This window comes from Nonomuraea sp. N2-4H (assembly GCF_045291505.1).
In the GTDB taxonomy this organism is placed as follows: Bacteria; Actinomycetota; Actinomycetes; order Streptosporangiales; family Streptosporangiaceae; genus Nonomuraea; species Nonomuraea fastidiosa.
The window spans coordinates 3,017,678-3,127,504 of the sequence record NZ_CP147987.1 but is presented as its reverse complement, the minus strand read 5'-3'; the positions used below and the strand labels follow the sequence as shown (position 1 = coordinate 3,127,504).

General features: G+C 72.4%; 114 protein-coding genes and 4 pseudogenes (2 of these 118 only partly in view). 70 read left to right on the top strand and 48 right to left on the bottom strand.

Annotated features, from left to right (window positions below):
- Positions 1–580 carry the 5' portion of a helix-turn-helix domain-containing protein gene (locus WBK31_RS14410; protein ID WP_364050628.1) on the bottom strand. It extends 26 nt beyond the left edge of the window, so 580 of the gene's 606 nt are visible here — the first part of the coding sequence; it begins with the start codon at positions 578–580; its stop codon lies beyond the left edge, outside the window.
- Positions 581–751: 171 nt separating this feature from the next.
- On the opposite strand from WBK31_RS14410, the gene WBK31_RS14405 reads away from it, so the two are divergent.
- Complete coding sequence (locus tag WBK31_RS14405) at positions 752–1,507, top strand: DUF998 domain-containing protein (protein ID WP_406675012.1); 756 nt, start codon at positions 752–754, stop codon at positions 1,505–1,507.
- A gap of 74 nt (positions 1,508–1,581) precedes the next feature.
- On the opposite strand, the gene WBK31_RS14400 is transcribed toward WBK31_RS14405, so the two are convergent.
- Entirely contained in the window at positions 1,582–2,256 is a 675-nt protein-coding gene (locus WBK31_RS14400) for a class I SAM-dependent methyltransferase (RefSeq protein ID WP_406675011.1), read from the bottom strand.
- Between the two features lie 16 nt (positions 2,257–2,272).
- On the opposite strand from WBK31_RS14400, the gene WBK31_RS14395 reads away from it, so the two are divergent.
- The 5 genes from WBK31_RS14395 to WBK31_RS14375 all read left to right on the top strand — a co-directional run bounded on the left by WBK31_RS14395 (position 2,273) and on the right by WBK31_RS14375 (position 7,358).
- A complete protein-coding gene (locus WBK31_RS14395) occupies positions 2,273–2,710 on the top strand; it encodes a MerR family transcriptional regulator (RefSeq protein WP_364050619.1) in 438 nt (145 codons plus the stop codon).
- Between the two features lie 505 nt (positions 2,711–3,215).
- Entirely contained in the window at positions 3,216–4,484 is a 1,269-nt protein-coding gene (locus WBK31_RS14390) for an NAD(P)/FAD-dependent oxidoreductase (RefSeq protein WP_378789165.1), read from the top strand.
- 289 nt (positions 4,485–4,773) lie between these two features.
- Positions 4,774–6,306, top strand: a complete 1,533-nt coding sequence (locus WBK31_RS14385) for a PQQ-dependent sugar dehydrogenase (RefSeq protein ID WP_406675010.1) — start codon at positions 4,774–4,776, stop codon at positions 6,304–6,306.
- A gap of 180 nt (positions 6,307–6,486) precedes the next feature.
- Positions 6,487–7,047: a hypothetical protein gene (locus WBK31_RS14380; protein WP_364050610.1), complete on the top strand. Its 561-nt coding sequence runs from the start codon at positions 6,487–6,489 to the stop codon at positions 7,045–7,047.
- Positions 7,048–7,142: 95 nt separating this feature from the next.
- A complete protein-coding gene (locus tag WBK31_RS14375) occupies positions 7,143–7,358 on the top strand; it encodes a hypothetical protein (RefSeq protein ID WP_378789169.1) in 216 nt (71 codons plus the stop codon).
- A 15-nt stretch (positions 7,359–7,373) separates the two neighbouring features.
- Here WBK31_RS14375 and WBK31_RS14370 read toward each other — a convergent pair whose 3' ends face one another.
- The gene (locus WBK31_RS14370) at positions 7,374–7,748 is read right to left on the bottom strand and encodes a hypothetical protein (RefSeq protein ID WP_364050604.1); all 375 of its coding nucleotides are present in this window, start codon (positions 7,746–7,748) and stop codon (positions 7,374–7,376) included.
- A gap of 282 nt (positions 7,749–8,030) precedes the next feature.
- Between WBK31_RS14370 and WBK31_RS14365 the strand changes: the two genes are divergently transcribed.
- The 6 genes from WBK31_RS14365 to WBK31_RS14340 all read left to right on the top strand — a co-directional run bounded on the left by WBK31_RS14365 (position 8,031) and on the right by WBK31_RS14340 (position 12,261).
- Positions 8,031–8,933 (top strand): neutral zinc metallopeptidase, encoded by a 903-nt coding sequence (locus WBK31_RS14365; protein WP_378789171.1) that lies wholly within the window; start codon positions 8,031–8,033, stop codon positions 8,931–8,933.
- A 193-nt stretch (positions 8,934–9,126) separates the two neighbouring features.
- Entirely contained in the window at positions 9,127–9,483 is a 357-nt protein-coding gene (locus WBK31_RS14360; protein ID WP_364050598.1) for an STAS domain-containing protein, read from the top strand.
- Between the two features lie 126 nt (positions 9,484–9,609).
- Positions 9,610–10,473 carry an STAS domain-containing protein gene (locus WBK31_RS14355; protein WP_364050595.1) on the top strand — a complete coding sequence of 288 codons (864 nt, stop codon included), beginning with the start codon at positions 9,610–9,612 and terminating at the stop codon, positions 10,471–10,473.
- The gene (locus WBK31_RS14350; RefSeq protein WP_364050592.1) at positions 10,473–10,865 is read left to right on the top strand and encodes an STAS domain-containing protein; all 393 of its coding nucleotides are present in this window, start codon (positions 10,473–10,475) and stop codon (positions 10,863–10,865) included. Before WBK31_RS14355 ends, WBK31_RS14350 begins: the two co-directional genes overlap by 1 nt.
- Positions 10,862–11,263, top strand: coding sequence for an anti-sigma regulatory factor (locus WBK31_RS14345; protein WP_378789174.1), 402 nt, complete (start codon positions 10,862–10,864; stop codon positions 11,261–11,263). The genes WBK31_RS14350 and WBK31_RS14345 overlap by 4 nt, the downstream gene beginning before the upstream one ends.
- The gene (locus tag WBK31_RS14340) at positions 11,260–12,261 is read left to right on the top strand and encodes an ATP-binding protein (RefSeq protein WP_406675009.1); all 1,002 of its coding nucleotides are present in this window, start codon (positions 11,260–11,262) and stop codon (positions 12,259–12,261) included. The genes WBK31_RS14345 and WBK31_RS14340 overlap by 4 nt, the downstream gene beginning before the upstream one ends.
- Here the strand turns inward: WBK31_RS14340 and WBK31_RS14335 are convergent.
- A complete protein-coding gene (locus WBK31_RS14335; protein WP_406675008.1) occupies positions 12,200–12,526 on the bottom strand; it encodes a hypothetical protein in 327 nt (108 codons plus the stop codon). The genes WBK31_RS14340 and WBK31_RS14335 overlap by 62 nt on opposite strands.
- A gap of 14 nt (positions 12,527–12,540) precedes the next feature.
- Between WBK31_RS14335 and WBK31_RS14330 the strand changes: the two genes are divergently transcribed.
- From WBK31_RS14330 to WBK31_RS14315, 4 genes are all read left to right on the top strand, one after another.
- Positions 12,541–13,935, top strand: coding sequence for a hybrid sensor histidine kinase/response regulator (locus WBK31_RS14330; protein ID WP_406675007.1), 1,395 nt, complete (start codon positions 12,541–12,543; stop codon positions 13,933–13,935).
- Entirely contained in the window at positions 13,928–15,580 is a 1,653-nt protein-coding gene (locus WBK31_RS14325) for a SpoIIE family protein phosphatase (RefSeq protein WP_406675005.1), read from the top strand. The genes WBK31_RS14330 and WBK31_RS14325 overlap by 8 nt, the downstream gene beginning before the upstream one ends.
- Before the next feature lie 216 nt (positions 15,581–15,796).
- A complete protein-coding gene (locus WBK31_RS14320; protein ID WP_406675004.1) occupies positions 15,797–16,546 on the top strand; it encodes a hypothetical protein in 750 nt (249 codons plus the stop codon).
- 10 nt (positions 16,547–16,556) lie between these two features.
- Positions 16,557–17,990: an RICIN domain-containing protein gene (locus WBK31_RS14315; RefSeq protein WP_406675003.1), complete on the top strand. Its 1,434-nt coding sequence runs from the start codon at positions 16,557–16,559 to the stop codon at positions 17,988–17,990.
- Positions 17,991–18,005: 15 nt separating this feature from the next.
- Here WBK31_RS14315 and WBK31_RS14310 read toward each other — a convergent pair.
- A pseudogene (locus tag WBK31_RS14310) lies at positions 18,006–18,923 on the bottom strand (aminoglycoside phosphotransferase family protein); the annotation flags it as partial.
- A 118-nt stretch (positions 18,924–19,041) separates the two neighbouring features.
- Here WBK31_RS14310 and WBK31_RS14305 point away from each other — a divergent pair.
- The 3 genes from WBK31_RS14305 to WBK31_RS14295 all read left to right on the top strand — a co-directional run bounded on the left by WBK31_RS14305 (position 19,042) and on the right by WBK31_RS14295 (position 22,902).
- Entirely contained in the window at positions 19,042–21,123 is a 2,082-nt protein-coding gene (locus tag WBK31_RS14305; RefSeq protein WP_364050575.1) for a serine/threonine-protein kinase, read from the top strand.
- A gap of 94 nt (positions 21,124–21,217) precedes the next feature.
- Positions 21,218–21,643 carry a MarR family transcriptional regulator gene (locus WBK31_RS14300; RefSeq protein ID WP_364050572.1) on the top strand — a complete coding sequence of 142 codons (426 nt, stop codon included), beginning with the start codon at positions 21,218–21,220 and terminating at the stop codon, positions 21,641–21,643.
- On the top strand, positions 21,640–22,902 hold the full coding sequence (locus WBK31_RS14295) for an MFS transporter (RefSeq protein ID WP_364050569.1): 1,263 nt from the start codon (positions 21,640–21,642) through the stop codon (positions 22,900–22,902). Before WBK31_RS14300 ends, WBK31_RS14295 begins: the two co-directional genes overlap by 4 nt.
- A gap of 130 nt (positions 22,903–23,032) precedes the next feature.
- On the opposite strand, the gene WBK31_RS14290 is transcribed toward WBK31_RS14295, so the two are convergent.
- Positions 23,033–24,250 carry a cytochrome P450 gene (locus tag WBK31_RS14290; RefSeq protein WP_364050566.1) on the bottom strand — a complete coding sequence of 406 codons (1,218 nt, stop codon included), beginning with the start codon at positions 24,248–24,250 and terminating at the stop codon, positions 23,033–23,035.
- A gap of 171 nt (positions 24,251–24,421) precedes the next feature.
- Between WBK31_RS14290 and WBK31_RS14285 the strand changes: the two genes are divergently transcribed.
- The 3 genes from WBK31_RS14285 (at position 24,422) to WBK31_RS14275 (ending at position 28,547) form a co-directional block, all read left to right on the top strand.
- Complete coding sequence (locus WBK31_RS14285; protein WP_406675002.1) at positions 24,422–24,916, top strand: MarR family winged helix-turn-helix transcriptional regulator; 495 nt, start codon at positions 24,422–24,424, stop codon at positions 24,914–24,916.
- Between the two features lie 183 nt (positions 24,917–25,099).
- On the top strand, positions 25,100–27,502 hold the full coding sequence (locus tag WBK31_RS14280) for an FHA domain-containing protein (RefSeq protein ID WP_406675001.1): 2,403 nt from the start codon (positions 25,100–25,102) through the stop codon (positions 27,500–27,502).
- 151 nt (positions 27,503–27,653) lie between these two features.
- Positions 27,654–28,547, top strand: coding sequence for a sulfotransferase (locus WBK31_RS14275; RefSeq protein WP_364050557.1), 894 nt, complete (start codon positions 27,654–27,656; stop codon positions 28,545–28,547).
- Here WBK31_RS14275 and WBK31_RS14270 read toward each other — a convergent pair whose 3' ends face one another.
- From WBK31_RS14270 to WBK31_RS14260, 3 genes are read right to left on the bottom strand one after another with little or no spacing between them, the layout of a single operon-like run.
- The gene (locus WBK31_RS14270) at positions 28,548–29,159 is read right to left on the bottom strand and encodes a class I SAM-dependent methyltransferase (protein ID WP_406675000.1); all 612 of its coding nucleotides are present in this window, start codon (positions 29,157–29,159) and stop codon (positions 28,548–28,550) included.
- Complete coding sequence (locus tag WBK31_RS14265; RefSeq protein WP_406674999.1) at positions 29,156–29,794, bottom strand: TIGR04282 family arsenosugar biosynthesis glycosyltransferase; 639 nt, start codon at positions 29,792–29,794, stop codon at positions 29,156–29,158. Before WBK31_RS14265 ends, WBK31_RS14270 begins: the two co-directional genes overlap by 4 nt.
- Positions 29,791–31,086 carry a glycosyltransferase 87 family protein gene (locus tag WBK31_RS14260; protein WP_364050548.1) on the bottom strand — a complete coding sequence of 432 codons (1,296 nt, stop codon included), beginning with the start codon at positions 31,084–31,086 and terminating at the stop codon, positions 29,791–29,793. The genes WBK31_RS14265 and WBK31_RS14260 overlap by 4 nt, the downstream gene beginning before the upstream one ends.
- 129 nt (positions 31,087–31,215) lie before the next feature.
- On the opposite strand from WBK31_RS14260, the gene WBK31_RS14255 reads away from it, so the two are divergent.
- A complete protein-coding gene (locus tag WBK31_RS14255) occupies positions 31,216–32,196 on the top strand; it encodes an NAD-dependent epimerase/dehydratase family protein (protein WP_364050545.1) in 981 nt (326 codons plus the stop codon).
- On the top strand, positions 32,193–32,855 hold the full coding sequence (locus tag WBK31_RS14250; RefSeq protein ID WP_364050542.1) for a glycosyltransferase family 2 protein: 663 nt from the start codon (positions 32,193–32,195) through the stop codon (positions 32,853–32,855). Before WBK31_RS14255 ends, WBK31_RS14250 begins: the two co-directional genes overlap by 4 nt.
- Before the next feature lie 138 nt (positions 32,856–32,993).
- Here the strand turns inward: WBK31_RS14250 and WBK31_RS14245 are convergent, their stop codons facing one another.
- Complete coding sequence (locus WBK31_RS14245) at positions 32,994–33,887, bottom strand: TIGR03564 family F420-dependent LLM class oxidoreductase (protein ID WP_406674996.1); 894 nt, start codon at positions 33,885–33,887, stop codon at positions 32,994–32,996.
- Between the two features lie 91 nt (positions 33,888–33,978).
- Between WBK31_RS14245 and WBK31_RS14240 the strand changes: the two genes are divergently transcribed.
- Positions 33,979–34,524, top strand: coding sequence for a helix-turn-helix domain-containing protein (locus tag WBK31_RS14240; protein WP_364050536.1), 546 nt, complete (start codon positions 33,979–33,981; stop codon positions 34,522–34,524).
- Positions 34,525–34,582: 58 nt separating this feature from the next.
- On the opposite strand, the gene WBK31_RS14235 is transcribed toward WBK31_RS14240, so the two are convergent.
- The gene (locus tag WBK31_RS14235; protein WP_406674995.1) at positions 34,583–35,029 is read right to left on the bottom strand and encodes an iron chaperone; all 447 of its coding nucleotides are present in this window, start codon (positions 35,027–35,029) and stop codon (positions 34,583–34,585) included.
- 65 nt (positions 35,030–35,094) lie between these two features.
- Positions 35,095–35,550, bottom strand: coding sequence for a carboxymuconolactone decarboxylase family protein (locus WBK31_RS14230; protein ID WP_364050530.1), 456 nt, complete (start codon positions 35,548–35,550; stop codon positions 35,095–35,097).
- 154 nt (positions 35,551–35,704) lie between these two features.
- Here WBK31_RS14230 and WBK31_RS14225 point away from each other — a divergent pair.
- The 3 genes and pseudogenes from WBK31_RS14225 to WBK31_RS14215 all read left to right on the top strand — a co-directional run.
- A pseudogene (locus tag WBK31_RS14225) lies at positions 35,705–35,884 on the top strand (helix-turn-helix domain-containing protein); the annotation flags it as partial.
- Positions 35,885–35,949: 65 nt separating this feature from the next.
- The gene (locus tag WBK31_RS14220) at positions 35,950–38,202 is read left to right on the top strand and encodes an ATP-binding protein (protein WP_406674994.1); all 2,253 of its coding nucleotides are present in this window, start codon (positions 35,950–35,952) and stop codon (positions 38,200–38,202) included.
- Positions 38,203–38,298: 96 nt separating this feature from the next.
- The gene (locus WBK31_RS14215; protein ID WP_364050524.1) at positions 38,299–39,516 is read left to right on the top strand and encodes a cytochrome P450; all 1,218 of its coding nucleotides are present in this window, start codon (positions 38,299–38,301) and stop codon (positions 39,514–39,516) included.
- A gap of 63 nt (positions 39,517–39,579) precedes the next feature.
- On the opposite strand, the gene WBK31_RS14210 is transcribed toward WBK31_RS14215, so the two are convergent.
- The 5 genes from WBK31_RS14210 to WBK31_RS14190 form a co-directional block, all read right to left on the bottom strand.
- Positions 39,580–40,893 (bottom strand): cytochrome P450, encoded by a 1,314-nt coding sequence (locus WBK31_RS14210; RefSeq protein WP_406674993.1) that lies wholly within the window; start codon positions 40,891–40,893, stop codon positions 39,580–39,582.
- Positions 40,890–41,498 (bottom strand): ATP/GTP-binding protein, encoded by a 609-nt coding sequence (locus WBK31_RS14205; RefSeq protein WP_378789198.1) that lies wholly within the window; start codon positions 41,496–41,498, stop codon positions 40,890–40,892. The genes WBK31_RS14210 and WBK31_RS14205 overlap by 4 nt, the downstream gene beginning before the upstream one ends.
- Positions 41,479–41,784, bottom strand: coding sequence for a DUF742 domain-containing protein (locus tag WBK31_RS14200; RefSeq protein WP_378790248.1), 306 nt, complete (start codon positions 41,782–41,784; stop codon positions 41,479–41,481). The genes WBK31_RS14205 and WBK31_RS14200 overlap by 20 nt, the downstream gene beginning before the upstream one ends.
- A 200-nt stretch (positions 41,785–41,984) precedes the next feature.
- Entirely contained in the window at positions 41,985–42,431 is a 447-nt protein-coding gene (locus WBK31_RS14195) for a roadblock/LC7 domain-containing protein (RefSeq protein WP_364050518.1), read from the bottom strand.
- 79 nt (positions 42,432–42,510) lie between these two features.
- A complete protein-coding gene (locus tag WBK31_RS14190) occupies positions 42,511–44,088 on the bottom strand; it encodes an ATP-binding protein (protein WP_364050515.1) in 1,578 nt (525 codons plus the stop codon).
- A 1,131-nt stretch (positions 44,089–45,219) separates the two neighbouring features.
- Between WBK31_RS14190 and WBK31_RS14185 the strand changes: the two genes are divergently transcribed.
- Positions 45,220–45,993: a SigB/SigF/SigG family RNA polymerase sigma factor gene (locus WBK31_RS14185; protein WP_364050512.1), complete on the top strand. Its 774-nt coding sequence runs from the start codon at positions 45,220–45,222 to the stop codon at positions 45,991–45,993.
- 35 nt (positions 45,994–46,028) lie between these two features.
- Here the strand turns inward: WBK31_RS14185 and WBK31_RS14180 are convergent, their stop codons facing one another.
- Both WBK31_RS14180 and WBK31_RS14175 read right to left on the bottom strand, forming a co-directional pair.
- Positions 46,029–46,544 carry an XdhC family protein gene (locus WBK31_RS14180; RefSeq protein WP_364050509.1) on the bottom strand — a complete coding sequence of 172 codons (516 nt, stop codon included), beginning with the start codon at positions 46,542–46,544 and terminating at the stop codon, positions 46,029–46,031.
- Positions 46,541–46,828, bottom strand: a complete 288-nt coding sequence (locus WBK31_RS14175; RefSeq protein ID WP_406674992.1) for a serine hydrolase — start codon at positions 46,826–46,828, stop codon at positions 46,541–46,543. The genes WBK31_RS14180 and WBK31_RS14175 overlap by 4 nt, the downstream gene beginning before the upstream one ends.
- A 111-nt stretch (positions 46,829–46,939) precedes the next feature.
- Here WBK31_RS14175 and WBK31_RS14170 point away from each other — a divergent pair.
- Together WBK31_RS14170 and WBK31_RS14165 are read left to right on the top strand one after the other, a co-directional pair.
- Positions 46,940–47,221: pseudogene (locus WBK31_RS14170) on the top strand (dihydrodipicolinate synthase family protein); the annotation flags it as partial.
- Between the two features lie 28 nt (positions 47,222–47,249).
- Positions 47,250–47,477, top strand: a complete 228-nt coding sequence (locus WBK31_RS14165; protein ID WP_406674991.1) for a hypothetical protein — start codon at positions 47,250–47,252, stop codon at positions 47,475–47,477.
- 21 nt (positions 47,478–47,498) lie between these two features.
- Here the strand turns inward: WBK31_RS14165 and WBK31_RS14160 are convergent, their stop codons facing one another.
- The 3 genes from WBK31_RS14160 to WBK31_RS14150 form a co-directional block, all read right to left on the bottom strand.
- Positions 47,499–48,728, bottom strand: a complete 1,230-nt coding sequence (locus tag WBK31_RS14160) for a phospholipase D-like domain-containing protein (protein ID WP_406674990.1) — start codon at positions 48,726–48,728, stop codon at positions 47,499–47,501.
- Between the two features lie 99 nt (positions 48,729–48,827).
- On the bottom strand, positions 48,828–49,526 hold the full coding sequence (locus WBK31_RS14155) for a squalene cyclase (protein WP_406674989.1): 699 nt from the start codon (positions 49,524–49,526) through the stop codon (positions 48,828–48,830).
- Positions 49,460–49,759 (bottom strand): hypothetical protein, encoded by a 300-nt coding sequence (locus WBK31_RS14150; RefSeq protein ID WP_406674988.1) that lies wholly within the window; start codon positions 49,757–49,759, stop codon positions 49,460–49,462. Before WBK31_RS14150 ends, WBK31_RS14155 begins: the two co-directional genes overlap by 67 nt.
- Positions 49,760–49,879: 120 nt before the next feature.
- On the opposite strand from WBK31_RS14150, the gene WBK31_RS14145 reads away from it, so the two are divergent.
- The 5 genes from WBK31_RS14145 (at position 49,880) to WBK31_RS14125 (ending at position 53,860) form a co-directional block, all read left to right on the top strand.
- Positions 49,880–50,746, top strand: coding sequence for an alpha/beta fold hydrolase (locus WBK31_RS14145; protein WP_406674987.1), 867 nt, complete (start codon positions 49,880–49,882; stop codon positions 50,744–50,746).
- A gap of 140 nt (positions 50,747–50,886) precedes the next feature.
- Positions 50,887–52,164, top strand: coding sequence for a sensor histidine kinase (locus WBK31_RS14140; RefSeq protein ID WP_378789208.1), 1,278 nt, complete (start codon positions 50,887–50,889; stop codon positions 52,162–52,164).
- Positions 52,165–52,184: 20 nt separating this feature from the next.
- On the top strand, positions 52,185–52,778 hold the full coding sequence (locus tag WBK31_RS14135; protein WP_364057361.1) for a response regulator transcription factor: 594 nt from the start codon (positions 52,185–52,187) through the stop codon (positions 52,776–52,778).
- Between the two features lie 45 nt (positions 52,779–52,823).
- Positions 52,824–53,753, top strand: coding sequence for a hypothetical protein (locus tag WBK31_RS14130; protein WP_406674986.1), 930 nt, complete (start codon positions 52,824–52,826; stop codon positions 53,751–53,753).
- Complete coding sequence (locus tag WBK31_RS14125; RefSeq protein WP_406674985.1) at positions 53,726–53,860, top strand: hypothetical protein; 135 nt, start codon at positions 53,726–53,728, stop codon at positions 53,858–53,860. Before WBK31_RS14130 ends, WBK31_RS14125 begins: the two co-directional genes overlap by 28 nt.
- A gap of 21 nt (positions 53,861–53,881) precedes the next feature.
- On the opposite strand, the gene WBK31_RS14120 is transcribed toward WBK31_RS14125, so the two are convergent.
- Complete coding sequence (locus tag WBK31_RS14120) at positions 53,882–54,472, bottom strand: helix-turn-helix domain-containing protein (RefSeq protein ID WP_364050485.1); 591 nt, start codon at positions 54,470–54,472, stop codon at positions 53,882–53,884.
- A gap of 108 nt (positions 54,473–54,580) precedes the next feature.
- Between WBK31_RS14120 and WBK31_RS14115 the strand changes: the two genes are divergently transcribed.
- A complete protein-coding gene (locus tag WBK31_RS14115; RefSeq protein WP_378789213.1) occupies positions 54,581–55,369 on the top strand; it encodes an oxidoreductase in 789 nt (262 codons plus the stop codon).
- A 55-nt stretch (positions 55,370–55,424) separates the two neighbouring features.
- Here WBK31_RS14115 and WBK31_RS14110 read toward each other — a convergent pair whose 3' ends face one another.
- Both WBK31_RS14110 and WBK31_RS14105 read right to left on the bottom strand, forming a co-directional pair.
- On the bottom strand, positions 55,425–56,345 hold the full coding sequence (locus WBK31_RS14110; protein WP_406674984.1) for an AraC family transcriptional regulator: 921 nt from the start codon (positions 56,343–56,345) through the stop codon (positions 55,425–55,427).
- Positions 56,346–56,376: 31 nt separating this feature from the next.
- Positions 56,377–56,643: an FCD domain-containing protein gene (locus tag WBK31_RS14105; RefSeq protein WP_406674983.1), complete on the bottom strand. Its 267-nt coding sequence runs from the start codon at positions 56,641–56,643 to the stop codon at positions 56,377–56,379.
- Here WBK31_RS14105 and WBK31_RS14100 point away from each other — a divergent pair.
- On the top strand, positions 56,592–56,912 hold the full coding sequence (locus WBK31_RS14100; RefSeq protein ID WP_406674982.1) for a YbhB/YbcL family Raf kinase inhibitor-like protein: 321 nt from the start codon (positions 56,592–56,594) through the stop codon (positions 56,910–56,912). The two genes, WBK31_RS14105 and WBK31_RS14100, sit on opposite strands and share 52 nt — an antisense overlap.
- A 104-nt stretch (positions 56,913–57,016) precedes the next feature.
- Here WBK31_RS14100 and WBK31_RS14095 read toward each other — a convergent pair whose 3' ends face one another.
- A complete protein-coding gene (locus tag WBK31_RS14095; protein WP_364050473.1) occupies positions 57,017–57,817 on the bottom strand; it encodes an MBL fold metallo-hydrolase in 801 nt (266 codons plus the stop codon).
- Positions 57,818–57,830: 13 nt separating this feature from the next.
- Positions 57,831–58,283, bottom strand: coding sequence for a ClpX C4-type zinc finger protein (locus WBK31_RS14090; protein WP_406674981.1), 453 nt, complete (start codon positions 58,281–58,283; stop codon positions 57,831–57,833).
- A 22-nt stretch (positions 58,284–58,305) separates the two neighbouring features.
- On the opposite strand from WBK31_RS14090, the gene WBK31_RS14085 reads away from it, so the two are divergent.
- The 5 genes from WBK31_RS14085 (at position 58,306) to WBK31_RS14065 (ending at position 63,314) form a co-directional block, all read left to right on the top strand.
- A complete protein-coding gene (locus WBK31_RS14085) occupies positions 58,306–58,656 on the top strand; it encodes an alpha/beta hydrolase domain-containing protein (RefSeq protein WP_406674980.1) in 351 nt (116 codons plus the stop codon).
- 80 nt (positions 58,657–58,736) lie between these two features.
- Positions 58,737–60,128, top strand: coding sequence for a protein kinase domain-containing protein (locus WBK31_RS14080; protein WP_406674979.1), 1,392 nt, complete (start codon positions 58,737–58,739; stop codon positions 60,126–60,128).
- Positions 60,125–60,847: a hypothetical protein gene (locus WBK31_RS14075; RefSeq protein WP_406674978.1), complete on the top strand. Its 723-nt coding sequence runs from the start codon at positions 60,125–60,127 to the stop codon at positions 60,845–60,847. The genes WBK31_RS14080 and WBK31_RS14075 overlap by 4 nt, the downstream gene beginning before the upstream one ends.
- Positions 60,848–61,007: 160 nt before the next feature.
- On the top strand, positions 61,008–61,889 hold the full coding sequence (locus tag WBK31_RS14070) for a TIGR03620 family F420-dependent LLM class oxidoreductase (RefSeq protein WP_364050461.1): 882 nt from the start codon (positions 61,008–61,010) through the stop codon (positions 61,887–61,889).
- Between the two features lie 51 nt (positions 61,890–61,940).
- Positions 61,941–63,314, top strand: a complete 1,374-nt coding sequence (locus WBK31_RS14065) for an MFS transporter (protein WP_406674977.1) — start codon at positions 61,941–61,943, stop codon at positions 63,312–63,314.
- Between the two features lie 63 nt (positions 63,315–63,377).
- Here WBK31_RS14065 and WBK31_RS14060 read toward each other — a convergent pair whose 3' ends face one another.
- On the bottom strand, positions 63,378–64,214 hold the full coding sequence (locus tag WBK31_RS14060; RefSeq protein ID WP_364050455.1) for a class I SAM-dependent methyltransferase: 837 nt from the start codon (positions 64,212–64,214) through the stop codon (positions 63,378–63,380).
- Positions 64,215–64,415: 201 nt separating this feature from the next.
- Here WBK31_RS14060 and WBK31_RS14055 point away from each other — a divergent pair, with 201 nt between their 5' ends.
- The 6 genes from WBK31_RS14055 (at position 64,416) to WBK31_RS14030 (ending at position 67,134) form a co-directional block, all read left to right on the top strand.
- Complete coding sequence (locus WBK31_RS14055) at positions 64,416–64,589, top strand: hypothetical protein (RefSeq protein WP_364050452.1); 174 nt, start codon at positions 64,416–64,418, stop codon at positions 64,587–64,589.
- A gap of 75 nt (positions 64,590–64,664) precedes the next feature.
- Positions 64,665–65,558, top strand: a complete 894-nt coding sequence (locus tag WBK31_RS14050; protein WP_364050449.1) for an aminoglycoside phosphotransferase family protein — start codon at positions 64,665–64,667, stop codon at positions 65,556–65,558.
- A gap of 79 nt (positions 65,559–65,637) precedes the next feature.
- On the top strand, positions 65,638–66,213 hold the full coding sequence (locus WBK31_RS14045; protein WP_378789230.1) for a GNAT family N-acetyltransferase: 576 nt from the start codon (positions 65,638–65,640) through the stop codon (positions 66,211–66,213).
- A 112-nt stretch (positions 66,214–66,325) separates the two neighbouring features.
- Positions 66,326–66,454: a hypothetical protein gene (locus tag WBK31_RS14040; RefSeq protein ID WP_378789232.1), complete on the top strand. Its 129-nt coding sequence runs from the start codon at positions 66,326–66,328 to the stop codon at positions 66,452–66,454.
- A gap of 72 nt (positions 66,455–66,526) precedes the next feature.
- The gene (locus tag WBK31_RS14035) at positions 66,527–66,718 is read left to right on the top strand and encodes a hypothetical protein (protein ID WP_378789233.1); all 192 of its coding nucleotides are present in this window, start codon (positions 66,527–66,529) and stop codon (positions 66,716–66,718) included.
- Between the two features lie 20 nt (positions 66,719–66,738).
- Entirely contained in the window at positions 66,739–67,134 is a 396-nt protein-coding gene (locus WBK31_RS14030) for a hypothetical protein (protein ID WP_378789235.1), read from the top strand.
- A gap of 44 nt (positions 67,135–67,178) precedes the next feature.
- On the opposite strand, the gene WBK31_RS14025 is transcribed toward WBK31_RS14030, so the two are convergent.
- On the bottom strand, positions 67,179–67,544 hold the full coding sequence (locus tag WBK31_RS14025; protein ID WP_364050441.1) for a nuclear transport factor 2 family protein: 366 nt from the start codon (positions 67,542–67,544) through the stop codon (positions 67,179–67,181).
- Positions 67,545–67,645: 101 nt separating this feature from the next.
- Here WBK31_RS14025 and WBK31_RS14020 point away from each other — a divergent pair, with 101 nt between their 5' ends.
- A complete protein-coding gene (locus tag WBK31_RS14020; RefSeq protein ID WP_406674976.1) occupies positions 67,646–68,545 on the top strand; it encodes a LysR family transcriptional regulator in 900 nt (299 codons plus the stop codon).
- A 199-nt stretch (positions 68,546–68,744) separates the two neighbouring features.
- Here the strand turns inward: WBK31_RS14020 and WBK31_RS14015 are convergent, their stop codons facing one another.
- The 4 genes from WBK31_RS14015 to WBK31_RS14000 form a co-directional block, all read right to left on the bottom strand.
- The gene (locus tag WBK31_RS14015) at positions 68,745–69,767 is read right to left on the bottom strand and encodes a zinc-dependent alcohol dehydrogenase family protein (RefSeq protein WP_378789239.1); all 1,023 of its coding nucleotides are present in this window, start codon (positions 69,765–69,767) and stop codon (positions 68,745–68,747) included.
- A gap of 171 nt (positions 69,768–69,938) precedes the next feature.
- Positions 69,939–70,655 (bottom strand): VOC family protein, encoded by a 717-nt coding sequence (locus WBK31_RS14010; protein WP_378789240.1) that lies wholly within the window; start codon positions 70,653–70,655, stop codon positions 69,939–69,941.
- A 307-nt stretch (positions 70,656–70,962) separates the two neighbouring features.
- On the bottom strand, positions 70,963–72,330 hold the full coding sequence (locus tag WBK31_RS14005) for an APC family permease (RefSeq protein WP_406674975.1): 1,368 nt from the start codon (positions 72,328–72,330) through the stop codon (positions 70,963–70,965).
- 2 nt (positions 72,331–72,332) lie between these two features.
- A complete protein-coding gene (locus WBK31_RS14000) occupies positions 72,333–73,211 on the bottom strand; it encodes a carbon-nitrogen hydrolase family protein (protein WP_364050426.1) in 879 nt (292 codons plus the stop codon).
- A gap of 88 nt (positions 73,212–73,299) precedes the next feature.
- Here WBK31_RS14000 and WBK31_RS13995 point away from each other — a divergent pair, with 88 nt between their 5' ends.
- Positions 73,300–74,019, top strand: a complete 720-nt coding sequence (locus WBK31_RS13995) for a GntR family transcriptional regulator (protein WP_364050423.1) — start codon at positions 73,300–73,302, stop codon at positions 74,017–74,019.
- Between the two features lie 67 nt (positions 74,020–74,086).
- Here WBK31_RS13995 and WBK31_RS13990 read toward each other — a convergent pair whose 3' ends face one another.
- From WBK31_RS13990 to WBK31_RS13980, 3 genes are read right to left on the bottom strand one after another with little or no spacing between them, the layout of a single operon-like run.
- Complete coding sequence (locus WBK31_RS13990; RefSeq protein WP_364050420.1) at positions 74,087–75,271, bottom strand: PQQ-dependent sugar dehydrogenase; 1,185 nt, start codon at positions 75,269–75,271, stop codon at positions 74,087–74,089.
- Positions 75,268–76,155, bottom strand: a complete 888-nt coding sequence (locus WBK31_RS13985; RefSeq protein ID WP_406674974.1) for an SDR family oxidoreductase — start codon at positions 76,153–76,155, stop codon at positions 75,268–75,270. Before WBK31_RS13985 ends, WBK31_RS13990 begins: the two co-directional genes overlap by 4 nt.
- A gap of 32 nt (positions 76,156–76,187) precedes the next feature.
- On the bottom strand, positions 76,188–76,925 hold the full coding sequence (locus tag WBK31_RS13980; protein ID WP_364050414.1) for an SDR family oxidoreductase: 738 nt from the start codon (positions 76,923–76,925) through the stop codon (positions 76,188–76,190).
- A gap of 90 nt (positions 76,926–77,015) precedes the next feature.
- Between WBK31_RS13980 and WBK31_RS13975 the strand changes: the two genes are divergently transcribed.
- The gene (locus tag WBK31_RS13975) at positions 77,016–77,621 is read left to right on the top strand and encodes a TetR/AcrR family transcriptional regulator C-terminal ligand-binding domain-containing protein (protein WP_364050411.1); all 606 of its coding nucleotides are present in this window, start codon (positions 77,016–77,018) and stop codon (positions 77,619–77,621) included.
- Between the two features lie 193 nt (positions 77,622–77,814).
- On the opposite strand, the gene WBK31_RS13970 is transcribed toward WBK31_RS13975, so the two are convergent.
- Positions 77,815–81,432 carry a LamG-like jellyroll fold domain-containing protein gene (locus WBK31_RS13970; RefSeq protein WP_406674973.1) on the bottom strand — a complete coding sequence of 1,206 codons (3,618 nt, stop codon included), beginning with the start codon at positions 81,430–81,432 and terminating at the stop codon, positions 77,815–77,817.
- Positions 81,433–81,812: 380 nt separating this feature from the next.
- Between WBK31_RS13970 and WBK31_RS13965 the strand changes: the two genes are divergently transcribed.
- From WBK31_RS13965 to WBK31_RS13935, 7 genes are all read left to right on the top strand, one after another.
- Positions 81,813–82,841, top strand: coding sequence for a LacI family DNA-binding transcriptional regulator (locus WBK31_RS13965; RefSeq protein ID WP_378789252.1), 1,029 nt, complete (start codon positions 81,813–81,815; stop codon positions 82,839–82,841).
- A gap of 64 nt (positions 82,842–82,905) precedes the next feature.
- Positions 82,906–84,177 (top strand): extracellular solute-binding protein, encoded by a 1,272-nt coding sequence (locus tag WBK31_RS13960; RefSeq protein WP_364050402.1) that lies wholly within the window; start codon positions 82,906–82,908, stop codon positions 84,175–84,177.
- Positions 84,178–84,184: 7 nt separating this feature from the next.
- Positions 84,185–85,129: a sugar ABC transporter permease gene (locus WBK31_RS13955; protein WP_364050399.1), complete on the top strand. Its 945-nt coding sequence runs from the start codon at positions 84,185–84,187 to the stop codon at positions 85,127–85,129.
- A complete protein-coding gene (locus WBK31_RS13950; protein ID WP_406674972.1) occupies positions 85,126–85,959 on the top strand; it encodes a carbohydrate ABC transporter permease in 834 nt (277 codons plus the stop codon). Before WBK31_RS13955 ends, WBK31_RS13950 begins: the two co-directional genes overlap by 4 nt.
- Before the next feature lie 18 nt (positions 85,960–85,977).
- The gene (locus WBK31_RS13945; protein WP_406674971.1) at positions 85,978–87,903 is read left to right on the top strand and encodes a glycoside hydrolase family 127 protein; all 1,926 of its coding nucleotides are present in this window, start codon (positions 85,978–85,980) and stop codon (positions 87,901–87,903) included.
- 5 nt (positions 87,904–87,908) lie between these two features.
- Positions 87,909–89,606 (top strand): hypothetical protein, encoded by a 1,698-nt coding sequence (locus WBK31_RS13940; protein ID WP_406674970.1) that lies wholly within the window; start codon positions 87,909–87,911, stop codon positions 89,604–89,606.
- Positions 89,607–89,961: 355 nt separating this feature from the next.
- On the top strand, positions 89,962–91,923 hold the full coding sequence (locus WBK31_RS13935; protein WP_364050387.1) for a SpoIIE family protein phosphatase: 1,962 nt from the start codon (positions 89,962–89,964) through the stop codon (positions 91,921–91,923).
- Between the two features lie 58 nt (positions 91,924–91,981).
- Here WBK31_RS13935 and WBK31_RS13930 read toward each other — a convergent pair whose 3' ends face one another.
- Complete coding sequence (locus tag WBK31_RS13930) at positions 91,982–92,743, bottom strand: class I SAM-dependent methyltransferase (protein WP_364050384.1); 762 nt, start codon at positions 92,741–92,743, stop codon at positions 91,982–91,984.
- 161 nt (positions 92,744–92,904) lie between these two features.
- Between WBK31_RS13930 and WBK31_RS13925 the strand changes: the two genes are divergently transcribed.
- Positions 92,905–93,756 (top strand): helix-turn-helix domain-containing protein, encoded by an 852-nt coding sequence (locus tag WBK31_RS13925; protein WP_406674969.1) that lies wholly within the window; start codon positions 92,905–92,907, stop codon positions 93,754–93,756.
- A 286-nt stretch (positions 93,757–94,042) separates the two neighbouring features.
- A complete protein-coding gene (locus tag WBK31_RS13920; protein ID WP_406674968.1) occupies positions 94,043–95,203 on the top strand; it encodes an erythromycin esterase family protein in 1,161 nt (386 codons plus the stop codon).
- A gap of 326 nt (positions 95,204–95,529) precedes the next feature.
- Here the strand turns inward: WBK31_RS13920 and WBK31_RS13915 are convergent, their stop codons facing one another.
- The 4 genes from WBK31_RS13915 to crcB (WBK31_RS13900) all read right to left on the bottom strand — a co-directional run bounded on the left by WBK31_RS13915 (position 95,530) and on the right by crcB (WBK31_RS13900) (position 99,111).
- Positions 95,530–97,356, bottom strand: a complete 1,827-nt coding sequence (locus WBK31_RS13915) for a cytochrome c oxidase assembly protein (RefSeq protein WP_406674967.1) — start codon at positions 97,354–97,356, stop codon at positions 95,530–95,532.
- A gap of 263 nt (positions 97,357–97,619) precedes the next feature.
- Positions 97,620–97,973 carry a fluoride efflux transporter CrcB gene (gene crcB, locus WBK31_RS13910; protein WP_378789262.1) on the bottom strand — a complete coding sequence of 118 codons (354 nt, stop codon included), beginning with the start codon at positions 97,971–97,973 and terminating at the stop codon, positions 97,620–97,622.
- Entirely contained in the window at positions 97,970–98,338 is a 369-nt protein-coding gene (locus tag WBK31_RS13905) for a DUF190 domain-containing protein (protein ID WP_364050369.1), read from the bottom strand. The genes crcB (WBK31_RS13910) and WBK31_RS13905 overlap by 4 nt, the downstream gene beginning before the upstream one ends.
- Entirely contained in the window at positions 98,335–99,111 is a 777-nt protein-coding gene (crcB, locus tag WBK31_RS13900) for a fluoride efflux transporter CrcB (RefSeq protein WP_364050366.1), read from the bottom strand. Before crcB (WBK31_RS13900) ends, WBK31_RS13905 begins: the two co-directional genes overlap by 4 nt.
- A gap of 426 nt (positions 99,112–99,537) precedes the next feature.
- On the opposite strand from crcB (WBK31_RS13900), the gene WBK31_RS13895 reads away from it, so the two are divergent.
- From WBK31_RS13895 to WBK31_RS13885, 3 genes are all read left to right on the top strand, one after another.
- On the top strand, positions 99,538–99,900 hold the full coding sequence (locus tag WBK31_RS13895; RefSeq protein WP_364050363.1) for a DUF190 domain-containing protein: 363 nt from the start codon (positions 99,538–99,540) through the stop codon (positions 99,898–99,900).
- A gap of 246 nt (positions 99,901–100,146) precedes the next feature.
- Positions 100,147–100,479, top strand: a complete 333-nt coding sequence (locus tag WBK31_RS13890; protein ID WP_364050360.1) for a YnfA family protein — start codon at positions 100,147–100,149, stop codon at positions 100,477–100,479.
- Positions 100,480–100,569: 90 nt separating this feature from the next.
- Complete coding sequence (locus WBK31_RS13885; protein ID WP_406674966.1) at positions 100,570–101,613, top strand: alpha/beta fold hydrolase; 1,044 nt, start codon at positions 100,570–100,572, stop codon at positions 101,611–101,613.
- A gap of 12 nt (positions 101,614–101,625) precedes the next feature.
- Here the strand turns inward: WBK31_RS13885 and WBK31_RS13880 are convergent, their stop codons facing one another.
- The 3 genes from WBK31_RS13880 to WBK31_RS13870 all read right to left on the bottom strand — a co-directional run bounded on the left by WBK31_RS13880 (position 101,626) and on the right by WBK31_RS13870 (position 103,397).
- Positions 101,626–102,516, bottom strand: coding sequence for a LysR family transcriptional regulator (locus tag WBK31_RS13880; RefSeq protein ID WP_406674965.1), 891 nt, complete (start codon positions 102,514–102,516; stop codon positions 101,626–101,628).
- A 150-nt stretch (positions 102,517–102,666) separates the two neighbouring features.
- Positions 102,667–103,140 (bottom strand): hemerythrin domain-containing protein, encoded by a 474-nt coding sequence (locus WBK31_RS13875; protein WP_406674964.1) that lies wholly within the window; start codon positions 103,138–103,140, stop codon positions 102,667–102,669.
- 107 nt (positions 103,141–103,247) lie between these two features.
- Positions 103,248–103,397 carry a GPGG-motif small membrane protein gene (locus tag WBK31_RS13870; protein ID WP_345405630.1) on the bottom strand — a complete coding sequence of 50 codons (150 nt, stop codon included), beginning with the start codon at positions 103,395–103,397 and terminating at the stop codon, positions 103,248–103,250.
- 216 nt (positions 103,398–103,613) lie between these two features.
- On the opposite strand from WBK31_RS13870, the gene WBK31_RS13865 reads away from it, so the two are divergent.
- Positions 103,614–104,039, top strand: coding sequence for a peptidase inhibitor family I36 protein (locus WBK31_RS13865; RefSeq protein WP_406674963.1), 426 nt, complete (start codon positions 103,614–103,616; stop codon positions 104,037–104,039).
- A 50-nt stretch (positions 104,040–104,089) separates the two neighbouring features.
- Here the strand turns inward: WBK31_RS13865 and WBK31_RS13860 are convergent, their stop codons facing one another.
- Both WBK31_RS13860 and WBK31_RS13855 read right to left on the bottom strand, forming a co-directional pair.
- Positions 104,090–104,668, bottom strand: a complete 579-nt coding sequence (locus WBK31_RS13860) for a dihydrofolate reductase family protein (protein ID WP_406674962.1) — start codon at positions 104,666–104,668, stop codon at positions 104,090–104,092.
- A gap of 158 nt (positions 104,669–104,826) precedes the next feature.
- On the bottom strand, positions 104,827–107,130 hold the full coding sequence (locus WBK31_RS13855) for a polysaccharide lyase 8 family protein (RefSeq protein WP_364050340.1): 2,304 nt from the start codon (positions 107,128–107,130) through the stop codon (positions 104,827–104,829).
- A 125-nt stretch (positions 107,131–107,255) separates the two neighbouring features.
- On the opposite strand from WBK31_RS13855, the pseudogene WBK31_RS13850 reads away from it, so the two are divergent.
- The 4 genes and pseudogenes from WBK31_RS13850 to WBK31_RS13835 all read left to right on the top strand — a co-directional run.
- A pseudogene (locus tag WBK31_RS13850) lies at positions 107,256–107,396 on the top strand (hypothetical protein); the annotation flags it as partial.
- 76 nt (positions 107,397–107,472) lie between these two features.
- Positions 107,473–107,568 (top strand): hypothetical protein, encoded by a 96-nt coding sequence (locus tag WBK31_RS13845; RefSeq protein WP_364057358.1) that lies wholly within the window; start codon positions 107,473–107,475, stop codon positions 107,566–107,568.
- A gap of 248 nt (positions 107,569–107,816) precedes the next feature.
- Positions 107,817–108,446 carry an enolase C-terminal domain-like protein gene (locus WBK31_RS13840; protein WP_378789271.1) on the top strand — a complete coding sequence of 210 codons (630 nt, stop codon included), beginning with the start codon at positions 107,817–107,819 and terminating at the stop codon, positions 108,444–108,446.
- Positions 108,447–108,523: 77 nt separating this feature from the next.
- Complete coding sequence (locus tag WBK31_RS13835) at positions 108,524–108,904, top strand: SDR family oxidoreductase (RefSeq protein ID WP_364057355.1); 381 nt, start codon at positions 108,524–108,526, stop codon at positions 108,902–108,904.
- Between the two features lie 8 nt (positions 108,905–108,912).
- Here WBK31_RS13835 and WBK31_RS13830 read toward each other — a convergent pair whose 3' ends face one another.
- The gene (locus tag WBK31_RS13830; protein ID WP_364050334.1) at positions 108,913–109,293 is read right to left on the bottom strand and encodes a hypothetical protein; all 381 of its coding nucleotides are present in this window, start codon (positions 109,291–109,293) and stop codon (positions 108,913–108,915) included.
- Between the two features lie 440 nt (positions 109,294–109,733).
- Between WBK31_RS13830 and WBK31_RS13825 the strand changes: the two genes are divergently transcribed.
- On the top strand, positions 109,734–109,827 hold the 5' end (the start) of the coding sequence (locus WBK31_RS13825) for a CHAT domain-containing protein (protein ID WP_406674961.1). The gene runs 3,317 nt beyond the window's last position; the window shows 94 of its 3,411 coding nt (coding positions 1–94); the start codon lies at positions 109,734–109,736; the stop codon falls past the right edge of the window.

Sequence of the window (109,827 nt, the reverse complement as noted above, 5' to 3'; positions counted from 1 at the left end):
CCTCGTGGTAGCGTGCCCAGCCTTCATCGAGAAGCCGGAACCCCGCATCGATGGTTGCTTCCGGATCTGCCGCGTTGATGGCGCTGAGCTGGATCTGCAGGGCGAAACGGACATAGAACCGGATCTCGTCGTTCGGCTCCGCGAGCCCGAGCTCCTTGGCGATCGCGGCAGCGAGGGCGCCCTCATGGCGGAACCACATCTTCTCCGCGTAATCGATCAGGGCCGGTGTCTCTTCCATGAGGGTGAGGATCTGGCGTTGGGGCCCGGACCTCATCGCGGCGATCTCGGAGAGGTAGTGCGCCTTCAGCGCGTCGGAGATCGTCGTCCCCGGCGGCCGGCCGCTGACCGCGGCCACGAGGCGCTCATGCCGTTCGTCCTCGTCGCTGAAGACAAGCGCCTCCTTCTGCGGGAAATGCGTGAAGACCGTCTTGGGTGAGACATCCGCCTTGTCGGCGATCTCGCGAACGCTGACCCCGTCGAAGCCGCGCTCGAGAAACAGCGCCGTTGCCGCGTCCAGGATCGCCGCCCGCGTCGCCGCCTTCTTGCGTTCCCGCCGTCCCATGGCCGTTCCGTCAACCATGACCAGATCCTACTAGTGCCGAACTACAACTACATTGACAGTAAAAGTAGTCTCGGTGTAGTAAGTGTGCGAGTGAAGTTATCGGATGGCTCGGATCCCCCTGCTGCGTCGACTCGGCACGAACCCGCCCCGACCCCGGCGCACAGCGCCGGCACCGAAAGGACCATGACCATGGCCGGCGACATCAACCCGTTCTCGAACCTCGCACGAAACGACCCCGCGAACGGCACAAAACTTGAAGTGCTCACCCCCCACGCGCACCGGCCTCGGGAGCACCGAACCGCGGGAGCCTTGCTCATCGCGGGGCCGACGATCTTCTTACTCGCCGAGTTCATCGCCGCCGCGGCATGGACCGACCCGCCCTACAGCTACACCTACCACTTCATCAGCAACCTCGGAGTCCACGGGCCCTCGACACTGTTCGGGCAGTACATGTACTCACCGCTGGCATGGGTGATGAACACCGGCTTCTTCCTGTTCGGGATCACGATTCTGGCCGGCGCGGCCGTGCTGCGCGGTCTACGCGGCCAGCACCGCTGGGCAGCGCTTGCCCCCGCGACGCTGCTGGCCACCGGCGGCGTCCTGCTCGGCCTGTTCCCCGGATCCGGCGAGGCGATGAACGACGGCACCGGCGACTTCCACGCCTTGGGCGCCCTGGCAGGCTTCGTCGGCGGCAACGTCCTGGCCATCGCGCTCGGGAGCATGCACCAACGCGTCGGGCTCTCCCCGAAACTCGGGCGGACGCTGGTCACCGCCGGCGCGATCGGCCTGGTCTCGATGGTGGCCTACTTCGCCGACCTCATCTCCGGGGCCAACATCCTCGTCGGCCTCATCGAACGCGGCGCCGTCCATCCGTTCCTGCTCGGCCTCATCTGCGCGGGAGCCGCCCTCTGGCATGGGTACAGCCGCCACTCAGCGGCCGGCTGAGCTGCGTCGCTCACCGCCCGCGACCAGCACGATCACGACACCACAAGATCACACAGGCGATCCACAACACCCGCTTACGACACCGACGAGCCAGGATTGACCGCCAGCACGCACGCCACCGGCGGATCCAGCTCAAGCGTCTCGACCCGGAACCCCGCGAATCCCGCCCGCTCCAGCAGGTCCCGCAGCTCCCTCGCCGCACGCACGGTCGTCTCCCGGCTCGCGCCCGGACAGCGCGGCTGGCTCACCAGCGCGATCCGCCCGCCAGGCCGCAACAACCCACGCAGCTCACGCAACCGATCCACCGGCTCAGGCCAGAACCCCACGCTGTTCACCGCGAGGATCACATCCAGCGGACCCCCGAAATCCGGCAACCGCTCCACTGACGCCGCCACGAGACGGACCCGCCCCGCACGCACCGCCGCCGCGTTCCGCCACGCCGCCATCCGCACCATCGTCGCCGAGTGATCCACCCCGAACACCCGCCCCCGAACCGCACGCCGCGCCAACTCCGCGATCGCCACCCCCGGCCCGAACCCGACCTCCAGCACCCGATCCGCCGGCCGCACCTCCAGCAGCGACACCGCCCACCGGTTCCGCTTCCTGTTGGACGGCCGGTACGCGAACAGCGCCCCTTCCAGCCACCCGAACGCCCCACGCGGCCGATGCGCCTGACTCACCAGCGCCGCGACCACCCGATCCTGCAGAGAACCTTCGTCATCCTCATGAGCCGCAGTCAACGACTTCACGTACGCTTGAAGTCAAATGGCCGAGCACCTGACGATCGGCGAGCTGGCGCGCCGCACCGGCGTCGCCACCTCAGCGCTGCGCTACTGGGAAGACCTCGGCGTGCTCCCCGCCCCCACCCGCGTCTCCGGCCGGCGCCGCTACCCGCCGTCCACCGTCGAGCTGGTCGGCCTCGTCCTGCTGCTGCGCGGCGTCGGTTTCACGCTCCGCGAGATCGCCACCTTCCTCGCCGCCCGCACCTCCGACGGCACCGGCTGGCGCGAGCTCTACCAGCGCAAGCTCGCCGAGCTCGACCACCGCATCGCCCAGGCCCAGGCCGCCCGCACCGCCATCGCCCACGGCCTGGCCTGCTCCCACGACGACATCACCGGCTGCCCCCGCTTCACCAGCGGCATCGCGGCCCTCCTCGAAGGCGCCTCACTCGAAGAGGCCCACGAGCGCGCCCACTCCGCCTGACCACCGGCCCCCGGCTCACCGCCTCGCTCCGGCCGCCTCGCTCCAGCCGCCTCGCTCCAGCCGCCTCCTGCCGGCTCCGCCTCCTTCAGCCTGCTCCGGCCGGCTCCAGCCTCCTCCGGCCGGCTCCAGCTGACTCCGGCCGCACCGGTCGACCTGCCCGCACCGGTCGGCTCGCTCGCACCGGTCGGCTCGCTCGCACCGGTCGGCTCGCTCGCACCGGTCGGCTCGCTCGCACCGCTCGGCTCGCTCGCACCGCTCGGCTCGGCGCCGCACCGCTTCGCGCCGGCCACTCCCACCGGCCGCTCCCACGGGCCGGCCACCGCCTGGTGCCGAGCCCCTCCCCTGAGAGCCGCCCGTCCGCCGGAGCGGAAAGGATCGTGCAGGTCGGAAGCCCCTACCCTTCGGTGCAGTGTTCTTGTCCGGTGGTCAGGGGGTGCATAAACAACCCGACGCCTTTACATTGTAGATTCGTTAGTACGGGTCCTCGCCGGGCAGATGCCTGCGCATGGACAGCGAACGGGGAACGACCGAGCCCGTCATCGTCGTCGGCGCCGGGATGGCCGGGCTCGCCTGCGCCGTACACCTGCACGAGGCGGGCGTACCGGTACGGGTGCTGGAGGCGTCCGACGGAGTCGGCGGACGGGTGCGTACGGACGTCAAGGACGGCTTCCGCCTGGACCGCGGCTACCAGGTGTTCATCAGCTCCTACCCCGAGGCCCGCCGCGTGCTCGACATCAAAGCGCTGGACCTGCGGGCGTTCTCCTCCGGCGTGATCGTGCGAGGTCACAGGGCGAGCGCCAGGGTCATGCTGCCGTGGCGGCACCCCATGCACGCGTTCAGCGCGCTGATGGCGGGAGTGGGCACGCTCAAGGACAAGGCCGTGCTGTCCGCCGTCACCGCCCGCGACCTGGCCATGCCCGGCAAGGTGCTGCGCGACGCGCGCGAGCGGCGTACCGACGAGGAGCTGCGCGCCTGGGGCATGTCGCCGAAGATGATCGACTGCCTGATGCGCCCCTTCCTCGCGGGCGTGCTGCTCGAACGCGAGCTTGAGACGTCCAGCCGGGTCTTCCACCTGTTGTGGCGGTCGTTCGCGCGCGGCACCATCGGCCTGCCCGCACTCGGCATGGGCGAGATCCCGCGCCGGCTCGCCGACCGGCTGCCACCCGGCACGATCACGCTCGGAGCGCAGGTCGTCGAGGTGTCGGACAGCTGGGTACGGCTCGCGGACGGCACCACGATCAGCGGCTCCGCCGTGGTCGTGGCCGCGGACCCGCAGGCGGCAGGGCGGCTGCTCGACGAGATCGAGGTGCCGCCGATGCGGTCGGTGACGACGTTCTACCACGCCGCTCCCCGCTCCCCCATGGGCGAGCCGACCCAGATCGTGGACGCCACCGGCATCATCACCGACACCCTGGTCGTCACCGACGCGGCCCCGGAGTACTCGATGGACGGGCGCGCTCTCGTGTCCACCTCCGTGCTGGGCCTGGACGCCGACGAGCCTGTCGTGCGGCGGCGGCTCGCCGAGATCTACGGCAGTACGGACGGCTGGGAGCACGTGGCCACGTACCGGATCCCGGCGGCGCTGCCCGCGATGCCGCCGCCCTATCCGCTGCGCAAGCCGGTACGCCTGCGCGACGGCCTGTACGTGTGCGGCGACCACCGCGACACCGGTTCACTCCAGGGCGCCCTGGTGTCCGGACGGCGAGCGGCGGACGCGGTCCTGGCCGACCTGCCCGCACGTACGCGGTCCCGCCGTCCGGCCGCACGTGCCTGAGCCGCATGACCGCTCCCCCCGCCGCGATGTAAGTTTCATCGGCCTGCGCCGAGCCGATCCGCATCGCGGCTGGTCAGCGGGCAGAGCCCGCGCGGGCCCGTTCCGCTTGATCGCGACCCTGGTAACGGCACCCGATGACCTTGTACGGTCCGTCAGGGCACGTCGGAGCGCGCGACCCGCCAGGCTGCCGCCATGATCGCGCGCCGTGCGGCGACGTCGCGGGCCCCGCACGCGCCCGGTCCCGGGGGAACCACCGGCTCCCCACGACAGCACCGCCTCAGGAGCCCGCATGCCAGGAAAACGCTGGGCGGCATCCGCGCTGCTCGCCCTGTCCCTCACCGCCGCCAGCGCCCCGCCGGCGACCGCCGCCTCCTCGGCCCCGGAGCGCCCGGCCTCGGCCGCCGCCGCCACGGTGCCGCTCGAGGAGATCAACACCGTCACCGAGCAGGTCGCCTTCGGCTTATACCGTCCCACCGCCCTGGTCGCGCCGGACGACGGCACCGGCCGGCTGTTCATCACCGAGAAGCGCGGCACCGTACGCGTCTACCATCCCGACACCGGCCTCGACGCCACCCCGATCATCGACATCACCTCATCGGTTGACGAGTCGGGCAACGAGCGCGGCCTGCTCGGCATCGCGCTCTCCCCCGACTTCGCCGACAGCCACGAGCTGTACCTGGCCTACACGGCGCTGCCGGACGGCGCGGTCACCCTCGCCAGGTACGACATGGACGACGCCACCCTCGACCCCCTCCTGGCCCAGGAGCACGCCGAGAACACCAATCACAACGGCGGCAACATCACGTTCGGCACCGACGGCATGCTCTACATGAGCATCGGCGACGGCGGCGGCTCGGGCGACCCGTTCGACAGCGGCCAGCGCCTGGACACGCTGCTCGGCAAGATCCTGCGCATCGACGTCAGCCGGACCTGCGGCGACCTGCCCTACTGCGTGCCGGAGGACAACCCGTTCACCGGCGTGCCGGGCGCGCGCGGCGAGATCTGGATGTACGGCGGCCGCAACCCGTGGCGCTTCTCGGTGGACCGGGCGGACGGCTCGCTGTGGATCGCCGACGTCGGCCAGGGCCGCTGGGAGGAGATCAACCACATCAAGCCGGGCGCGCAGGCCGGGGCGAACCTGGGCTGGTCCTGCTACGAGGGCCTGGAGGTGTTCGACGAGACGCAGTGCCGCGACGACGTCACGTACACCAAGCCGATCTTCACGTACTCGCCGTACACCGGCGGCTGCGCGGTCATCGGCGGCCAGGTGTACCGCGGCCGGCAGTACGCCGACCTGGTGGGCGGCACCTATATCGCCACCGACTACTGCTCGTCCACGGTGTGGGCGCTGCGCGAGGACGGCTCGGGCGGCTACGACCAGGCCGAGATCGGCCAGACGCCCACGCAGGTGACCGCGTTCGGCGCGACGCCGGAGGGCGAGCTGTACGTGGTCAACGACCTGCCCGGCGGCCTGCACCGCGTCTCGTTCGAGCGCGCGAAGCCGACCTGCCACGTCGAGTACACCAAGCGGGCGTGGGGCACCGGCATGTCCGTGGACCTCACGATCACCAACACCGGCGACACGCCGATCGACGGCTGGACACTGCGCTTCCCGCTCCCGCAGGGCCAGACGATCGTCTCCGACTGGAACACCGACCTCACCCAGGGAGGCGACATGGTGACCGCGGCGAACGCCGGTCACAACGCCCTCATCGAGCCGGGCGAGAGCGTCACCATGGGTTACCTCGTCAGCCACACGGGTGACACCTCGCTGCCCGCCCGGATCTCGCTCAACCGCGACGCCTGCTCCGTCACCCGCTGAGCGGCGGGGTTCCAGGACGCCGGAGATGCGGCGCGAGCCGCGTACGGCTAAGGTTCTTGATCACATGCCGGGTGTGCCGGCGGGGTCGCTCCCCCGCCGGTCCGCCCTGCGCCGGTGCAAGAGCGATGACCAGGGACGTGAGTGGCCAGCCAGAGCAGGGGACGGCCGGGTTGGCTCCATGTGGGCGCGCTCGAGGATCGCGTCCGCCGGGCCTGGGATCCCGGCGCGTTCCCGCCCGCCGAGACGCTGCTGGCGATCATGACGCTGTCGGCGGTGCCGCGCGTCCTGGGCGACCGGCTGGCCGATCACCTGCACGGCGGCATCATCGTGGGGCCGGGGTCGGTGCCGGACTTACCGGGGTTCGAGCACTTACGCGGCACCTCGCTGCCGGTCCAGCAGGGCTGGTGGGACCGCAGCGCCGGCGTCTACGACCCGGCCAGGCGCGCCATCGGGGTCGGCAGCGTGCCGTCGCCGTCGGCGGGCGTGGCGGCGCACGAGCTGGGGCACGCGCTCGACGACATGGACGGCATGCCGTCGCAGAGCCCGTTCTGGATGGGGCTGCACGCCAGGAGCGCGCGGTGGCTGGCGCCGCCGTACCGTGAGACGGTGACCGAGCTGTACGCCGAGGCGTTCGCCTGCGTGCTGGTACGGCGGGCGCGGCGGCTGATCCAGCTCTTCGACGACGAGCACACCGCCCGGCTTGCCTACACCTGGTTCGCCAGCCGGTACGGGATCGGCTGAGCGACGGCCTGAGGCGGCGAGGAGTCCGGCGGCTATGCTGGGGTACGAGACCGTGATGATCGACACGCGCCGCAGCGGACGGAGGGGATGACGCAATGACCGCGATCCTGCTGGCCGGCGGCGTCCTGCGCGTCCCCGCGGCCACCGTGCTGCCCGACGGCACCCACGTCGACGGCACCCGCGACATCACCCCCGAGGCGCCCGACTATCAGGAGTGGCTGCCGCACGCGATCGACGAGAAGGCCTCCTGGCACGGCGACCGCGACGACGAGGCCATCCTGCGCCGCTGGCGCGACTCCTCCGGAGCCTGATCCCTCCTCCGGAAGTCAGGTCGTCACCCGCACCTGCAGCGTCCGCGTGTCCGCCCCGCGCGGCGCGACGGCCATGCCCGCTCTGGTCAGCACCCGTACGGCGGTGCCGATCCTGCCCACCGCCACCGGGTACGGGTCCACGCACGTCACCAGGAACAGGCCCGCCTCGCCCGATGAGATGATGAAGCCGCCGCAGCCGGCCCTGCGCAGCAGCGCGCGGATGCGCTCGGCGTCGCGGTCGCGCTCGCTCCACAGCGGACGCCCGCCCGCGCCCACCCCGTACGTCGGCCCGTCGTCCTGCATGGGCGTCCCGGGGTGCCCGCCGCCGATCAGATGCGGGGCGCCTCCGGGCACGCGCCCGTCATCGCCCTTGTCGCCGTATTTCCGCATGGCGGTCACCTCCCGCCGCCGACTGCCCGGTAAGGGGGCGGTGAAACGGCGGGCACGGCAAAGGGACGGGCCGGAGCCCGCCCCCTCGCCGCCACCCCCGCAATGAGCGGTTTATCGCCTTGCGTAAAGCCCGAGCCTTTCGAGCACGTCAGGGGCCACGCGAGCGGGCGCTCCAGGCCAAGATCGAACCTCAGCCGTCACACGCGTTTCGGCGATCCGTTTGTGCCAATTTTGTCAATCCCGCCCCAACCTGCCCAAACTTGACCTAGTCTTTAGGCACATATGAACAAGCTTCCTCATTCCAAACGCGCGGCCATCGCGGCCGCTGGCCTGGCCTTCACCGTGGCCACGGCTTCGCAAGTGTTCGTCACGGCCGGATCCGCCTCGGCCTCCGCAGCCCCCGCGACCCAGGCGCCGACGCCCGCGCAGGCCGTCCCGGCCCCGGCCGGTGGCCAGAGCAGCGCCGCCCAGAGCAGCGCCGCGCTCGCCAACAAGTCGCTGGCGACCGCCAACCGGATCTACCGCTCCGGGCGCTTCGTCAACGTGAACTGCCGGCCCGGGTCCCTGCCCCGCGGCAGCACCGCCGCCTACAAGCGGTTCCTGACGCGCGTGACCAACTGCCTGAACAAGGCGTGGGCCGCCCAGTTCCGCAAGGTGCGCATGCCCTTCTCCAAGCCGCGGCTGCGCATCGTCACCAGGAAGGTGAACACGCCCTGCGGCCGCTGGACCACCGGCGCCGAGGCCGTGTACTGCTCCGCTGACCGCACCATGTACATGTGGATCAGCAAGCAGCAGCTCCGCCAGCCGTTCCCGCTGGGCATCACGCGGCTGATCGCCCACGAGTACGGGCACCACGTGCAGCAGATCTCCAGGATCTGGAGCTACTACTGGCCGGCCGCCGCCCGTGCGAGCAAGTCCCAGAAGCTCGCGCTGTCCCGCCGCTCCGAGCTGCAGGCCGAGTGCTTCTCCGCGGTCTTCATGTCCACGCTGCGCGGCCAGCCGAACTTCGGCTCGCGCGAGTGGAACTACACCGTGGACTGGTTCAGGAAGAACGGCGCCAAGGGCTGGCCGCAGAACGACCACGGCCGCGGCCCCACCCAGGCGGCCTGGATGACCCGTGGCTACAACAGCGGCTCCCCCGCCGCCTGCAACACCTGGAAGGCCTCCGCCAGGGCCACCCTCTGAGCAGGCCACGAGAACGCCGCGGCTCGTCGAGAGCATGAAAGGGCCGGACCCCTCGGGTCCGGCCCTTCTGCGTCCGTGCTACTTGAACGGCCGCGGCATGTATGGCCGTGCGTAGAATGGGCAGATCGCTCCAGGCCGGGTCGCGAGACTCGGGTCCGGATCATCCGTCCCCCGCCGCCCTCCAGGAGCATTGGTGCAGCACGAGCCCGGTCTCACCGTCACCCACCAGCCGCGTTCGGCTCACCTCCACGTCCTCACCGTCTCCGGCGACCTCGACCACCACACCTCGCCCCGGCTGCAGGCGGCCGTCGACGACCTGGCGCTCGCTCCCGGCGACGCGCTGGTGGTCGATCTGTCGGCGCTGGCGTTCTGCGACTCCACCGGCGTCTCGATCCTCGTCGCCGCCCACCAGCGAGCCAGGGAGGCGGGCGCGCAGGCGGCGCTGGCCGGGCTGGCACCCGACATCGCACACGCCTTCAAGATCATGAGCCTGGACCGGCTGCTCTCCGTCCACGACACCGTCGAGGACGCCGTCACCGCCCTGGACTGAGCCTCCACGCGGCACCACGGCCTCTACGCGGCACCACGTACGTGCACCGCGGAAAACCCGATGACCCCCGACCGCCCCCGCTCACCGCACGCCCCACCTTCATCCACCCACCTTGGGGAGTACACCTTGACCACTTCCGCCGACACCGGCCGGCTCCGCATGGCCGAACTCCTGCGCGAGCAGGAGCGGACGATTCTCAAACGCTGGACCGACCTCGCGGTGACCACCGTCGGCGGACGGGCCGACCGCGGCGTGCTCGCCGGCCGGCTGCGCGACATCTACCAGGCGCTGCTCGACTCGCTCGCCGGGGACGGCGACACCAGCGACCTGCGCGGCCTGCTCGCCGACCTGTCCAGAGCGCAGGCCAGGGAGGGCTTCACGCCCTCTGAGACCGCCTCCGTCGTCTTCGGGCTCAAGGAGGCCGCATACGAGCCGCTGGAGACCGAGGAGGACTTCACCGCGCTGCGCGGCTACATCTGGCTGTCGCGGCTCATCGACGACCTCGGGCTGTTCACGTTCGAGACGTTCGTCAACGCCCGCGAGAGGATCATCTCCGATCAGGCCGAGCAGCTGCTGGAGCTGTCCACCCCGGTGGTCAAGCTGTGGGACGGCATCCTCGCCGTGCCGCTGGTCGGCACCCTCGACTCCGCCCGTACGCAGGTCGTCATGGAGAAGCTGCTGCAGGGGCTGGTCGACACCGGCTCCGAGCACGCCGTCATCGACATCACCGGCGTGCCCGCCGTCGACACCCAGGTCGCGCAGCACCTGCTCAAGGCCGTCGTCGCCGCCCGGCTCATGGGCGCGGAGTGCGTCATCTCCGGCATCCGCCCGCAGATCGCCCACACCATCGTCACCCTCGGCATCGAGTTCGGCGACATCGTCACCAAGGCGACGCTGGCCGACGCGCTCGCGTACACGCTGCGGCGCAGCGGCGTGCAGCTCAAGCAAGGCGCCGACAAGCAGGTCGTCGTGGGGCTGGAGCGGGCCTGATGGATCGTGTCCCCGTGCTCAAGCTCGAAGACCTGCTGATCGTCTCCATCCAGATCGACCTGCAGGACCAGAGCGTCCTGATGCTGCAGGAGGACCTGGCGGACGCGATCGTGCAGAACCGGGCCCGCGGCGTGATCATCGACATCACCGCCGTGGAGATCGTCGATTCCTTCATCGGCCGCATGCTCGCGACCATCGCCTCCATCTCCCGGATGCTGGACGCCGAGACCATCGTCGTCGGGATGCGCCCCGCGGTCGCCATCACGCTCGTCGAGCTGGGGCTCTCGCTCGGCGGCGTGCGTACCGCGCTCAACCTGGAAAAGGGCGTCGCGATGCTCAAGGAGAGCAGCCTGACCGGCCCTGCGACCAGTGCCGCAGCGGTGCCCGGGTGACGACCGCCATCGAGCTCGCCATCGCGGGCAACAGCGACGTGGTCATCGTGCGCCAGCAGGTCCGCACCAGCGCCCAGCAGGTGGGGCTGTCGCTGGTGGACCAGACCAAGCTGGTGACCGCGGCCAGCGAGCTCGCCCGCAACGCGCTCACGTACGCGGGCGGCGGGCACGTGCGCATCGAGGTGGTCAGCAACGGCCTGCGCGACGGCCTGCGGCTGTCGTTCACCGACGAGGGCCCCGGCATCCCCGACGTGGACCAGGCGCTCACCGACGGCTGGAGCACCGGCGGCGGGCTCGGACTCGGGCTCAGCGGCTCGCGGCGGCTGGTCGACGAGTTCGACCTGCGGTCGAAGCCGGGCGAGGGCACGCAGGTGACGGTGGTGAAGTGGGCCAGATGATCCGTTCCCGGGACGAGACCTGGGTGCGCGTGGAGGACGCCAGCTCCATCGGCGCGGTCCGCAGGATCGCGATCACGCTGGCCGAGTCGTGCGGTCTCGACGAGCACGAGCGCGGCAAGGTGGCCGTCGCCGTCAGCGAGGCCGCGTCCAACCTGGTCAAGCACGCCGCCGAGGGCACGATGCTGATCAGGTCGCACCCCGAGGCGCAGGCCGCCGTCGAGGTGATCGCCATGGACAAGGGCCCCGGCATCCGTGACCTGACCCGCGCCGCGCGCGACGGCTACTCCACCACCGGCACGCTCGGCCTCGGCCTCGGCGGCATCGCCAGGATGGCCTCCGCGCACGAGGTCTACACGCTGCCGGGGCGCGGCACCGTGATCAGCATGTGCTTCACCGCCGCCGCTGCCGAGCCCCCGGAGCCGCTGGCCGGCGGGCTGACCCGCCCGATCGGCGAGGAGGCCGTCTGCGGCGACGCCTTCGCCTACGTCGAGTCCGGTACGACCGTGACCGCGATGCTGTGCGACGGCCTCGGCCACGGCGAGCCCGCCGCGGCCGCCTCCCGCGAGGCGGTGCGGGTCTTCCAGGACGGCCACGACCTGCCCGCGGTGGCCGTGCTGGAGCGCATCCACCGGGCGCTGCGCGGCACCAGAGGCGGCGCGGTGGCCGTCGCCCGCCTCGACCGCGCCGGCGGCGTGGTGCGCTACGCCGGGCTCGGCAACGTCTCGGGCTGGATCGTGCACCCCGACGGCCGGCAGGGCATGATCTCCGTGCCCGGCATCGCCGGGCATCAGCGCGACAGGCTGCGCGAGTACGACTACGCCGTCCCCTCCCACAGCATGCTCGTCCTGCACTCCGACGGGCTCACCGACCGCTGGGACGTCGCCGCCTTCCCGGGCCTGTCCGCGCGCTCCCCCGCCGTCGTGGCCGCCGCCCTGCTCAGAGACGCCGGTACGCGCCGCGACGACGCGACCGTGCTCGCCGTACGGACCGCGCCGTGAACACCTCCCGGCTGACCACCGTCAGGGTCGACGACGACCAGGACGTCTTCGCCATGCGCAGGCTCGGCCGCGAGGTCGCGGCCGCGCTGGAGATGTCCGAGCAGGACCAGATCCGGGTGGCGACCGCGCTCAGCGAGCTGGGCAGGGAGATCGCGATGGAGCGGGGCGCCGGCATGGTCGTCGCCTTCTCCCTCGACCCCGGCGAGCTGGTGGTGGAGGTGAGCTTCGCCGAGGAGGCGGACGGCCACGACACCGAGGGCGTCACGCTGGCCTGGCTCGATGGACGCCGTCGACCGCGTACGCCCCGGCAGGCTCGTGCTGCGCAAGCGCCTGCCGCGCGGCGCTCACCCGCTGTCGATCGCCCGGCTGCGCGCCCAGGTCGACGCCCTCGCCCCGGCGAGCGCCATGGACGAGCTGCGCCAGCAGAACCACGAGCTCGCCACCACGCTGGAGGAGGTGCGCCGGCTCAACGCCGAGCTGGCGGAGACCAACCAGGGCGTCATGGCGCTGTACAACCAGCTCTCGGCCGAGCTGGAGGAGACCAACCGCGGCGTCGTCGCGCTCTACGCCGAGCTGGACGAGAAGTCGATGCAGCTCCGGCAGGCCAGCGACGCCAAGAACCGGTTCTGGGCCACGGTCAGCCACGAGCTGCGCACCCCGCTCAATTCCATCATCGGCCTCGTACGGCTGCTCACCGGCCCCGGCGGCGACCCGCTCGCCGCCGAGCAGGCCCGGCAGATCGAGCTGATCGGCTCCTCGGCGGAGACGCTGCTCGCCCTGGTCAGCGAGCTGCTCGACATCGGCAAGGCCGAGTCGGGCCGCCTCGACCCGCAGGCCGCCATGGTCGATCTCGTCGCCCTGGCCGAGCGGCTGCGCATGACGATGTGGCCGGCCAAGGGCAGCGCACGGGTCACGCTGGCGGTACGCGTGCCGCCACCGCCGTTCGCCATGCTCGCCGATGAGGCGATGCTCACCAGGATCCTGCGCAACCTGCTGGCCAACAGCCTGAAGTTCACCCAGGAGGGCGAGGTGCTGCTTGAGGTCACCCACGACGCGGCGGCCAGCGAGGCGGTCTTCACCGTGACCGACACCGGCATCGGCATCCCCGCCGAGCATCTGGAGCGGGTCTTCGAGGAGTTCTACCAGGTGCCGGGGCCCGAGCAGACCCGGGTCAAAGGCACCGGGCTCGGCCTGCCGTACGCGCGGCGGCTGGCCGAGGCGATGGGCGGCACGCTCACCCTCACCAGCCAGGCGGGTGCGGGCACCACGGCGGTGCTGCGGCTGCCGTACGAGCCGGACGACGTCCCCGTGGTGGGGCGCGTGCTGATCGCCGACGACGATGAGAACTTCCGCGCGGGGCTGCGGCGCATGCTGACCGGGTTCGCCGCGCACATCGACGAGGCCCACGACGGGACGGCGGCGCTGGCCGCGATGGCCGCGGCACCGCCCGACCTCGCCCTGCTCGACCTGCTGATGCCGGGCCTCGACGGCGCGGCCGTGCTGCAGCGCATGGCCGGTGACGAGCGGCTGCGCGACGTCCCGGTGATCGTGATCACGATGGCGCTGGCCGGCCGCCACCCCTCCGGCGCCGACGCGGTGCTCGCCAAGCAGGGGCTGCGCCGCGACATGCTGCTGGGCGCGATCCGGCAGGTGCTGGGAGGCGACGATGCCTGACGTCCCGCCGTGGGAGGCGACGATCCTCGTCGTCGACGACACCCCCGCCAAGCTGTACATCCTGTCGAGCTGGCTGCGCCGTGCCGGGTACGCGGTCGTGGAGGCGTCCGGCGGGCTGGAGGCGTTGCAGCGCATCGGCGAGCTGCGCCTCGACCTGGTCGTGCTCGACGTACGGCTGCCCGACATCTCCGGATACGAGGTGTGCGAACGCATCAAGAGCGACCCGGCGACCGCGTCCATCCCCGTCATCCAGATCTCCGGCGCCGCCATCACCGCCGCCGACCGTGCCATCGGGCTGCACCGGGGCGCCGACGGCTACCTCGCCGAGCCCATCGAGCCCGACGAATTCGTGGCCACCGTCAAGGCGGCCCTGCGCTACCACCGGGCGCGGCAGCGCGCCGAGCGGCTGGCCGGGCGGCTGCGCGCGCTCACCGACCTCACGCTGGCCATGAACGCCGCCCAGACCTTCGACGAGCTGCTGTCCACCGCCGTCTCCGGCACCAGCCGGATCCTCAACCGGCACGCCGGGGTGGTGGCGCTCGCGCCGGACGGGCGTACCCGCAGGTTCACCGCCGGGCCGCCCGACGGCGCCGCCGCGCTCAGGACCGCGCCGCCCTCCGCCCTGGAAACCCTCGGCAGGCAGGCGCTCGGCCAGCAGCCCGGCACGGAGCTGCTGACCATACCGCACGCCTACTGGTCGGCGGTCGCGCCCGACACCCCCGCGCGGCGCGACATCACGGCCGTCATGTCCCGCACCAAACGCGACCGGCCGCCCATCCTGCTCGGCGTCGAGCCCGATCCGCCGCTCGACGAGGACGAGGAGAGCATGCTGCGCCAGCTCGGCCAGGCGGTCGCGCTGGCCGTGGAGGCGCTGCGCGCGTACGCCGAGGAGCACGCCATCGCGCTGACGCTGCAGCGCAGCCTGCTGCCCTCCCGCGTCCCGCAGGTGCCCGGACTCGACATCGCCTGGCGGTATCAGCCCGCCGTGGACAACGTCGAGGTGGGCGGTGACTTCTACGAGGTGCTGGAGCTTGACGGCAAGGTGCTGTTCGCGGTCGGCGACGTCCAGGGGCACTCGCTGCTCGCCGCCACCGTGATGGCCGAACTGCGCCACTCGCTGCGGGCCTCGCTCATCGGCAAGATCGAGCTGGATCAGTCGCTGGCGCTGCTCAACGACGTGCTCCGCCGCTACCACCGGCGGATGACGGCGACCGTCTGCCTGATGCTCCTCGACCCGGCCACCGGCGCAGCCCAGATCGCCAACGCCGGCCACATCCCGCCCTTGCTGCTGGACGACGACGGCCAGCCAGGCGGCGGGGGCTCGGACGGCGCGGGTTCGGACATCGGCGGCGGGGGCGTGCGCACGGCCCGCTACCACGACCGCTTCGGCAACCTCCTGCTGGGCGTGGCCGACGAGATCTACCGCATCGACCACGTCACCGTGCCGCCGGGGGGCGCGGTGCTGATGTTCACCGACGGTCTGGTGGAGGACCGCGACAAGTACCTCGACGACAGCCTGGAGATCGCCCGCCAGGCGGCCTCCAAGATCGGGGACGACGTGAACGAGGCCGCCGATCACCTGATCGCCGCCTTCGGCGCCCGCGAGGACGACGTCGCCCTCGTGATCGTCCGCCGCCACCGCTGACACCTTCGGGACCAAGGGCCGCCCGCATCGCCCTGCGGGCGGCCTCGCCGGTTGCTGAAAAGTTGCAGTGAGCGGTTGACAGGGGTGATGTTCACGTAAACACTCGGCGGGAACGTCACCCGAAGCCCCTTGCGGCGTCGGTTCGCATGCCGCGCCGGATCTGGATGTTAGCGCTAACACACGAACCTCGATCAGCCCCGCCGAAGGATGTCTCCCGTGTCACCGCGCCGCGTGATCGCCGTCTCATGCGCCGTCCTTCTCGGTCTCGCGCTCGCCCCGCCGCCCGCCGCCCAGGCCGCCTCCTGCGCCGCCTACGTGATGGGGTACTTCAACCGGTCGGGGGACAGGTACGCGCTCCACCTGGCGGTCAGCGATGACGGTCTCCAGTGGGCGCCGCTCAATCAGAACGAGCCGGTCGTCACCCCGGCCGCCGGCACGCAGGGCCTGCGCGATCCGTACATTCTGCGCAAGCAGGATGGCACGTTCGTAGTGCTCGCCACCGGCCTCAAGGGTCGCGTCTTCCATCAGAACGACCAGTACATCCACGTGTGGGACTCGGCGAACCTGACGAGCTTCACGAACCATCGCCGGGCGCGCCTGCACACCATGGCGACGCACTCGTGGGCGCCCGAGGCGTTCAAGGTGCCGGCGCGCAACGCGTACGCCGTCATCTACTCGGCCTGCAACGGCACCTCGAACATTGACGGCAACCCGTGGTCGCCGCTCGGGCAGCGGGCCTACACGCCGCCCATCAGCTCGAAGCACGCCAACATCATCCCGATCACCACCGCCGAGAAGGACGCGCTGATCTCCCTCGGGGGCCCGCCCCGGTGGAATCGCAGCAAGTCGTACGACTTCCCCGACCGCTACCCGCGGCACTCCGGGTTCGCGCTGCGCATCGACCCGCTCGGCTCCGGCTCGGCCCTGGCCGACCGGCAGGACGCCACCTTCATGCTCACGGACTAGGAGGTCCTGCATGCTCCGAAACCTGCGGCGGGCGCTGGCCGCCGCCCTGCTGATCGCCACCGCCCTGGCGATCCCGTCCGCGCCTGCCCAGGCCGCGCCGCTGACGATCACCAACGGCACCCAGTTCCGCGACACCGCCGGGAACGTCCTGCACGCCCACGGCGGCGGCGTGCTCAAGGCGGGCGGCTACTACTACTGGTTCGGCGAGAACCGCAACCCCGACAACACGTTCCGCGCGGTGTCCGTCTACCGCTCGACGGACCTGGTGAACTGGGAGTTCCGGCGCGACGTGCTCACCAGCTCGTCGCACCCCGAGCTGAACGTCGCCAACATCGAACGGCCCAAGGTCATCTACAACGCCGCCACCGGCCGGTACGTGATGTGGATGCACAAGGAGAACGGCCGGGACTACAGCGAGGCGCGGGCCGCCGTCGCCTCGTCGGCCACGGTGGACGGCGACTACACCTACCACGGCAGCTTCCGTCCGCTGGGCCTGCACATGTCGCGGGACATCACGCTGTACGACGACGGCGGCACCGCGTACATGATCTCGGCCGCGGACGAGAACTACGACCTGCACATCTACCGGCTGACCCCCGACTACCTGAACGTCGCCTCGCTGGTGGGCAACTTCTGGAACGACGCGCACCGGGAGGCCCCGGCGATGTTCAAGCGCGGCTCGACGTACTTCCTGCTGACCTCAGGCGCCACCGGGTGGAGTCCCAACCAGGCCAAGTACGCCACCGCGCCCAGCGTCTCGGGCCCGTGGACGGGCTGGACGAACGTGGGCGACGGCACGACGTTCGGCTCGCAACCGGCGTTCGTGCTGCCGGTGCAGGGCAGCTCGACGACGAGCTACCTCTATATGGGCGACCGGTGGGCGGGCGCGTGGGGCGGGCCGGTGAACGACTCGCAGTACGTGTGGCTGCCGATCACGTTCCCGTCGGCGACGAGCATGAGCCTGAGCTGGCACGCGCAGGTGACGATCGACGCCGCCACCGGGGAGATCACCGGCTCGGGCCCGGGGCAGGCGTACCGGATCACCGCCCGGCACAGCGGCAAGGTGATGGACGTGGTCAGCGCGTCCACGGCGGACAACGCCGAGATCAAGCAGTATTCGTGGAACGGCGGCGGCAACCAGAAGTGGTACGTCCAGGACGCCGGCGGCGGCTACCACCGGATCGTCAGCGTCGGCAGCGGCAAGTGCCTGGACGTGGCGAGGGCCTCGACGGCCGACGGCGCGAACATCATCCAGTACACCTGCACGGGCGGCGCCAACCAGCAGTGGCAGTGGACCCAGGTCGGCGGCTACTACCAGCTCAGGGCCCGCCACAGCGGCAAGTGCCTCGACGTGGTCGGCGGCTCGACGGCCGACGGCGCCGACATCCAGCAGTACACCTGCGGCAGCGGCACCAACCAGCAGTGGACCCGCACGCAGTCGTGACGACCGGTCAGCCGGCCGCCACCGCTCCAGGGCCGGCTGCAGGTAGTCGTGCAGCACGGGCAGCTGCGGCACCAGGTCGAGGCAGGCGATGACGCGCAGCATGCCGATGGCGTCGGTGAAGCGCAGCACGTCTGCGTCGAGCGGCCGCAGGCCCTGGCGCTCGGCCCCGCGGTCGTAGGCGGCGGCGAGCTCGGGGCCGAGCCCGGCGAGGTCCCACTCGACGGGGCCGAGCGTGACCAGCTCGAAGTCGGAGTAGAGGTCGCCGGCGACGCCGTGGAAGATGTTGGCCGCCGGGGCGTCGCCGTGCACCGGCTGCACCTCGATGCCGGGGAAGCGCTGCTCGAAGGCGGCGCGGGAGCGTACGAGGGGTTCGAGCTCCCGCCACTCGCGGCGGGCCCGGTCGAGGTCGGCGGGGGCGATGAGATCGGGCCGGTCGCCCAGCCGGCCGAGGCTGTCCTCGACGAACTCGGGCTCGGCGGCCGACAGGAACGACAGCGGCACCGGGCAGTCGCGCAGCGCGGCATGGAGCGCGGGCACGCTCTCGGCGTTGGCGGCGTAGTCGGGCTCCTTGCCGCGGTCCTCCTCGGCGTACTGCCAGAACGTCATCGAGAACCCGTCGCGCCGCACCGGCCGGGCGGGCACGAGCGGGCTCGGCGCGATCACCGGAACGCCCCGCCCGGCGAGCCAGCGGGTCACGTCGAGCTCCGCCTGCTGGCGGCGGGCCAGCACGTCGGGAGTCGCGTACGCGGGCAGCACCACCGGCACCCTGGCCACCACCGGCGCGGGAGCCAGGTGCACGACCACGGAGAACAAGTCGTGCAGCACCTCGGCGTCGGTCACGGTGAGCCCCAGCTCGCGCCCGGCCGCGACGGCGGCGTCGAGCGCGGCGGCGGAACGGCGGGCGAGTGCCTGTGGCTGCGCGGAATCGGTCACATGCTGATCTTTCCATGCCGTACGACCGGCCAGGACGCCCGCCTGACCGCGAAAGTCGAGCGCTGGTTATCGAAAAGTAAGGTTGTGATAGATCCAGAACGTGGTATCACAATGACGCATGGCCGACTTCACGCCGCTTTTGCCCGGTGACCCTCAGCAGCTGGGCGGCTACGAGCTTCTCGGAAGGCTGGGCGAAGGGGGGCAGGGCGTCGTCTACCTCGCCAAGACCCCCATGGACGTGCGCGTGGCCATCAAATGGCTGCGCCCGTCCGACGACGAAGACAGCGTCGCGCGCTTCCTGCGGGAGGCGGAGGTCGCGCGGCGGGTGGCGGCGTTCTGTACGGCCGCGGTGCTGAGCACGGGCAAGGAGCACGGCCGCCCGTACATCGTCAGCGAGTACGTCGAGGGCCGCTCGCTCGACCGGGTGGTACGCGAGAACGGCCCGCTCGCGGGCGGCGATCTCGAACGCCTGGCCATCGGCACCGCCACCGCGCTGGCCGCGATCCATGAGGCCGGGGTGGTGCACCGCGACTTCAAGCCGGGCAACGTCATCATGAGCGCCAGCGGCCCGCGGGTGATCGACTTCGGCATCGCCCGTACGCTCGACCCGGCCACGATGACGAGCAGCACGCAGATCGGCACGCCCGCGTACATGGCGCCGGAGCAGATTCTGGGACAGGGCGTGGGCCCGGCGGCCGACATGTTCTCCTGGGCCGGCGCGATGGTCTTCGCCTCCTGCGGCCGGGCACCGTTCGGCAGCGACGGCACGCACGCCGTGATGAGCCGGGTGCTGAACGAGGACCCGCAGCTCGGGGCGCTCGAAGGCAAGCTGGCCGACCTGGCGCGCCGCTGCCTCAGCAAGGACCCGGCGGACCGGCCCACCGCCATGGAGGTGATCACCCAGCTCCTGCGCTCGCCCAAGCCGGGCGTGAACCCGCTGGCCGAGGGCACCAAGCAGGCCGAGCCCGCCGCCGGTACGCCCGCCGGATCGGTCGCGGGACCGACCGCCCCGCCGCCCCCGGGCGCGGCCGGCGCGCCGGCCGGAGGGCCGATCGCCGCCGTGCCCTCCGGGCCCCGCACGCCGCCCACCGGCCCGTCCGGGCGCCAGCGCCGCAAGGTCATGATCATCGCGAGCACCCTGGTCGCCGCGGCCGCCGTGACCGCCGCGATCACGGTGCCGACCCTCCTGGGACGCGACAACTCGCCACCGGCCTCGGCCGCTCCGGCCACCACCACACCGGCCCCCACCGCACCGGATGCCACCTCGCCCACGCCGTCGAACTCCTCCACCCCGACGCCCGCGGCCACACCGACCAGGAGGAAGCTGCCCGGCGGTGACATCACGCTGCACGAGAGTCCGTCCGATCCGATCACGCTCACCCGTTACGTCGTGGGCGATACCGAGTACGCCCGCCAGTCCCTGAACGGCGAGTTCACAAAGTACTCCGACGATCTCGAAGCGGCCCTCTCCCCTGACGGCCGCTACCTGGCGACCAGGCCCGAGGACTACACCTCCGACGGATACGACTCCATCCTCATCACCGACCGGCGCGACGGTTCGAGCTTCCGCGTGAAGACCGTGCGCGACCCGCTGATCGCCGAGATCCGCCACTGGACGAAGGACGGCTCCAAGGTTCTGCTCAACACCAGCCAGCGCGTCGGGAGCGGCGACGACAAGGAGTGGTACACCATCGGCTTCGTCATCATCGACGTGGCCACCGCCAAGGCGAACATCGTCCGGGTGAACGACGAGGAGATCCGCGGCAGCGACTTCGCGTGGGACGCCGAGGACAAGGGTGTGGTCATCGAGTACGGCGAGGGCAGGGGCCTGCGCTTCTTCGACGCCTCCGGCGAGCACGTCCGCGACGTGCCGGGCGTCGGGCCAGTGGCCTCGGGCACGATGGACATCTTCTCGCCGTCGGGCCGGCTGTTCACAACCGCATGTCCGAACGGCAAGGACGGCGAGACCTGCGTTTGGGATTCGGCCACCAGTCAGCGGGTGTACCGCTTCACCTCCGACTGCGACAAGGTGCTCGGCTGGTGGGACGAGCAGCACCTGTACTGCTGGGAGAACGACAACACGAGCAGGGATGAGGTCCGCGTGGTCTCCTTCGACGGCAAGCTGATGCGGCGGCTGCTGGACAAGGGAGACAAGGTGGACTTCGGCCCGTACTACACGATCGACCCCGTGACCTCCTGAACCCCCCGGCACCGGGCCCACGGGCCCTCGTGCGCTCGCATACATAAGCAGATGATATAAGTGTCTTATGCAAGATGATCCCCCCTCTCAACAGATGAACGAGCTGGAGCTCGCCACCGGCCTGATGCGGGTCAGGACGATGATGCGGCTGCTCGACTTCCCGCGGGATCGGTCGTTCACCTCGATGTCGACGCTGGGCCACCTCGAACGCGGCGGCCCGCGCCGTCTCACCGAGCTGGCCGAGCTTGAGGGCGTCACGCAGCCGGCGATGACCCAGCTCGTCTCCCGCCTTGAGCGCGAGGAGCTGGCAGAGCGCCGTCCCGACCCCGAGGACGGCCGCGTCGTGCTCGTCGCGATCACCCAGCAGGGCCGCGACGAGCTGGCCAGGCGCCGTGAGGCGCTGGCCAAGCGGCTGGCCGATGCGATGGCCGAGCTACCGGAGGCGGATAAGGCCGCCATCGCCGCCGCACTGCCCGCACTCGACCGGTTGGTCACTCGCGCACTTGGAGGCAACATATGAGCGGCGGCAGCGCCGGCAATCCCTTCCGGCAGCCGAAGGCCGTCTGGGCGGTGGCCTTCGCCTGCGTCATCTCGTTCATGGGCATCGGGCTCGTCGACCCGATCCTGCCCGCCATCTCCGAAGATCTGAACGCCTCGCCCAGCCAGGTGACGCTGCTCTTCACGAGCTACCTGGTCATCATGGCCGTCGCCATGCTGGTCACCGGCTGGGTGTCCAGCCGCATCGGCGCCAAGCGGACTCTCATCGCCGGTCTCGTGCTGATCGTGGTCTTCAGCGCGCTGGCCGGATCCTCCGACAGCATCGGCGGCATCATCGGCTTCCGCGCCGGCTGGGGCCTCGGTAACTCGCTGTTCGTCGCGACCTCGCTGGCCGTCATCGTGGCCGCCGCCAGCGGCGGCTTCTCCGGCGCCATCATCCTGTACGAGGCCGCGCTCGGCGTCGGCATCGCCGTCGGCCCGCTGCTCGGCGGCCTGCTCGGCCACATCAGCTGGCGCGGCCCCTTCTACGGCGTCGCCGTGCTCATGGCCATCGCGCTCGTCGCCACGATCACCCTGGTCCGCGCACAGCCCAAACCGGCGCGCAAGACCGGGCTGCTCGACCCGATCAAGGCCCTGCGCCACCGCGGCCTGCTCGTCATGAGCCTGACCGCGCTCTGCTACAACTGGGGCTTCTTCACCGTGCTCGGCTACGCGCCGTTCCCCATGGGGCTGCACGCCATCGAGCTCGGCCTGGTCTTCACCGGCTGGGGCCTGATGGTGGCGATCTTCTCGGTGGCCGGCGCGCCCTGGCTGCAGCGCAAGTTCGGCCTGGCGCCCACGCTCTACGGCAACCTGGCGCTGTTCGCGGTCGTCATCTTCGTCATCGCCGCCTTCACCGACAACCCGGCGGTGCTGGTCGCCGCGGTGATCGTGGCCGGCATCTTCATCGGCATCAACAACACGCTCACCACGCAGGCCGTGATGATGGTGGCGCCCGTGGAGCGGCCGGTGGCCTCGGCGGCGTACGGGTTCGTCCGCTTCATCGGCGGCGGCCTGGCCCCGTTCGCGGCCGGCAAGCTGGCCGAGTCCTTCAACGTGCACGTGCCGTTCCTGATCGGGGCGTGCTCGATCGTCCTCGGCATCGTGATCCTCGCCTTCGGCCACCGCGACCTGGTCCGCGCCGAGCGCAAGCAGGTCGAGGTGGACGCGCACGCCCGCGAGGGCGAGGAGGACGCCGAGCTGACCGAGGCCACCGAGGCGAGCACCGGCACGGTGAGCTGACGGCATCGGCACGGCGGCGGGCACCGCACGCATGCCGGCACCGCAGGCGAACCGAGGCCGCATCGACCTCGTCCGCATGAAACGACCCGCCGGGAGCCGCTCCCGGCGGGTCGTCGCGTTCCCGGCCGCCTCACCAGCGGACGGGGACCTCCTGAAGGCCGCCGACCAGCAGGCCCTCCACCCGCTTGAGGTCCTCCGGCGGCACGGCCAGCTCCAGGGTGGGCAGCCTGCGCAGCAGCGTCTCCAGCGTCACCTGCAGCTCGGTGCGGGCCAGCGCCTGGCCGAGGCAGGAGTGCGGGCCCGCACCGAAGGTCAGGTGCGGGTTGGGGCTGCGGCCGAGGTCCATCTCGCCGGCGCGGTCGAAGACGGACTCGTCGCGGTTGCCCGAGGCCATGGCGCACAGCACGGTCGTCCCGGCGGGCAGCACCTCGCCGCCCAGCTCGGCCTCCTCGGTCAGGTAGCGGCGCAGGCCGAAGCCGTGGTTGGCGTCGAAGCGCAGGGACTCCTCCACCGCCGTGCGCACCAGGGAGGGATCGGCCACCAGCCGCTCCCACCGGCTGCGGTCGGCCAGCAGCAGCGCGACCATCTTGCCGATCATGTTGGCGGTGGTCTCGTGCCCGGCGACCAGCAGTCCCATCGCGGTGCTGAGCAGCTCGGCGTCGGACATGCCCTGCCCCTCGCCCTCGCTCTCCCTGATGAGCATGCCGATGAGGTCGTCGGTGTCGCCGTCGCGCTTGCCGGCGATCTGCTCGGACATGTACGCCGCGAACTCGGCCTGTCCCGCCCGCGCCTCCTCCTGCGTGTAGCGGGTGACGCTGAGGAACATGTCGGACCAGCGGGAGAAGCGATGCCGGTCGTCGGCGGGCACGCCCAGCATGTCGCAGATGACGTACACCGGCAGCGGGAAGCCCAGGGCGGCCTTCAGGTCGGCGGGAGCGCCCTTGCGGACCATCTCGTCGATGAGGTGCTCGGCCGTGGCGGTCATCGACGGGCGCAGCGCGGCCATGCGCTTGGCGGTGAAGTACTTGCCGACCAGCCGCCGCCAGCGCAGGTGCTGCTCGCCCTTCATCGGCACGACCATGGTGGACTCGCCGGTGGCCGCCGCACCGCCCGAACCCTCGGGTGCCACCCTGGCCGCGTTGTCGGCGGCGGTGGGGCGGGCGAAGCGGGGGTCGGTCAGCAGGGCCTTGATGTCCGCGTGGCGGGTGAGCATCTTGGCGCGGTCGCCGCTGGGCAGCTCGATGGTGGCCACCGGGCACTGGCCGCGCAGCCGCTCCCACTCCTTGGGCGGCTCCAGTGCCGTCTCGTAGGGCAGCGGGTAGGACAGGACCTGTTCGTCGCTCGTCATATGGCCTCCTCGACCGTTCGCCGCGGCGCTGGCGCGCTCGCCAGGACATCTCCTTTGTGCACGATACACACGAAAAGCATCATGCACACGAGTTGCATCATGCATTCTCTGAGCATCATGCACATTGCCGTAGGGTGCAGGTGAGCGGAAGGCACGAGCGGAGGTTCGCCCATGGACGCCGAGCAGGCGAGCGCCCATCTTGAGCGGGAGCTGATGATCCTCACGCGGCAGCGCGAGCTCACCACGCCGCAGGGCGGGCCCGACGGCGAGCGCCTTGAGCGCAGCGCGTACGTGCTGCTCAGCAGGCTCGAAGTGCAGGGCCCGATGTCGATCGGGGACTTCGTCGAGGCGTTCGGGCTGGCCGCGTCCACCTTCAACCGGCAGACCGCCGCCCTGCTCAAGGACGGGCTGGTCGAACGCACCCTCGACCCCCACGGCAGCCTGGCCCGCAAGTTCCGCATCACCCGTGAGGGCCGGCGGCGGCTGGCCGCCGACCGCGCCAGGATCGTCGAGGGGCTGACGAAGGTGCTGGAAGGGTGGCCGCCCGAGCGGCTTGAGCGCTTCGTCGCCGACTTCCAGCAGTTCAACGAGGACATCGAACGCCTCGTCGGCCGGCCGTGGCCCCGCCCGCAGCAGCCCGCCGACGAGGCCGCGCCCTCCGTGTGACCGTCACCCGGCGCCGCGGGGGTCGTGCAGGTGCAGGGATGAGCCCCGACAGTACGAGCATTTTTGAAACGTCCGCGATCACCGCCTCTTTTCGGAACGGTGGCCTACGATCATGGGTTTCCGGGCGAGCGGTGGCGGTGCCCGCACCCGTCTCCGCACGTCCCGAGGGAGAAAGGCGGTTTCGTGACGCAGCTTGTCATCGATGGCCCTGGCGGGTCGGTGGTCCTCGATCCCGGGCGGTCGTACCGGCTCGGCCGCGACCCGGGATCGGACATCGTGGTCAACGCCGACCGGGTCTCGCGTCACCACGCCGTGCTCTGGTTCGAGGGCGGGCAGTGGCTGCTGCAGGACGCGGGCAGCCGTAACGGCACGTACGCGAGCGGCCGTCGCGTCCAGCGCGTCGTCGTGAACCCGGGCACCAGCGTCGGTCTCGGCCAGGCGTCGGGACCCGGGCTGGTCCGCTTCCGCGCCGCCACCCCGCCGCCTCCCCCGGTTCCTCGACGCACGCGAGTGATGGCGCAGGCCGTACAGGCGGGAGCCCGGACCGCGGTGCAGACCGTGGAGGATCCCACGGTGGGCCCGGCGGCGGGGACGGTGCCGTTCCCGCGCGCCGGTCAGTGGCGCGAGCCGGTCTCCATCACGGACCTCACCGGCGTCCAGGTCGTCCGCATCGGGCGGGCCCCCGACAACGACATCGTGCTCACCGACCTGCGGCTGTCCCGGCGGCACGCCGAGCTGCGCGTCACCGCGGGCGTCGCCGAGATCGTGGACCTGAACAGCCGCGGCGGCACGTACGTCAACGGCCGTCCGGTGCGGCGCGCCCGCATCTCCCCCGACGACTTCATCGGCATCGGCACCTCGACGTTCCGGCTGGCGGGCGGCACGCTCACCGAGTACGCCGACACCGGCGAGGTGTGCCTGCAGGCGCACGGCCTGACCGTCACCGTGGACGGCGGCAAGGTGCTGCTGGACGACGTGACGTTCCCGGTAGGCGAGAAGTGCCTGCTGGCGATCGTCGGCCCGAGCGGGTCGGGCAAGTCCACGCTGCTGCGCGCGCTCACCGGGCTGCGCCCCGCCGACCAGGGCGTGGTCACCTACGACGGCCGCGACCTCTACCACGACTACGCCGAGCTGCGCTCGCGCATCGGGCTGGTGCCGCAGGACGACATCCTGCACAGCGTGCTGACCGTGCGCCGCGCCCTGCTCTACGCCGCCGAGCTGCGCTTCCCCGACGACACCAGCCCTCGCGAACGGGAGCGGCGGGTGGACGAGGTGCTGATCCAGCTCGGGCTGGACCACCGCGCCGACACCCGCATCTCGGCGCTGTCCGGCGGCCAGCGCAAGCGCGTCAGCGTGGCCCTGGAGCTGCTGACCAAGCCGTCCCTGCTGTTCCTCGACGAGCCGACGTCCGGGCTGGACCCGGGACTGGACAAGTCGGTCATGCACCTGCTGCGGGACCTGGCCGACGACGGGCGTACGGTCGCGGTGGTCACGCACAGCGTCGCGAACCTGGACGTCTGCGACCGGCTCCTGGTGATGGCGCCGGGCGGGAAGATCGCCTACTTCGGCCCGCCCGGGGAGGCGCTGCCGTTCCTCGGGTTCGACGACTGGGCGGACGTGTTCCTCGCCTTCGACGACCGCACCCGCGACTGGGCCGGCGAGTACGCCCGCTCGCCGCTGCACCAGAAGTACATCACCGCCGACCTCATCCAGCCCGCGACGCCGTCCGCGCCCGTGCACCGGTCGGCACCGCCGAAGCAGCAGAGCTGGCACAGGCAGCTCGGCACGCTGGTGCGCCGCTACTGCCGGGGCATCGTCGCGGACCGGTTGTTCCTCGGCATCACGCTCGTCCTGCCGATCCTCATGGGACTGCTCGCCCGCGTCGTGCCGACCGGCGACCTGACGGGGCCGCCGGGCAGCAACCCCAGCGCCGTCAACCTGCTGCTGATCCTGTGCGTGGGCGGCTGCCTCACCGGGGCCGCCAACGCGGTGCGCGAGCTGGTCAAGGAGCGCGTCATCTACCAGCGCGAACGCGCGGTGGGGCTGTCAAGATCCGCCTACCTGTGCTCCAAGCTGCTGGTGCTCGGCCTGATCACCGTGGCGCAGGGGGTCGTGCTGACGCTGGTGGCGATGGTGAACGTCGAGACGCCCGGCGAGGGGGTGTTCACCGCCCCGATGGCGGAGCTGGCGATCGCCGTCGCGCTGCTGTCGTTCACCGCGATGACGGTCGGGCTGCTCATCTCCGCGGTGGCCAAGACCAGTGAGACGACGATGCCGCTGCTCGTGCTGGCCACGCTGGTGCAGCTCGTGTTCTGCGGGGCGCTGGTGCACCTGGAGGGCAAGGCGGTGATGGAGCAGATCGCCTGGCTCGTCCCGGCCCGGTGGGCGCTGGCCGCGCTGGCGGCCACGCTCGACGTCGGCCTGCTCATGCCGCTCACCGACGACCCGCCGGACCCGCTGTGGGAGCGGGACCTCGGCACGTGGCTGCTCGACGTGGGGGTGCTGGCCGGGCTCGCCGTGGTCTGCTCGTTCGCGGTGGCCCGCCTGCTGCGGCGCCACGAGCCGGCGGTGATGCGCGCCCGCTGACCACGGCTCCCACCGGGGGTTTTCGCAGGAAATCCTCAGTTTTGCCGTATATGGTGACAGCCCCCGAGCAAGTCACCGAGCCGCCGTGACCCCTGACAGCCGTCCGCGCGGGCCCAGGGGCCATGGGGGCGGAAGGATCGAAAGTCGCGCCATGGGAGTCGTACACAAAGGGTTCAAACGGCGAGCACGACTTCTCCGCGAGGCGCTACGGCCACCCCGGCAGTTTCCGAGCTCGGAGCAGGGCAACTCCGGGCTCGCCGAGGGGCTGAAGGCGCGGCGGCCCCCGAAGCGCACCCAGATCGTCGACTACAACGTCCCGGCGGTGCCGCGGCTGGTGCGCTCCCCCGTCTTCGTCATCGCCCCCATACGTTCCGGCTCGACGCTGCTGCGCATGCTGCTGAACAGCCACTCGCGTATCCGCGCCCCGCACGAGCTGCACCTGCGCACCATCGAAGTGGCGCTGACGCCCGGCTTCTCCGAGGCGTCCATGCAGGAGCTGGAGCTGGACAAGGTGGAGCTGGAGCACGTCCTGTGGGACCGCATCCTGCACCTGGAGCTGCTGCGCAGCGGCAAGGACATCATCGTCGACAAGACGCCGGGCAACGTCTTCATCTGGGAGCGGCTGCGGTACGTCTGGCCGGAGGCGAAGTTCCTGTTCATGCTGCGCCACCCGGAGGGCGTGGTCTCCTCGCTGCAGAAGCGCAAGGACAACACCGCCACCCGGGAGTCGCTGGAGGCGACCGCGCTGAAGTACTTCAAGCCGCTGGAGCGGGCCCGCAACGAGATCGGCGGCCTGAGCGTGCGCTATGAGGAGCTGACCGCGCGGCCCGAGGCGGTCACCCGGGAGATCTGCGCGTACCTGGGCGTGGAGTGGGAGCCGGGCATGCTCGACTACGGCAAGCACTACCAGGGGCAGTTCGTGCCGAACCTGGGCGACCGCAGCGACACCATCAAGTCGGGACGCATCCAGGCCGCCCGCACGTTCGAGGACGTCACGCTGCCGCCCAAGCTCGCCAAGTACGCCGCCGCCTGGGGCTACCAGTAGTCAGTACACGCGGGCCAGCCAGCGGCCGTGCGCCGTCCAGCACTCGGCGCCGGCGAAGCCGGCGGCCAGCGCGATCCGGCGCACGTCGTTGGCCGAGACCGTGGCCCAGCCGAACCACTCACCCGCCCGCGCGCCCCGGCGCAGCCTGAGCCGGTCCACCCTGCTGCGGGTGCCGGGCGGTGCGACCTCGGCCAGGATCGTGCCGCCCGGCCGCAGCAACTGCCTGATCCGGTGCAGCAGCGCCTCGGGGTTGCCGCCGATGCCGATGTTGCCATCGGCCAGCAGCGCGGTCGCCCATCTGCCGCTGCCGGGCACCTCGTCGAAGATGTCGCGCAGCAGCGCGAACCCGCCCGCCCGCCGGGTCAGCGCGACCGCGCGCGGTGTGATGTCGATGCCGAGCGCGCGGATGCCGCGCCTGGTCAGCTCGGCGGTGCGCCGGCCGGGCCCGGAGCCCACGTCCAGGGTGGGGCTGGCGCAGCGGCTCAGCAGCTCCTCGTCGCCGTCGATGAGCCGGAACCAGCGGGCGGCCTCCAGCGGCACGACGGTGCCGTCCACGTACTCGATCTCGGCCGTCTCACCGGCGAGCGCCTCGGCGTACAGGTCTCCGATCATCGGCCCAGCTCCCGCAGCTTGGCCGCGAAGCCGGAGCCCGGCGCGGCGTCGGCCACGGCGGCGGCGTCCGCGGCGGTGTCGACGTCGATCAGCTCGGGCAGCCAGCGCACGCTGAGCCCGGCGCGGTCGAGCCGGTCGAGCTGGTGCTTGCCGGTCTCCGGATGCGACATGGGCACGCCGAGCAGCAGCGACGGGGCGGGGCGGCGCAGGCCGAGCAGCCAGAAGCCGCCGTCGGCGGCCGGGCCGTACACCGCGTCGTCGTCCTCTAACGCCAGTGCCGCCTCGCGCAGCAGCTCCGGCGTGACCTGCGGGGTGTCCATGCCGATGAGCACGATCGGCCCCGGCCGCAGCCGGTGGGCGTCGGTGAACGCGGCGGCGAGGCGCTCGTCCAGCCCGGCACCGCGCTGCGGGATCACCACGACGTCCGGCGGCAGCCAGCGTCCCGGCAGCCCGTCGAGCGCCAGGACCGGCCGGGCGGCCACCGCGGACGCGGCGCGCAGGCTGTCGCACAGCGCGGCCTCGGCCAGCGCCGCGGCCTCCTCCTGGCTGAACGGCGGCGTCAGCCGGGTCTTCACCTTCCCCGGCAGCGGCTCCTTGGCGATGATCACGATCTGCGGCTCGTTCAGGGTACTCATTCCTTCGCTGAGATCCCGGCCATGACCGGCCGCCGGGCGAGCGGCACGGCGGCCACGGCCAGCGCGGACGCGGTGTAGAAGACGGTGGCGAGGACGCCGGGCCCGGCCGGGCCGTCCACGTAGGCGATGGCGCCGGCCAGCGCCGTGCCCAGCCACTCCGGGCGGCCCGCCATCGCGGCCAGGGCGACCACGAGCAGCGCGTACCAGGAGTAGCCGGGGGTGAGCAGCAGCAGGAACGCGCCGCTCACCACCAGCGCGCCGTCCCAGGGCCGGCGGGCGTCGCCATGACGCAGGACGAGGACGGCGACGAGCGCCAGCAGCGCGATCGCCGCGTACGGCGCCCACGAGTCCGGCAGCAGCAGGCGGAGCACGGCGTAGCGGTTGCCGTCGGCGGCCTCCTCGTAGCGCTCCTCCTTGAGGTAGCCCGGCAGGTAGCCGATCACGGAGGGGCCGGAGGCCAGCACGTACGGCACGTACGACAGCGCCACCACCGCCACGGCGGGACCGAGCGTGGCCACGATCCGGCGCGGGCGCAGGTCGCCCGCCAGCGCGCCGGGCAGCGCCGTGACGGGCAGGAGCTTGGCCGCGACGGCGGCGCCGAGCAGCGCGCCGCGCCCCCGTACGACGGTGAAGGCCAGCACCACGAGCAGCACGCCCAGCATGTCGACGTGCGCGTTGTTGACCGCCTCCACCGGCACGGCCGGGCACCACGCCCAGTAGACGGCCTTGCGCGGCCCGGCGACCCGGCACAGCACGAGCAGCGCCGCCACGGCCAGCAGGAAACCGGCCACCTGCAGCGGCTTGAGCCCCGCGTCCTCCGGCGACAGCCAGTGGACGAGCAGGAAGTAGCCCTGTGCGAGCGGCGGGTAGATCGTCGGCACGGTGGGCCGGTTGATGCGCGTGCAGCCGCCGTCGGGCAGCGGGTACAGCCCGGTGCAGTCCTGCGGGAACAGCCAGGGGTCGCGCACCCCGGCCAGCGCCGGATCGGACGGCGGGTAGGCGTACGGGGAGATGCCCGCGGCCTGCACCTGGCCGTCCCAGACGTAGCGGTAGGCGTCGGTGCTGCTGCTCGGCGGCGCGGTCAGACCGGTGGCGGCCAGCACGATCCCGCCCGCGACGACCAGCGGGCCGAGCCGGCTCTCCGGCAGCCGCCGCGCCGCGAGCACGGCGGCGGCGAACAGCGCCCACGCGGCCAGGTACCACCCGAGGCGGGGCGGCCCCGAGACGGTCACGACCAGGACGGCCGCCAGGGCGGCGAGCGCCGCGCCGGATGCGAAGAGGGTTCGGCTCACGGGGCGCAGCCTGGCATCCCGCGACGGCTCGCGGGGCCCGGCGGCGGGGGTTGTTCGGGGTCCGTAAGAACCCTTACGAACCCCTTACGCGCGGTCGCGCGGCGGTGGCGGACGGCTAGCGTCGGCGGCGTGAGAGTCATGGTCACCGGCTCGGCCGGTTTCATCGGCCGGCACGTCGTGGACGGCCTGCGGGACGCCGGGCACGACGTCGTCGGCCTGGACATCAGTGACGGCGTGGACGTGCGCGACCCGGATGCCCTGGACGCGCTGCTGCCCGGCGTCGAGGTGGTGGTGCATCAGGCGGCCAAGGTCGGGCTCGGCGTGGACGTCTCCGACCTGCCCGACTACGCCTCGGTCAACGTGTACGGCACGGCCGTGCTGCTCGCCGCCATGGCCAGGCACGACGTGCGGCGGCTGGTGCTGGCGTCCTCGATGGTGATCTACGGCGAGGGCCGCTACGCCTGCGCCGAGCACGGCGACGTCCGGCCGGGCCCGCGCGCCGTGGCGGACCTGGAGCGCGGCAGGTTCGACCCGCCGTGCCCGCACTGCGGCGAGCCGCTGGCCTGGGCGGAGGTCGGGGAGGACACGCCGCCCGACCCGCGCAACGCCTACGCCACCACCAAGCTCGCCCAGGAGCACCTGGCCGCCAACTGGGCCAGGGAGACCGGCGGCAGCGCGGCGGCGCTCAGGTACCACAACGTCTACGGGCCGCACATGCCGCTCGACACCCCGTACGCGGGCGTCGCCGCGATCTTCCGCTCGGAGCTGCGGGCGGGACGGCCGCCGCAGGTGTTCGAGGACGGCCGCCAGCGGCGCGACTTCGTCCACGTACGCGACGTGGCCAGGGCGAACCTCGCCGCTGTGACCGCCGAAGTCCCGGCCGGCACGCTGCGCGCCTGGAACATCGCCTCCGGCAGCCCGCACACCGTGGGCGAGATGGCCTCCGCACTCGCCGCCGAACGGGGCGGGCCGCAGCCGCAGGTCACCGGCCGCTACCGGCTGGGCGACGTGCGCCACATCGTGGCCTCGCCCGCGCGGGCCGCCGCCGAGCTCGGCTTCCGCGCCGAGATCGGGTTCGACGCCGGTATGAAGGAGTTCGCCAGGTCATGACCGTCGATGTGATCCTGCCGTGCCTGAACGAGGAGGCCGCGCTGGCCTGGGTGCTGGAGCGCATGCCCGGCGGCTACCGGCCGATCGTGGTGGACAACGGCTCCACCGACCGCTCGCCGCAGATCGCCGCCGAGCTGGGCGCCGAGGTGGTGCGCGAGCCCGTACGCGGCTTCGGCTCGGCCTGCCACGCCGGGCTGCTCGCCGCGTCCGCCGAGGTGGTGTGCTTCATGGACGCCGACGCCTCGCTCGACCCCGGCCAGCTCCACCGGGTCGCCGCGCCGGTCCTCGGCGGCGAGTCGGACCTGGTGCTCGGGCGGCGGGTGCCGGGCGCGGCCGGCGCCTGGCCCGTGCACGCCCGGCTGGGCAACGCGGTGCTGGCTGGCATCCTGCGCCGGCACACCGGCGCTCCCCTCCACGACCTCGGCCCGATGCGGGCGGCCAGGCGTGCGGCGCTGCTCTCGCTCGGCCTGGCCGACCGCCGCTTCGGCTATCCCCTGGAGATGGTGCTGCGCGCGGCGGCGGCCGGTTGGCGGATCGGCGAGGTGGAGGTGGACTACCTGCCGCGCAAGGGCCGCTCCAAGGTGACCGGCACGCTGCGCGGCACGCTCAACGCCATCGCCGACATGCGCCGCGTCATGGCCGAGGTCCGCGCCGGCTGAGCCTGCCCGCCCGCGCTCCGGCCGGTCACCTGGCGGTGCGCGCCGGCTCAGGGGTGTGCGGGGCGGCCACCTCCCAGGTGCCGTGCCGGCGGACGCCGGGTACTGCCATGAGGCGAGCCTACGTCCGCGCGGACGGGGTCAGCGGCTGAAGTACGCGAGCGTGCGGGCCTGCTCCTCCGCGCTGCCCAGCGGGCTGATCACCAGGTCGGTGACCCCGGCCGCCTCGAACCTGGCGATCTCCTTCTCGACGGTGCTCTCGTCTCCGGCGACGAGCAGCTCGTGCACGCCGGACAGGCCCTGCCGGTCGAGCACCGCGCGATAGGCGGCGAACTCGCCGGCGAAGCCCATCTGCGCCTGGAGCTCGCCGCGCACCCTGTCGGGGTCGGACGTGAGGCACACCATGACGGAGGTGACGATGCGGGGTGCGGGCCGTCCCGCGGCCTCGGCGGCGGCGGTGATGCGCGGCGCGATGTAGTCGGCGATGAACGGCGCGCCCGTCCAGGTGGTCATCGTGCCGTCGGCCAGCTCGCCGGCGATGCGCAGCATCACGGGGCCGAGCGCCGACAGCAGCACGGGCGGCGCGACCGCGCCCGGCGGGGTGAGCTGACCCTTCACCGAGAGCGTCTCGCCCTGGTAGTCGACGGGCTCGCCGCGCAGCAGCGGCCGCAGGGCGGTGAGGTAGTCGCGTACGTGCACGGCGGGGCGCTCGTACGGCACGCCGTACAGGTCCTCCACGAGGTGCTTGTGGCTGGGGCCCAGGCCGAGGGTGAAGGTGCCGCCGCTGATGGCGTTCGCGGCGAGTGCCTGCTCGGCCAGCGCGTACGGGTGCCTGGCGTAGGTGTGGGCGACGGCGGTGCCCACCTCCATGCCGGGGTTCAGCCGTCCGGCCAGGGCGGCCACGCTGATCGCGTCGAGCGAGGCGAACTGGTTGAAGAACGCGCTGTCGAACCCGGCTTCGCGGGCCGCGCGCACCTGCTCCAGCAGGGTGTCCAGGTCCGAGCCTCCGGTCAGCAGGGCGATGCCCAGTTTCATGCCGAGCTCCTTAAAATGAAGTGGAAATTCCGGTTCCGCTTGGGATGCTACACTAACCGGAATGCGATATTCACGTTGAGGAGCGAAAGGCATGATGCGGGCCGATGCGCGGCGCAACCGCGAGCGCATCCTGATGACGGCGCTCGAGCTGTTCACCGAGCGCGGGCCCGGCGTCTCGATGGAGGAGATCGCCCAAGGGGCCGGTGTGGGCGTCGGCACCCTCTACCGCCACTTCCCCGATCGCCGCGCCATGGTGGAGGAGCTGGCGGAGGTGACGCTCGAGGGCCTGCGCGGCCGCATCCGGGCCCGGCTCGACGAGCGGCGGGGGACGTACTGGGACGTGCTGCTCGACGTCGTGCGCTACTGCGCCTGGCAGCCGCTGGCGCTGATCACCTCGCTCGCCGGGCCGGCGCCGCCGCCCCCTGCCTGCGTCAAGCTCAGGGACGAGGTCGGCGAGCTGATGCTGGAGATCGTCGCGGGGGCGCAGCAGGAGGGCTCGCTGCGCCGTGACCTCTCTCCCGAGCAGGTGCTGGACGTGGTGAGCGCCGTGATCCGCCGCCCCGCGGCCCGCTTCGACGACCCGCTCACCACGGTCGTGCTGGACGGCCTGCGCGCCTCGGCCCGCCGGGGGGCGTGACCGCCCGGAGAGCGGCTCCCGGCGTGCCGGGAGCCGTCGCCGCTCCGGAACCGGCCGTTCAGCCCGCCGCGCGGCGGACGATCTCGGCGATGCGCTTCTCGGTCTCGGCGTCCAGCTCGGTCAGCGCGTACGCGGTCGGCCACATGACGCCGTCGTCGAGGCTCGCCGCGTCGTTGAAGCCGAGCGTCGAGTACCGGGTCTTGAACTTCGACGAGGGCTGGAAGAAGCAGACGACCTTGCCGTCCTTGGCGTAGGCGGGCTGGCCGTACCAGAGTTTGGGGGTCAGGTGCGGCGCGTTCTCCTTGACGATGGCGTGGACGCGCTCGGCTAGCCGCCGGTCGCCCTCGGGGAACTCGGCGATCTTGGCGAGCACGTCGGCCTCGCCGTCGGCCTTGCTCTTCGCGCCGCGCCGCGCCGCCTTCTTCAGCTCCTGCGCGTGCTCCTTCATCGCCGCACGCTCTTCCTCGGTGAAGCCCTCGTAGCTCGTGGTGCTCTTGGCAGCCATGGGATGTGGTCCTTTCTGCGGCGTATCTACGGCGTATCTATAGGTGTGGGGGAAAGTATGGGGTTTCAGCCCCACGCGCCGGCGATCTGGCGAGTGGTGGCGTTGACGCGGTTGAACAGGTTCGTGAGGCCGACCATGAGGATGATCGCGGCGAGCTGCTTCTCGTCGAAGTAGGTGGCGGCGCGGTCCCAGATCTCGTCGCTCACGGCGCCGGGACGGTCGGCGAGCCGGGTGGCCGCCTCGGCGAGCGCCAGCGCCGCCCGCTCCTCGTCGGTGAAGTACGGCGCCTCCCGCCAGGCGGCGACAGTGGCCAGCCGCTCCTCGTCCACCCCGGCCTTACGCGCGCTCTTCACTCCGGCGTCGACACAGGAGCTGCAGCCGTTGATCTGGCTGGCCCGCAGGTGCACCAGCTCCAGCGTGCTCTGGTCAACGCCGCCGCTGTGCACCGCCTTGAACAGCTGCTGGATGCCGTCCGTCGCGCCGGGAAGGACGAAGGCGGGGTTCTTCATTCGTGCCTGCATCGATGGTTCCTCTCCAGGTGTCCGCCGGCCCCGTCGGCCGGGCGTGACTCCATCACAGCCGTCCCGGCGCGCCGGCACGATGCCCGTGGGACACCGTGGGACACCCGCGACGCCGCTGGCCTGCGGAGATCCGGTTCGATAGATTTGCCGCGCAATGGGACACAAAGGCGGAGAAACGGTGCACCAGCGGACTACAGCGGACCCTCGCGACGAGCTGGCCACCCGGCTCCGGCTGATCCAGGAGCTGTCCGGGCGCAGCGTGCGCGCGCTCGCCCGCGACGCGGGGCTCAGCTCCTCGTCGCTGTCGCGCTATCTCACCGGCCGGTCGGTGGCGCCCTGGCCGGCCGTGGTCGAGCTGTGCCGTCAGGTCAAGCGCGACCCGCGCCAGCTCCGTCCGCTGTGGGAACGCGCCAACAGCCCGCTGCCCGCACCGCCGAAGGCCACCCGCCAGGTGCAGCCGCCCGCGCCGCCCGCCGGCGCCCCCACCCGCCGCGCAACGACCTGCCGCGCGACGTACCGGACTTCACCGGACGGCAGGCCGAGCTCGAAGCCGTGCTCGATGCCGTGGCGAGCAGCCGGGTGGTCTCCATCGACGGCATGGCGGGCGTCGGCAAGACCTGTCTGGCGGTGCACGCCGCGCACCGGCTCGCCGCCGACTACCCCGATGCGCAGCTCTACATCGACCTGCACGGCTTCACCGAAGGCCGCGAGCCGCTCGGCCCCGACCCCGCGCTGCGCACGCTGCTCTCCGCGCTCGGCACGCCGTCGGAGAAGATCCCGCAGGAGGGCGGCATCGAGCCGCTGGCCGCCTGCTGGCGGGCCGAGCTGGCCGGGCGGCGGGCCGTCGTGGTGCTCGACAACGCCGCGAACGCCGAGCAGGTACGCCCGCTGCTGCCCGGCGCGGGCCCGTCCGTCGCGCTGATCACCAGCCGCAACCGCCTGATCGGCCTGGAGGAGGTGCCACCGGTCTCGCTGGACGTGCTGAGCCCCGAGGAGAGCGCCGCGCTGCTGGCCCGCGCCAGCGGCGAACCGGACGGCCGGGAAGGCAGGCTCGCCCAGGACCCGGAGTCGGCGGCCGAGGTGCTGCGGATGTGCGGGCACCTGCCGCTCGCGCTGCGGCTGGCCGGGGCCCGGCTGCGGCACCGGCCGGGCTGGACCGTGGGCGTGCTCGCCGAGCGCCTGGCGGAGGGCGGCAGCGAGTTCGACACCGCGCTCGCGATGTCCGTACGCCAGCTCGACCGGGCCCAGCGCCGCCTGTTCCGGCTGCTCGGCCTGCTGTCCGGGTCGTCCTTCGACGAGTACGTGGCCGCCGCCCTGGCCGGCCTGCCGCTGCGCGACGCGCGGGCGATGCTGGAGGACCTGCTGGACGCCCATCTCGTCCAGCAGCCCGCCGCCGGCCGCTACACGCTGCACGACCTGGTGCACCAGCACGCGCGCCGGGCCTGCGAGGAGCAGGACTCCCCCGCCGAGCGGGACCAGGCGCTGCGCCGGCTGCTCGGCTACTACGTGCACGCCGCGGCCGCCGCCGACGCGGCCATGCCGCACCCGTCGGGCAGCCGCCCGCCCACCGCGGGCCCGGCCCCGTCCGCGCTGCCCCGCTTCGCCGGCAAGCACGCCGCCCTGGCCTGGTTCACCGCCGAGTACGCCAACCTCATGGGGGCGTTCGAGCTGGCGATCGCGCTCGGGGCCGACGTCCACGCCTGCGAGCTGCCGCGTTTCATGCGGACGTACTTCGCCCGCCGCTGCGGCACCACGCACCTCAACGCGCTGTTCGAGCGGGCGGTCGAGGCGGCCGAACGGCTCGGCGATCCGTGGCGGCTCGCCGAGGCGCACAGCGACCTGGGCTTCGCCCGCTACAACGCGGGCCGGATGGCGGAGGCGGCGGCCGCGTACGAGACGGCCGCGCCCCTGGTGGCGAAGACCGGCGACCTGCGCTCCCAGGCCGACCTGCTGATGCGCCGCGGCTACCTGAGCTGGGAGGACGGCAGGGGCGACGCGCCGCTCGACCTGTTCCGGCAGGCGCGCGAGCTGTACGAGCGGGCCGGCTGCCGGGAGGGCGCCGCCCACGCCACCGCGTACGAGGCGTGGGCGATGCTCCAGCTCGGCCGGCGGGAGGAGGCCGCCGAGCTGGCCCGCGAGGTGCTGGCGATCGACTACGACGACCCCGCCTGGCCGGCCGGGCTCACCGCGCTCATCACGCTCGGTATGGCGCTGGCCGACGAGCAGCCGGACGAGGCCGCCGCGCACCTGCGCCGCGCGCTCGACCTGGCGCGCGGCGACGGGCACCGGCACAACGAGGCGTGGTGCCTCAACTGCCTGGGCGTGGCGCTGCGCAGGATGGGCCGCCACGAGGAGGCGCTGGCCAGTCACCGGCAGGCGTTCACGCTGCTGGACGAGCTGTTCGAGGAGCAGTGGAAGGTGCACTTCCTCGACGCGTACGGCGAGACCTGCCGCCAGGCCGGGCTGACCGGCGAGGCGCTGCGGCTGCACCGCCAGGCGCTCGACCTGGCCACCAGGATGGGACACCGGCACAAGGAGGCGCTGGCCCACGAGGGCATCGCGGCCGTGCTTGAGGCCACCGACCCGGCCGCCGCGGCCGAGCATCGCGCCGCCGGGCAGGCGATCCGGCAGGACCTCGAGCTGGGCGCCTGACTCCCGCCCAGCTCAGGGACTATGGATCGTACGGATGTGGCGACTTAGGGTGAAGTCGGGCCTTCCGGTAAAACGACCGCGTAGCGAGGGAGCGTCATGACCGCGCCTGGCAACACGCCCGACATCCTCTCCCCGGAGTTCATGGCCGATCCGTACTCCGCCTACCGCGTCCTGCGGAACGAGGCGCCACTGCTGTGGCACGAGGGCACTCAGAGCTACATCATCTCGCGGTACGAGGACGTCGAGCGTGCCTTCAAGGACGAGGTGTTCACCACCGCCAACTACGACTGGCAGCTGGAGCCCGTGCACGGGCGCACGTTCCTGCAGATGAGCGGGCGCGAGCACGCCGTGCGCCGGGCGCTGGTGGTGCCCGCGTTCCGCGGCGCGGAGCTGCGGCGCACCTTCATGCCGGTCATCGAGCGCAACAGCCGCGAGCTCATCGACGGCTTCCGGCACGACGGCGAAGCCGACCTGGTGGCGCAGTTCGCCACCCGCTTCCCCATCAACGTCATCGTCGACATGCTCGGCCTCGACAAGGCCGACCACGACCGCTTCCACGCCTGGTACACCTCGATCATCGCCTTCCTCGGCAACCTCAGCCAGGACCCCGAGGTCACCGAGCGGGGGCTGCGCACGCGCGAGGAGTTCGCCGCGTACATGATCCCCATTGTGCGGCGGCGGCGCGCCGAGTTAGGCGACGACCTGCTGTCCACGCTGTGCCGGGCGGAGATCGACGGCACCCGGATGAGCGATGAGGACATCAAGGCGTTCTGCAGCCTGCTGCTGACCGCCGGCGGGGAGACCACCGACAAGGGGATCGCCAGCCTGTTCACGAACCTGCTGCGCCACCCCGACCAGCTCGACGCCGTACGCCGCGACCGCGGCCTGATCGCGCGCGCGTTCGCCGAGACCCTGCGCTACACCCCGCCGGTGCACATGATCATGCGGCAGCCGGCCCAGGACGTGAAGCTGAGCGGTGGCGTGGTGCCAGCGGGCAGCACGGTCACGTGCCTGATCGGCGCGGCCAACCGCGACGAGGAGCGCTACGCCGACCCCGACACGTTCGACATCTTCCGCTCGGAGCTGGAGGAGTCGACCGCGTTCTCGGCGGCGGCCACGCACCTGGCGTTCGCGCTGGGCCGGCACTTCTGCGTGGGCGCGCTGCTGGCCAAGACCGAGGTCGAGGTGGCGACCAACCAGCTCCTCGACGCCATGCCGGACCTGCGGCTCGCCGACGGGGCCGAGGTGGTCGAACAGGGCGTCTTCACCCGGGGACCGGCCTCGCTGCCGGTGCGCTTCACCCCGGTGGCCTGACCGCTTCCCCGCCGGGCGGCGACTTCGATGCGCCACGCCGCCCGGCCGGCGTTCTCTGCGGTTCTATGCGCCGCGCCGCCCGGCCGCCGCGGGCATGAGCGGCAGGGTGGGCGTGAACACCACCGGCAGCCCGTACAGGCCGCGCATCCACACCGACGGCCGCCACCGCAGGTCCTTCGGCGCGACCGCGAGCGTCACGTCGGGCAGCCGGTCGAGCAGCACCTCCACGGCCGTCCGCGCGATGATCTCGGCCAGCTCGGGCGCGGGGAACGGGCAGCCGTGCTCGCCGTGCCCGAACGACATGTGCGCCCGGTTGGTGCTGGAGTCGCTGTGGGTGCCCGGCTGGACGTTCGGGTCGTTGTTGGCCGCGGAGAAGCCCAGCACCAGCAGGTCGCCCTTGCGGATGCGGCGCCCGCCGAGGTGGCAGTCCTGCACGGCCCAGCGGCCGATGAAGTTCTGTGTGGGGGTGTCCTTCCACAGCACTTCGTTGAGCGCCTGCGCGGCGCTGCTGCGGCCGCCCTGCAGCGTGACCGAGAAGCCGTCGTCGACCAGCATCAGGCGCAGGGTGTTGCCGATCCAGTTGCTGGTGGGCGCCTGAGCGGCGGCCATCACCACCAGCAGGTCGATGATGATCTCGTCGTCGGTCAGCCTGGCCGGGTGGGCGAGCAGCGCCGACGGCACGTCGTTGCCGGGGCGGGCGTGCTTGTCGGCGACGAGCTGCGCCATCCTGGCGTGCAGCCGCTGGTGCGCGGAGACGGCGTTGTCGCCGACGTCGAGCGAGTCGAACACGTCCTGCACGAGGGCGGGGATGTCGCCTTCCGGCAGGCCGTACAGGCGGGCCACGATGCGGGCGGGGATCTGGTAGGCGTACTGGGTGATCAGGTCGGCGCGGCCGTCGCCGGCGAAGGCGTCGATGAGCCGGTCGGCGACCTGCTCGCAGGTGGCGATCAGGTCGATGCGGTTGACGGCGTCGAGCGCGTCGCCGATGGCGCCGGCCCGGCGCTGGTGCTCGCCGCCCTCGGCGTACATGACCGAGGGGGTCCAGCCGACGTACGGCATGAGCGGCCAGTCGGCCGGCAGCCGGTCGTAGATGTTCCAGCGGCGGCAGTCGCGGCCGAACCACTGCGGGTTGGCCGTGATGTGGTGCACCTCCCGGTAGCCCAGCACGAACCAGGCGGGCATGTCGCCGTCGAGCAGCACGGGCACGACGCTGCCCCGCTGGCGTAGCTGCTGGTAGAGCGTGCCGGGGTCCTCGGCGATGGCCGGCCCGTACAGCCGCACGGCGTCGGCGTGCTCGGGGTAGCCGGCGGCGAGCACGGGGTCGGCTCCGTGTCCGCTGGACGGGTGACGCTCGGAGGCGGAGGAAAGGTCGGTCACGGCGTGCTCTTTCTCGACGATGGGCTATGCAGGCACAACAGGTGCCGGACGAGGGTGATCAGGACGTTCTTGCAGGATTCCCGGTCGCGGGCGTCGCAGTCGAGCAGCGGCACCTCGGCGGGCAGCGTCAGCGCGTCGCGGATGCGGTCGAGCCCGGGGCCCGGCCCGAACCGGTTGACGGCCACCACGAACGGCGCGCGGTGGGCCTCCAGACGGTCGATGGAGTACCAGGAGTCCTCCAGGCGGCGGGTGTCGGCCAGCACGACCGCGCCGAGGCTGCCGCTGAACAGCTGGTCCCACAGGAACCAGAAGCGCTGCTGGCCGGGCGCGCCGAACAGGTAGAGCACCCGGTGGGCGTCCAGCGTGATGCGGCCGAAGTCGAAGGCCACGGTGGTGGAGCGCTTGCCGGCCACCCGGCTGATGTCGTCGATGCCGGCCGCGGCCTGCGTCATGATCTCCTCGGTGCTCAGCGGCCTGATCTCGCTGACGGCGCCGACCATGGTGGTCTTGCCCACGCCGAACCCGCCGACGATCACGATCTTGAACGCGTCGGTGGCGGTGGCCGGCAGCGACGTGCCGGCCTCGTCAAAGGTTGCGGAGTCCAATGAGCACCTGCTCCAGGGTTGCGATGTCGGGGACTTGGGTCCGCGTGGCGACCGGGTGGCGGGCGGTGATGCGGCCGCTGTCCAGCAGGTCGCACAGCAGGATCTTCACCACGCTGACCGGCAGGCCGAGCCGGGCGGAGATCTCCACCACGGCCACCGGGCGCCGGGCCATGCGCAGGATCTTCACGTGCTCCGACTGCATCCCCGGCCGTGGGTCGGCCTCGGCGACGATGAGGGTGACCGTGTCGAACGCGGCGGAGCCGGCGTGCGCGCGGCCGCCGGTGATGGTGTAGAGCCGGTCGGGGTTCTCCCTGTCGAGCGCACGCCCGCGCTCGGCGCGTCCGGCGGGGCCCGGGGGGCGGCGCTGGTAGGGCACCGCACCCTCGTGCTCGGAGACCCTGCCCTGATACGGAACCCCGGCCTCGTGCTCGGAGACCCGGCGCTGGTACGGGCCGGGGCCGCCGGGCTCGGGCGCGCGGCGCTCGGTCATGGGTGCCCGCCCCTATGCACGGGCTCGTGCACGGGCTCGCGCGGCGGGGCGGTGAGCAGCCGCCCGATCTGTTCCACCACCTCGTTCATGTTGTGCGCGACGACGCCGACGTCGGCGTCCTCGCTCGCCACCACCGCGAGGTGCGCGCCCTCACCGGCCGGCACCACGACCAGCATGCCGCCGCCGAACTCCAGCAGCGCCTGCCCGAACCCGCTGCGGTCGCCGAACTCGCCCGAGGCGGCGAGGCCGAGGCTCTGGATGCCGGCGGCGATGGCGGCGAGCTGGTCGGCCTGGTCGGGGTGGAGGCCGGGCGCGCCGGACATGGCCAGCCCGTCGCGCGACAGCACCAGCACGTGCCTGATCCCCGGGGTGTTGTCACGCAGGTCGCCGAGGAACCAGCCGAGGTCGCGCTCGGCGGCACTCAAGGAATTGCTCGAGCTCATAGGTGCGACGGGGCTCGCGGGCGTGCCCCTTGCCTCCCATCGGTGATCGCGGCTGCGGAAAGAGGTGTCGGTCATCGCGTCACGTAAGGTCGTCGTCCGCCGTCGAGGTGCGCTGCCTGCGGAAGGCGGCCAGCCGGTTCGCGGCGGCCTGCGGGTCGCGGACCCGCGCCGGCGGCTGGGCGGGCAGCGGCTGCGCGGCGGCGAGCGTGCCTCCGCGCGGCCGTTTCGGCAGGTATGCGTCCGGCCCGTCGGTGGAGGGCGGCGGGGCCGCGTGGCGGGCGACCGGCGCCGGGTCCTCGGCGCGCTCGGCTGGGCGTGCCGCCTGCTCGTCCTCGACCGGCGGGTAGACGACGAGCTGGCGGGGGATCAGGACGACCACGCCGATGCCGCCCCTGGCGGACGGCCGGAAGCTGACCGTGAGGCCGTACTTGCCGGCCAGGCGGCCCACCACGGCCAGGCCGAGCCGGGTGCCCGACAGCGTGGTCAGGTCGAGCGGGCGGCTGATCAGGCTTTCGGCCAGGCGGCGCTCGCGGGTGCGCATGCCGAGGCCGCTGTCCTCGATGGTGACCACCACGCCCGCGTCCTCTTCCTCGACGTAAACGTGCACGGCGGTGCCGGGCGGCGAGAACTTGGCGGCGTTGTCGATCAGCTCGGCGAGCGCGTGGATGACGCCTTCCGCGGCGTAGCCGACGACGGCGGCGGTGCCGGTGGAGTGGAGCTGGACGCGGCGGAAGGCGCCGATGCGACCGGCCGCGCCGCGCAGCACGCTCTCCATGGGGATGGGCTTGGTCCAGCGGCGTCCCGAACGCCCGCCGCTCAGCAGCGCGATGTTGTCGGCCAGGCGGCCCATCTGGGAGATGCGGTGGTCCATCTCCAGCAGGTGGGCGAAGACGGCCTCGTTGTCGCCGTACTCGTCCTCCAGCTCGCGCAGCCTGCCGAGCAGGCTCGTCACCTGCGCCTGGATGCGGGCGGCGGCCTCGGCGCAGGAGGCCATCGCGGCGGCGCCCTGGCGGTTGCCCTCCTCCAGCTCGCGGGCGATCTCCTCCCATAGCCGTTGCACGGCCTTCTGGCTGGGCTGCAGCTCGTCGGGCAGCGTGGGCTCGCCCACGCCCTTGCCCGCGTGGAGCCGGGCGAGCAGGGCGGGCAGCTGCTCGTCGGCCAGCCTGCCCAGCTCGGTCTCCATGGCGGTGCAGGCGGCCACGGCGGCGGCCCGCCGCTGCCGCTCGCCCTCCACGGTCTGCGCCAGCGACTGCACCAGCGCCTGCGTGGCCGGGTGCGACGGCTGGCCCAGCTCGGCGAGCACGCCGGGGACGGTGGCGCCGTTCCTGATGCGGTGGCCGAGCGCGGGCAGGATCTCGTGCGTCAGGCGCTTCAGCTCTTCCTGCAGCAAGCTTGTGGAGGCGTCGGTACGGCGCAGCCGCTCGCGCACCTCCCGGGCGTTCGTCGAGCAATAGGCGGCGACGGCCACGGCGATCGAGAACAGCGCGACCGCGCCGCCGCTGCCCACCCCGACCAGCGTCTTTCCTTCCGCGGGGATCCGGGTGATGAGCCATCCGCAGGCGGCGCTGGAAATGAGCGCGGCACCCAGAAAGAACAGCAGGGCGCGCCCCATGGGCGAGGTCTGGAACCGCGGGCGTTTGGAGGCGTGTACTGACATCGATCAGGTCCTCGTGGGGTGATGACGGCCAGGCACCGCAGGCGCATCAACCTGCCGATGCGGGAGACGGCAAGCAGTTTCGTGGTGTCCCGTGCGGTACTGTCCGCACGGGATCAGGTACAAACCGTAGCATCCCTGCAAATGCCTTGGACCCCTTAACGGCATTTCTTCATCGCCAATCCCAGAGAATGCGCTATCGACGAATATCATTCACGTTTTCCGCTATTCCGGGCGATCACGGCAGGCCCTAGTGAATGTTTCTCGCATTCCGCAGGGGAGGCGCTGGAGGGTGGGCAATTTCGGATATTACGGCATTTTTCACCACGATCCTTCACCTCTTGGAGAAAATCTTGTCAATACAGAGGCGTGGCTGGTGTGAGCCTTGGTACTTCAGGGAACGTCACTGGGCGGCGCCGTCCCCGCGCTCACGCACGGGAAGGGGACGGCGCCAACAACCTCCCTCCGGCCCCGCCCGCAGCCTCCCGCTCACACCTCCGGCTCCGCCCCGCGCCCTCCGGCATCGCTCGCACCCTCCGGCATCGCCTCCACCCACTCCGGTGCCCCACCGCCTCCCGCGCCCCGCCGCCGGCCGCTGTGCCGCGCCCTCCCACCGCCCTCGCGGCCGTCCGCCACCGCGCTTCCTCGCCGCGAAGCCCGGTGCGGACACCCCCACGATCACCGGTAGCGCCGACGCGCTCCAACGCCAGCGCCTACCGCGTCGGCGCCTCGCGCCCCGCCGCCGGCAGCCGTGTGGCGTCCCCCGTCGCCGTCGCACTGACCTCACCCGCGCCTCCGGGCCACCTCGCGACCGGCCTCACCCGCGCCTCCGGGCCACCTCGCGGCCGGCCCCACCCGCCTCCGGGCCACCTCGCGACCGGCCCCACCCGCCTCCGGGCCACCTCGCAGGCGCCCTCACCGCCCCTCGAGGCCGTCCGGTGCCCGCGAGCGGGTTCTGACCGGGGAATCTTCAGCCGTGACCTTTTCGTTACCTTATTTCAGTGTTTAAGTGCGTTTAGCGGGCATGGTTGATCTCGAAGTCCAGCAGAGGGCTTCGTCCCACGCGAATCAAGCGTGCCTCTGCCTGGGCTTTTTGTGTTTCAGGCGGGGCCGCAGCACCTTCTGGAGCAGCAGATGCCCGTCCTGACCCCCGCACTTGAGCAGTTCACCGCCGAAGAGCTTCTCTCCGAGCTGGCCGACCCCCAGATCTCCGAACTGCACGCCGTCCGCATCCGCGAGCGCCTGGTCGAGATGCACGAGGGACTGGTCGGCGAGGTCACCCGCCGCTACCGCTACCGCGGTGAGCCGATGGAGGACCTGCGCCAGGCCGCGTACGTGGGCCTGATGAAGGCCGTCAACGGTTACGACCCCGAGCTCGGCCACGAGTTCAGGGGCTACGCCATGATCACCATGATGGGCGAGGTGAAGCGCCACTTCCGGGACCGTACGTGGGCGATCCGGGTGCCGCGGGTCTACCAGGAACGGCGGATCGAGATGAACAAGGCCACCGCCGAGCTGACCCAGTCCCTCGGCCACTCGCCGACCGTGGCGGACCTGGCCGCGAAGATGGGCATCTCGGAGGAGGAGGTGCTGCTCGCGCTGGAGGCGTCCACCGCCTACAGCACGCTGTCGCTGGACGCCCCGGTCAACAACGGCGACGACGACGCGGCCGAGCTGAGCGACTTCCTGCCCGCGCAGGACGAGTCGCTCAACACCCTGCTCGACCGGCACTCGGTCAAGCCGCTCATCGACGCCCTGCCAGCGCGCGAGAAGAACATCCTGCTCATGCGCTTCTACGGCAACATGACGCAGTCGGAGATCGCCAAGGAGTTCGGCATCTCGCAGATGCACGTCTCCCGCATCCTGCGGGCCGTGCTGACCAAGCTGCGCACGGCCCTGTCGGAGTGAGACGCGCCCGGGCGGAGGCCCCGTACCGGGAATGTCTAGAACGCGAAGCCGCCCGGGCGGCCGTTGCGGTCGGCGATCAGCCCGGCGACGGTCGCCAGGGCGATCTCGGCGGGGGTGCGCGAGCCGATGTTGAGCCCGATCGGCCGGTGCACCCGGGCGATCTCCTCCGGCGCGACTCCCAGCTCGGTCAGCGCGCGTACGTGCGGGCCCTCGTGGCGCGGGCTGCCCATGATGCCGATCCAGCGCGCGGGGGACTTGAGCAGGTCGCGCAGCACCGGCCCGATCTCCTCGCGGTGGTGGTCGGTGAGCACGACGTCGCAGGTGCCGTCGATGACGTCGTCCAGCCGGGTGACCGCGGGCCGTCCGCCGGTGTGCCGGGCCGGGTCGGGGTCGAAGAGCACCGTACGGAAGCCCAGCTCGTCGCCGAAGCGCAGCAGGTGCTCGGCCACCGGGGAGACGAAGACGGCGACCAGCGTCCGCCCGTCGTCCTCGGCGGGGCTCGCGCCGTGAGCGACCTCGCAGGCCGGATCCTCAACGTGGTTGTGCGTCATACCGGCAGTCTGACACGGGCCGCCCCGCCCCCCTCGGCGCAGGCGGCCGCGTAGCGGGCCAGGCAGTCGTCGCCGCGGCCGGTGTCGAGCGTGAAGTCGCCGGCGATGCCGCTGGTGTGGGTGAGCAGCTGCCCCATCGTCACGCTGCGCGTCACCTGCGGGTCGGCGACGGCGAAGCCGGGCAGCACGTCCGCCACCCGGGTGCCGACCTCCAGCAGCCCGGCGTCGGCGAGCTGCGGGTCGCCCGGGTCGCGGTGCAGGAGGATGCCGATCAGCAGGCGCACGGGCAGCCCGGCCGGGGTAATGGACGGCCGGATTCGGTCATCGGGTCGGGGCGCCGGTCCGGGTATGTGATCGGGGTGACCTCCCCCGGGCCGGAAGGCAGGACGACGCTCATGAGCAGCAGGACCACCCGTGGCGTGTACGCGATCGCGCCCACCCCGTTCCATCCGGACGGCTCGCTCGACCTGGACAGCCTGCGCCGCCTGACCGACTTCTACGAGGAGGCGGGCGTGGACGGGCTGACGCTGCTCGGGCAGCTCGGCGAGGCGCCCAAGCTGACGCCGGCCGAGGCGGTGCAGGTGGTGGCGACGGTGCTGGACCGCACCGCGCTGCCGGTGGTCGTCGGGGTGTCCGCGCCGGGCTTCGCGGCGATGCGGGAACTGGCCTGCGAGGCGATGGCGCGGGGCGGTGGAGGTGCCGTCGGTGGTGATGCTCAAGCACGAGGACTGGCCGGGCCTGGGGAAGATCAGCGCGCTGCGCGCGGCCGAGGCGGCGGGCGAGATGCCGCGCCTGTCGATCCTGTGCGGCAACGGCGGCCTGTTCCTCGACCTGGAGATGGAGCGCGGCGCGGACGGCGCGATGACCGGCTACTGCTTCCCCGACCTGCTGCGCCGGCTCGCCCGCCGCGACCCGCGCGCCAAGCTGCCGTGATCCCGCCGCGCTCGCTCGGCTTCAGCAGCGGGCCGGGGTGCCGTTGCCGGCCGAGCGGATGCCGCTGCCCACGCGTACCGCGTAGTAATTGGAGCGGAACCTGTCGAAGATCGTGTCGTCCTCGAGCTGCAGCAGCGCCTCGTCGGCCTGGCGCAGGGAGTTCCAGCTCCAGTTGTGGCTGCCGGTCCAGACGATCTTCCGGTCGGGCACGCCGTAGTACTTGCCCTCGATGATCAGGTACTTGGAGTGGATCCAGATCGGGTCGGCGGTGCAGTAGTAGCGGACGTTGATCCCGTTGTACGCGCCGGTCGTCTTGACCAGCTCGTTCATCGAGGACACCTCGGAGTCGCTGTCCTTGTTGTAGTTGAGCGCGACCTCGACGTAGCAGCCCGCCTTGTCCAGGGCGAGCAGCTTGCGCGCCAGGTGGGTGCGGCTGAAGATGCCCATCGCGACCCGCACGATCGTCCGGTGGGTGCCGTCCACCGTGCCGACCTCGCTGTTGCCGTGGCACTCGACGTGGTCGAGCACCGTGGTGATGGTGTCCTCGGCCGGGTCGGTGGGGCTGCCGTTGCTCTCCTGGCGCGGGTAGAAGTGCACCTTGGCGGCGCCCGAGGTCACCGGTGTGCGGGTGTCGTAGTAGTTGTTGTTCACCTGCTGGGCCTTCAGGTCGTTGAAGTAGCCGGTGTACGCGTTGTAGATCCCGGCGTCGCCCGCCAGCACCAGGGCCGAGTTCCAGCCCTTGAGCCCGTCACGGCCGGTGTGCAGGTTGGCCGACGACTGCACGACGACGTTGTCGGTGCCGCCGGTGCGGGAGAACAGGAAGAACTTGTTGTGGTTCAGCGACACCGACCCGTACAGCGGGCGGTCGCCGATGCAGCCGCGCCCGTCCGGGCACACCAGCACCCACGAGCTCTGCCCGGTGTCGGTGCCGAGCGCGGCGGCCAGCGACGCCAGGATGGCCGTCCCCTTCATCTTCTTGTCGAAGATGACCTGGACGTCGCGGCCGGCGTTCTTGGCGGCGATCAGCGCGTCGGGGATCGTCGGGTCGGTGGCGTAGTACATCGACACCCGGATCGTGGAGCCGGGGTCGGCGCCCTGGATGAGCTGCACGATCCGGTTCTGGATGGCGGCCGGGTCGTTGACGGGGTCGTTGAAGACGGCTTCCGTGGCGACCGCGGCGTGCGCGGGCGCGGTCATGCCCGATAAGAGGGCGGCGGCGGTGGCGATCAGGACGAGGAGACGGCGATACACGGCTGTCCTTTCCCCGGCGGGATACAAGATCACCTCCAGACGCTAGCAGCGCGGGCCGCGCCGGGCACCCGCTTCAGGGTTCACCGCCGATCTGGGGTCTCAGGATCGCCACCAGGCCAGGACTCGGAGCGCACGCAGGGTGTTCCAGCGGCTCGGCCTGCCCACGCCGTCCTCGAACGCGAAGTGGACGCGTCCCGGATGGACCCGGTCGAGCCGCCAGCGGCCGTCGGGCTGCCGCTTGGCCTCGACGATCTCCGCCGCCTCCGCCATGCGGGGATCCGGAGCGGCTGCCGACCTGCGGAAGTAGTCGAGCGCGCGGAGCACGTCGTGCCGCCAGTAGTAGGGGAAGGCGAACTCCAGGAACGCCGGGTCGGCCACCTCGCCGGTGCTCTTGCGCCGGAACAGGCCGCGTTCCAGCAGGAACTCCTCCCCCGCGCGGCGCGCCTCCCGCACGGCGTCGGATCCGCCGGTGGCGCGCTCGTACTTCAGCAGCCCCTCCAGCACGTTGATCGTGGTGTGGAACGACGAGCGCACGGAGCCGTTCTCGGCCTCGCAGTTCCAGCCGCCGTCGGCCAGCCGCTCGTCCAGCAGGCGCGCCACGATGCCGGAGACGTCCACACCGAAGTAGGCGCCGGTCTCGACCGTCCTGCCGTTGATGCACGGCTCGACCTCGCCGTCGAAGTACCGCTGGCCGGCGTGCTCCCACCTGCCGTTCCCGGCCACCCGGGCGATCACCTGCTGTGCCAGGTCCGACTTCGGGTCGAGGCCGAGGATCTGCAGGGACTGCAAGGTGTGCATGGTCGCCGTCCACGGCTGGCCCGGCTCGTCGCCGCGGTACCCCTGGGGAAGCAGGCCCCGCCGGCCCACAGGCCGTCGTCGCCCCGCAACGCCAGCAGCCGGGCGCCCCAGCCCTCCCGTGCCACGCGTTCGCGCTCGGCGGCGACCTCTTCCGGTGGGGCGCCGGTGAGGTCGTGCAGCACCTGCCAGCGGATCGCGGGGTCGGAGTCGAGCAGCCAGCCGATGACGTCCATCGCCGCACCGTAGGCCATGCCCGGCCGCACAATCAACACCCATACTGAAGCAGGGGCTTCTCGTCGGATCGGATTGACTGGCACCGATGAGTTTTCCCGGCGGCCGGAGTCTCCATGGGCATGACGACAACCCACATCCTCAAGACGGCTGAAGCCGACCTCGCCTACGACATCCACGGCCCGCTGCCGGGCGAGAGCGCCCACCCGCCGCTGTTCATGATCGGCCAGCCGATGGACGCCAGCGGGTTCAGGGCGCTGGCCGAGCGCTTCGGCGACCGTACCGTGATCACGTACGACCCGCGCGGGCTCGGCCGCAGCGTCCGCAAGGACGGCCGTGACGACCACAACCCGCAGACCCAGGCCGGTGACGTACACGCGATCATCGAGGCGGTCGGTGGCCCGGTCGACATGTTCGCCAGCAGCGGCGGCGCGGTGACCTCGCTCGCCCTGGTGACCGCGTACCCGAATGACGTGCGCACCCTGGTCGCGCACGAGCCGCCGCTCCTGCCGCTGCTACCCGACGCCGAGGCCGCCCTGCGCGCCAGCGCCGAGGTCCGGGAGGCGTACGAGAGCAAGGGCTGGGGCGCCGGGATGGCGGCCTTCATCGCGATGACCTCGTGGCAGGGCGAGTACACCGACGACTACTTCGCCCAGCCCGCCCCCGACCCCGCCGCGTTCGGCCTGCCGACAGAGGACGACGGCTCCCGCGACGACCCGCTGCTGTCCGACCGGTCGTGGGCGGTCAGCGGCTACCGGCCGGACTTCGCCGCGCTCTCCGCCGCGCCCACCCGCGTCCTCATCGCGGTGGGCGAGGAGTCGGCGGGGATCGTCACCGCCCGCGCCGCCGAGGCCGCCGCCGAACTCCTCGGCCAGAAGGCGACCGTTTTCCCCAGCCATCACGGAGGGTTCACGGACGGCGAGTTCGGGTACGCGGGGCAGCCGGACGCGTTCGCGCGCCGGCTGCGCGAGGTCCTCGACGGCGCCTAGGCCGGCCGTCCGACGGTGGCGGCACGTGGTCCACGTCCGGTCGCGGCTCGGTGCACGGGCTCGTGGGCTGTGACCGTCCTGCCGGGTCAGTGACATTCGTCAGGTACGTACGGGCGGGGGCGCTGGTTAGGGTTGCAGGCATGAAGGCCCGGCTGTGGACCTCCGTTTACCTCGTCGTCCTGGTGTGGCCCATCCCCGGTTTCCTCGCCTCGGGCCCTTCGGCCGTCGTGGTCGCGGCGGTGGTGGCGGGCGTGGCCGGGTTCGCCGGGCTCTACCTGCGGGTCGCGTGGACCGCTCTGGAGCTTCCGCACCGCAACGCCACCCCGTACGCCCTCGCCCTGCTGTACGGGGTCGCGGCGGCGCTGGTGCCGGTGCTGGGCGAGCTGTGGGTGTTCGCCGCCTCGTACTTCCTCATCACGGCCGTCGCCACGGCGCTGCCCGAGCGGGCGCTGCCCGTGGCGGCGGGGGCGACGATCGTGGCGGGCACGCTGGCCCTCGTCCTGCTCGGCCAGTCCCTGGCGGAGATGTGGTGGATTCCGGTCCAGTCGGTCGTGTTCACCGCGGCCATCCGGGCGTTCCTCCGGCTCAACGCCGCCAACCGGGCGTTGAGCGAGGCGAACGTGAAGGTGGAGCGGCTGGCCGTGGACAACGAGCGGCTGCGCTTCGCCCGCGACATGCACGACCTGCTCGGCCACAGCCTGGCGGTGATGACGGTGAAGAGCCAGCTCGCCGCCCGGCTGGTCGACGCCGATCCCGAACGGGCCAGAGCCGAGATGGAGCAGGTCGAGGAGCTGTCCCGGCAGGCGCTCGCCGAGGTGCGGCAGGCGATCGCCGGCTACCGGGAGCTGTCGCTGGCCGACGAGCTGGACGGCGCGCGCCGCGCGCTCGCCACCGCCGGCGTGCGGCTGACGGTTTCTGCCGGGCCGCTGCCGCCGACCGTCGAGCCGGTGCTGGCCTGGGTGGTCAGGGAGGGCACGACGAACGTCGTCCGGCACAGCGGCGCCCGCACGTGCCGGATCCGCCTCGGTACGGCGAACGGGCAGGCTTACGCGGAGGTGCGCGACGACGGGCGCGGCCCCGCGCACGCACGTGCAGGCGACCACCGCGGCTTGGCCGGCCGTGAGCCCGCGCCGGGCGATGTCGGTGATCTCGATGGCCTGGCCGGCGGCCGTGGCAACGGCCTGCGCGGGCTGGCCGAGCGTGTCGAGGTCGCCGGCGGCACGCTCGCCACCGGTCCGGCCGAGGGTGGCGGCTTCCTGCTCAAGGCGCAGATCCCCGTGCCCGGCGACGCACCGCCCGCAGGGGCTCCGTCCGGAGACGACACCGCACCACCCGCCGACGTCCGCTCCAGCGACCATCGTGATCCGCGCTCGGAGCTCATTCACGTTCCGCCCGCCGTCCCCGGGAAGCCGTCGTGAGCGATGTCCCGCCGACCGATGTGATCCGCGTGCTGCTGGCCGATGACCAGCATCTCGTCAGGGAGGCGCTGGCGGCGTTGCTGGGGCTGGAGCCTGGGATCGAGGTCGTCGGCCAGGTGAGCCGGGGCGACGAGGTGGCGGAGGCGGTGGAGCGGTGCCGTCCCGACGTGGTCCTGCTCGACATCGAGATGCCGGGACTGGACGGGCTGACGGCGGCGGCCGGGCTGACCGGCGTCAAGGTGATCATCCTGACCACGTTCGGCCGCCCGGGGTACCTGCGGCGCGCCAAGGACGCGGGCGTCGCCGGTTACGTGCTCAAGGACGCCAGGGCGGGCGAGCTGGCCGATGCCGTACGGCGGGTGCACGCGGGCGGCCAGGTGTTCGACCGCGGGCTCTCGGCCGCCAGCCTGTCCATCGGCGCGAACCCGCTCACAAGCCGCGAGCGCGACGTTCTGCGCGCCGCCGCCGAAGGCGGAACCATCGCCGACATCGCCCGCCGCCTCTTCCTGTCGGACGGCACCGTGCGCAACTACCTGTCGTCGGCGATCGGCAAGCTGGGCGCCCGCAACCGGGCCGAGGCGGCGCGGGCCGCGGAGGCCAGAGGCTGGCTCTGACGAACGTCACTACCGGCCCCGACCGGCGCTCGGAAGGCTGGAGACATGCTGAAACGCGTGGCGCCCGCGATCGGGCTCTTCTTCCTGTCGCCGCTGGCCGGCGAGTTCCTGCTGGGCAACCTGCCCATCACCATGCTGCCGGCGCTGATCACGCTGGCCCCGCTGTACGGCGGCGGCGCGCTCCTCGTCCGCGAGCTGGCCAGGCGGCGGGGCGCGGGCTGGCCCGGCATCGTCCTGCTCGCGCTGGCGTACGCGCTGGTCGAGGAGGGCCTGGTCACCCGATCCCTGTTCGCCTCGAACTTCGCCGGGATGGACCTGGCGGCGCAGGCGTGGCTGCCCGGGGTGGGCGTGAGCGCCTGGTGGGCGAGCTTCGTGCTCGGCGGCGTGCACGTCGCGGGCAGCATCTGCGCTCCCATCGCGGTCATGGAGGCGCTGGTGCCCGCCCGGGCGTCCGAGCCGTGGCTGCGCGTTCCCGGGCTGGTGGTGGCCGGGGTGCTGTTCGTGCTGGGCGCGGCGGCGGCCGCCGCGTACGCCGGGGAGGCGGCATTGCCGTCGGTTGTGCAGCTCGCGGGTCTGGCGGCGGTCGTGGCGGTCCTGGCCGTCACGGCTCTGCGCCGCCGTACGGCAGCGGCGGAGCCCGGCACGGACGCGCGGGTCGGAGAGTCGGCGCCGACGTCCGGCACGGTGGGGCAGGGCTCGGCGCCCGGGCCGTGGGTGGTGCTCGGGTTCTCGCTGGTGGCGGGGGCGGTGTTCTGGCTGGCCAACCTGGCATCCGGGACGCTCGGCGCCTGGCCGGTGGTGGCGGTCGACCTGGCGCTGTACGCCGCCGTCTGCGTGCTGGTGGCCCGCTGGTCGCGGCGGCCGGGCTGGGGTGTGCGGCAGACGTACGCGCTGGGGCCGGCTACGTCCTCACCTACGCCTGGCACGGCTTCCCGCAGCCGCCCGCCGTGCCCGTGCCCGCCGCGACCGACCTGATCGGCAACGTCGTCTTCGCGCTGGCCGCCGTCGCCCTGCTGGTGTTCGCCGCCGTACGGCTGCCGGACCCGTCCCGCCCGCGGGAGGCGGCGCTCCGGCCGCAGTGAGGTGACGGCGCCAGCCCGGCTTCAGCTTTGCCGCGGCCGGACCAGGCCCTGGCCGGTGCCGACACCGCCCAGCAGCGTGTCGACCACGCGGGAGGCGGCCTCGTCGATGTCGTACTCGTGCATCCGAGCCGCCACCCCGATCAGGGCGTAGTAGCTCTTCCTGGCCCAGATCAGGTCGGCGTCGGCGCGCAGCACACCGCAGTCCTGTGCCTTCTTGAACAGCTCGTCGCAGCGCTTTTCGACCTCGGCGTGCACGCGGGCCGGCTCCTCGTGCTCCGGCCCGTACAGGTTGAGCGCGAACGGCCACTGCCGCTTGACCCGCAGCACGTTGACCGTGACCTGGTAGAACGCGACCAGCGGCGGGGTGGTCTCGGGACGTGCGGCTTCGACGGCCGCGGCGAACTCGCGGGCCGCCACGGCGCCCAGCGCCCCCAGCAGCGCGTCGCGGGAGGCGAAGCGGCGGTGCACGGTGGTGCGCGCCACCCCGGCGGCCTCGGCGACCTGCTCCATGCTGGCCGCGGGGTCCGAGCCGAACACCCGCTCGGCGGCCTCCAGGATCGTCCGCACCGTGCGCTCGGCGTCGGACCGCAACGGCCGGATCGTCCCACTCACGCACCGAAGGATACGCCATGGCTCCTCTTACCCCAGAACTTGCAACAATTCTGTGCAAGTTCTATGTTTCTCGCAACACATGTGATGCGACTGACAGTGGGAGTTGCTATGGATCTGCAACTGAACGGCAAGACGGCCGTCGTCACCGGCGCGAGCAAGGGCCTCGGCCTGGCGATCGTGCGGACGCTGACGGCCGAGGGCATGCGGGTCGTCGCGGCCGCGCGTACGATCACGCCGGAGCTGAAGGAGACCGGCGCGTTCGCCGTGCCGGCGGACCTGGCCACGCCGCAGGGCCCCGGCGAGGTGATCGAGGCCGCGCTCGGCGAGCTGGGCGAGATCGACCTGCTGGTCAACAACGTCGGCGGCGGGGACGCGCGGCCGGAACTGGCCGGCGGGTTCGCGGCTATGACCGACGAGATCTGGCAGCACACCTACGAGCTGAACCTCTTCAGCGCCGTGCGCGCCACCCGCGCCGCCCTGCCCAGCCTCCTGCGGCGCAAGGGCAGCGTGGTCAACATCTCCTCGATCTCCGCGCGGATGCCGCACGCGGGGCCGGTGCCGTACTCGACGGCCAAGGCGGCGCTCACGGCGTTCGGCAAGGCCCTGTCGGAGGAGGTGGGCCCGCAGGGCGTGCGGGTCAACACGATCTCCCCCGGCAGCGCGCGTACCGCCATGTGGGAGGGGCCCGGCGGGTACGGCGAGCTGCTGGCCGGCGTGCACGGCCTGGAGCTCGAGCAGTTCCTGGCCGGTCTGCCGGCGGCGACCGGCGTGACGACGGGCAGGTTGATCGAGCCGGAGGAGGTGGCCGCGCTCGTGGCGTGGCTCGCCTCGCCGTACGCCGTGAACGTGACCGGCTCCGACTACGTCATCGACGGCGGCGCGAAGAAGACGGTCTGAGGCGTGCGGCGGGCCGGCGCCTGACGGGCGGCGGATCCGGCGCCGGCCTGCCGCCTCAGACGGAGACCGCCTGGCGGACGCTGGATCGGTAGCGCAGGGGCGACATGCCCACCTCGCGCTTGAACGCGGTGCTGAACGCGCTCTCCGACCCGTAGCCCAGCCGGGCGGCCAGCGACCCGACGCGGACGTCACCGTCGCGCAGGGCTCGCTGCGCCAGCAGCATCCGCCACCGGTTGAGGTACGTCAGCGGCGGCACACCGGCCATCGTCCTGAAGCGTTCGGCGAACGAGGTGCGCGACATCGCGGCGGCCCTGGCCAGCTCCTCCAGGCTCCAGGGGCGGCCGGGCTCGGCGTGCATGAGGGTGAGCGCTGGGCGCAGCCGCTCGTCGGCCATCACCCGCAGCCAGCCCGGGGGCAGCTCGGCCTGGTCGATGTAGGCGCGCAGCAGCTCCAGCACCAGGAGCTGGGCGTACTGGCGGATCGTGAACGCCGCCCCGATCCGGTTCGCCCGCGCCTCCTCGGCCAGGGCGTGCAGGTTGCGGTGCAGGCCGGCGGCGGCGGTGTCGGCGGCGCGCACGTGGCCCACCGGCGGCAGCGCCTGGCCCAGCAGCGTCCTGCCGACGTGGTTGAGATCGACGTACCCGCCGACGACGAACCCGGCGGGGCCGCCGCCTTCGCCGTAGATGTTGAAGCCCGGCCCGGGGACGAATTCGGTCACCGGCCCGTCGCCGCTGCCGCCCTGGACGTCCAGCCAGGACCGGTCGTTGAGGATGGCGACGTCGCCGGGGCCCAGCTCGACCGGCGCGTCGAGGCCGTCGGTGAGCAGCCGCCCGTGGCCCTGAATCATGGCGATGAGCTTCAGCGGGTGGTCGATGGCGTGCCGCGAGCGCCAGCGGCCCCGCACCTCGAACGCCCCCGACATCTGCCCCTGCACCTCGACGAGGTCGAACACCTCCGAGAGCTGGTCACCGCGCATGGACGTACTCTCAAGCAGAAATCATCGCCTGTCAATGAGCGGGAGTACGGGACGCGCCGGTCAGCGTCTCGACGGTGCGTAGCACGTGCTCGCGCAGCAGTGCGGCGGCCCGATCGGCGTCGCGGGCCAGGGCCGCCTCCTCCAGCGCGCGGTGCTCGGCGACGGCGTCCCGGCCGGGGGCGACGGCGCCGGACCAGCGGCGGGCCAGCTCGCCGGCCGTCCAGAGCCGGTCCAACTGGTCGGTCAGTGCCCTGGCCTCGGCGATCTGCCGCCATCTGGCCGCCCCGGTGTCGGGCACGGCCGGAGGGTGCGGGCGACGACACCGGCTCCGGCCTGCCCGCCGGGGCCCTGCAGCTGCCCAACGACGCCCGCATGGCCCGCTGCATCGGCGCCGCGCCGCCCACCGGGCACGGCGAGCACCGCTGCTTCTTCACCGTGCACGCCCTCGACGTCGAGGACATCGGCGTGCCCGCGGACGCGACCCCGGCCTACCTCGGCTTCACCATGGCCGGCCACACCCTCGCCCGCGCCACGCTCGTCGCCACCGCCGAGACCCCGGCGGCCTGACCCCCGTCATCCGGAACCGGCCCCTCCGCGATCCGGCCTTCCCGGCCGCCCTGCCGGGCTCGCCGCGCTCGCAGGAGAGGTCAGCGCGACGGGCCGGGGAGGCGTCAGCGCAACGTCACTGTGAGCGTGGTGCTCATGCCGGCCCGCAGCAGGGTGAGCCGGTCGGCCAGGCCCGCCGCGGCGAAGGCGTCCTCAAGGGTGCCGGCGCCCTCCGAGAAGTGGCCCCAGCCCTCGAAGTGCAGCGGCACCACGTGCGGGGCGTCCAGGATGCGGGCGGCCTCGGCGGCCTGGGCGCTGGTCAGCGTCAGGTTCGCGCCGTCCAGGAGGGCGGTCCTGGCCGCTCCGGCGAACAGCACGGCCACGTCCACCGGGAACCGTCCGGCGATCTCCGTGACGTGGCCGAGCGAGGCGTTGTCGCCGCTGACGTACACGGTCGGCAGCCCCTCGCCCGACAGGACGAACCCGGCGACCTCCCCCACGACGGGCTCACTGCCCTCGGGTCCGTGCAGGGCGGGCACCCGGGTGACCCGCAGCGAGCCGCCGCCGCGGCGGGGCAGGTCGACGTGCTCCCACACGGGCACGGCTCGGGTCGCGCCGCCCAGGCGGTCGGCCGCGCTCGCCGTGGTGAGCACGATCGGCACGCCTTTCAGATAGTCCCGCCCGCCGTCGTCCAGGTTGTCCTTGTGCTGGTCGTGGGAGAGCAGCACGGCGTCGATCGGGCCGACCTCGCCGGGGGTCAGCGCCGTCGGCGCGGTCTTGGTCAGGACGCGGCCGGGCGCGACCTCGTACGAGCCGGGCGGGTCGAACGTGGGGTCGGTGAGCAGCCGCAACCCGCCCACCTCCAGGATCGCGGTGGGTCCGCCGAGCGCGTGCACGCCGATCTGCGCCGAAGTGGTCATCGTCATCCTCCGTACTGGATCAGCCGGTGCGGTCCTCGGCGGACGCGCCGGCGTCGGCCGCGAACCGGTCCCACGCGGCCTGCCGTGACACGCCGAGCGCCGTCCCGATCCTGGCCCACGTCACCCCGCGCTCGCGCAGCAGCCGCACCCAGGCGCGCAGATCGCGCTCGGCCTGCTCCACGGTGAGTGCCTGACGGGGCAGCACCGCGGGCATGTCGTCGTCGGACATGCCCGCCAGGTACGCGTCGGTACGCGGGTCGGGACCCCGGTGCACCAGCCGGGGCGCGTCGCCGGAGCCGGGCGGGGACGAGGCGATGATCTGGGCGGCCAGGTCCACGCAGACGTCGCAGATGTAGACGCCGGGACCCGCGACCACGCGGACGGCCTCGGCGTACGGCTCGCCGCAGAACGAGCACCGCGTCGGCATGCCATCGGCCGGGCCGGCGGGGCGGGTACGTCTGCTGCGCGTCACGCGCCGATCATCCCATGCCCACTTGTCGCCCATAGGGGCCGCCGCGCGGCTCGTCCTGCCCGATCCGCCGGCGCTCGACCCGACGCCGGTGTCGTTCCGGGACGACCTGCGGGTGCCGGTGCCGGCGCTGCTCACCGAGACCGACGTCGTCACCCTCGACTACCTGTCGGCCCGGCGGCCCGACGGGCCCGCGCTGCGCGTGTGGGAGGTCGCCGCCGTCCGCCACCTCGCCCGCTGGGTGCGCGACGGCACGCCACCACCGTTCGGCGAGGTCACCGACGCGGCCATCGCGGCGGGCTTCCTGCCGGCCGACGACGGCGACGAGATCAGGGCGCCGGCCGCCGCCGCGTACGAGGCCGCCGGCCGCGCGTGATCGCGGCCTGCGTGAACTTCCTCGTTAATCGCCCGCCTGGCTATTGTTGATCTCCACATCGCGGAGGGGGAACACGGCAAATGACTCAGGGCGGGCCCGAGACCTCTTTGGGCAGCCGGTACGTGCTGCTGGAGGAGATCGGCGGCGGTGCCATGGGCACGGTACGGCGGGCGCGCCAGCGCGACACCGGCGAGATCGTCGCGGTGAAGCTGCTGCGCGACGGCCTGGCCGGCGACCAGGATCTGGTGCTGCGCTTCGTTCAGGAACGCAACGTCATGCGCAGCCTCGACCACCCCCACATCGTCCCGCTGCGCGACTTCGTGATCGAAGGCGACCGCCTCGCCCTCGTCATGGACCTCGTCGAGGGCGGCGACCTGCGCGGGCTGCTGCGCCGGCGCGGCACGCTGCCGCCCGCCGAGGCGGCCCGGCTGATGGCGCAGGTCGCCGAGGCGCTGGCGGCCGCGCACGCCCTCGGCGTGGTGCACCGCGACGTCAAACCGGGCAACGTGCTGATCGACACCTCAGGGCGGGCGCGGCTGAGCGACTTCGGCGTGGCCCGCATCGTGCACGGCCCCAGGCTCACCGGCACCAGCTCGATCCTCGGCACCCCCGCCTACCTCGCCCCCGAGGTGGCCGAGGGCGACTCCCCCACCGCCGCCGTGGACGTCTACGCGGTCGGGCTCATCCTGTACGAGCTGCTGGCCGGGCGGCCTCCGTTCGCCGGCGACCATCCGATGGCGCTGCTGCGGCAGCACGCCACGGCCATGCCTCGCCGGCTGCCCGGCATGCCCGACGCCCTGTGGAGCCTGATCTGGTCCTGCTCCGGCAAGGACCCGCACGCGCGGCCGGCCGCCGCGGAGGTGGCCGCGGCGCTCCACCAGGCGGCGCCGTCCCTCGAGGGCCTGCCCGCTTTGCCGCCCGTCCCCCGCAGCGACCCCTCCTCCAGCACCTCCGAACCTCTCCCCGCCTCTTCCTCGGGTACCGGCCCGGGCCCCGGCCCGAACGCCTCTTCCTCGGGTACCGGCCCGAACGCCTCCGGCCCCGGCATCTCCGGCGTCCCGCAGGCCGGTGCGACTCCGCCGCCTTTCGGCCCTGCCGCTTCCGGTGTCTGGTCGCCGGAGTCGGCGGCACCCGGCGTGGTGGCCCCGACGCCGTCCGATCCCGCTGCCTCCGGCGCCTGGTCCCCTGGGCCGGGTGCCGCGCCGGGGCCGGTCACGTCCGGGCCCATGCCCGCCGTCCCCCACGCTTCCGTCACGTCCGGGCCCATGCCGGCCGTCCCCAGTCCCCCGCCTCGCCGGGGCCGCAGCCCGTGCCGGTCCAGACGCCTTCGCAGCCGCCCGCCGGGCCGGTGGAGCCGCCTACCTGGCCTCGAGGGGCGGGTGCGCCGCCTGCCGGTGGGCGTCCGGGCGCTCCGGCAACAGGCGCGGGGGCTGCTGCTCCGCCGGGCAAGCGGTCGCGACGGGGGCTGGTGATCGCCGGGAGCGCCGCCCTGACGCTGGTGCTCGCCGGTACGGCGCTGGCCATCACGACACCGTGGAAGCAGGAGCCCGCTGCCCCGGTCGCCGCGCCCAGCACGCTCCCATCCACCCCGGCCGGGCCGAGCAGCGCGCCCCCGTCGGCGGCCGCCGTCGACTTCACCACGCCGACGCCGAAGTCGCTGGCCAAGCCCAAGGAACGACGCGAGACTCCGAAGGTGGTCGTCACGGTCACGACCACCGCGCCCAACCCGGCGACCTCGGCGCCGACGCGCTCCGCTCAGAAGCCGAAGACGAAAACGGCGGAGCCGGAGCGCCGACGGACCGAGCCGGACACCGAAGGGGAGGAGGAGCCGCCCGTACGGGAGGCGGCCCCGCAGTGGCGCTGCCGCTCCTGGCTGCGCACGGACGGCGGTGTGGAGATGTCGCCGTGCATGGCCGTGACCGGGGACGTCATCCACCTGAAGGGCCAGGTCAGAGGATCGGTCCGGTCGGACGTCCACGTGCAGCTCTACGACACCGACGCCGATACGAACCTGTCCCAGCCGTTCATCTGCACGGGCGTCCTGCCCGGCCCCGGCGAGGTCGCCACGTGCGGCCCGTTCACGCTCACGCCCCCGCGCACCGGCGCCAAGACCGACGTGCGCCAGCGCTGGCGACTGACCGGCGACCCGTCGTGGGGCGGCGGCGTGGAGAGCCCGTACGTCGTCTGGTGACGTCCTGAAGCCGGGCCGACGGCCGGTCGGTGCGCGACCCCGAGTCCCCACCGTCGCGCCTGGCGCGGGCGAGGGCGGGAGGCCGCACACATTCGCATCGACAATATGCGATATGTTGATCCGACCTGTCGCCCGTCTTCTGTGATGAGGAGAAACCACCATGAGCGGGAACGACCGTCTCGACCTCGGCCCTTTCGGCATCTACACCTTCGACTTCGAGCACCTCCCCGCCGCACAGGTGCGCGAGTCGGTCCAGGAGCTTGAGGAGCTGGGCTGGCCGGCCGTGTGGGTGCCGGAGCTGCTCGGGCGCGAGGCGCTCACGCACGCCGCGTTCCTGCTGGCGAGCACCGGGCGCATCCGCGTGGTGAACGGCATCGCACAGATCTGGTCGCGCGGCGCCAAGTGGGCGCACGGCGGCGCGCTGCTGCTCGCCGACGGCTACCCGGACCGGCACGTGCTCGGGCTGGGGTTCGGGGGCGAGCCGAAGCCGGGGGTGAAGCCGCTGGCCGCGATGGCGGCGTACCTGGACGAGATGGACGCGCTGCAGACCGCCAACCCGGCGCCGAAGGGTCCGATGCGGCGCATCCTGGCCGCGTACGGGCCCAAGATGCTGGAGCTGGCCCGCGACCGGGCGGCGGGCGCGCAAACTTACCACGTCAACGTCGCGCACACCGCGCAGTCGCGCGAGATCCTCGGGCCGGAGGCGTTCCTCGCGGTCGAGCACCCAGTGCTGTTCGAGTCCGACCCCGGCAAGGCGCGGGCGATCGCGCGCGAGCACCTGAGCCCCTACCTGTCGCAGCCGTACAACGTCGCCAAGTTCCGGCGGCTCGGCTACTCCGACGAGGAGATCGGCGGTGGCGGCAGCGATCGGCTGGTGGACGACTTCGTGTTCTGGGGCGAGCCGGAGGTCATCGCGGACAAGCTGCGCGCCCACCACGAGGCGGGGGCCGATCACGTGACCGTTCAGGTGATCGGGATCGAGCCGGGCGCGTCGGCGATGCCGCAGTGGCGGCTGCTCGCCGAGGCCCTCCTGCCTCGATGAGTCTCCCAGTCAGTACGATGTGAACACATCGGAATGTTAGGGGGCCGGCCAGTGGCGATCGTCCTGGCGCTGCTGTGCGCGGCGCAGTTCATGGTGGTGCTGGACGTGTCCGTGGTGAACGTGGCGCTGCCCTCCATCCAGGACGCGCTGGACGTCGATCCCCGCGGTCTGGCCTGGGTCGGCAACGCGTACGCGCTGACCTTCGGCGGGCTGCTGCTGCTCGGCGGCCGCCTGGCCGACCTGTACGGGCACCGGCGGGTCTTCGCCACCGGCCTGGCCGTGTTCACCGCCGCGAGCCTGGCCGGAGGACTGGCGGACACATCCGGCCTGCTCATCGCCGCACGGGCAGGCCAGGGCGTCGGGGCGGCGATCCTGGCTCCGGCCACGCTGACCGTCCTGACCTCCGCCCATCCCGAGGGACCGCGCCGCACCAGGGCCATCGCGGTCTGGACGGCCGTCAGCCTGGCGGGCGGCACGGCGGGCAACCTCATCGGCGGGGCGCTGACGCAGTACCTGTCGTGGCGGTCCATCCTGCTGATCAACGTGCCGATCGGGCTCGCCTGCCTGGCCGCCGTCCGCCGCATCCCCGCCGGCCCCGGGCGGTCCGGGGACCGGCTGGACGTGCTGGGCGCGCTGACGGCCACCGGCGGGCTGGCGGCGCTGGCGTACGGGGTGTCCGGCTCGCCCGCCGCCGTGGCCGCCGGGTGCGTCATGCTCGGCGTGTTCGTCCTGGTGGAGGCGCGCTTTACGGCTGTCCCGCTGATCCCGTACGCGCTGGTGCGGGCGCGGGCGATCTGGCTGGGCAACGTGGCGATGCTGCTGGCCGGTGCGTGCCTCAACCCGATGTGGTACTTCCTGACGCTGTCCATGCAGGACGTCCTGGGCTACGGCCCGCTGGTGACCGGGCTGGCGTTCCTGCCGCACACGCTGCTGACCATGCTCGTCGGGCTGCGGGTGACGCCGTGGCTGATGCGGCGTGCCGGTGACCGGGTGCTCATCGCCGCGGGCGCGCTGATCGGGGCCGCGGGCTTTCTCTGGCAGAGCCGCATCGCGCCGGGCGGCCACTACGTGACGGCCATCCTGGGGCCTGCGGTACTGATCTCCCTCGGCGGCGGGCTGCTGAACACGCCGCTGACCGTCACCGTCACGTCGGGCGTGACACCGGAGAACGCGGGGGCGGCGTCCGGGCTGATGAACACCGCCAAGCAGGCCGGCGGCGCGCTCGGCCTGGCCGCCCTGGTGGCGCTGACGGCCGGGCCCGGCGGCGGCGATCCCGCCGGTCTGGCGGAGGGTTACGGACGGGCGTTCGTGCTCATCGCCGCCATGCTGGCGGGCGTGGCCGCGCTCGCCGTCGCGCTACCGGACCGGCGCGACCGCACCCCCGCGACCGCCGATAAGCCGGCCGGGCAGGAGCACGCCCGCTGACGCCGGGCGTCACACGCCGGTCGGCACCGAGCCCGTTCTGCGGCCACCGATCCATAGGACCTCTCACCCGGGCCGCTGGGCGGCGAACAGCAGGTGCGTGCCGCCGTCCACGGCCCCGGGCTCGGCGCAGGCCGTCACCTCATGCTCCAGGAAGCGCGCCCAGCGGTCCTCGTCGGCTTCGAGCACGGCGAGCGTGGCCGGGTCGCTGAGCGAGGCCCAGTTGCTGGCGCTGAGCGCGACCGTGCGCCCGCCCGCCGCCTCGATCAGCGCGGACAGCTCTCCGGAGCGGAACATCCGGCAGATGTGCCCCTCCTGCTCGCCCTTGAGGCGCAGGTCGCCGGTGTGCAGGATGCGGTCGTTGGCGTCCTCGCCGATCACCTCGGCCTCCTCGGTGATCTGGGGCAGGTAGTGCCGCCAGATGCCGATCAGCGACATGACGGAACCGACCACCACGCCGCCCGGCCGGGTCACGCGCAGCAGGCCGCGCAGCGCGTCCTCGGCCTGCTCGAACGCGTACGACAGCGGGCCGCCGTAGGCGAGCACCGCGTCGAACTCGCCGTCGGCGTACCGGCCGGTGTCGCAGATGTCCAGCACCTCGCGCCGCTCCACCGCGGACTCGGCCGCGGTGCCCCGCAGGTGTTCGGCGTTGAGCGCGAGCTGGACCGGGGACAGGTCGGTGACGACGGCGGTCGCGCCCAGGGCGGCCAGCTCGACCGTGAACCGCCCGGGGCCCGCGCCGATCTCCAGCACCCGGTGCCCGGGCTTGACGAAGCGGGCCAGGAAGCGACGGTGCACCTCCAGGCTCACGCGTCCCTTGACGTCGCCGGTGAGCCGGTGCCACTCGGCGTCGCCGAACTCGTCGAAATAGCGCCGCACGCGCTCGCGGGACTCGGCCGTCATAGTCAGCATGATGACAGCGCGCCCGAACGCCGGTCGACCGCTTTTCCGGCGGGCGCGGACCGGTGACCGCTCGCCGCTGGAAACAGGCGGTCTCATCAGGGCATTGACGTGCGATGTCCTGCTCTGACGGTTTCAACGCTCGCTTTCAGGAAAGGAGCCTGCCCGCTGACCGTTACGTCATCCAACCCCCGGGAGACCCCCATGCTCACACCCATCGCCCCCACTCCCTCCGGCCGCAAGGGGGCGCGGGTGCTCTGCTCAGGCGACCGGTACGACCTCACCGGAGCCGCCCATGCGTGGAACGAGTTCGGCGAGGACGACCTGGGCATCACCTATCGCTGCGACGTCTGCGGCGTGACCGACGTCGGTCCCTGACCGCACTCGGACGGAAAGCCGGTAAAAGGATTTGCGGACGGCCACCGGCCTCCGGCAACGTTGCCCAGCGTGAAAATGCACGCCGACCAACTGACGATCTCGCCGGAGACCGTGCGCACGCTGGTGAACGAGCAGTTCCCCCAGTGGCGCGACCTGCCCGTCAGGATGCTCGACGCCCAGGGCACGGTCAACGCCATCGTCCGCATCGGCGACCGGCTCGCCGCCAGGTTCCCGCTGCAGCCCGGCGAGCCCGAGGCGGTGCGCCGCACGCTGGAGGCGGAGGCGCGAGCGGCCGGCGAGCTGGCGGCGGCCACCCGCTTTCCCGTGCCCGAGCCCGTCGCGCTCGGCGAACCGGGAGCGGGCTACCCGCTGCCGTGGTCGGTGCAGACCTGGCTGCCCGGCACCGTCGCCACCGACGACGACCCGGGCGAGTCGTACGCGTTCGCCCGCGACCTGGCCGGCCTCATCGGCGACGTCCGCGCCATCGACACCCGCGGCCGCACGTTCTCCGGCCGGGGCAGGGGCGGCGACCTGCGCTCCCACGACGAGTGGATGGAGACCTGCTTCCGCAGCAGCGAGCGCCTGCTGGACGTGCCCCGCCTGCGCCGGATCTGGGCGGAGCTGCGCGAGCTGCCGCGCGAGGCGCCCGACGTGATGAACCACGGCGACCTCATCCCCGGCAACGTGCTCGTCGCGGACGGGCGGCTGGCGGGCGTGCTCGACACCGGCGGGCTGTGCGCCGCCGACCCCGCGCTCGACCTCGTGAGCGCCTGGCACCTGCTGGAGGCAGGGCCGCGCAAGGAGCTGCGAGCCGCCCTGGGCAGCGACGACCTCGAATGGGAGCGCGGCAAGGCGTGGGCGTTCCAGCAGGCGATGGGATTGGTCTGGTACTACGTCGAGAGCAACCCGCCGATGAGCCTCATAGGGCGGCGCACCCTGGAACGCATCCTCGCCGACTCACCTGCGTGACGACCGATGCACGGGCCTGACCCGCCCGGTCAGAGAAAACCGGGTGCTTCGCCCCCTGGCCGCCCGCCAGAATGCGGACATGTCCCAAGCGAAGTTGCGTACCGACCGGATCGACCTCGTCCCCCTCGCCGACGAGCACCTTGAACACGAGATCGAGCTCGACTCCGACCCCGAGGTCATGCGTTACCTCACCGGCCGCGCCCGCACCCGCGAGGAGGTCGAGGAGGCACACCGGCAGCGCCTGGCCGTCGCCGAGCGCGTCCCCGGGCTCGGCTTCTGGGCGGGCTTCGTGAACGGCGGCTTCGTCGGCTGGTGGATCCTCGAGCCGCCGCACCGCCCCGACCAGGGCCCCGTCGAAGGTCAGGCCGAGCTGGGCTACCGGCTGCTGCGCCGCCACTGGCGGCAGGGCCTGGCCAGCGAGGGCGCCCGTGAGCTGCTGCGGCACGGCTTCGAAGACCTCGGTCTCAACCGCGTCTTCGCCGAGACGATGGCGGTCAACACCGCCTCCCGCGCCACGATGGCCTCCGTCGGCATGACGTACGTCCGCACGTTCCACATGGACTGGCCGGAGCCGCTGCCGGGCAGCGAGCAGGGCGAGGTCGAGTACGCCATCACCCGCGAAGAGTGGCTCGCCCGCCACCCCGCCCGCGCCTGATCGGTGGTTGCCGTACCTCACGGGGTGGGCGGGATCCAGGAGCAGGTGCACGCCCTCCTCGACGGTGAGGCTGCTGTAGGGCGGGGTGAGGGCGGCGAGCGTGTCGTCGTCGATGACGCGCCCGCCGAACCGCATCACCACCTCGCCCCGGCGGATCCGCTCGACCGCGAACAGGCCCGTCCCCTCGATCGGCGACGCGCGCGGCACCGCGGCCGGGGTCAGCCAGCAGCCGGGCTCGTAGGTGCGGCTCGTCACGTGGGCATCCCTCCTCAGCGGAGTCCCATGAGTACCCGCTTGATCGTAGGGTGTTGAGGTGAGTACAGCCCGAGCATCCTGGCGCAACACCACCCACGACTGGGCGATCGACATCGACCACGCCCACCTCGCCCGCATCCGCGAGAACCCCGCCGAATTCGCGCCCGGCGGGGTCCTGCACCTGATCCTCGAAGTCCTCGCCCACCCCGCCGACGAGGCGGCGTCCGCCGGCGGGGGCACTGCACGGTGACCCTCCACCCCGACGGATCCGTGGCGGTCGCCGACAACGGGCGCGGCACCGACACCCGCTTCGACGAGCACGGCCGTCCCGTGAAGAAGCCGGTGATGGCCACGAAGGACCTGCGCTTCTTCGACGACCCGGCCGCGCAGACCCTCCCCGACGGGCATCCGCGCCGGGGCATGTCCGTCGTCGCCGCGCTCAGCGACTGGCTGGTCCACACCAACCGCCGGGTGAACGGGTCGTGGACGCAGCGGTACGAGCGCGGTGTACCCGTCACCGGCCTGGAGCCCGTGCCCGATGACGGCACGACCGGCACCACCGTTCACTTCCGGCCCATCGCCGATCTCGCCCCCTTGACCGTTGATGTGGGGCGTTTTGCCGATGCGTGGCCGGGGCTGACCATCGCGACCGCCTTTACATCGTAGATCAACTGATCGGCCTGGCCGCGACGGAGCCCCTGGGCGGCCGGTCAGGACTCCCGCTTGACCGGCACGAACTCCGGCTGGTCGAGCACTCGCAGCCAGCTCCCGTCCGGCTGGCGGCGGACGACCTGGGCTCGGGCCCCCGCCCCGTCCTTGGGCGGAGTCGAGGTGAGCGCGATGTCACCGCTGATCAACGTCGGCAGCGGCTCCTCGGGCTCGAAGTGCGGCCGGTTGGCCAGCACCTTCTCCCACAGCCGCCGAATCGCCTCCCGCCCCCTGGTCTGGCTGCCCGGCGGGTAAGCGAGGACGGCGTCCTCCTCATAGAGCGCGGCGACCCCGGCGGCGTCGCCGGCGTTGGAGCGCTCCACGAACAGGCGGGTGATGTCCTCGGGCCGCATGGCCTTCTCGTACATGTATGTCCTTCCGCATGAAACTCTCGGCTTTCCTCCAGGGTGGCACCGGACCGTTCGAGAAGTCCAACAGCTAGTTCTGATGAGAACTAGAATCAGTACTTATGGAACTGCGGCAGCTCGAATACTTCGTCGCCGTCGCCGAGGAGCGGAACTTCACCCGCGCGGCCGAGCGGGTGCACATCAGCCAGTCCGGCGTCAGCGCCCAGATCAGGCAGCTCGAACGCGAGCTCGGCGCGGAGCTGTTCGACCGTTCGGGGCGTACGGCCACGCTCACCGTCGCCGGCAAGGCCGCGCTCGACCACGCCCGCGCCGCGCTCGCCGCCGCCAACGCCGTCGAGCAGGCGGTCGGCGAGGTCGCCCACCTCATCAAGGGCCGGCTCGTCGTCGGCATGGTCAACGGGTGCACGATCACCCCGCTGTTCGACGCGCTGGCCGCCTTCCATCGGGCGCATCCCGGCGTGGAGATCTCGCTGCTGGAGGACAACTCCGACGTCCTCGCCGAGTCCGTACGCGCGGGCAGTGTCGATCTCGCGCTCGTCGGCACCGCCTCCCCCACCGCCCCCGACGGGCTGGCCGAGATGACGATCGTCAGCGAACGTCTCGTCGCCGCGGTCCCGCCCGCGCATCCCCTCACCGAGCTGGGACGGGTCACGCTGGCCGACGTGGCGGCGTACCCGATCGTGTGCATGCCGGAGGGGACGGGGCTGCGGCAGGCGTTCGACCAGGCGTGCGCGGCGCGCGGGTGCCGGCCCGCCATCGCGTTCCAGGCCACCGCCGCCGACGCCATCGCCGCCCTGGCCGGGCGCGGGCTCGGCGTCGGCGTGCTCAGCGAGTCGATGGTGGCGGACTACCAGGACCGGCTCACGTCCCGGGTCATCGACGACGCCGAGCAGATCGCCCGGCTCGCGCTGACCTGGAGGGATCCGTACGGGCCCGCCGTGCGCGCCTTCCTCACCCACGCCCGCCGCGCCTTCGCGCTCCCGGAGCAGGCCGCGAGCTGACCCGCGACGGCCTTCGGCCGGCGGGGAAGGCTTTGCCCCTTGCTGGGGGATTCCGCAGGTTGCCGTCGCTAGCGTGGGAAGGGTCTCACGCCGAGACGGCGCCTTCCGGGAAGCCGCCGCGGCCAGCGCCGATCCGGCACCTTCCGCAGGGCGGCCGGGCCGCTCGGCGGCGCGGGGCCGGCGCGGTTCGGGCTCCGAACTACGCCGTCGTCACGACGATCTTGCCGAACTGCGTGTTCGACTCCATGTGCTGATGCGCCTGCACGATCTGCTCCAGCGGGAACACCCGATCCACGACCGGCCGGAACGCTCGAGCGCGCAGCCCTGAGGTGATGAACGCGGCGGCGCGGCGCAGCCGTTCGGGATCCTCGGCGATTTCGAGCATCGTGTACGTGCGCATGTTGAGCGCCGGCATGCCGAGGTCGAACCCCGGGTACGGGGTCGGCTGCCCGCTGAGCGCGCCCCACAGGAACAGGGTGCCGCCGGGTGCCACGGCCCGCGCCAGGTCCACGACGCCGGGGCCGGCGACCGCGTCGAAGATGTACTCGGCGCCCTTGCCGCCGGTCAGCTCCAGCACGCGCGCGGTCACGTCCTCCTCGTCGGAGACGATCACCTCGGCGGCGCCCTCCTCGGCGAGCTGCCGGGCCTTGGCGCGGGTGCGGGTGACGGCAAGCGGCCGCGCGCCCAGCCGGTCCGCGGTGTGGATGGCGGCCAGTCCGACGCTGCTCGACGCCGCGTTCACCACCGCCACGTCCCCCGCTCTCATGCGGGCGACCTCGGCCATCGCGCCGTACGCGGTCAGGTACGGCATCCACACGGCTGCCCCGGAGACCGCGTCCACCTGCTCGGGGCGTGGCACGAGCGACCTGACGGGCACGATGGCCGCGTCGGCGTAGACGCCGTAATCGTTCTGGGAGAAGTTCGGCACGACGCTGACCCGCTGCCCCGGCTCGAACCCGGTCACGTCCGGCCCGACCGCCTCGATCACGCCGGCGGCCTCGTTGCCGAGCCTGGCGGGGAACCGCTTGACCGGCTCGATGTAGTGGCCGCTGCGGAACAGCGCCTCGGCCCGGTTGATGCCGATCGCCTCCACGCGCAGGCGTACCTCGCCGGGGCCCGGCTCGCCCGGATCCTCGTCCTCCAGCCGCATCACCTCGGGCCCGCCGAGCTCGTGAAAGCGCACCGTCCGCGCCATGCCATCCCCCATGTGTACGATCGCCATCGAACATTCGATGCCGATCTTACCCACATGGGTCCGCCACGCGCGCCACGCCACCCCGCGCCGGGTCACGCGCCCCGCATCACCGCGGGCCGCGCGTCACGCTCAGCCCTCGGCGGAGGGGCCGCCGGCCACGCGTCCGCCCAGCCGAACCCCCGCGAGGGCGCGGCCGCCTCACTGGGGCGGCAGTACGCAGAACTCGTTGCCGTCGGGGTCGGCGAGGAGCACCCAGGGGACATCGCCCTGGCCGATGTCGATGCGCTCGGCCCCGAGGGAGAGCAGCCGTTCGACCTCCGCCTCCAGCTCACCGCCGGCGGCCAGGTCGACGTGCAGACGATTCTTGCCCCGCTTGGGCGCGACGGGCGGGCCGCCCCAGGTGATCTTGGGGCCGCCGCGCGGGGAGCGGATCGCGGTCTCCTGGTTCTGGTCCCACACCAGCGGCCAGTCGAGGGCGGCGCTCCAGAAGTCGCCGGCCTCCTGGGAGCCGTCGCAGGCGAGCGCGCCGATGAAGCCGCACTCGGCGAGGAACTTGTTGCCGGGCTCGATGACGCAGAACTCGTTGCCCTCGGGGTCGGCGAGCACCACGTGCCCATCGTCGGGGGTCTGGCCGACGTCGATGTGCCGGCCGCCGAGCGCGAGGGCCCGCTCGACCGTGGCCTGCTGCTCGTCGAGCGAGGCGCTGGTCAGGTCGAAGTGCATCCGGTTCTGGCCGGTCTTGACGGCATCGGTCGGCTGGAACCTGATGCGGAAGCCGGTGTCGTCGGCGGGCAGCAGCGCGACGCCGCCGCGCGGGTCATCGACGCTCTCCCAGCGCAGCACGCCGGCCCAGAAGCGGGCCAGTGCGGCGGGGTCGAGTGCGTCCCAGCTGAGTGCGACGAGCTGTGCCGTCATCGCGGCGGCTCCCCTCTGCAGGTACGTGACCTGCCTGGCGCGGAAACGCCGCCACCCTAGCCCGCGCCCCGGCCGCGAGGCCAACGATTATCAACGCATGCAGACGCCGGCGGTCGAACACGCAGCAGCGGCAGCCACGTCGTCGCGCACGTTGCCGGTGCCGGGGATCCCGATCGGGCGCCGGCAGGCGGTGAGGGTGGCGAGCAGCAGGTCCTCGCGCTGGGGCCGGTGGCGGCAGAGGACGGGGCGGCTGGCGCCGGCCCGGGCGGCGACCCCGACGGACTGAAGGCCGCGCCGGCCCGCTGGTTCAGCCCGAGCTGACCGGCGCGGCCTGCGACTGCTCGGCGAAGTCCAGCTCGGGCGGCGGCACCCGGAACAGCCGGGTCAGGTAAGCGAGGTAGGCGGCGCCGGCGGCCAGCCAGATCAGCCCGAGCGTGATGGCGTGGCCGTCGAGCTGCGTGAGCAGGTACAGGTCGATGACCGCGCCGATCGCCGGGGCCGCCACGTACGCGAGCACGCCAGGCCGCCGCCCGGCCCGGCGCTCGCGGACGTAGAGGGCGATGACCGCGACGTTGACGAAGACGAAGGCGGTGAAGGCGCCGAAGTTGATGAACGACGTGGAGGTGGCCACGTCCATCCTGACCGCGATGAGCCCGACCAGGCCGGTGAGCAGGATGGAGAAGACGGGGGTGCGCAGGCGCGGGTGCAGGTAGCCGAAGACGCGGCGGGGCAGCACGGCGTCGCGGCCCATGGCGTACAGCAGGCGGGTGGTGCTGGCCTGCGCGGCGAGCCCGGACGTGAACTGGGCCACCACCAGCCCGGCCAGGAAGAACGCGCCGAACAGGCTGCCGCCGATGGTCCGCGCGATCTCCGAGGCCGCCGCGGAGGAGTCGGCGAACGCGCCGCCGGGGTGGACGAGCTGGGTGACGTAGGCGACGACGACGAAGATGCCGCCGCCGATGAGGGCGACCAGCAGGATGGCGCGCGGGATGGTACGGCGCGGCTCCACGGTCTCCTCGGTGAGCGTGGTGACGGCGTCGAAGCCGAGGAAGGAGTAGGCGGCGATGGCCGCGCCCGCGGCGACCGTCGTCACGCTCGCACCCTCACCGGTGAACGGCGTCAGGCTGAACAGCGACGCGGGCCCGTGCCCACTGACCAGGTGGCCCGCGGCCAGCAGCACGAAGAAGACCAGCACGAGGATCTGGAAGATCATGAGCAGCGAGTTGGCCCGGTCGGCGACCTTGATGCCGGCGAGGTTGAGCCCGGTGGTGAGCACGATGAACGCGACGATCCACACCGGCGTCGGCACCGCGGGGAACTGCTCGGCCAGGTAGGAGCCGCCGATCAGCCAGATGACCATGGGCAGGAAGAAGTAGTCCAGCAGCACGGCCCAGCCGACGAGGAATCCGGCGCGGGCGTCGATCGTGCGGCGGACGTAGGTGTAGGCCGAGCCGGCGACGGGGTAGGCGGCGGCCATGCGGCCGTAGCTGAGCGCGGTGAACAGCATCGCGACCAGCGCCAGCGCGTACGCCGACGGCGCCGCGCCCGAGGTGGTCTCGGCGACGACGCCGAAGATGCCGAGCACGATGAGCGGCGTCAGGTACGCCAGCCCGAACAGGACGACGGAGCGCAGGCCGAGCGTGCGCCGGAGCGTGGGGTGAGAGGTGGATGACATGGTCACTCCGGGGGTGTGCCAGCCGGCCTCCACCGGCCGGGGTCGATGCGCCCCTGGTAGAGGGGCAGCTCCAGGGGCGGGTCGGCGTCGGTGAACTGCGACCAGACGCGGTTGAGCCCGGCGGTGCCGTGGCGGCGGACGCGGGTGACGTCGTCCAGGTCGAGCACGTCGGTCAGGACGGTGACCGCCTCCCCCGCCTCGACCCGGACGCGGCCCTCGGGGTCGGCGATCAGGCTGCGGCCGGTGCCCGTGGGCGCGGCGGCGTTGACGGAGACGACGAAGACCTGGTTGACGATGGCGTTGGCGCGGGCCAGCACCAGCTCCTGCGCCCGGTCGGCGGTGGTGGTCAGCACCGGGTTGACGATCACCTCGGCGCCCATCCAGGCCAGATGCCTGGCCACCTCGGGGAACCAGGCGTCGTAGCAGATGGCCAGGCCGATGCGGCCGGTGCCGGGCAGGTCGCAGACGACGAAACGATCACCCGGCCGGTACGGCTCGTACGGCCGCCAAGGGAACACCTTGCGGTAGAAGGCCGCGAGCGTGCCGTCGGGGGCGAGCACCAGCGCGGTGTTGTGCAGCGCGCCGCCCTCGCCCCGCTCGCAGATCGTGCCGGGCAGCAGCCAGACGCCGAGGTCGCCGGCGAGCGCGGCCAGCTCCCTGACCAGGGGGCCGTCCAGCGGCTGCGCTGTGGCGGCCAGCTCGGCGTCGCGCTCGGCCGGGCGTACCCGGCTGCCGAACAGATGCAGCTCCGGGAAGATCACCATCCGCGTGCCGGGCAGGCTCGCCAGCACGTCCTCCACGTGCTCGGCGAACCGGGACACCGGCGTGCCGGCGGGCAGCGGCTCGCTCTGCGCGAGCGCGACCGGAAGTGGCCTGGGCATCGTCACCTGCCTTCTGACCAGCACGTACGCTGGCGATGCCCAAAAATAGCTCATATTGAGCTTTTTAAGCAACGTTACGGTGGTGGCCATGGACGCCCTGGACGCGCTCAACTCGGAGGCCCTGGAGGGGCTGCGGCGGCTCAGCGCGCTCGACACCGTGCGCGCCCGCATCGCCCTGGCCGTCGATCTGGGCCTGCTCAAGCCCGGCGAGCGCCTGCCCCCCACCGCCGACGTCGCCCGCGCGCTCGACGTCGGGGAGATCACCGTGCGGCGCGCGCTCACCGCGCTGTGCGAGGAAGGCGTCCTGGTACGCCGCAGGGGCCGCTCGGGCGGCACGATGGTGGCCGACGAGCCGGCGATCGGGAAGGTGGCCGAGACCGAGGCGTACCGGACGGCCGCCGCCGAGGTGCACCGGCTCATCGACCAGCGGCTGCTGCTGGAGTGCGGGCTGGCCCACCTGGCGGCCACCGCCGTCACCGCCGAGCGGCTGGCCGAGCTGAAGGCCCTGGTCGCCGAGATGGACCGGGCCTCGGGCTGGGCCGACTTCCACACCAGCGACGAACGCTTCCACCTCGCGCTCGCGGCGGCCTCGGGAGTGGAGTCGGCGGTCTCCCACTACGCGCCGGTACTGCGCCGCCTGTACCGCTACTACCTGCCCTACCCCCTCGATTACCTGCGCGAGTCGAACCGTGAGCACGCGGCGCTGGTGGCGGCGCTGGAGCAGGGCGATGCGGTGGAGGCGGTCCGCGTGGCGCGGGCCCACGTGGAGGTGCTGCACCGCACGATGTTCGTCGGCCTGATCCGCTGACCGCCGTCTCAGCGGCGTTCAGCGGCGGGGTGCGCGGGCCCGGCCGCGTGGCCCGCCGGCCGCCGTCTCAGCGGCGGCCTTCGCGGACCTCGACGCGCAGGATGCGGTCGTCGCCGGGGCGCGGGTCCGTGCCGCCCCAGGTGGCGCGGTCGGTGTTGGAGGTGACCAGCCACAGCGAGCCGTCGGGGGCGACCTCGACGGCACGGATGCGGCCGTAGTCGCCGTGGAAGTGGGCGACGGGGTCACCGGTGGCGGCGCCGCCCGCGACGGGGAGCTGCCAGAGCCGCTGCCCGCCCAGCGCCCCGATCCACAGCGAGCCCGCGGCGTGGGCGAGGCCGGAGGGGCTGGCGTCGTCGGGGTGCAGGGTGGCGATCGGCGGCACGCCGGTGGAGCCGTTGGTGCCCTCGGTCTCCGGCCAGCCGTAGTCGGCGCCCGCGCGCAGCACGTTCACCTCGTCCCAGGTGCGGTGGCCCAGCTCGGAGGCGTACGCGGTGCCGTCGGGCCCGAACGCGATGCCCTGCACGTTGCGGTGTCCGCTGGAGTAGATGGGCGAGTCGCCGGGGTTGTCCTCCGGCACGGACCCGTCGAGCGCGATGCGCAGGATCTTGCCGTTGAGCGAGTCGGGGGTGGCGGCGTTCTCCGGCTCGAACGCGTCGCCGGTCCCGATCCACAGGTGGCCGTCGGGGCCGATCACCAGGCGGCCGCCGTGGTGCCTGTCGGCGGTCTGGATGCCGTCGAGCAGCACCCGTTCCACGCTGACCCCGTCGTAGCCGGGTGCGATGGTGAGCGCGACGATGCGGTTGGCGTCCCGGCCGGAGACGGAGGCGTAGACGGTGCGGTCGGTGGCGAAGCGGGGCGAGGCGACGATGCCGAGCAGCCCGCCCTCCGAACCGGCGTGCACGTCCGGCACGACGCCGACCTCGCGCGCCGCGCCGCCCCCGGCCGGGATGCGCAGGATGCGGCCGCTGATGCGCTCCGAGACCAGCGCGGACCCGTCGGGCAGGAACGTCAGGCCCCACGGCGCCTGCAGGCCGGTGGTCAGCTCGACCGGCTCGCCGAGCGTGGCGACCGGGCCCGGCGACACGGTCACCTCCAGCCGGGACGCACTGGGCGTGGACGCCCGGGACGGGCCGGTCGCGGGTGCCCGGGCGTCCGCCTGGGACGGGCCGGGTGACGCTGGGGCGGGCGCCGCCGAGCAGGCGCCCGCCGTCAAGACCGCCAGCAGGGCCGCCGTCGCGGCGCGGGCTCTCATCGCTTGAGCTCCAGCGTCTCGGCGAACCCGAGCCGGCGCACGAACGCCTGCCTGGTCAGGTCGCTGAAGGCCATGACGTGCTCCACCCCTGCCTGGGCCGCGTCCACCACCGAGCGGAACGGCCGCTGGCCGACCGGCAGGGCGAGGATGCGGCGGATCTCATCGGCCACGTCCTGCGGGTCGGCGGTCGTGCCCGGCTCGAAGAGCTGCTCGTGGGCCTCGTGGGTGCGCTCGACCAGCGGGTCCAGCTCGGCGTACTGGGCGGTCACCCGGTCGTCGCTCGCCCGGGAGGCGTTGGCGAAGTGGTCGGTGCCCTGAGTGATCGGGCCGGGCATCACGATCGAGGTCTCGATGCCGAACTGCGACACCTCGTACGAGGTCACCACGGCCAGCGCGTCGAAGGCCGCCTTGGAGGCGACGTACGGGCCGAGGAACGGCGGGGTGCTGACCAGGCTGGTGCTGCCGACGTACACGAGGGTGCCGGCGCGGCGCTCGCGCAGGTGGGGCAGCGCCGCGCGGTTGACCCGGTGCGCCCCGATCGCGTTGACGTCGAACAGCCTCGCCACGTCGTCGCCGGTGAACGCCTCGGTGTAGCCGATGAACAGGTGGCCGGCGTTGTGCACGACGACGTCCAGCTCGCCCGCCTCCTCCAGGACGGTGCGGACGGCGGCGTCGGCGGACTCCTGCGAGGTGACGTCGAGCGCGACCACCCGCAGGTCGTGGCCCCGGTCCTTGGCCTGCGCGACCAGCTCGGCGGCTCTGGCGGCGTCGCGGCCCCCGGGGTCGCGCATGGTGGCGTAGACGGTGTGGCCGGCCGCGGCGAGCGTCTCGGCGGTGCGGCGGCCGATGCCGGTGGACGATCCGGTGATGAGAACGACGGACATGTGCTCGTGGCTCCTTTCGGGGCGCGCCGGGCTCAGGCGGCGCCGCCGTTGACGTAGATGACCTGGCCGTTCACCCAGCGGCCCGGTCCGGCGATGAAGGCGATGGCCTCGGCGATGTCGGCGGGCTCGCCGAGGCGGCCCATGGGGTTGAGCGAGGCGATGTGGTCGATGGTCTCCTGGCTCTTGCCGGCGAAGAACAGCGGCGTGGCGGTGGGGCCGGGCGCGACCGCGTTGACGGTGATGTCGCGTCCGCGCAGCTCGCGGGCGAGGATGAGCGTCATCGCCTCGACGGCGCCCTTGGACGCGGCGTACGCGCCGTACGTCGGGGCCTGCAGCCGGGTGAGCGAGGAGGACAGGTTGATGATCGCGCCGCCGGCGCGCAGGCGGCGGGCGGCGAGCCGGTCCACCACGAACGTGCCGCGCACGTTGACGCGCTGGATGCGGTCGAAGGTGTCGAGGTCGGTGTCGACGATGGGCGCGGTCGGCATGATACCGGCGCCGTGGACGACGACGTCGAGCCCGCCGAACTCGCGCTCGGCGAGGTCGAACACCGCGGTCATCGCGTGCTCGTCGGCCACGTCACCGCCCGCGATGACGGCCTGGCCGCCCGCGTCCCTGACGGCCTGCGCGACCTCCTCGGCGCGCTCCTTGCCGCCGGCGTAGTGGACGACGATCGCGTAGCCCTCGCGGGCCAGGCGCTCGGCGGTGGCCCTGCCGATGCCGCCGGAAGCGCCGGTGATCAGGGCGACACGCGGGGTGTCATCGGGCATGGTCGGTGCCCTCCAGTAAGATATGGACTATTCGTTCATTTCCAACCATACACAAAATATGAACATTCCGTCCATATGAGAGAGGTGCCGATGTCCGAGACCGCAGCCGTACGACGAGGCCGGGGCCGCCGGCCCGCCGCCGAGGTGCGCGCCGGCGCGCTGGAGGCCGCCGGGCGCATCCTGCTGCGCGACGGCATGCCGGCGGTCACGTTCGAGCGGGTCGCGACCGAGGCCGGCTGCAGCAAGACCACCCTCTACAAGTGGTGGCCGTCGCCTGGGGCGCTGGCCGCCGAGGCGTACTTCACCCACAGCAGGCAGCTGCTCGAGTTCCCCGACACCGGCGACATCCGCGCCGACCTGATCACGCAGCTCGAGGCGTTCGTCCGGTGGCTGAAGGAGTCCGGCGCGCAGGCACCCGTCTCGCAGCTCGTCGGCGCCGCCCAGCTCGACCCCGACCTCGCCGCCGCCTGGTCGCAGAGCTACGCCATCCCGCGCCGTGACCTCGCCGTCGAACGGCTGCGCATCGCCCAGCGCCAGGGGCAGCTCCGCGAGGACGCCGACCTGCACGTCATCGTCGACCAGTTGTGGGGCGCCTGCTACCACCGGCTGCTGGTGCTCAAGGTCGACTTCGACGCCTCGATCGCCGAGCGCCTGGTGGATCAGGCCCTCTACGGGGCGGCGCCGCGCGAGGCGTAGCAGCGCATGGCGCCGCCCCATGAAGCCGCCGCGCCGCGCGACGCGCCCCCGTAGAGCCGCCGCGCCGCGCGAGGCGCCCCGCCCCGGGCGGCAGGCGGCCTACGACGCATGGGCCGAGCCGGCCCCGGACGCGCGGAGGGCCGCCCGCGCGGATGGCGGGCGGCCCTCGCAGACCGGCCTCTGGAAACCGCTGTCAGCGGCTGTAAGGGGCGATGGTGATCTTGTCGATGACCGGCGCGTACTGCGAGCGCAGCAGGATTCCCGGCCAGGTGTCGGAGGCGTAGCTGTCGCCGTCGAAGTTCGGCAGCTCCTCGCTGGCGAACGCGATCGTGTTGGTCCCCTTCTTCAGCCGCACCGGGACGGTCAGCTCCCAGAAGTTGTTCTCGTGGAAGGTGTGCGGGAACGACACGCGCTGAGCTTCGCCGCCGTTGACGGTGATGTCGGCGTGCCGGGCCAGCGGGTCGGGGTTGTAGTGGGTGGCGGGCGACTGCTCGGGGTTGGAGTAGCGCACCCGCATCGCGTACGTGCCGGCGGCGTCGGCGCGCACGGTGAAGGTGAGCGTGTTGGCGTTGCCCGGACGCCCGCCGACGCCGGTGACGGCGGCCCCGCCGTCGGCCTGGCTGAGCGAGGCGACCTCGGCGGTACCGGCCCGCTGCGCCGACTCGGCCTGGTAGGCGGTCCCGGGCAGCGCCTTCGCGTCCGGCCGCACGTCGAGCCGGTCGATGACCGCCTTGCCCGAGCGCCCGGTGACGGTGACCTTGTTGACGCCGCCCGACAGCGACACCGTGGCGGCGGCGTGGCCGCGCGTGGCGTCGCCGAGCACCTCGATGCCGTTGACGGCCACCTTCGCGGTGCCGGAGAGCAGCTTGAGGTCGAGGATGGAGGCGGCGTCGCGCGCCGAGTACACCCAGAACGTCGCCGTCTCGCCGCGCGCCAGCACCGCGCCGCCCGAGCCGGACACCTTGCCGCCCTTCACGTCGTACGCGGTGCGCCCGCCGCTCAGCTCGGCCAGCTCGGCCTCGTAGATCGCGGTGCCCGCCGCCGGGTTGGGCAGCCGCAGCACGATCCGGTCGACGATGGCGTCTCCCGTGGTGGCCCGCTCGCCGTCGAGGCTGCGCGCGGCCAGCGAGATGACGTGCCGCCCGGCGGTGAGCCGCACCGTGGTGTCGGCGTGGTCCCAGACCACCCACTTGTAGCCGAGCGGCAGGAACAGCTCCTGCTCCGCTCCCCCGTCCACGCGGACGAAGACGTTCGTGGGGCCCTGCTCGCGTACCGCGTCGTAGGTGTTGAGCGAGTTGGCGAAGACGCTCAGGTCGTAGTCCCCGGTCTCGGGCACCTCGACAGTGAAGTCGAGAACGACGTCGGAGCCGGTGCGCAGCCCGCCGACGTCGTAGCCGCCGGAGGTGTAGAACTTCGACACGTCCGACGGGGAGCCCTCAGGGCCGTTGCGGCTGTAGCCGGTGCCGCTGTGGGCGGCGTCCTCGGCCTCGTACGAGCCCTCCCACAGGTGCGGCGCGGGCGCGGTCACGGTGCCGGTCCCGGCCGGGGAGAGCACGATCTCGTACGCCGACGACTCGGTCAGCTTCGGCAGGTCACCGGCGCCGAAGTCGAGCACCACGGCGCCGCCGGAGACGGGCAGGTCGCGCTCGGCGACGACGCGCGGCTGCGGCGAGTCGCCGATCTGCCCGGTCCACGGGATCTCCCTGATCCAGGCGTGGACCTTGCCGCCGAACACCTCGCCCGGCACGTTCTCGAAACGGATGTGCCCGGCGCTGCTCGCGCCGCCGATGATCGCACGGGCCTGCCGCCTGGCCTCGTCCAGCGTGGCCACGCCCTGCAGCGTGTAGTTCTGGCCGGGGTAGGGCGGGGTGACGGCCACGGTGTGCCCGCTCATCTGCCCGTAGGCGTGCAGCAGCCACCACTGGCCGTTGCCGCGGTTGGCCTGCACGGCCGAGTCGCTGAGGTTGCCGTCGATGTTCCAGTACGCGATGTCGGCATCCACCTTCGACTCCTCGAAGGCGGAGATCCACTGGATCATCTGGCCGGGCACCGAGGTGTGGTAGTTGAACGCGTATTCGTTGATGTTGATCGGCAGCTTCCTGCCTTCGTGCTCAGTGCCGTCGAAGACCTCGGCCTCCATCGCGCGGTAGCGCTTGACGCTCTCGCGCACCTGCTCGGGGTGGCTGAGCTCGTGCCAGGTCATGACGTCGGGCACGGTGCCCGCCTCGACGGTGTGCTCCAGGAAGCCCTTGACCTGGGAGTAGAGCACGCTGGTGTTGGGTCCCGCGATGCGGGCCGAGGGCAGCTTGCCCTTGATGAGCCGGTAGAAGTCGTCCCACGCCCTGAAGTAGTCGGTGGGGTCGCTGAGCCAGCTCACGCCGTTGTAGCTCCACTCGCCGGTGCCGAACATGTTGCCCTCGGGCTCGTTGAACGGCACGAACACGATGTGCTCGCGGTACTTCGGCTCCAGCTTCAGCACCTGATCCACCTGCTTTGCGATCTTCTCCCGGTACGTGGCGAGCTTCTCCTCGGGGGTGTCGCCCGGCCACTGGTAGGGGAAGCCGCGGTGGATGTCGGTCATGTAGATGTACACGTCGCCGCCGGTGCTGTCGGCGAGCGGCTTGACCACCTCCAGCGCGTCGGCGCCGGGGTGCTGCGGGCCGTCCTGCGCCTTGGTGGAGACCGTGCGCAGCTTCATGCCCTCGATGAGGTTGTTGGTCGGCACCCCCGGGCCGTAGAGGCCGTAGAGCGTGCCGGACGCGCCGCCGTGGAAGGGGCCGGTGTCCTTGGCCAGGTCGATGACCATCTGGCCCTCCCGGACCACGGTGACCTTGGCGGTGACGGGCCGCCCGGCCGCCGTGCCGTTGACGGTGAACGTGCCGGTGGAGGCGTAGTCGCCGGGGTCCACGGGATCCCAGGTGATGGGGACGTCGCGGTCGTAGCCGTCGGAGAAGGCGGCGCGGACCGCGGGCGGCAGGGCCGGCGCGGTGCCGACGACCGTGCGCACCTCGAAGGTGTCCCTGCTCAGCTCGCCCGGCTCGGGTGCGGGGCCCGCCAGCTCGGCGACCTGCTCGGCGGTGAGCGCCGCGCCGTAGATGCGGAAGTCGTCCACGGCGCCGTCGAACAGCGGGTCCGGGTAGAACGAGCGGCCGATGAACCCGGCGAAGGTGGTGGCGTCGTCCACGAGCTGACCGGCCGTGATCGTGGTCGGCGCGGAGGCGACGGCGGCGCCGTCGAGGTAGGTGGTGACGCGCTTCGCGGCCGTGTCGAGGGTGACGGTCAGCGTCTTCCAGGCGTTCGCGGGCAGCGGCGCGTAGCCGGTGACCTGCGCCTCCCCGCCGCCGCCCGAGGTGGTGACCGCCGTGCGCAGCCGGCCGTCACCGTTGTACGGGGTGCTGAACAGGTAGCGGACGTTGTCCTTGCCGAGCGCGTAGATCCACTGCCAGGGGGCGGTGGTGCCGTCCCACTTGACGCGGGCGGACACGGTGAGATCGGTCCTGCCCTTGATCGCTTCCAGGGGCAGCTTGACGTAGGCGCCGTCCGAGGTGGGCGCGCCGCCGGGCAGGCTGAGCGCGTGCCCGCCGGACGCGCCGTCCACCAGCTCGGCGGTGCCGGCGTTGACCAGCTCGCCGTCCAGGCCGTTGCCGGAGGAGTCGGTGACGGTGCCGCTGGTGACGTCGTCGGCGTCGAACTCGTAGACGAGCACGGGCTCCGGGACGGCGGCGTTCGAGGGGGTGGCGGTTAACGGCAGGGCGAGCGAGGCCGGGAGCAGCCCGGCGCACAACGCCCTGGTCAGGCGCGGGAATGGCATGCGTACGTCCCTGGGGATGTGAGCGCTAACAGAGCCGAGGGAGCTTCAGCGCAACGCGACCGCAGGGTTACGGGTACGTTACGCAGCCCCGGCCGCGTCCGTCAACGCCCCAGCTCGGAAGCCCACCGGCGCACCGACCCATATTTCCGGCATGTCACGATTCGGTATCGCCGCCCTGGCTCCTCCTTGACGGCCGCCGTGCGGCGGAGCAACAGTCGAGCCACATCGTTCGAACCGGTTCGCCTCCTTCGGTGACCGCCGGAGGCCGCGACCGCGGTCTCCCCTGCCCCGATTCCCTGAAGAAGGCGAGCCCGGAGCGACGATGCGAGGGAGCACCGCAACGCGACCGTCGAACCGGTTCGACGAATCTGGAGGTGAGAGTGGCGACGATCGGAGACGTGGCCCGGGAGGCCGGGGTGAGCCGCAGCACGGCGTCGTACGCGCTGTCGGGCAAGCGGCCCATCTCGGAGGAGGTGCGCCGGCGCGTGCTGGCCGCCGCCGAGGCGCTGGCGTACACGCCGAACGCGGGTGCCCGCGCCCTCGCCACCGCCCAGACCAAGGTCCTCGGTCTGCTCGCCCAGTTCCACGAGGACGAGTTCGCGCCCGCGATGATGCAGTACATCCTGGGCGTCACCAACACCGCACGCGACCTGGGCTACGACACGCTGCTGGTCACCGAGGCCGACGGCGTGCGCGCACTGCGGCGCATCACCGACTCGCGCATGGTCGACGGCGTCGTGCTGATGAACATCGCACAGGACGACGCCCGGCTGCCCATCCTGCGCGCCGCGCCGCAGCCCGGCGCGCTGGTCGGTCTGCCCGGCGACTGCTCGGGGCTCGACGTGTTCGACCTGGACTTCGAGGAGGCCGGCCGGGTGATGGTGAATCACCTGCACCGGCTCGGCCACCGCGAGCTGATCCTCATCTCGCAGCCGGAGCACGTGGTGGAGCGGGGCGGCGCGTACGTGTGGCGCCTGCGCGACGCCGCGCTGGAGCGCGCCCGGGCGCTCGGCGTCACCCTGCACGCCGTCTACGGCGAGTCGCGGCAGCCCGCCGTGGGCCGCCTGCTGCACGACCTGCTCGACAGATATCCGGCCGCGACCGGCCTGCTGATCAACAACGAGGCGGCCGCGGCGGCGCTGCCCTCGGTCACCTACGAGCGTGGGCTGCGGGTGCCCGGCGACCTGTCGGTCATCGGGCGCTATTCCGCCGAGTTCGCCGCGACGTTCTCGCTGCCCTACTCCTCCATCGAGAGCGCGCCCGACCGGCTCGGCGCCATGGCGGTGCGCCAGCTCGTGCGCCGCGTGGAGTCGGCGCAGGCCAGGCGGGAGCCGTTCGTGGTGCGCTTCATCTCGCCCGAGCTGGTCGACCGGGGCAGCACCGCTCCCCCGCGCCCCCACTCCCCCTGACCACCCGCTCACCCCCCATCAGTCCGGCACGCTCCCAATGTGAGCGTTAACATTGGAGGAATCGATGAACCGTCCGTCAGTGTCCGCCAGGGCGGCGGTCTTCGGAACCGCGGTCCTGGCGCTGTCCGCCCTCACCGCCTGCGCGTCCGCCCCGCAGGGCGGCTCCGGCTCGGCCACGGGGTCGGGCTCGGGCGGCGCGTACACGTGGTGGGACCCGTACCCGCAGCACGACAAGTCCTCCGCCTGGGCCGGACGGGTGAACGCCTGCGGCGAGAAGGCCGGCGTGACCATCGAGCGCACCGCCTACGACACGACCGCGCTGACCAACCAGGCCCTGCTCGCGGGCCAGGAGGGCAACGCGCCGGACGTCATCCTGCTCGACAACCCGGCCGTCTCGACGCTCGCGGACGCCGGGATGCTCACCACCATGGCCGACTTCGGCCTCGACACCTCGCGTTTCGACAAGAACCTGATCGCGGCCGGCGAGCTGGACGGCAAGACGTACGGCATCCCGATCGGCGCCAACACGCTCGCCCTCTACTACAACAAGAAGATCCTCGACGAGGCCGGCGTGGACCCTGACTCGATCAAGGACTGGGCCACGCTGGACGCCGCGCTGAAGAAGGTGAAGGCGGCCGGCAAGAAGCCGATCACGTTCGCCGCCATCGGCACCGAGGAGGGCTCGTTCCAGTTCCTGCCGTGGTTCTGGGGCGCGGGCGCGCAGCTCACCGCGCTGGACTCGCCGCAGGCCGTCGAGGCGCTGGACCTGTGGACGTCGTGGGTCAAGAGCGGAATCGCCCCCAACTCGGTCATCAGCAACTCCCAGAACACCACCTGGGAGGAGTTCCTGACCGGCGAGTTCGCCTTCGCCGAGAACGGCACCTGGCAGATCGACAGCGCCAGGAAGGCCGAGTTCCCGACCGGCGTCGTGCAGATCCCCGCCAAGAACGGCGGCGTCGCCCCCACCCCCACCGGCGGCGAGTTCATCACCGTCCCGGTGCAGAAGGACACCTCGCGCTACGAGGTCACCAAGAAGATCCTCGAGTGCATGACCACGCCCGAGGGGCTGGTGGAGACCGGTAAGACGTTCGCGTACTACATCCCCTCCACCGCCGAAGGGCAGCAGCAGATCCTCGACGCCGAGCCGAGCCTGAAGCCGTGGGTGGACGCGGTCCGCACCGCCAAGGGCCGCACCAGCGACAACCTCGGCACCGACTACCCGAAGATCTCCGAGGCGCTGTGGACCGGCGTGCAGAAGGCGCTGAGCGGCGCGGCCAGCCCCGCGGACGCGCTCAAGCAGGCGCAGGCCCAGGCGAAGCAGGCGACCGGCGGCTGAGCGGCTCATGATCTCGCAGTCGCACACCCGGACGGGCGCCGTCCGCGGGGCGGCGCACGCCGCCTCCCGCGGGCGGCGGACGGGGCGCTGGACGGCCGCCGCCTTCCTCGCCCCGCTCATCGTCTACCTGCTCGTCTTCTACGCCTATCCGCTCTACCGCAACATCGACCTCAGCCTGCACGACTACACGCCGCGGGCGTTCATCCAGGGCGACGCGGAGTTCACCGGCCTGGACAACTACCGCGCGATCCTGTCCGACGACACCTTCCTGCGGGCGCTGCGCAACACCGCCGTCTTCACGCTGGCCTCCATCGCCGCGCAGTACGCGATCGGCCTGGCTTTGGCGGTCTTCTTCCACCGCAACTTCCGCCTGTCGGGAGTGCTGCGGGCGCTGTTCCTGGTGCCGTGGCTGCTGCCGCTGATCGTCTCGGCCTCCACCTGGTCGTGGCTGCTCAACAGCGACAACGGCATCGTGAACGCGGCGCTGCAGGCGTTCGGCATCGGCCAGATCAACTGGCTGACCTCGCCGGGCACCTCGCTGCTCGCGGTCACCATCGCCAACATCTGGCTTGGCGTGCCGTTCAACCTGGTGATCCTCTACGCGGGGCTGCAGAACATCCCCTCCGACCTGTACGAGGCCGCCGGGCTCGACGGGGCCGGGCCGTGGCAGCGCTTCACCCGCATCACGTTCCCGCTGCTGCGGCCGGTGTCGCTGATCACGCTGCTGCTCGGGCTGATCTACACGCTGAAGGTCGTCGACATCATCTGGATCATGACGCGGGGCGGCCCCGCCGACGCCTCGACGACGCTGGCCATCTGGTCGTACCGGGAGGCGTTCGGCACCGGCCAGCCCGACTTCTCGCCCGCGGCGGCCGTCGGCAACCTGCTCATCCTCATCGCGTTCGTCGCCGGGCTCGCGCACGTGCGCCTGCAGAGGGAGGAGACCGCATGAAGACCCGCCATGTGAAGACCGCCAGGAGCGGCTGGAAGACGGCGCTGGGCGTCGTGCTGGCGGGCGTGATGCTCTTCCCCGTCTACTGGATGGTCAACGTCTCGCTCACCAAGACCCGCGACCTGCGCGCCGACCCGCCGCACTGGTTCCCGTGGAACCCCACCTTCGAGGGGTACGCCGACGCGCTCGGCCAGCAGCTTCCCGCGCTGGCGACGAGCCTGTTAATCGGCCTCGGCACGGTCGTCGTGACCCTGGTGGTGTCGCTGCCGGCCGGGTTCGCCCTCGCCAGGCTGCGGCCGCGCGGCACCCGCCTGCTCGACTTCCTGCTGCTGGCCGCGCAGATGATCCCCGCCGTGGTGATGGCCATGGGCTTCTACGCCGTCTACCTGCGGCTGGGGCTGCTCAACACCGTCTGGGGCCTGATCGTGGCCGACTCGACGCTGGCCGTGCCGTTCGGAGTGCTGCTGTTCCGCGCGTTCATGGCGGGCATTCCCGCCGAGGTGCTGGCGGCGGCGCAGATCGACGGGGCCAGCACATGGCGGGCGTTCCGCTCGATCGTGCTGCCGCTCAGCCGCAACTCCGTGATCACCGTGTCGCTGTTCGCGTTCCTGTGGGCGTGGTCGGACTTCATCTTCGCCTCCACGCTCAACCGCAGCAGCGACGTCATCCCGATCACGCTCGGCATCTTCCGCTACATCGGCAACAACACCACGCAATGGAACTCGATCATGGCGACCGCCGTGATCGCGTCGCTGCCCGCGGCGGTCCTGCTCGTCCTCGCGCAGCGGTACATCGCCGCCGGGGTCACCGCGGGCGCCGTCAAGGACTGACAGAAAGGTACACGCCGTATGACCAGCCCCGTGCTGCCCTCCCACGGCCGGGTGCGCCCCCTCGGGCTCGCGCAGGTCTCGCTCACCGGCGGGTTCTGGGGCGAACGCCAGGCCGTGAACGCCACGGCGACCCTCGCCCACTGCGAGTCGTGGATGGAGCGCCTCGGCTGGCTCGCCAACTTCGACCGGGTCGCCGACGGCACCACCGGGCCCGACCGGCCCGGCTGGTCGTTCTCCGACTCGGAGGTCTACAAGCTGCTGGAGGCGCTGTCCTGGGAGAGCGCCCGCTCGGGCGCCCCGGAGGCGGAAGCGGCCATCAAGCGGCTGACCGCCCGCATCGCCCGCGCCCAGGACCCGGACGGCTACCTCAACACCTGCTTCGGCCATCCGGGACGGCCGCCCCGCTACAGCGACCTGGAGATGGGGCACGAGCTGTACAACACCGGCCACCTGCTGCAGGCCGCCGTGGCCCGGCTGCGCACCGCGGGCGAGGACGACCTGGTGCGCATCGCCCGGCGGGCCGCCGACCACGTGTGCCGCGCGTTCGGGCCCGGCGGGATCGACGGCGTGTGCGGGCATCCGGAGATCGAGGTCGGCCTCGCCGAGTTCGGCCGCGCGCTCGGCGAGCCGCGCTACGTCGAGCAGGCCAGGCTGTTCATCGAGCGGCGCGGCCACGGCAGGCTGAAGGACATCCCGCTCGGCCGCGCGTACTTCCAGGACGACATCCCCGTACGCGAGGCCGAGGTGTGGCGCGGCCACGCGGTGCGGGCGCTCTACCTGGCCGCCGCGGCGGTGGACGTCGCGGTCGAGACCGGCGACGGCGAGCTGCTGGATGCCGTGCGGCGGCAGTGGGAGCGCTCGGTCGCGCGGCGCACGTACATCACCGGCGGCATGGGCTCGCGCCACCAGGACGAGGGCTTCGGCGAGGACTGGGAGCTGCCGCCCGACCGCGCCTACTGCGAGACCTGCGCCGGCGTCGCCTCGATCATGGTGTCCTGGCGGCTCTACCTGGCCACCGGCGAGGTCCGCTACGCCGACCTCATCGAGCGCACGCTCTACAACGTCGTCGCGGTCTCGCCCAGCGCCGACGGGCGGGCGTTCTTCTACGCCAACCCGCTGCACCAGCGCGCCGCCGGGCGGCCCGCCGACCCCGACGAGGTGAGCCCGCGCGCCGAGGCGGGCGAGCGGGCGGCGTGGTTCGACGTGTCCTGCTGCCCGACGAACGTCGCCCGCACCCTGGCCGGCCTGCACGGCTACCTCGCCACCAGCGACGACGACGGCCTGCAGCTGCTGCAGTACGCCTCCTGCCGCATCCGCGCCGAGCTGCCCGGCGGGCCGCCGGTGGCGGTGGACGTCGAGACCGCCTACCCCGGCGGCGGCACCGTCCGCGTCCGCGTCGTGGACGGCTCGGACCGGCCGTGGACGCTCTCCCTGCGCGTGCCCGCCTGGGCCTCCGGGGCCACGCTCACCGAGGGCGGGCGCACCCGGCCGGTCGAGCCGGGCTTTGTGCGGGTGCGGCGGGCGTTCGCCGCCGGTGCGGAGATCGTGCTGGAGCTGCCGGTGACGCCCCGCTTCACCTGGCCGGATCCGCGCATCGACGCCGTACGCGGCTGCGTCGCGGTCGAGCGCGGCCCCGAGGTGTTGTGCGTCGAGTCGCACGACCTGCCGGACCCCGGCCTGCTCGACACCCTCGTCATCGATCCCGGCTCCGCGCCGCGCGCCGTCGAGGGCGGCGCGCTCGTCCGCGGCCGGGCCCGCGCCTTCCCCGACGCCCCCTGGTCGTACCGGGACCGGCCCGTGGACGGCGACGGCGGCGACTGGTTCGACGTGCCGCTGCGGCCCTACCACGGGTGGGCGCGGCGCGGCCCGGCCGCCATGCGGATCTTCCTGCCCCTCGCCACCGACCTGCGCCCCTCGCACCCCCCGATACAGGAAGGAGCCTGACCCCCATGGCCCGAACGCTCACCGCGCTCGCCTTAGCTTTGGTCACCACGGCCGCCACCGTGGTGACCGGAGCAACCCCCGCCGCGGCGGCCGGCGCGACGCTCACCGTCGACGTCTCCCGGCCGTTCCGGCCCGTCACCCACGCCGCCACCGGCGGGCTCTACGGCCTGGCGGAGAACAACCGCCCCGCCGACTCGACCCTGCTGCCGCTCAGGGTCAACTCGCTCACCCAGCCCGCGCCCGGCGTCGGCCAGCGCCCCAACGGCCAGCCGCCCGGCGGCGACTCCCTGCTCATCGCCCCGCAGGCCGACCGCGTCGGAGCCGGGCAGTACATCCGGATGCCCGACATCTACCCCGACTTCCCCTACCGGTGGGTGAGCTGGAACGACTGGCTCGCCAAAGTCGACACCATGGTCAGGGCCCGGCTGGCGGCCACCACCGTCACCAACGTCCTGGCCTGGGAGCTGTGGAACGAGCCCGACTACACCTGGAACACCTCCGCCGCGGGGCCGTTCAACGAGGGCTGGGTGCGCACCTACCGGGCGGTGCGCGCGCTCGACCCGCTCACCCCGATCGTCGGCCCCAGCACCGCCACCTACAGCCGCTCCTGGATGCAGTCGTTCCTCACCCACGCCCGCGACACCGGAACGCTGCCCGACATCATCTGCTGGCACGAGCTGCAGAACCCCGACAGGATCGCCGCCGACATCGCCGACTACCGCAACCTGGAGGCGTCCCTGGGCATCAGCCCGCGCCGCCTGTCGATCAACGAGTACGCCGCGCCCTCCGAGGTGGACGTGCCCGGCAGGATCGCCAGCTACGTCGCCAAGCTGGAGCGCGGCGGCGTCGAGTCGGCGCACCGGGCCTTCTGGTACGAGTACGGCACCATGAACGGCCTGGTCACCGGCAACTCCCAGCCGACCGGCACGTGGTGGCTGTACAAGTGGTACGGCGACATGGCCGGGAACATGGTCACGACCACCACCACCTCGTCCGGCCTCGACGGCTTCGCCGCCTACGACCCCACGCGCAAAGTCGTCAACGTCGTCTTCGGCAACGAGTCCGGCACCAACACCGTCAACCTCACCGGCATCGGCGCGCTCGGCTCAAGCGTGCGCGTCACGCTGCTGTCCACGCCGTCCAGCGGCCGCTTCACCGCCGTCTCCGCGCCCACCGTGGTCTCCACCACCACCCGGCAGGTCAGTGACGGGCGGCTCAGCGTGTCCGTGCCCGACATGGTCGCGACCAGCGCCTACCAGCTCCTCGTCGAGCCGGTCTCGGGCGTTCCCGCCTACCAGCAGCGCTACGAGGCCGAGAACGCCTCCGTCTTCCGCGCCCAGCGGCTCACCTCCTCCAGCGCCTCGGGCGGCGGGTACGTGGGGCGGATCGACAACTCCGGCACCCCGCGTACCGACAGCTACGTGGACTTCGTGGTGAACGTGCCGAGCGCACGGACGTACACGCTGACCATCGGCTACGCCAACGCCACCGGGGCGACCGCCACGCAGGGGCTCGCCTACAACGGCGGGCCGTGGACCACGGTCAGCTACCCGCCGACGCCGTCGTGGGGCCAGTTCGGCGCCACGGTCAGCACCACGGTGTCCTTGCGCGCCGGGTACAACGTGATCCGCCTGGCCAAGGGGTCGCCGTACTTCTCCGGCGGCACCGGGTACGCCGAGCTGGACTACATCGAACTCACCTGACCGACCGGCGATGACCCGCCGCGTGCGCCGGGGAAGACCCGGCGCACGCGGCACCCCCCGGGACCGCGCCACCATCCGCCGCGCACGGTGCCCCAGCACCGCGCCCCGTCCGGCGCGTCCGGCCCGCAGGACCGTGCCCCGCCCCGATCCCACGCGTGCCGCACGCAGAACCGCGTCCCGCCCCGGGGGGCCACACGCGAGACGGCGCCACAGGGGACGGGGCGACGCGGGACAGGGCGACGCGGGACAGGGCGACGCGGGACGGGGCGGCACCGGACGGCGCGGCTCCGGACGGCGGATCCATTTGCGCAGGTAAAGTGGCATATTTACAGCTTTGACGGGATATGGATGCCTCATGGGCACACCCGCGAGCCGCCCCAGCAGGGAGCCGGCGGTCGTCACGATCGACATCGAAGGCGCCGTGACGGGCTGGAGCAGCACCGCCGAGGACCTGCTCGGCATCCCGCTCCAGACGGCGCTCGGCCGCGAGCTGGCGCAACTCCTCTTCCCCGCATCCCCGCAAGCGGACAGGCGCGAAGGCCTGCTGGAGATCCGCAACCCTGAGGGCGGGCGCGTCTTCGTCCGCCTCGACGGCGCGCCGCCGGACGAGCCCCGCGCCCCGGCCGCCGAGCTGCCCGCCATGCGCCCCTTCCTGGAGCCGCTGCTCAACCGCACCCCCATGGCGATCGCAATCTGGGACACCGACCTGCGCTGCGTCTGGCGCAACAGGGCCGCGCAGGCGTTGCAGCACGTGTTCCCCTACTACCAGGTCGGCCGCCGCCTCTCGGACCCCGAGCCGGGCCTGGACGCCCGCGCCGCCCGCGAGGCGATGCTGCAGGTGCTCGCCGACGGCGTACCGCAGATCGACCGCGAGGCGCACTGGACGTCGCCGGGCCGCCACGACGAGCACAAGCTGTCCACCTCGTTCTTCCGGCTCGACGACGAGCACGGCCGCCCGGTCGGCCTGTGCTCGATGGTGCTGGACATCGGACACAGCCACCCCCGCGACCGGCTGACCCTGCTGCACGAGGCCAGCATCAGCGTCGGCAGCACGCTCGACGTCCGCCGCACCGCGCAGGAGCTGGCCGACCTGGCGGTGCCGGCGCTGGCCGACTACGTCACCGTGGACCTGGCCGAGGCGGTGCTGCCCGGTGTCGAGCCCCTGCAGCGGCTGGAGGCGACCGAGATGCGCGTGCCCGCCTTCTACCGGGCGGGCGTGGCCTCCATCCACGACGGGCTGCCGGAGTCGCTGTGGGAGCGGGGCGAGGCGGTGTTCGTGCCGCCGTCGTCGCCGTTCACCGCCGTGCTGGCATCGGGCCGCTCCCACTTCGAGCCGTTCCTGAACACCGCGCCGGGCACCTGGCTCGACCAGGACCCCGACCGGGCCAGGATCATCCACGCCGTCGGCATGCACTCGCTGATCATCGTGCCGCTCAAAGCGCGCGGCGACATCCTCGGTGTCGCGGTGTTCGTCCGGACCGACAACCGGGTGCCGTTCACCACGAGCGACCTCGGGCTCGCCGAAGGGCTCGGCGCCAGAGCCGCGCTGAGCCTGGACAACGCCCGCCAGTACACCCGCGAGCGCACCGCCGCCCTGGCGTTGCAGCGCAACATGCTGCCGCCGCGCCTGATCGGCATCGACTCGGTCGATCTGGCCTCCCGCTACCTGCCGTCCGACGTGCACGACGTGGGCGGCGACTGGTACGACGCGATCCCGCTGCCGGACGGCCGGCTCGCGCTGGTGGTCGGCGACGTGACCGGCCACGGCATCCACGCGGCGGCCACCATGGGGCGGCTGCGGATGGCGGTGCGCACGCTCGCATACGTGGACCAGCCGCCCTGCGCGCTGCTCGGCCGCCTCGACGACCTGCTGATCCGGCTCGCCGACGAGAACTCCGACCCGCCGGGGACACGCCTCGGCATGGCCGGCGCCACCTGCCTGTACGTCGTCTACAACCCGGCCACCGGACGCTGCCGGCTGGCCTCGGCCGGGCATCCGCCGCCCGCCGTCGTGCACCCCGACGGCCGCGTCTCCTTCCCGCGCCCGCCCACCGGCACGCCGATCGGCCTCGGGTTCGGCGGGTTCGACTCGATCGAGGTGGACCTGCCGCCGAACAGCAGGATCGTCCTCTACACCGACGGCCTGATCGAGACCAGGGAGGCCGACATCGAGGCGGGCATCGACCGGCTCGGCACAGCCCTAGAGGCGGCCGCCGCGCTGCCGCTCGAACGATTCTGCGACGCGGTGGTGCGGACGATGGCGGGCGAGAGCGCCGAGGACGACGTCGCCCTGCTCGCCGCCCGCATCCGCGCATGACGCCCGTGCGCGCCTGACGCCCGCCCCGCGTGCTCGCGACCCGCGCGTCTCCCCCTGGTCAGCCGATACGGCGGGCCAGGTGGACGGTGAGGTCGCCGCTCAGCTCCACGGTCTCGGGCAGCACCTCGAGGATGCGGCCCAGCACCTGCTCGCGCCGCTCGTCCGGCAGCATCAGGTACGCCGACACCGTGGACAGGTGACCGGCGTAGTCACGGGCGCTCAGCACGACACGCCGCGGGATCACCTCCTGCCGCACGTCGCGGAACCACTCCGACCGTTCAAGCTCGCTGCCCGGCCACTGCATGGGCGCGTCGGACGGCGTGCCGTCGGGGGCCGGGATCGTGTCGTCGGCGATGAACGGCCTCCTCGCCTCGGTCACGGCCTCCTCCAGCGCCGGATCGCACAGCCGCAGCGGCCCGCCGACCGAGGCGAACACGCCGCCCGGCTCCAGCAGCGCGGCCATGCGCGACCAGCGCTCGCTCGGGTCCGTCCAGTGCAGCGCCGCCGCCGCGTACACCAGCGGGTACGTCTCGCCCGGCCGCAGGTCCTCGAACGCGGCCCGCACGGTGGTGACGTTCGCCGGTACGTGCTTGCGCAGCTCGGCGAGCATCGCAGGGTCGGGGTCGGTCGCGGTGACGGCGACGCCGTGGCGGGCGAAGAGCCGCGTGGCCTTGCCGGTCCCCGCCCCGATCTCCAGCGCCGTCGTGACCGGCCTGCCGGCGTACGCCATGACCAGGTCGGCAAGCTCGTCCGGGTAGCCGGGCCGGAAGCGTTCGTAGGCGGCGGCGATCATGCCGAAGCTCAGGGCGCGTTGCGACATGCCGAGCATCCTGGCACGCGCAGATCACGTCCGGGGAATCGCGCGCGAGACCAGGGACGTCGCAACGGCCGCCGACCCGCCCAGGAGCCAGGCCGAAGACGGGCCATCGGGCAGGTCCGGGTGGCCGCTCCGGCCGTGATGCCCGGACGTACGATGTCGGCGTGCGTTCGGCGGAACCGGTTCGCGGGCCGCGGTGGGACATCGTGGTCCCGTCGCGACCTGTCCGCCTGCCGGGGCTGGCGATGGCGGGGTTCAGCGACCACGCCAACGAGTACCACGAGCTCGCGCTGGTGCCCCATCCCGCGGTGACGGTCCTCATCGAGCTGGGCGAGCCGTCGTTCGTCATCGAGGACGATCTCGGCGCACGAGAGAGCGGGCGCGTCGTCTCCGGCCTCGCCCCCAACGGCGTACGGGGGCGGGGACTCACCAAGGAGACCTCCTGCCTCCAGCTGCGCCTGACGCCGCTGCTCGCCCACGAGCTGCTGGGCGCGTCGCCGGAGCTGGGCGGCGCTGTGGTCTCCCTCGACGACCTGTGGGGACGCGATGCCGTACGTCTCCAGGAACGCCTGACCGCCGCCCCGACGTGGGAGGAGCGGTTCGCGATCGCCGAGTCAGCGCTGATCAGGCGGCGCGAGGACGCCCGCAGGACGGTGGACCCGGAGGTGGCGCACTGCTGGCGGCGGATGGTGGCCCGCCGGGGGCGGATCCGCGTGGAGCGGCTCGGCGACGAGGTCGGCTGGAGCCGCAAGCGGCTGTGGTCGCGGTTCCGCGCGCAGGCCGGGCTCACGCCCAAGCGGGTGGCCAGGCTCATCCGCTTCGACCACGCCGTGCACCGGCTGGCCGCCGGGCAGGATGCCGCCTCGGTGGCGGCCGACAGCGGCTACGCCGACCAGTCGCACCTGCACCGGGACGTGGTGGCGTTCAGCGGGATGACCCCGGCGGCGGTGGCGGCCACGCCGTTCCTCTCGGTGGACGACGTCGCCTGGCCCGACCGCGACCGCCTCCCCACCTGACCACGCCGGGCACGGCGTCGGTGAAGGCACCCGTGACGCCGTGCGCGATCGCGGCACCCATCGCCCCGGTGGCCAGACGCGCGCCCACTGCGGGCGCGCGCGGGCACGCGCACCTCGAGACGGCGGCCGTCTCGAGATCGGGCGACCACGATGACCCGCTGCGGATAGCGGACGCGCCCGGATGCCGAACCGACCACCTGAACTCCACGATTGAGACTTTGGCTGAAGAGTCCGGCCTGTTCGTCAGCTAAGTTCACACCGGAGATTCAACGATACCGTTGAGGGCATGGACATCAAGGACACAGCGCACCCCCTCGACGGCGCGGCCCTGTCGGCGTTCCTCGACTCCCTGCCCTCCCGCCCCCGCCTGCTCGGCCTCGGCGAGGCCACCCACCGCGTGAAGGAGCTGCGCGCGCTGCGCAACGAGCTCTTCCCCCACCTCGTCGAGCACGAGGGCTACCGCGCGATCGCCCTTGAGATCGACTGCCTCAAAGCGCGCATCGTGGACGACTACGTCACCACCGGCAAGGGCAGCCTCGACGAGGTCATGGAGCACGGCTTCAGCCACGGCTTCGGCGCCATGTCCGGCAACCGCGACCTGGTCCAGTGGATGCGCGCCTACAACGAGGAGCACGACGCGAAGCTGCGCTTCTTCGGCTTCGACGGCCCGCTCGAATACTGGGCGCGCAGCCCGCGCGAGGCGCTGACCGGCCTGTACGACCTCCTCCACGAGCCCCTCCCCTGCACCCGCGAGACCCTCGACTCGCTGCTCGGCGCCGACGAGCGCTGGGAGGACGAGGAGTCGGCCATGAATCCCGCCCGCTCCATCGGCCGCTCCCCCGAGGCCGTCGAGCTGCGGATCATCGCCGACGACCTGGCCGCCTGCCTCGACATGCAGGCGCCGCAGCTCAGCGCCGAGGAGCGCGAGCAGGCCGAGCTGTACGCCCGCACCGCCACCGGCCTGCTCCGCTACCACTACTGGCTGGCCGACGACTCGCCCGCCCGCTGGGGCCGCCTGTCGGCCCTGCGCGACGCGATGATGGCCGCCAACCTCGTCGCCATCGCCGAGCGGCACGGCCCCGCCCTGCTCTTCTCCCACAACCTGCACCTGCAGCGCAACGAGGCCCACATGCGGTTCGGCGACGAGGTGCTGCGCTGGTCGAGTGCCGGCGCGATCGCCGGCACCCGGCTCGGCGACGGCTACGCCTTCCTGGCCTCGGCACTCGGCACGGTCTCCGGCGACGCCCCCGCCCCCGGCACCGTGGAGGGCCTGATGGCCGCCCTCCCCTGGGACCGCTGCCTCCTCGACGGCGCCGAACTCGCCGCCGCCGTATCCGGCCTGAGCCCGCGTGTCTCGTCCGACTTCGCGTACTTCCCCCTCGACCCCGCCCACATCGCCGTGACCGACGGCGTCTACTTCGTCCGGGAGACCACCGACGAGACGTGACGCCCGCGCGCAGGGCTCGTCCCCAGCGGATACCGGGATTCCTCCGCATCCACCATGGCGAAGGACGACTACGAACGCATCCGCAAGGAAATCGAGGCGGCGCCGGGGCCGAGGTTGCCCGTGTCGCGGCTGCCGGACTGCCCCGACCGGTCGGCCCCGACATTCAAGGCTCTCGCCGCTTATGAGCAGCGGACCGACGACGTTCTGTGGCCGGAGCCGACGCCTTTACAAAGGAGATCCGATACGCCCTGCCGCATGGGAGCAGATGCTGGGCACGGCGCCGTACACCGTGTTCGACGCCTGGTCCCACGCGGCGGGCTGAACGCTCACCCCCTCTCGGACGACCTGCTGGGGCCCAGGAGCCGGACGACCGGTGCGAGCGCGAGCAGCGGCACGATCAAGAAGACCGCGCCGGCCAGGTACTGGTCGGTGATGAGGTCGGGGGCGTCGTGCGGCCTGGCCAGCGCGAACCACCGCGCCGCGACCGGCGACCCGAGCAGCAGGTACGCCCCCACTCCCACGTACGTCAGGCCCGCCACCGCGGCGAGCCCGCGACGCCAGGCGGGCGGCACCGCGGGCCGGTCCGCGCCCACCAGCACCCAGGCCGTCGCCAGGCCCACGCCGAGGAACAGCAGTTCGGTGACCAGATGCTCGGCGTAGCCGGTGAGCGACCAGGTCAGCCAGTCCGTGCCGTACAGCAAGAACGCTAGAGCGGGCCAGGCGGTGGCCAGCAGGGCGAGGACGCGAGGGCTCGACGAAACCCCGCCGAGCGGCCGGGACATCGCCCGCGCGGCCGGCGTCATGGGCGCCCCGGCGGCCAGCAGCAGCGGCACGGCCAGCGCCAGCACGGCGTGTTGCAGCGCCTGCGCCGACACCATCGCCCGCGCGTACCCGCTCACCCCGCCGATCAGCACCAGCGCGGCCAGGGCAAGACCGGCGTACCAGGCGGCGGTGCGGGCGCGCGGCCAGCCGGGCACCCGGCGCGTCCAGATCAGGTACGCGGCGGCGGGCAGCGCGAGCAGCAGCACGAGCAGCGGGTCCAGCCGCACCTCGGTGAGCAGCGCGGCCGGGGAGAAGGGCGCGAGCGCGTACTCCAGCGCCGGATGGGCGTGACCCCCGGCGTCGCCGCCCGCCGGTGGCGGGGTACGTGCGAGGCCGACCGCCAGCCCCATCGCCACCGCCATCACGACCAGTTCGCCCGCCGCCAGCCGGACGAACGTCCTGCGCACCCCGCGATCGGCGACGCCGCCGACCGTGCGGCGGCGATGGGTCCAGCCGAACCATCCGAGCACCGCCAGCGTGGCGACCTTGGCGAGGAGGAGCAGCCCGTACGGGGTCTGCCACAGGTCGGACGGCGTGCCGAGCCGCACCCAGCCGCTGACCGCGCCGGAGAACGCGACGGCGGCGAAGCAGCACAGCGCGACCGCGCTGAAGCGCCGCAGCACCACCGGCAGGTCACGCGAGCGGCGGAAGTGCACCAGCACCGCGCCGAGCCCGCCGACCCACGTCGCCATCGCCGCCAGGTGCACCATCAGCCCGGACACGGCGAGGTCGTGGTCGCCGGCGGAGGCGGCGTGGCCGACGTACGCGGGAGGCAGCAGCCCCGCCACCGCGAGCACCAAGGGCAGCCAGCGCGGCAGGCGGGGTGCCATCGTCGCCGTCGCCACCACGAACGTGATCGCCACCACCAGCAGCAACGCCCGCGTCTGCGGCAGCCCCGCCCCGAACCCGAGCATCCCCGGCTCGGCCAGCAGGTTCGCCACCGGCATCGGGATGAAGCTGGACAACGTCAGCAGGTAGGTGAGCAGCGAGCAGAACGCCCAGCCCAGCGCCCACCATCCGGCCGCGCGCAGGCACCGCTCGCGTTCCGGCGCGGCGGCCGGGGCCAGAACGCAGGCCGCGAGCAACGTGCCCACGCAGGCGGCCGCGCACAGCTCGTACGCCAGCCGGGCCAGCGGCAGCCCCCACTCGGTGACCGGGCCCGCCGTCGGCAACCCGGCGATCCGCGGGGTGCCCGCTCCGCCGCCGAACCGCAGCGCCGCCACCAGCACCAGCGCGCCCGTTCCGACGAACGCGCCGGCGACCAGCGCCGGGTACCAGCGCGCGCTGCGCCGCGCACCCGGCCGCGCGTCCACCCTTAAGGAAACCGCCATCTACGCTCCTGCCGCCGCTGAGAGGCCACCCGCGGCTCCCGCCGGCCGCGTGTACACGGGTACGCACGGCCCGCGCCTCCGGTTCACCCACCGACGGCCACGCCTCGCAGGCGACGAGGGCGGCGGCCGGCCGCGCCGGCCCGGCCGCCCCAGGCGGCAGCGGCAGGCAGGCCGTGCGCCGCGGCGCTGGGCCGGGTGCCCGCCACGCCGCTGTCAGAGGGAGAGACGGGGGTGGCGCGGCCGGTGCTAGCCAGGCCCCCGTTTCACAGCAGCCCGCCCAGCAGGTAGCCGGCCAGCGCGGCGGCGATGCCGGCGGCCAGGCTGCCCAGGGCGTTGAGCCCGGCTTGGGCCAGGGAGCCTTCTTCAAGCAGGCGCAGCGTTTCGAAGCCGAAGGTGGAGAACGTGGTCAGCGCGCCGCAGAAGCCGGTGCCGGCCAGGGCGAGCAGGCCGGGCGGGGCAGTGGCGAGCAGGATGCCGAGCAGCAGCGAGCCGATCAGGTTGACGGCCAGGGTGCCGAAGGGGAAGACGCTGTCGTGGCGGGATTGGATGGAGCGATCCAGCACGTACCGGATCGGGGCGCCGAGGACGCCGCCGGCGAAGACGAGCAGCAGCGTCATGCCCGCTCCCGGCCCTCACCGGCGCGCGGTCCCGGGCGGCCGGCGTAGCGGTGGACCTCGACCTCGTCCATGATGACCAGCCCCTCGGTGACCAGCTCATCCAGCTGGGTGACGAAGTCGTCGATCTTCTCCGCGGCATCGACGATGACGATCGCGATGGGCAGGTCCTCCGACAGGGACAGGATGCGGCTGGTGTGGATGAGGGAGGAGGCGCCGAAGCCCTCGACGCCGCGGAAGACGCTGGCGCCGGCCAGCCCGGCCGCGTGGGCGCGGCGGACGATCTCGCCGCACAGCGGGCGGTGCTCGTAGTGGTCGTCCTCGCCGATGAGGATGGTCAGCCGGACGGCGCTGCCGTGCGGTCTCATGCGGTTCCTCCTGCCTGCCGGGTACGGCGGGTGCGGGTCAAGCGGCGGGCGGCGGCCATGCCGCACCAGACGGCGACCAGGCCCGCGACCAGGCTGTCCAGGGCGTAGGAGCCGGCCGGCGCCCAGTGCCCGCCCTGGGCAAGGTGGACGATCTCGCTGGTGTAGGCGGAGAAGGTGGTGAAGCCGCCGAGCACGCCGACGCCGAGGAAGGGCCGCACGTAGCGGCCGGCTGGCCAGACCTCCAGCACGAACACCATCAGCGCGCCGAGCAGCAGGCAGCCGGCCACGTTGGTGACGAAGGTGGCCCACGGGAAGCCGCCCGCCGGGGTGGGCAGCGCCTGGGCGAGCAGGTAGCGGGCGCTGCTGCCGAGGCCGCCGCCCAGCCCGATCACGGCCAGGATGACGGCGGTGCGGGCGCGGTGGCGGGCCGGCCGGACGGCGAAGACGTCCCGCGCCTGCTGCTCGTCCTGCTCCCTGGCGAGGGTGAAGCCGGCGTCGGTGGGCATCGGCGGGCCAGGATGGTCCTGGCCTGGTGTCACAGAGGTCATGGTCGTGTGGAGTCTTCCTTCATCGACGATGAGGACCGAGCAGTGTGCGCGCCGGCTGACGCGTTCGGTGGTGCTGCCGATCAGGCGACCCCACAGCCGGGAGTGACCGCTGCGGCCGAGCACGATCAGGCCGACGTGGCAGGCTTCGGCGGCGGCCAGGATCTCGTGGGCGGGGTGCCCGGCCCGGATCCGGGTGGCCAGGTGCCGCGTGTCGCCCAGCGCCACCCCGGCGACGATCGATGATGGACACCGGCAGCCCGGCCTCGACCGAGATCATGCCGCCGATCAGGATGGTCATCGCGAGCGCGGCGGCGACGAACAGCGAACTGCCCATTGGATCCGTTCCCCTTCCCGGACGCGCTGAGGTGCGGCCAGGAAGCCATCAGCCGCATCCGGCGGTTCGAACCCTCACGCGACGTGCTGCTCGCGGGGGCTCCGGCGGGATCCATCGCCGCCTACGAGTATAGGCGCGCCGCTTCCCCGCACCACCACAAGGGCGCACTCTGACCTGAGGGACGCATCCCGGCAGCCGACCGGGCTGCCATAAGGCGACCCATTGGCGTCATTTCGCGCCAGGCGGGCAAGGTCTCATGAGAAAGGCACAGCCCCTGCCGAGGGCGGGCGGTGAGGTCTTAGGCGAAGGAGCGTGCCATGAGGCTCGAAGGCAGCGCCTGCCGGCTGACCGTGATCGTGGGCGAGCGCGACCAGTACCACCACCGGCCCCTGTTCACCGAGATCGTGCACCGCGCCAAGCAGGCCGGCCTGGGCGGCGCCAGCGTCTTTCGCGGCCTGGAGGGCTTCGGCGCCTCCTCCCTCATCCACACCGGCCACCTGTGGCACCTCAGCGACGACCTGCCGATCGCCATCATCATCGTCGACGCCGAACCCAAGATCCGTGACTTCCTGCAGGCGCTCGACGATCTGGTCACCGGCGGCCTGGTCATCACCGACCGCGTCCAGGTACGCCGCTACCTGCCCGGCCCCGCACCCACCGGCGGCCCCACCCGATCGTGACAGGGGCACGGCGGATGACGGGCCACGGGTCGCGGCGGGCGGTGCAGCAACCGCGCGAGGGGCTCTGCGGACCCAGCCGCCGTACAAGCTCGGCCTGGTCCGCGCCGGTCTCCGCTCGGACCGCGTCCACACCCACCCGCTCAGCGATCAGCGGCGGCGCGATGGAACGCCTGACGGCCGAGGGGCTGCGGATCATCACCGCCCCCGAGCATTGAGCGCCGCCCCGCATGCGGTGTACTACCTGCCATGACCGTCCTGCGCTCGCTGCTGCTGTTCGCTCTCGCCGCGCTCGCCGAGATCGGCGGCGCCTGGCTGGTCTGGCAGGGCGTGCGGGAGCAGCGCGGCCTGCTGTGGGTGGCAGCGGGCATCATCGCGCTCGGCCTGTACGGCTTCGTCGCGACCTTCCAGCCGGATCCGAACTTCGGCCGCATCCTGGCCGCCTACGGCGGGGTGTTCGTGGCGGGCTCGCTGGCCTGGGGCGTCGTGGTGGACGGCTTCCGCCCGGACCGCTGGGACGTCATCGGCGCGCTGATCTGCCTGGTGGGTGTGCTCGTCATCATGTACGCGCCGCGCGGCTGACCGCCCGGTACTCATATCCGTACCGGATGAATGACCTCCGATCAGGCGCACAATCGGCTCGCGTGACCGCGCGGGCGGCAGGCTGGCGGCATGCTGAAGGTGATCCTCTCGCTTGTCCTGGCCGTCACGACCCTGTCCGCACCAGCCCACGAGGTGGTGCGCAAGGACTGGAAGGTTCGCGGCCAGGCCGGGCGGCTCGGCGTGCGCGAGGTCCGGCGCGACGGCCCGGCGCGGGGCCGTCCTGTGCTGCTGCTGCACGGTGCGCGGGTGCCCGGCATACCGTCCTTCGACCTGCCGGTACGCGGCGGGTCGCTGGCGGCGGACCTGGCGCGCCGCGGGCATCGGGTGTTCGTCATGGACGCGCGCGGCTACGGCACGTCCGACCGGCCGGCTTCGTTCGACGAGCCCGCCTCGGCGAACCCGCCGGCGGTCACCGGCGAGGAGGTGGTGGACGACATCGCGTCGGTCGTCGAGTGGCTGCGCAAGACGACGGGCCAGCAGCGGGTCGGCATCGTCGGCTGGGCGACCGGCGGGCACTGGGCCGCCTGGTACGCGAGCGAGCACCCGTCCCGCGTCGAGAGCCTGGTGCTGTACAACAGCCTGTACGGCGAGCTGGACGACCATCCGACGCTCGGCCGCGGCTCGCAGTGGGAGGATCCGGATCGGCCCGGCCACTTCGACGACGCCCGGCACGGCGCGTATCGGCTGTCGACCGGCCCGAGCCTGCTGACGAGCTGGGATGCGAGCATCCCGGTCGAGGACAAGACGAAGTGGCGCGATCCGCAGGTGGCCGCCGCGTACGCCGAGCACGCCCTGGCGAGCGACCCGACGTCCGGCGACCGCGAGCCGCCCAGCTTCCGGGCACCCACCGGCGCCATGAAGGACAGCTTCTACCTGGCCACCGGGCACAAGCTCTGGGACGCTTCCAAGATCACCGCTCGGACGCTCGTGATGCGCAGCGAGTACGACTTCTGGTCACGCGAAGGCGACGTCTCCACGCTCGTCGCGGACCTGGACAACGCCCGGGACGTGCGCGCCGTACGGCTGGACGAGGCGACGCACTTCGCGCACCTCGACCGGGCCGAGCGCGGCAGGGACCGGCTGATCGGCGAGATCACCCGCTGGCTCACGTGAAAGCGCCATCGCTCACGCAAGAGCGCCGTCGAACAGCGAGCGGAAGTTCCGCACCGCCGGGTTGGTGTCGCCGGTGCGCCAGGCCAGGTCCAGCGTGACGACCCTGGCCGGCGGCGCGAGCGGGCGGAAGGCGACGTCGCCGCGGCGCACCCGCGCCACCGACTCGGGCACGATCGACACGCCGATCCCGGCGGCCACCAGCCCCACGATGGTCTGCATCTGCACGGCCTCCTGGACGATCCTGGGCTCGAACCCGGCCGCCCTGGCCACGCCGGTGATCTGGTCGTGCAGCCCCGGCCCGTACCGGCGCGGGAACATCACGAACGGCTCCCGCGCGAGCGCCGCGAGCGGCAGCGACGTCCGGGCGGCGTGGGGATGATGGGCGGGCAGCGCGGCGAGCAGGGGTTCCCTGGCCACCGTCCGGGTCGAGAGCACCTCGGCGGCGGCTCCGGCGAGCGGCGCGTGCAGCAGGCCGACGTCGAGCCGTCCCTGCCGCAGCTCTTCCGCCTGCTGTGCGGTGGGCAGCTCGCGCAGCTCGACGTCCACTCCCGGGTATCGGGCGCGGAAGCGGCGCAGCACCTTGGGCAGCGTGCCGTTGGCCGCCGACCCGACGAAGCCGAGCACCAGCCGCCCGGACTCGCCCCGGCCCGCCAGCCTGGCCGACTCCGCCGCCCGGTCGGCATGGGCGAGGGCGGCGCGGGCCTCGGCCACGAACGCCTCACCCGCCGGGGTCAGGCGGACCTGCCTGGTCGTGCGCTCGAACAGCCGCACGCCCAGCTCCTCCTCCAGCTTGCCGATCTGCCGGCTGAACGGCGGCTGCCGCACGCCCTCCCGCGTCGCCGCCCGGCCGAAGTGGAGCTCCTCTGCGAGGGCGACGGCATACCGTAATTGCTGGAGGTTCATACTCCGGTTATAGCCGTCAGGCCATCCGCAGATGATGTCCGGCCGCCGCGCGAGTCCGTACCCTTCGACCGCACGACCTGGCGGAGCTGACGGCGGTGACACGCGGCGGGACCGCGCCGAGGCGGCGCGGTCCCGTGGAACGGTCAGTGGTCACCGGGCGGCGCTGGGGATCTTGAGGGGATCGCGGGGCGCCTCGCTCTTGGCCTCGGCCATGCGCTCGCCCAGCTCCTGCAGCCGCTTGCGGCCGAGCGCCTCGCGCACCTTCGGGAACCAGTCCTGCTCTTCCTCTTCGACGTGGTGACGCACGTTCTCCATGAGAACGGTCATCTTGGCGTCGTAATGCTCGTCGGCGGGGTCGAGCTTCTTCAGCTCCGACAGCATCCAGACGACGACGTGGTGCTCCTCGACGCTCTCCAGGACGTGGCCGCCGGTCTCGGGCACGTCCGCGCGAGCGGCGGGATAGAAGATCGTCTCTTCGATGTACGTGTGCGCGGTCAGCTCCTCGATGACCTGCCCGACGATCTTCTGCTTCTCCTTGTGGGCCTTCGGCCCGGCCTTCTCGAACTGCTTGAACAGCCTCTCCACGGTCTTGTGGTCGTCTTTGAGCAGCACGATGGCATCCATCGAGGGCTTCTCCTCAGGGGGTGTGCGGGGGACGGTGGTGTCCGGGCGTGGTCAGGCCGCGCTCTGCGGCCCGTACGCGCCCGCCGGGGCCCGGGTCGTGCCGGGCGTCAGACGTTGAAGATGCTCACCCCGCCGGGGCCGACCAGCAGCCCGACCACGATGAGGACGATGCCCCACAGGATGTCGCGCCGCGCCAGAAGCACGTAGACACCGGCGACGACGAGGATGACGGCGAGAATCCAAAGAAGTGTAGCCATGGGACCGCGACTGCCCTCAGGCCCGCCCGGGAAACGGAATCGCCTGGCGCGCGTGGTAACGCTTCGATCACGGTCGAATGCCAAGGTGACCGCGTAGCCAGGTCGGCTTACCGCCATGAGCTGCGCGGTATCACCGTGTGTAACTTTTCAAACGCGAACGGTTACGAGAGGGTGGGATCGTCCGAACCGCAGCACTCCCATGGAGGTAACACCCCGATGCGCCGCATCACCACCACGGCCGCGCGCCTGCTGACCGGCCTCGCCGTCGCCGCCGCCGTCACGGCCACCACGCTCCCCGCCCAGGCCGCGCACCGCCTGGCGCTGCCCAAAGGCGTCTTCCGGCTCGCCGACGGCCAGCCCTGCCCACGGGCGACCCTGTGCCTGTACCGGGACTACAACCGCAGCGGCCCCGCGTACGGCGTCCGCGCCGGCTCCGACGTCGACCTGTTCGACCTGCCGATGCCCGGCGGCGTCGGCGGCCCGACCGCGGCGAACAACGTCTCCTCCTGGGTCAACCGCACGGGCTCGACCGCCGTCCTGGTCGATCTCAGGCGACTGAGGATCAGGCTGCTGTTCCCCTGGCAATCGATCGAGGAGCCGCCCGGCGACAACGACACGGTGGACTTCCTGCGGTGGCGCTGAGCCGCCTTCGCGAGCCGCCGCCCGGGCACCGGCGGGCGGCGGCGCCCCCCTCACCGCACGCGGTAGCGCAGGTGGGCGGCGACGCCGCCGACCGGTGCGCCCAGGGGCTCCAGCTCGGCCCGCACGCCGCCGAACAGCGGCGTCCCCTCCCCCATCAGAATCGGCATGACGTGCAGGTGCACCTCGTCCAGCAGGCCCGCCGTGAGCAGGCTCCCGGCCAGGTTCGCGCCCACCACCAGGACGTCCTTGCCGCCCGCGGCCTCCTTGGCGCGCCGCGCCGCCGCCTCCAGCCCGTCGAAGGAGAACCTGCCGCCGTTGTCGCCGGTGAAGTCCTCCTCGATCCGGTGGGTGACCACGAAGCCGGGGGCGTGCGGCCAGGGCGTGCCGCCCCACGGGCGCAGGCCAAGCTCGAACGTGCGGCGGCCGATGAGCGCGGCCCCGACCGAGGCGTTGACCGCGTCGCGTACCTCGATGTCGGCCCCCGTGCCGGTCACGGCGTCCGGCCCCTCCCCCGCCATCCAGTCGTGCAGCCGCTCGCCGCCGTCGCCCATCGGCTCGTCGGGCCGCACGTTCGGACCGGCCGAGAAACCGTCGAGGGAGATCGACACGTCCAGCACGATCTTGCTCATGGTGCACCTTCTTTCCGCTCCGGCGGCGCCGCCTCCCGGCTCCGTCACCCGGTAGTCGGAGCCGTCCCGCCCTCTTCGACACGTCGGCTCGGCCTTTTCGGCGGGCATGGAGAAGAACCTTCTCGGCGGGCACGGAGAAGCACAGGGTCCCTGTGCGGTCAGACGTTCAGCACCGCCGTGCGCGCGTGACCGCGAGTGCCGGCGACCTCGACCTTGAGCGCGCCCTTCGACCTGCGCACGCCCCGGTCCGCCTTGACGACCGACTTGATCCGCCAGGGCAGCGTGAGCTTCAGGTCCTCGGCCGTCCGCGACGGATCGGCGACGGCCAGGCGCACCTGAAGCTGCTCGCGGCGCAGCACCACCGCGCACGGCCCGTCCACGCTCAGCGGCCCCTCGTCGGTCTCGACCGTGCCCGCCTTCCAGAAGACGGCGGCCACCATGCCGTCACGGTAGATGGCCTGCACGGTGCCGGAGTTGGCGAGGATCTGCACGCGCCCCTGGTAGGCGGCGGTCTGGTGGACGGACGCCTCGGGCAGCACGGCGTAGGCGTAGCGCGCCTTGCGCGGGTCCACGCCGTGGTCGAGCACGATCGTCGTGTAGTGGCGGGTGACGGGTGTGGTGTCGCCGCCGGTGGTGGCGCCCTTGTCGATGTCGCGCCAGCGGCCGGTGCGCTTCTCGCGCAGCACCTTCGGCTCGGCGCCGTCCAGCAGCGCGTACCCGGCGACGCCGTCCAGGTGCACCCAGCCGTCGCCCCGCGACAGCGGCGGGTGCGCGTTGTGGGTGTTGCGGTTCTCGACGATGGTCTCCACGCGGCGGCCGTCGGAGGCGGTGATACCGGTGCCGAGCGCGATCACGGCGTCGTCGAGCAGGAACCACGCCTTCTTCGCCCGCAGCGACGAGCCGTCGCCGATCAGCTTCATCGCGGCCAGGCCGTACTCGCCGTCCAGCGCCACCCCGCCCGCCCACGGGGTCGGCGGGCGGCGGCGGGTGCCGTGGCGCAGGTCGGCGCGCTTACGGCGATCGACGGTCGTGCCGGGCAGCCGGTACGGGTCGATCGTCGGCCACAGCTCGTCGCTCCAGTGGGTGAGGTCGGAGGTGTAGAGGTACGTCATGCCGTCGCCGGTGTACCAGCCGTGCAGGTTCTCCCTGTTCATGGCCTCGACGGAGCCGATCCGCTTCGAGCTCATGCTGATCGCGTACGCCCAGGTGGGGCGGCGGTGCACGACCCGGTCCATGTCGGCGAAGACGTACGTGCCGGTGATGCGCGGCCCGACCGGAACCGACGGGTCCCGTAAGAGGGCGTCCGCCCGCGCGACGCTGGCCAGCGGCGCGAGCGTGTGGTACGGCACCGCCTGGTTGCGGGTCAGCCAGCCCTTGACCATGGGCCGCCACCGCTTGGCGTGCTTGTCGGGGGCGGTGTCCAGCAGTGTCAGGATGGCCTCGATGGTCTTCTGGCCGGAGTGGTGGTCGCGGTGGCCCTGCACGGAGATCTGCCGGCCGCGTACGCAGTCCATCATCAGCCCGTCGAAGACGAACGGCACGAAGGAGCGGTCCACGAGGTCGTAGATCGCGTCGATGCCGCGGATCTCCCAGGGCGAGCGGGCGAGCATGGCGATCAGCCGGGCCACGCTCTCCAGGTAGTCGACGCCGTAGCTGCCGGTGTACGGGTAGATGTCGTGCTGGATGAAGGAGCCGTCGCGGTAGAAGCCGTCGCCCGGCCCCTTGGTGAGGCGCAGCAGGTCGGCGACCGCGTTCCTGGCCCGCCTGACCAGCCGGTCGTCGTGGGTGAGCAGGCCGCGCATGGCCACGGCCATCGCCTTGCCCGCCCGGTTGGCGCCGGTCTCGACGACGCCGGGGTGGCTGATGCGCCGCTCGGGGTCGGGGCACCAGCGGCGCAGCGGGCGCAGCCAGCGCCTGAGCCGGTCTTTGGGCAGGCCGTCGTAGAGCAGGGCGCAGGTGTCGGTGAGTGCGCGCGGCACGCCGATCTCCCACCAGTACCAGTTACTGCCCCGCCGGTCGAGGTGTTCGTTGTAGGCGTGCTCGTACAGGAAGTCGAGCGCCTTGACGGCGGTCTCGGCCACCTTCGGGTCGCCGTGCAGGGAGGTGCCGGGGGTGGCCCAGCCGAGCGCGAGCGCGCGCATGCGGTTGTAGGAGCGGTTGAAGTTGCCGGTGTTCGGGTCGCGCAGCGGCAGGTCGGGCCAGAGGCTCGGGCGGCGCCGGTCGAACCTCATCTTGCGCAGCACCGCCTTCGCCGACCCCTCGACGGCTCTGGTCTTGTCGGCGTAGGCGGGGTCGTACTTCGCGCCGGCCAGCAGGCTCACCCACTGCCTGCGCGCCGTGTCGAACGCCGCAGCATCCACCGCCGCCTCCGTCCCCGCCTCGGCGGCTGCGCCCTCGAGGGCGAGGCCCGCCACGGCCGCGGCTCCGAGCAGAGCGGACCGGCGGCTGAGGGGGTAGGTCATAAGGGCCTTTCCGGACAGCTCCAGCAACGTAGCGATCATATGCCGTCGTCAGGGCGCCCGTTGCGGCGTCGCCCGCGCGCCCGCGGGGCGATCTCAGCACGGGCCGCCTCCTGTATCCTCGGTGCATGCCCGCCGATCCGCCAGCAGCGATGGGCAAGGACATCGCACAGTCCTACCGGGGGCTGCTCACCGAGCGCATCGCGCGACAGCTGGAGCACGACATCCGCTCCGGCGAGATCGCGGTAGGGGCCAAGCTTCCGTCAGAGCGCGAGCTGGCCGCCCAGTTCGGCGCCGGCCGCAACGTCGTACGCGAGGTGCTGCGCCGGCACCGATCCGCACCGCATCGAGGACACCTGGCAGTCGCTGTACCGGGGCGCGTACTGGCGGCGCGGCCCGGTCACGATGGCGGCCATCGCCGCCGTGGACACCGCGCTGTGAGACATCAAGGCCAAGGTCGCCGGGCTGCCGCTGTACCAGCTGCTGGGCGGGGCGAGCAGGGAGCGGGTGCCGACGTACGGGCACGCCTCGGGCCGTGACCTGCCCGAGCTGTTCGACTCGATCAGGGCCCGGCTCGCGCAGGGCTACCAGGCGATCCGCGTGCAGACGGGCGTGCCGGGGCTCAAGCGCGTCTACGGCGTCCGCCATGCCGGGGCAGCGCCGGGGCAGCGTCCGAGGGCGCGCGGCCCGTGGTCGAGGACTGGGACACCGGCGCCTACCTGCGCAGCCTGCCCAAGGTGTTCGACGCCGTGCGCCAGGAGTTCGGGCCCGACCTGCCGCTGCTGCACGACGCCCACCACCGGCTCACCCCCATGCAGGCGGCCCGGCTGGGCAAGGACCTGGAGCCGTACGACCTGTTCTGGCTGGAGGACTGCACGCCCGCCGAGAACCAGGAGGGCCTGCGGCTCGTGCGCTCCCACACCACCACGCCGCCGGCCATCGGCGAGGTCTTCAACACCGTGCACGACTACCGGACGCTCATCGGCGAGCAGCTCATCGACTACGTGCGCTCGGCCGTCACGCACTTCGGCGGCGTGTCGCCGCTGAAGAAGCTCTTCGACTACGCCGCCCAGTACCCGATCAAGAGCGCCATCCACGGACCCGAGGACATCTCCCCCGTCGGCATGGCCGCCGCGATCCACCTGGACCTCGCGATCCACAACTTCGGCATCCAGGAGTACGCCGGCTACACCGAGCTGACCGAGGCCGTCTTCCCGCACGCCTACACTTTCACCGACGGCCGCCGCGCTGCGCGGCACCTGAGGGCGCGGCGCCTTCGACGCCCTGGTCAACAACGGGCCAGGCCCAGGCGGCGCTGATCGAGGACACCACCGAGGAGATGTTCGACCGGCTCACCCGGGTGCCGCTCAAAGGGCCGTTCTTCCTCACGTAACGGCTGCTGCCGCTGCTCGCCGACGGCGGCGCGATCGTCAACACCGGCAGCAGCTCGACCGCCGCCTACGGCGTGACGCCCGGGTACGCGACCTACGCCGCCATGAAGGGCGGCCTCAACGTGCTGACCGGCCACATGGGCAAGGAGTTCAGCGCGCGCGGCATCCGCGTGAACGCCGTCGCGCCCGGCCCGACCCGTACCCGGCTGGGCGGCGACGCCTTCGACCGCAACCCCGAGGCGATCCCGCCGCTCGCCGCCCGCACGGCCCTGGGCAAGATCGGCGACCCCGACGACGTCGCCGCGATGATCGCCGTCCTGGCCGGCGACGAGGACCGCTGGGTCACCGCGCAGATCCTTGAGGTGTCGGGCGGCTTCAACCGCTGACGCCGCCATCAGTAGATGCGGTACTTCCTGCCGCAGTTGTCGAATTTTCCGGCCCAGCAGGTGAAGGTGTACACCTTCTTGATCCCGCGGCCGCTCCAGGCGCCGGTGACCTTGCCGTCCCAGGCCTTGTTGAACTTCACCCAGCGGCCGTTCTGGTACACCTCGAACCAGACCCAGCCCTTCGTGCCGCCGCGCTTGTCCACGCCGTACCACTTCGTGAACACCTTGCCGCCGGACGTCCAGGTCTTGCCGAACGTGTACGCCTTGTGGTCGCTGGAGAAGACCTTGCCCCAGCTCGTCCCGGTGCTCGCCTGGGCGGGGGCGCTCATCGCGAGGCCGGTGACGGCCATCGAACCGGCGAGGGCGGCGATCGCCAGGGTCTTGCGCATGTCGGGTTCCTCCCCCTGTCATTCGGTGCGTTCCGCTTGATGACAGGGACGGTACGGGGCTGCGCGCCGGATGACTGTGGACGAATACGCACACCGCGTGTGACGGCCGCCACATCCACGTTCCTGCTGGTAGGGACCTGTTCTGTCGCCCGCCGTCAAGATGGCCGCCGCCGCGATGGGCCCGGTCGCATCGGGCGCGGCGGCCCCATGCGACCGGCATGCGGAATTCGTCGATCAGGGAGCGTCGAACGCCATGATCACCTAGGATGAATCTCTTCTCATCGAGAAGGCCGAGGGCGTATCGAAACACCGCAGTTCTCGACTGCTCCAGCACCCTTGGTGGCACGACTCCGCGATGATGTGGAATCGCCCGCCGCCGGCCGGGACATTCCGTTCATCGTGGCCGAACATGTCGGTTCGTCAATTATTCGAGAGGGCATGTGCGCACCTACGATGACGTCACGGCACTGGCGTTTCTGCTGCTGCTCGGCGATGAAAAGCCGATGGCGGGCCTGCTCGTAGCGAATTCGTATC

Bases quoted from the DNA above. Each gene is read 5' to 3' on its own strand.
- WBK31_RS13895 (WP_364050363.1), top strand. From the start codon at position 99,538: ATGAGGCTCGAAGGCAGCGCCTGCCGGCTGACCGTGATCGTGGGCGAG.
- WBK31_RS14300 (WP_364050572.1), top strand. From the start codon at position 21,218: ATGAACGAGCTGGAGCTCGCCACCGGCCTGATGCGGGTCAGGACGATG.
- WBK31_RS14040 (WP_378789232.1), top strand. From the start codon at position 66,326: ATGACGCGCCCGCCGAACCGCATCACCACCTCGCCCCGGCGGATCCGC.
- WBK31_RS14025 (WP_364050441.1), bottom strand. From the start codon at position 67,544: ATGTACGAGAAGGCCATGCGGCCCGAGGACATCACCCGCCTGTTCGTG.
- WBK31_RS14385 (WP_406675010.1), top strand. From the start codon at position 4,774: ATGCCAGGAAAACGCTGGGCGGCATCCGCGCTGCTCGCCCTGTCCCTC.
- WBK31_RS14110 (WP_406674984.1), bottom strand. From the start codon at position 56,345: ATGCGCGGTGACCAGCTCTCGGAGGTGTTCGACCTCGTCGAGGTGCAG.
- WBK31_RS14060 (WP_364050455.1), bottom strand. From the start codon at position 64,214: ATGACGGCCGAGTCCCGCGAGCGCGTGCGGCGCTATTTCGACGAGTTC.
- WBK31_RS13915 (WP_406674967.1), bottom strand. From the start codon at position 97,356: ATGGCGGTTTCCTTAAGGGTGGACGCGCGGCCGGGTGCGCGGCGCAGC.
- WBK31_RS14350 (WP_364050592.1), top strand. From the start codon at position 10,473: ATGGATCGTGTCCCCGTGCTCAAGCTCGAAGACCTGCTGATCGTCTCC.
- WBK31_RS14305 (WP_364050575.1), top strand. From the start codon at position 19,042: ATGGCCGACTTCACGCCGCTTTTGCCCGGTGACCCTCAGCAGCTGGGC.
- WBK31_RS13990 (WP_364050420.1), bottom strand. From the start codon at position 75,271: ATGAGAGCCCGCGCCGCGACGGCGGCCCTGCTGGCGGTCTTGACGGCG.
- WBK31_RS13875 (WP_406674964.1), bottom strand. From the start codon at position 103,140: ATGGATGCCATCGTGCTGCTCAAAGACGACCACAAGACCGTGGAGAGG.
- WBK31_RS14230 (WP_364050530.1), bottom strand. From the start codon at position 35,550: ATGCAGGCACGAATGAAGAACCCCGCCTTCGTCCTTCCCGGCGCGACG.
- WBK31_RS14325 (WP_406675005.1), top strand. From the start codon at position 13,928: ATGCCTGACGTCCCGCCGTGGGAGGCGACGATCCTCGTCGTCGACGAC.
- WBK31_RS14265 (WP_406674999.1), bottom strand. From the start codon at position 29,794: ATGAGTACCCTGAACGAGCCGCAGATCGTGATCATCGCCAAGGAGCCG.
- WBK31_RS13905 (WP_364050369.1), bottom strand. From the start codon at position 98,338: ATGAGACCGCACGGCAGCGCCGTCCGGCTGACCATCCTCATCGGCGAG.
- WBK31_RS13930 (WP_364050384.1), bottom strand. From the start codon at position 92,743: ATGTCGCAACGCGCCCTGAGCTTCGGCATGATCGCCGCCGCCTACGAA.
- WBK31_RS14240 (WP_364050536.1), top strand. From the start codon at position 33,979: ATGATGCGGGCCGATGCGCGGCGCAACCGCGAGCGCATCCTGATGACG.
- WBK31_RS14145 (WP_406674987.1), top strand. From the start codon at position 49,880: ATGACGACAACCCACATCCTCAAGACGGCTGAAGCCGACCTCGCCTAC.
- WBK31_RS14050 (WP_364050449.1), top strand. From the start codon at position 64,665: ATGCACGCCGACCAACTGACGATCTCGCCGGAGACCGTGCGCACGCTG.
- WBK31_RS14155 (WP_406674989.1), bottom strand. From the start codon at position 49,526: ATGCACACCTTGCAGTCCCTGCAGATCCTCGGCCTCGACCCGAAGTCG.
- WBK31_RS13865 (WP_406674963.1), top strand. From the start codon at position 103,614: ATGCGCCGCATCACCACCACGGCCGCGCGCCTGCTGACCGGCCTCGCC.
- WBK31_RS13885 (WP_406674966.1), top strand. From the start codon at position 100,570: ATGCTGAAGGTGATCCTCTCGCTTGTCCTGGCCGTCACGACCCTGTCC.
- WBK31_RS14070 (WP_364050461.1), top strand. From the start codon at position 61,008: ATGAGCGGGAACGACCGTCTCGACCTCGGCCCTTTCGGCATCTACACC.
- WBK31_RS14375 (WP_378789169.1), top strand. From the start codon at position 7,143: ATGACCGCGATCCTGCTGGCCGGCGGCGTCCTGCGCGTCCCCGCGGCC.
- WBK31_RS13985 (WP_406674974.1), bottom strand. From the start codon at position 76,155: ATGTCCGTCGTTCTCATCACCGGATCGTCCACCGGCATCGGCCGCCGC.
- WBK31_RS14340 (WP_406675009.1), top strand. From the start codon at position 11,260: ATGATCCGTTCCCGGGACGAGACCTGGGTGCGCGTGGAGGACGCCAGC.
- WBK31_RS14115 (WP_378789213.1), top strand. From the start codon at position 54,581: ATGGATCTGCAACTGAACGGCAAGACGGCCGTCGTCACCGGCGCGAGC.
- WBK31_RS13935 (WP_364050387.1), top strand. From the start codon at position 89,962: ATGGGCACACCCGCGAGCCGCCCCAGCAGGGAGCCGGCGGTCGTCACG.
- WBK31_RS13855 (WP_364050340.1), bottom strand. From the start codon at position 107,130: ATGACCTACCCCCTCAGCCGCCGGTCCGCTCTGCTCGGAGCCGCGGCC.
- WBK31_RS13860 (WP_406674962.1), bottom strand. From the start codon at position 104,668: ATGAGCAAGATCGTGCTGGACGTGTCGATCTCCCTCGACGGTTTCTCG.
- WBK31_RS14370 (WP_364050604.1), bottom strand. From the start codon at position 7,748: ATGCGGAAATACGGCGACAAGGGCGATGACGGGCGCGTGCCCGGAGGC.
- WBK31_RS14130 (WP_406674986.1), top strand. From the start codon at position 52,824: ATGCTGAAACGCGTGGCGCCCGCGATCGGGCTCTTCTTCCTGTCGCCG.
- WBK31_RS14290 (WP_364050566.1), bottom strand. From the start codon at position 24,250: ATGACGAGCGACGAACAGGTCCTGTCCTACCCGCTGCCCTACGAGACG.
- WBK31_RS14295 (WP_364050569.1), top strand. From the start codon at position 21,640: ATGAGCGGCGGCAGCGCCGGCAATCCCTTCCGGCAGCCGAAGGCCGTC.
- WBK31_RS14015 (WP_378789239.1), bottom strand. From the start codon at position 69,767: ATGGCGATCGTACACATGGGGGATGGCATGGCGCGGACGGTGCGCTTT.
- WBK31_RS14315 (WP_406675003.1), top strand. From the start codon at position 16,557: ATGCTCCGAAACCTGCGGCGGGCGCTGGCCGCCGCCCTGCTGATCGCC.
- WBK31_RS14235 (WP_406674995.1), bottom strand. From the start codon at position 35,029: ATGGCTGCCAAGAGCACCACGAGCTACGAGGGCTTCACCGAGGAAGAG.
- WBK31_RS14395 (WP_364050619.1), top strand. From the start codon at position 2,273: ATGGCCGAGCACCTGACGATCGGCGAGCTGGCGCGCCGCACCGGCGTC.
- WBK31_RS14190 (WP_364050515.1), bottom strand. From the start codon at position 44,088: ATGTCAGTACACGCCTCCAAACGCCCGCGGTTCCAGACCTCGCCCATG.
- WBK31_RS13890 (WP_364050360.1), top strand. From the start codon at position 100,147: ATGACCGTCCTGCGCTCGCTGCTGCTGTTCGCTCTCGCCGCGCTCGCC.
- WBK31_RS13960 (WP_364050402.1), top strand. From the start codon at position 82,906: ATGAACCGTCCGTCAGTGTCCGCCAGGGCGGCGGTCTTCGGAACCGCG.
- WBK31_RS13980 (WP_364050414.1), bottom strand. From the start codon at position 76,925: ATGCCCGATGACACCCCGCGTGTCGCCCTGATCACCGGCGCTTCCGGC.
- WBK31_RS14005 (WP_406674975.1), bottom strand. From the start codon at position 72,330: ATGTCATCCACCTCTCACCCCACGCTCCGGCGCACGCTCGGCCTGCGC.
- WBK31_RS13880 (WP_406674965.1), bottom strand. From the start codon at position 102,516: ATGAACCTCCAGCAATTACGGTATGCCGTCGCCCTCGCAGAGGAGCTC.
- WBK31_RS14055 (WP_364050452.1), top strand. From the start codon at position 64,416: ATGCTCACACCCATCGCCCCCACTCCCTCCGGCCGCAAGGGGGCGCGG.
- WBK31_RS13920 (WP_406674968.1), top strand. From the start codon at position 94,043: ATGGACATCAAGGACACAGCGCACCCCCTCGACGGCGCGGCCCTGTCG.
- WBK31_RS14405 (WP_406675012.1), top strand. From the start codon at position 752: ATGGCCGGCGACATCAACCCGTTCTCGAACCTCGCACGAAACGACCCC.
- WBK31_RS14000 (WP_364050426.1), bottom strand. From the start codon at position 73,211: ATGCCCAGGCCACTTCCGGTCGCGCTCGCGCAGAGCGAGCCGCTGCCC.
- WBK31_RS14365 (WP_378789171.1), top strand. From the start codon at position 8,031: ATGAACAAGCTTCCTCATTCCAAACGCGCGGCCATCGCGGCCGCTGGC.
- WBK31_RS14330 (WP_406675007.1), top strand. From the start codon at position 12,541: ATGGACGCCGTCGACCGCGTACGCCCCGGCAGGCTCGTGCTGCGCAAG.
- WBK31_RS13950 (WP_406674972.1), top strand. From the start codon at position 85,126: ATGAAGACCCGCCATGTGAAGACCGCCAGGAGCGGCTGGAAGACGGCG.
- WBK31_RS14390 (WP_378789165.1), top strand. From the start codon at position 3,216: ATGGACAGCGAACGGGGAACGACCGAGCCCGTCATCGTCGTCGGCGCC.
- WBK31_RS14180 (WP_364050509.1), bottom strand. From the start codon at position 46,544: ATGACGCACAACCACGTTGAGGATCCGGCCTGCGAGGTCGCTCACGGC.
- WBK31_RS13955 (WP_364050399.1), top strand. From the start codon at position 84,185: ATGATCTCGCAGTCGCACACCCGGACGGGCGCCGTCCGCGGGGCGGCG.
- WBK31_RS14275 (WP_364050557.1), top strand. From the start codon at position 27,654: ATGGGAGTCGTACACAAAGGGTTCAAACGGCGAGCACGACTTCTCCGC.
- WBK31_RS14245 (WP_406674996.1), bottom strand. From the start codon at position 33,887: ATGAAACTGGGCATCGCCCTGCTGACCGGAGGCTCGGACCTGGACACC.
- WBK31_RS13870 (WP_345405630.1), bottom strand. From the start codon at position 103,397: ATGGCTACACTTCTTTGGATTCTCGCCGTCATCCTCGTCGTCGCCGGT.
- crcB (WP_378789262.1), bottom strand. From the start codon at position 97,973: ATGACGCTGCTGCTCGTCTTCGCCGGCGGCGTCCTCGGCGCCCCGATC.
- WBK31_RS14045 (WP_378789230.1), top strand. From the start codon at position 65,638: ATGTCCCAAGCGAAGTTGCGTACCGACCGGATCGACCTCGTCCCCCTC.
- WBK31_RS14270 (WP_406675000.1), bottom strand. From the start codon at position 29,159: ATGATCGGAGACCTGTACGCCGAGGCGCTCGCCGGTGAGACGGCCGAG.
- WBK31_RS14095 (WP_364050473.1), bottom strand. From the start codon at position 57,817: ATGACGATGACCACTTCGGCGCAGATCGGCGTGCACGCGCTCGGCGGA.
- WBK31_RS13970 (WP_406674973.1), bottom strand. From the start codon at position 81,432: ATGCCATTCCCGCGCCTGACCAGGGCGTTGTGCGCCGGGCTGCTCCCG.
- WBK31_RS14215 (WP_364050524.1), top strand. From the start codon at position 38,299: ATGACCGCGCCTGGCAACACGCCCGACATCCTCTCCCCGGAGTTCATG.
- WBK31_RS14195 (WP_364050518.1), bottom strand. From the start codon at position 42,431: ATGAGCTCGAGCAATTCCTTGAGTGCCGCCGAGCGCGACCTCGGCTGG.
- WBK31_RS13830 (WP_364050334.1), bottom strand. From the start codon at position 109,293: ATGCGCAAGACCCTGGCGATCGCCGCCCTCGCCGGTTCGATGGCCGTC.
- WBK31_RS14020 (WP_406674976.1), top strand. From the start codon at position 67,646: ATGGAACTGCGGCAGCTCGAATACTTCGTCGCCGTCGCCGAGGAGCGG.
- WBK31_RS13940 (WP_406674970.1), top strand. From the start codon at position 87,909: ATGGCCCGAACGCTCACCGCGCTCGCCTTAGCTTTGGTCACCACGGCC.
- WBK31_RS14185 (WP_364050512.1), top strand. From the start codon at position 45,220: ATGCCCGTCCTGACCCCCGCACTTGAGCAGTTCACCGCCGAAGAGCTT.
- WBK31_RS14285 (WP_406675002.1), top strand. From the start codon at position 24,422: ATGGACGCCGAGCAGGCGAGCGCCCATCTTGAGCGGGAGCTGATGATC.
- WBK31_RS13945 (WP_406674971.1), top strand. From the start codon at position 85,978: ATGACCAGCCCCGTGCTGCCCTCCCACGGCCGGGTGCGCCCCCTCGGG.
- WBK31_RS13995 (WP_364050423.1), top strand. From the start codon at position 73,300: ATGGACGCCCTGGACGCGCTCAACTCGGAGGCCCTGGAGGGGCTGCGG.
- WBK31_RS14140 (WP_378789208.1), top strand. From the start codon at position 50,887: ATGAAGGCCCGGCTGTGGACCTCCGTTTACCTCGTCGTCCTGGTGTGG.
- WBK31_RS13975 (WP_364050411.1), top strand. From the start codon at position 77,016: ATGTCCGAGACCGCAGCCGTACGACGAGGCCGGGGCCGCCGGCCCGCC.
- WBK31_RS14080 (WP_406674979.1), top strand. From the start codon at position 58,737: ATGACTCAGGGCGGGCCCGAGACCTCTTTGGGCAGCCGGTACGTGCTG.
- WBK31_RS14150 (WP_406674988.1), bottom strand. From the start codon at position 49,759: ATGGACGTCATCGGCTGGCTGCTCGACTCCGACCCCGCGATCCGCTGG.
- WBK31_RS14250 (WP_364050542.1), top strand. From the start codon at position 32,193: ATGACCGTCGATGTGATCCTGCCGTGCCTGAACGAGGAGGCCGCGCTG.
- WBK31_RS14010 (WP_378789240.1), bottom strand. From the start codon at position 70,655: ATGACGGCACAGCTCGTCGCACTCAGCTGGGACGCACTCGACCCCGCC.